The following is a 115,343-nucleotide window of genomic DNA, read 5'->3' as shown; positions in this document are numbered from 1 at the left end:
CGTGCGGCCCGTCATGCTGGTCACGCCATTGACGAGGTAGCGGTAGTAGTACGTCGTGGACGCCGCGAGGTTGGAAACCTTGGTGCGCAGCGTGTAGTCGAAGTCGGGCGTGGCGGGATGGACGTCGTTGACGATCAGCGTGGCGAAGTCCTGCGTGGCCGATACCTGCAGCGTGACGTTGACGGTATCGGTACCGTTGGCACCGTTCACGCGCGTCCACAGCATGACGCTGTCGGGCTTCGGATCGCCGGATGCCACGCCGTGCGCGAAGCTCAGTGTTTGCGGCGTGGTGACGGGGCCGGTGGCCGGGGGCGTGGAAGGGGTGTTGTCGTTGTCGGAACCACCGCACGCGGCAAGGCCGGTGGTGGCGACGGAGACGGTGATGAAGCTACCCCATTTGAGAAACTGACGGCGATCCATGTTCTGATCCGAGTGGGCAATGTCGTGGTTATATTTCTGACTTGTCGTGCTGGCATTGCACGACGGCGCCCATTATTTGGATCGTCTGTGACCGATTCGTGTCCGCTTTCCCCTAATATTCTGTAATGACAATGCGTGACCACCGTTCATGACGAAGACATCTGACGTGCAGGCAACACTGATTCGCGAACTGGGTTTGACGCCGCACCCCGAAGGCGGCTTCTATCGTGAAACATGGCGCGACGCTTTACGCGTAACGCGCCCCGATGGCGCGGAGCGTTCGGCGTCGACGGGCATTTACTACATGCTGTCCGGCAACGCATTTTCCGCATGGCACCGCATCCGCGCGGACGAGGCCTGGCACTTCTATGCGGGCACACCCATTCACGTCCACGTGCTCGAGGACGATGGCGTCATGACGACGCATCGGCTCGGCAATCCGCTGACGCATGCGTCCGAATACGCGTTCCAGGCCGTGGTGCCGGCAGGACGCTGGTTTGCCGCGGAGCGTGTCGGCGACGCGGAGGGGTTTGCGCTCGTGGGGTGCACGGTAGCGCCGGGGTTCGAGTTCTCGGAGTTCGAGATGGCGGGGGCGGAGGATATCGCGGCGTTGGTGCAGGCGTATCCGAAGCATGCGGAGGATATCGCGCGGCTGACGTCCGAGGTTCGCGGATAAAGGGGCGCCGCCAACGATTGGCAATGCAATGTTGGGCGGCGCGTTCTGCGGGCTGTCGAAAGTTTTACAAACGGGCGCGTTCCGAAACCAGTAGGCCTGGCCTACTGACTGGCGGCGTCCTCGTCGCCCTCTTTTCCGTTGATCTCGTTAGCCGTCTTGCGGTCGTCGGGCGGGGTGTCGGGCTGAAGAATCGCAGCGCCGCCCGAGGTTTCGTCATCGACGAGGCCGTTGCCTTCGCCTGAGACCTTGATCTCCGTGGTGGCAAGATCGGTGTCGCGATCGTCCGGATCGGGGGTCTTTGTCGTCGTCATGCTTTGCTCCTCTGGTGTCATGATCGACCTCAAGCCGCAAGATCCACACCAGGGTCATATGCCGACGCCGGATCGGATCACCCGGACCGGTGCGGACTTGTAAGAGGGCGTGCCGCACTCCTTGTCTATGTAATCGAGTGGCACCAGGGCGTTGGCCTCCGGATAATAGGCGCCCACCGAGCCCGGGGAGATGTCATAGGCGATCGCGGTCATCCTCTCCATCCGGAGTGGCCGACCGGGTACCGCTGTCTCGACATCCACCAGATCGCCATGCTCGATGCCTAGCCGGGCAAGGTCTGCTTCGTTCATGAACAGCACGTCTCGCCGGCCGAATACGCCGCGGTAGCGGTCGTCCATGGCGTAGATGGTCGTGTTGTACTGGTCGTGGCTGCGCAGCGTGATGAGGCGGAGTATGTCGTCGCCTGCCACTTGCGCGTTTTCCTGCACGCCGCGATACACCGAGAAGATGGCCTTGCCGGTGGCAGTCGGGAAGACGCGTTCCGTTGGCGGGAGTGGCATGCGGAAGCCGCCCGGTACGCGGATACGCGCGTTGTAGTTCTCGAAGCCCGGGATAGTTCGTTCGATCAGGTCCCGAATCTTGTCGTAATCCGCGATCAGTCCCATCCAGTCGACTTTGCTGTTCGGAATGGTCGCGCGGGCCATGCCGGCCACGATCGCCGGTTCGGAGCGAAGGAACTCGGACGCGGGCGGTAGCTTCCCTGCCGAGGCGTGGACCATCGACATCGAATCTTCGACCGTGATCGATTGCTGCAGTCCGTTCTGGAGATCGAGCTCCGTGCGTCCCAGTACGGGCAGGATGTAGGTTTCTTTCGCAACCAGCAAATGCGAGCGATTGAGCTTTGTGCCAAGATGCACGCTCAGGTCGAGGTTCTTCATTGCCGGAAAGCACTGCGCCGGGTCTGGCAGCGCGACGACGAAATTCCCTCCCAGGCAGATGAGTGCCCTGGATGCACCGGTAATGATCGATTGCATGCCAGCGACCGCGTCATGGCCGTGCTCCGCTGACGGCTTGAAGCCGAAGACCTCTTCGAGCTTCGAGAGAAACTCGGCCGATGGCTTCTCGGTGATGCCGACCGTACGGTTGCCCTGCACGTTCGAGTGCCCGCGCAGCGGGCAAATGCCAGCCCCTTCCTTGCCAATATTGCCACGCAGCAGCAGCAGGTCGCAGATCAACCTGACATTGGCGGTCCCCTTGTTATGCTGCGTGACGCCCATCCCATAGGTGACGATCGTGGCGTTCGCCCGGGCATACGCCTCGGCCACCTCGGCGAGCGCCTCGCGCCCCAGGCCACTCTCGCGCTCGATATCTTCCCAGGAGGTCGCCTCGATATCCGCCTGGAATGCGTCGATGCCTTGGGTGTGGGCCTGGATGAAGTCGTGATCGAGCACGTCGCCGCGCTGGGCGTCCAGCGCCAGCAGCGCCTTGATGATGCCCTTGAGCGCCGCCGCATCGCCACCCGCTCTCACCAGGTGGTAAGTTGACGCAATCCTGTTCGATCCGAATGTCGCCATCTGGAGCATGGCCTGCGGATCCTGAAAGCGCTCGAGCGCGCGCTCTCGCAAGGGGTTGAACACGATGATCGGTACGCCACGACGCGACGCTTCCCACAGTGTCCCCATCATGCGCGGATGATTGGTGCCGGGATTGTGTCCGATCGAAATGATCAGGTCCGCATGGTCGAAGTCCTCGAGCGAGACCGTGCCCTTGCCGATGCCGATCGACTGCGGCAAGCCCACGCTCGTGGCTTCGTGGCACATATTCGAGCAATCCGGAAAGTTGTTCGAGCCATATTCGCGTGCGAACAACTGAAACAGATATGCGGCCTCGTTCGACGCGCGGCCCGACGTGTAGAACTCGACTTGTTCCGCGGGCAGCGCGCGCAGGACTTCACCGATCCGGTCGAAAGCCTGTTCCCACTCGACGGCCTTGAACGTGTCGGTCGCGGCGTCATACACCATCGGATGCGTCAGGCGCCCCATACCCTCGAGCTCGAAGTCCGATCGCTCGAGCAACGACGTCACGGTATTGGCGGCAAAGAATTCCGGCGGAACTCGCTTGGTCGTTGCCTCCCACGTCACCGCCTTGGCGCCGTTCTCGCAGAACTGGAAGGTGGATCGGTGCTCCTTGTCCGGCCAGGCGCAGCCGGGGCAATCGAATCCGTCCGGCTGGTTGGTCCGTAGCAGCGTGAGGGGAGCCTTGACACTCTCCATTTGCGTCACGATAGCCTGCGCGGTAGCTCGAAGGGCGCCCCAGCCGCCGGCGGGGCTATCGTACTGGCGAACACCCGGAATTTCACGTCGCTCTGACATCGCACACTCCACTTATGTTGGCGGAGCCTCGGCGGCTACCGCAGACCGATCACATGTGGCGCGAAATCGCCCACGCCGCGCGTCGCTCCATCCTAGGAAACAAAGCGGCAAATGGGGTGTTAATGGTTGTGAAAAAAAGCGGCCTTGAAATGACGCGTCCTTTCGAACCAGCGGAAAGGTGAGTCGCAGCTAGTGTGTGGCGACCGCGTCCGTCGCGTACACCTCCTCTCGCGAGGTCAGGGACTTCACTACCAGGGCCGCCGCCGCAACGAGGGCCGGAACCGCCAGCAGGGCGAAGATGGTGTCGAACGCAAGGTGCATGCGTAGCAGTTCGCCACCGAGCAGCGCACCCGTGATGCCGCCAAAGCGGCCAATGCCCAGCATCCACGCCACCCCGGTGGCCCGGCCCTGGGTCGGATAGAACCCGGCGGCCAGCGTCGGCATCGATGCCTGCGCGCCGTTCATCACGGTGCCGGCCAGAAAGATCAGCACGCCCAGCAACACCTGTTCCGTAGCGCCATGGCCCACGGCGTAGATCAACAGGCCGGCGAATGCATACATGGCCGCTACGACCTTGTTGGGATTCATCCGATCCATCAACCAGCCGGCCACAATGGTGCCGATGCCGCCACCCAACGGAAACAGCGCGGTGAGCAACGAGGCGCGCTGAATGGAGAAACCCGCATCCTTCATCAGCGTGGGCAGCCAGCTCGTGAGGAGGTAGAAGATGACCAGCCCCATGAAATACGTCAGCCACAGCATGGCCGAGCCAAGCCGGTAGCGCGGTGCCAGCACGGTGCCGATCGCGGATTGGGCGACGGCCGCGGTCTCGTGAATCGTGAAGCGTTCCGCGGCGGCAACGTTGGCGCCCGTTACGCGTTTGAGGGCAGCGGCAATGCGGGCGGCGGGGTAACGGCGCACCACCATGAAACGGACCGATTCGGGCAGCGCGAAGATGAGGACGACCCCAAGCACCAGCGGCGCCACGCCACCGAACAAGAGGACGCTCTGCCAGCCAAAGTGAGGAATGACGGCAGCCGCAAAGAATCCTCCCGCGGCGGCGCCCAGCGGAAAGCCGCAAAACATGGTGTTCACGAGTACCGCGCGGCGCTTGGCGGGCGCGAACTCGGACATCAGCGTGACCGCATTGGGCATGGCGGCGCCAAGGCCCAGTCCGGTGAGGAATCGCAGCGCCGTCAGCCACCAGAGCGTGGGCGAGAACGCCGTGGCAAGGCTGCAGGCACCGAAGAAGAATACCGACAACACCAGCACCTTCTTGCGCCCGACGCGGTCGGCGGCCGGTCCGGCCACGATGGCGCCGAATGCCAGCCCGAACAGTGCCGCGCTCATCACGGGGCCGAGCGTCGATTTGTCGATGCCCCAGTCCTGGACCAGGGCCGGCGCGACGTAGCCCATGGCTGCCGTATCGAATCCATCGATCGCAACGATCAGGAAGCAAAGCACGAGGATCGCCCATTGATATGCGGAAAACGGGCGATTGTCGATCAGGGTCTGTACATCGACCGTACCGATCGCGGGTGGGCTGGATGGCTGCATGTCTCTCTCCGTGGGCAGATATTGGGTAACAGCGCTCCCACTCAGCGCTGTCCGGCCGAGTTGGCGTAATGGCGACAGGCGTCGCCGAAGCGGGTGAACAGGCTCTGCGACAGCGAATCGACCGCCGCGGTGACTTCGGGGTGCCATTGCACGCCGACTGCAAAAGGCTGGCCGTCCAGACGAATTGCCTCGATCAGGCCGTCACCATGGCGTGCCTCGATGGAGCAGCCTCGCCCGAGCGTGCGGATGCCCTGCGTATGCAAGGAGTTGACGACGGCGGTGTCCGCGCGGGTCCAGTCCCTCAGGAGGCCGTCCGGTGCCAGCGTGACGCTGTGCTTGTAGCGGTAGCGCTCGGCCATGGACTCGTTCGGATCTTCGCGATGTTCGGTGTCGTGGCCCGCATCGTAGATGTTGGGGTGGAGGGTGCCGCCGAACGCGACGTTCATTTCCTGAAAGCCGCGGCAGATGGCAAGCATCGGCATGCCGCGCGCCGCGCCGCCGCGGAGCAGTTGCAGGGCGACGTGGTCGCGGGCCGGATCGATCAGAAAGGCGGCGGGCTCGTCGCCACCATACTGCGCTGGTGCCACGTTGGAGGCGCCGCCTGGAAAAAGTAGTCCCGATACTGCGTCGAGATAGGGCGCCACATCGTCGATATCCTCGGCTGCCGGGATCAGGATCGGCGTGACAAGCGAGACCGCGGCCAACGCGCGGCGGTAGCTCTCCTTGACGCTGTGAAGATCGTGATCGCCGACGAAGAACCGGTCGCTGACGACGCCGACCAACGGTCGATCAACGGTGCGGGGCGAGGTAGCGAATGGCGGCATGGCAGGGCCTTTGATCCGGGGGAGGGGGGGGCTCATCAATTGCATACCGATAATAGATTACTGCATACATAGAGCGCAATATTTATCTTATAAATGGCTATTAAAGCGCTTTATATATTATAAATGAGCTTCGATGTATGCACTGATCTTGTGCCGGAGGGGCTGGGCGCATGTCGGGCCCGTGGCGCGTTGCGCGGGTGCCACGGGTCCCCCACGGTCAGAAGCGGTGTCGCATGCCGATGGCCGCGCCAAACTGCGAGCTGCCGCCGTTAGCCATGACGTAGGACGCCGCCGGGCCGTTGTAGGTGTCGAAGTTCAATGCCGAGTCGCGAGCGTAGGCCGTCGATAGGTAGACGTCGGTGCGCTTGGAGAGGTTGTAGTCGACCACGAACAGCCATTGACGCGGATTGGCGGGATTGGAGGTGGTGGTGGCCGTGGGTCGGAACGTGCGCAGGTCGTCGTAGTAGTAGGCCAGCGTCAGCGACAGGGCGCCCACGCTGTAGACGCCGCCCACCCACCAAAGGTTGTCGCGGGCAACCGTGCGTGCCGCCGTGGCGTCGCTCTTGCCGAAGCGGTAGCCGGCGAACACCGCCGCCGGGCCCCACTCGTAGCGCCCGGCGGCGGCCACCTTTTGCGTCTTGGGCGTGCTGCCCGACGTGCGCGTGCCATCGACCTGGTCATACGAAAGCTGCACGCCGAAACCGTTGGCGCTGTAACTGGCGCCGCCGCCCCACCCGGCGCTGTTGGTGATGTTTCCCACCTGCTCGCCGAATGCCCAGTGCGTTTCCAGCGTGACCGGGCCGAAATTGCCCGTGTACTTCATCATGTTGTCTTCGCGCAGCGACGTGCCGAGCATGAAGACCACGGGTTCGAACTGCGTCGCGTACGCGGTAGGGGAGAAGCTCGCGTTCAGGTCGAACATCGACGTGTACTGCCGCCCAAGCGTGACCTTGCCGTAAGGCGCGGATAGTCCCACGTACGCCTGGCGACCCCACAGTCGGCCACCTTGCTGCAGCGTGCCGTTGTCGATGGCGATGGCGCTCTCGAGGACGAACAGCGCCCGCAGTCCTCCGCCGAGTTCTTCGGTGCCCCGGAAGCCAAAGCGGGAGCCGGCCAGCCCCCCGGACTGCATGGCGACTCGGGATCCGCTGCCACCGGTGCTCGTCGCGTTATGCGTCGTGTATTCAATGTTCGCGTCCGCGACCCCGTAGAGAATCACGTTCGACTGGGCCTGAACGGTTCCCCCCAGCGCAACCCCAAGTACAGCAGCCATCCACCTTTTCATGTCGTTCTCCGTATCAGAGGGGCTTGTGGTTTGCGGAATTGCCCCTGCCGACACGCTATGCGATGGGGATTCACGCCCAGAAGGTCCAATCGGAGCGGGCTCGCCATGCCAATTCGGACATGCCTTGTGTTGGTGCTGGAGTTGGGTAAAATACTTGGGGACAATGACCAAAGACAGTGCATCATGCCCTCTTCCGGGAACAACGAATCCGACCTGCAGACTCTGGAGCGCCGCACGCAGCTGGCGCCGCGCCGCAAGCCATACTGGGAGATCGTGGCGCCTGGCCGCCATATCGGCTATTACCGCGGCGCGCGCTCGGCGACCTGGCACGCACGCAAGTTCGTCGGAGACGGGCGCTACGAGGAAATGCGGCTGGGTCCGTGCAACGATGTGAGCGCGATGCCGATGACGGGCGCCTTGACCTATCGAGAGGCGCTCGCCGCCGCCGATGCATGGTTTGGCGGGCCCGAGCCGCAGCGCGCGCGGACGGCCAGGGCGAAGGCGGAGGGCCCCCTCGAACGCCTCGATCCCGACCGGCTCGATGCCATTTCCGATGCCTGGGCCAAGGAACGTCCCGACATCGACTTTCGCCTTGCCGGATTCTTCCTGCGCATCGAGCACGCGCACTACCTGCACGAGCAGCGCCTGTCAGCGATTTCCCGCGCCAAGGGCGTGAACATCGGCGATCTGCACGTGCTGCTGGCATTGCGCCGCAGTGGACCTGCCTACGCATTGCGGCCCACCGATCTGTTTCGCACGCTGCTGGTAACGTCCGGCGCCATCACCAAGCGCATCGACCGGCTGGCGCAGCGAGAGCTCGTGGAGCGCGTGGCCGACCCTGAAGATCGGCGCTCTGAACTGGTGCGGCTTACGCGCCGCGGTGCGGCCATCGCCGATGGCGCGATTTCCCGGATCAACAAGAACCTTGCCGCCATCGTGGACGCGAGCGGCATCACCGCCGCGGAGCTCGCGACGGTCGACGCCTGCTTCCGCAAGCTCATCGCGAGCATGTAGCGCTGGGGTGCGGCGGGTCTGCCGCACCGATCCCCCCACGTCTCGGCGTTTTCCCTGATGCGGTCGCGTCGGATAGCGGCTAGCATTAAATCTTACGTGGAAGATACTTATGGGGAAGAAGATGGGACGTGGCACCTCGTTCAATCGACGGGACATGCTTCGTATCGGCGCCGCGCTGCTCGCGTCGCCGGTGATCGAAGCAACGGCGCAGCAAGGCGGCGCATTTCGCGGACAGATCAAGCTCGGGCAGACGATGCCCTACAGCGGTCCGGCGTCGGCGCTGAGCGCGGTTGGCAAGGTCCAGTCGCGCTACTTCCGCATGGTCAACGAGCGTGGCGGTATCAACGGACGCGAGGTGGTGCTGCTGTCGCTCGACGATGGCTACAACCCGGCCAAGGCCGTCGAGCAGACGCGCCGCCTGGTGGAGCGGGACCGTGTGCTGGCGATGTTCGGCAGCATGGGCACGGCGCAAAACGCCGCGGTACAGAAGTATCTGAATACGCGCACGGTACCGCAGCTGTTCGTGTACGCCGGCAGCGCGCGCTTTGCCGACCCGAAACAGTATCCGTGGACGGTGCCCGGCCTCACCACGTTCCCCACCGAGGCCGCGATCTATGCGGAGTACCTCAATCGCGTCAAGCCCGGTGCCAGGGTTGCCGTGCTCTATCAGAACGACGAGTTCGGCAAGGAGTACCTGGCCGCGTTTCGGCAGCGGCTGCAGGAGATCGGCAGCGCGATGACCGTCTCCATGGCACTGACCTACGAAATCACCGCGCCCACCGTCGATTCGCAAGTGATCTCGCTGGCGGCGTCCCAGGCCGATGTGTTCCTCAACATCACGTCCCCCAAGTTCACGAGTCAGGCGATCCGCAAGGCATCGGACCTCGGCTGGAAGCCGTTGCAGGTGGTACCCATTACCAGCAATTTCGTCGCCACCGTGTTGCGCGCGGCCGGGCTCGAGAAATGCGTGGGGTTGATCTCGGCCACGCCGACGAAGTCGGCGGGCGATCCCGAGTGGGCCAGCGATGCCGGTTATGTCGAATGGCTGGCTTTCATGAAGCGCTACTACCCGGAAGGCGATGTCACCGAGCAGCTGAATCTGAGCGGATACAACATCGCGGTGCTGATGGAGAAAGTCCTGCGCGACTGCGGCGACGATCTTACGGCGGCGCGCGTGCTGCGCCAGGCCACCTCGCTGCGTGACGTGGCGCTGCCGGGATTGATTCCCGGCATCACCGTCAATACGTCAGCCGACGACTACCGCATCCTCCGCCAACTGCGGCTGCAGCGGTTTGACGGTACCCGCTGGGTCCGCATGACCTGAGCGGCTCGTGCCTGCCCCACGCCACTATCCATGGATTCAGCATGTCGAGTTCCCACAAACACGACGCCGCAGCACTACTGCGCGTCAACGGCCTGTCGGTGCAGTTCGGCGGCACGCGCGCGCTGGACGCCGTGAGCTTCGCCATGAAGCCGCGCACCGTGTGCGGCATCATCGGCCCGAACGGCGCCGGCAAGACCACGCTGTTCAATTGCCTGAGCCGGCTTTGCAATCCCGACACCGGCACCATTCATTTCGCCGAGCGGGACATCACGAAGCTCGCGCCCGAAGGTATTGCCGCAGCGGGCATCGCCAGAACGTTTCAGAACGTCGCGCTGTTCGATCGGCAGACGGTGCGGGCCAACGTGGAAGCCGGATGCTATCGGCATGTCCACGGCGGCACGCTCTCCCATCTGTTCGGATTGCGCCGGGCGAGCGACGCGATGGGCGACATCAGGGCGCGCGTTGGCGCACTGCTCGACATGACGCGACTGGCGGACATCGCCGATCGCCTCGTGGCGGATCTGTCCTTCGGCACGCGCAAACGCGTGGAGCTTGCCCGCGCGTTGGCGATGGAGCCACGCCTGCTCTTGCTCGACGAACCCGCGGCAGGCCTCAACTTCGAAGAGGTGGGCGAACTCGAGGCGTGGATTCGCCATATCAGCCGCGAGCTGGGCATAGCAGTGCTGCTCATCGAGCACCACATGAACCTTGTGATGCGCGTCTCCGACCAGGTGATCGGTCTGGAGTTCGGCCGCGTGATGGCGGATGGCACGCCGCACGAAGTGGCCAACCATCCGGAGGTCATCCGGGCTTACCTCGGGGATCACGCATGACATCCATACTTGCGGTGCGGAACCTGAATGCCGCCTACCGTTCGCTGGCGGTGCTCAGCGACGTGTCGATCGATGTGCCAGAGGGCGGCATGACGGCACTGCTCGGTGCCAACGGGGCGGGCAAGACCACGCTGCTGCGGTCCATCAGCAATGTGCTGGTGCGGGCCACGGGAGAGATCACGTTCGATGGCCGGCGCATCGACGGTCAGTCCTGCGATGCCATCGCACGCGCGGGCATCGCCCATGTGCCCGACGGACGCGGCACCTTCAGCCAGCTCTCGGTCGAGGAGAACCTGTGCCTCGGCGCGATCTCGCGCCGCGACAAGGCCGCATGGCAGCGCGACATGGCACGTATGTACGAGTACTTTCCGCGCCTGCACGAGTACCGGCGCAAGCCCGCCGGCCTGATGAGCGGCGGCGAGCAGCAGATGCTGGCCATTGCGCGCGCGCTCATGCTGGCGCCGAAGCTGCTGATGCTCGACGAGCCGTCTTTCGGCCTCGCGCCGATGATCGTGCGGCAGATCTTCGACATCCTCCGCCAGATCAACAGCCAGCGCCAGTTGAGCATCCTGCTGGTGGAGCAGAACGCAAGCCTTGCGCTCGATCTCGCCACCAATGCATACGTGCTGGAAGGAGGGCGCGTGACGATCAGCGGTCCGTCGAGCGTGTTGCGCGGCGACGAGCGCGTGCGTCGCGCCTATCTCGGCCATCCGGAGGAGTCCGCTCATGCATGAACTGTTGCACCAGATCTCCACCGGTATCGTCAACGGCTGCATCTACGCGATGCTGGCACTCGCACTGGTCGTGGTTTATCGGTCGACCCATCACGTGAATTTCGCGCAAGGCGAGATGGCGATGTTCAGCACATACATTGCCGCCATCCTGATCGGCGCCGACGTGCCGTATCCCCTGGTGTTTCTGGCGTGCGTGCTGTTTGCGTTCGCCTCCGGCGCGCTGGTGGAGCGCGTGGTGATGCGGCCGCTGCATCATGCGCCCGTGCTGTCCGTCGTCACCGTGTTCGTTGCGCTGTACGTCATCGTGCAGAGTGCCGCGGGTTTGGTCTTTGGCTATGAAACCCGCAGCTTCCCTTCGCCATTCGAGGCATTGGGTACCGATGGCCTGCTCTCCGGGCACGAGGTCGGCATCCTGCTCACCACAGTGGCCGTGCTTGGCGCGATGACCGCGTTCTTTCGCTATACCCGGCTGGGTCTGGCGATGCGTGCGGTCGCTGTGCAGCCGCTGTCGAGCCAGCTCGTTGGCATTCGCGTGAGTCGCCTGCTGATGCTGAGCTGGGGGATCGCGGGCGCGGTGGGTGCCGTGGCTGGCATGCTGGCCGCGCCGATCGTCTTCCTCGACCCGCACATGATGAGCGGCATCATGATCTACGCGTTCGCGGCCGCGATCGTGGGCGGCATCGATAGTCCCGTGGGCGCCGTGGTCGGCGGCATTCTGCTCGGCATCTTCGAGAACCTCGCCGGCGCTTACCTCGTTGGCACCGAGCTGAAACTGACGCTCGCGCTGGTCGCGATGATCGCGGTACTGATCGTCAAGCCGCAGGGGCTCTTCGGCAGTCGCTCGGCGCAGCGGCTCTAGTCCACTCCACCGCGTTTCCACCGCTCCACACTCGTTTTTACCGGAACCATGTCTGACTTTTTCTCGCAAGTCTTGCGCCGCCGGGGCTCGCCCGGCAGCCTTGCCCACACGCCCCACATGCCATGGCGTGGCGTCCTGCTGGCGCTATTGCTGCTCGGCGCGGCGTGGGTCGTGCTGTCCTGCGCCACCGGATATGTGGCATTCCAGTTCGCCCTCGTGGTCACCTATGCGGTGGCGCTGATGGGTGTGCAGTTCCTGATCGGCAGCAGCGGGCAGATCTCGCTCGGCCACGGCGCTTTCCTTGCGCTGGGCGCGTACACGGCCGCGATGCTGCTCGACAGCGGCTGGGCACCTTATTGGCTGACCATTCCCGCGGCCGGCGTAGTGGGCTACGCCGCGGGCTGGTTGTTCGGCATGCCTGCGGTGAGGCTGTCCGGCCCGTATCTGGCGCTGGCAACCTTTGCCCTGGCGCTTGCGTTGCCGCAGGTGCTCAAGCATCCGGCGCTCGAAGGCGTGACCGGCGGCGTCGCGGGCATCGGCATCGATACGCCGGCCGCTCCATACGGCCTGCCCCTCGACGCCGATCAATGGATGCTGCTGGTGGTATCGGCCTGTGCGCTGGCGGTCTATGCGATGTTGCGCCGTCTGTCGCGCGGCCCCGCGGGCATTGCGTTGCGCGCGTTGCGCGACCACCCGGCCGCCGCGCTGGCCGCCGGCGTGCCGGTGCGGCAATGGCGCGCCCGCGCATTCGCCACCAGCGCGGGCATCGTCGGCATGGCCGGCGCCATGCATGCGCTGCTGACGCATTTCGTCTCGCCGGATGCCTTCACCGTACTGCTCTCGCTCGGACTGGTGGCGGGTGTGGTGGTCGGTGGCACCGGCCACGCCCTCGGGCCGGTGATCGGTGCGCTGTTCCTGGTGTACGTCCCGAATATCGCGGAGGAGGTATCGAAGGCCGCCACCGGGCTGATATATGGCGTGCTGATGCTTGCCTGCGTGTTTCTGGCGCCCAATGGGCTGGCGGGTCTGCTGCCCTGGTGCCTCGGCAAGCTGCGCGCCAAACGGTAAACATTTCTTTCGTCGAACAAGGAGGCACGATGGATCATAAGAAACCCCTCGCGGGCAAGATTGCGGTGGTGACCGGCGGTACGCGAGGCGTGGGCAAGGGCATGGCGCTAGGGCTGGGCGAGGCCGGTGCCACGGTGTACGTCACCGGACGTACGCTACGGCAGGGCGGATCGATATGGCCGGGCAGTCTCGAGGAGACGGCCGCGGAAGTGACGCGCCTGGGCGGCGTGGGCATTCCGGTGGCCTGCGACCATGCCGACGACGATAGCGTGGCCGCACTGTTTCGGCGCGTGGCCGACGAGGCGGGCCAGCTTGACATCCTCGTCAATAACGTCTTTGCCGCGCCGGACCGCATGCCGACCAACGTGCCGTTCTGGGAACTGCCGGCGGATCTGTGGGAGATGCTGATGCGCGTGGGACTGCGCTCGCACTTCATCGCGAGCCGCCACGCGGCGCCGCTGATGGTGGCGCGCAAGCAGGGCCTGATCGTCAATACGTCGTCGGGCGGTGCCGTGCGCTATACGTTCAACGTACCGTTCGGTGTGCAGAAAGCGGGCGTCGACAAGATGGCCAAGGACATGGCCCACGATCTGCGCGAGCACAACGTCGCGGCGGTCGTGATCTGGCCTGGGTTCATCAAGAGCGAGAAGGTCATGGCGCAGCCGGACCGGCTGCCGCCCGCGCTCACCAAGCGCATTCTCGAACACGGCGAGACGGCACAGTTCGCCGGGCGCGCCGTGGCGGCGCTGGCGGCCGATCCGAAGGTCATGGAAAAGTCCGGCAAGCTGCTGCTCGCTGCCGAGCTGGCAGCCGAGTACGGCTTCACCGATATCGACGGGCGCATGCCCGAAGCGCCCTCGCGCGTCTGAGGGTTCAGGCCGTTGCGATGCTGCCGGTCGGCGCGTCGCAGCGTGCCGCGTTCGCCAGCAACGCAGCCAGGCGGGCGACGCCTGGCTCTATCTGTTCCATCGTGGTATTGGCAAATCCGATCATCAGGCCCTTGCGGCCGCCGGGGGCGTGCGCATGCTGGCTCAGTGCCTGCACCCCGAGTCCGAGCTGGGCCGCCTGTGCGGCAATGCCCGCGTCGTCGCTGCCCTGGGGGAGCGGGAGCACGAGATGCATGCCTCCCTCGGGCGCGACGAAATCCGCGGTCACGACACCACGGCGACGCAGCGCCGCAACCAATGCCGTTTGCCGCGCCGCGTAGATGGTTCGCATGCGGCCGATATGGCGGGCGAGGTGGCCTTCAAGGATAAAGTCCGCCGTGGCGGCCTGCTCGAGCAGCGGCACCTGAAGCTGGGTGAAACGCAAGGCGGCGCGGAATGCCGCCGCGTGCGCACCGGGTACGACCAGATAGCCAAGCCGCAGCCCTGGAAACATGATCTTGCTGAAGCTGCCGACGTAGACCACCTGCGCGGCACCGGTATCGAGTCCGCGCAGCGCGCGCAACGTGTGGCCCGCGTAGTGGAACTCGCTGTCGTAATCGTCCTCGATGATCCATGCGCCGGCACCGCGCGCCCAGGCGAGCAGATCGAGCCGACGCGACAGGCTCATGGTGATCCCGAGCGGAAACTGGTGCGACGGCGTGACGCACGCGAGGCGCGCGTCGGGCGCGAGCCGGAGGCCCGCGGCCACGTCGAGCCCTTCGTGATCGATCGGTACTGCTCGAGGATGCACGCCAGCGCCGAGCAGCGCGCCGAGCGCGTTGCGATAGCCGGGGTCCTCCACCCATGCCACGTCGCCGGGGTCCAGCAGTACCTGCGCCGCGAGCGACATGCCGCCTTGCGCGCCAGCGACGATAAGCACATCGTCCGGGTCGCACACGATGCCGCGCGACACGCCCAGGTACGACGCAATGGCGCGCCGTAGCGGCGGGTAGCCCGCCGCGCCCTTGTGGTCGAGGCTGTCGGTACCGAGCCGGTGCGCGCGGCGCGACACGATGCGGCTCCAGGTGTGCATGGGGAACTCGTCCAGCGCTGGCACACCGACGCGGAACGGTGTGTCGACCCGGGCAGCCGCCGCGGCACTCGAGGCGGCGCGCCCCGCGAGCTGCAGCATGCTGCCGGCGCGGGCCGACAACCGCGCCGAAGCTGGCCCCTGGCCAGTGGGTGGGGGCGACTGGATGCGGTTGGACAGGCGGCGCGACACCACGGTGCCGTGGCCCACGAGCGCGCTCAGGAAGCCTTCGGCATGGAGCTGTTCGTAAGCCACCACCACGGTGTTGCGCGAGACGCTGAGCTCGTCGGCCAGGTCGCGCGTGGAGGGCAGGCGTACGCCGGGTTCGATGCGGCCGGCGAGAATCGACGTGCGGATGCTGTCGCAAAGCTGCTGGTACAGCGGCGTCGTCGATGTCCGATCGAGTTCGCTGCACCACGCGGTGGTGTCGAGCATGGAGGTCATGGTGGGATCCGGGACATCGGCATGGCGGTTATAACAGTTCGCGTAGATTTCCCAGGCAATCGGTCACTCGTTGAAACGTCAACTGCGGATCGCGTTCGACGGCGCGCTTGAGGACACGGATGTCGCGCGCCCGGTTGATGCCGATGGCCCCGATCAGGCGCCTTTCCCGTGCGTACAGATGCAGGGCTCCGCCTTCCGCATCTGTCGACACCAGCGAGCCGTCCGCGACCAGAGGTGCACCAAGGACCTGCAGATTGAAATCGAATTGATCGGACCAGAACCAGGGCACAGCGTCGCCGGCGAGTTGCGGCCCGCTGGCCTGTGGAAGCATCGCCGAGACGGCGCGTGCCGCCTGGACATTGGCGTTGTTCCAGGTCTCCATGCGCACGGCGCAACCGTGCCACATACAGGGGAACTCGGCCACGTCGCCAATCGCGTAGACGTGCGGGTTGGAGGTCCGGCCGCTGGCATCCACACAGATACCGTTGCCGACCGCGAGCCCGGCGTCCACGGCCAGTTGCGCGTTGGGAATCAGCCCGATCCCGACAACGATCATGCCGACCGGGATCGTGCCGCCATCGGATAGCGTCGCGGCCGTTACGCGGCCGTCGCCATGCAGCGTCTCGATCGAGCAGCCAAGCCGGATATCGACGCCGCGGTCCCGATGCGCCATCAGAAGTTCCGTGGCAATGGGCGCGGGCAGCGAGCGGCCGCAGAGCTGCGGTCCACCCTCGATCAGCGTGGTCGCCAGGCCAGCCTGCCGCGCGGCGGCCGCAATTTCGAGTCCGATCCAGCCGCCCCCGATCACCAGCACCGGCGCTTGCGCGGCCTGGCAGTCGGCAAGCGCGGCGCGCAGGCGGCGGGCATCGTGCACCGTGCGCAGATAGTGGACGTTCGCGCTGTCCGCGCCCGCGAGCGCGAGTCTGCGCGCTTCGCCGCCCGTGGCCAGCAGCAGTTTGTCGTAGGCCATCGATGTGCCGCTACGCAGCACGACCCGTTTTTCCGCAACGTCGATACGCGATGCCATATCGGCGAGGTAGAACCGCTCGCGCGGATGCTCGGGCGTGCACAGCGTCAGCGCCTCGAGCGAGGCGGTGCCGTTGAGAAACGCCTTGGAGAGCGGCGGGCGCTCGTAGGGGTACTGGTCTTCGGCGCAGATGACTGAAGTAAAGCCGTCGTAGCCGCGTGTGCGCAGGTGGCGGAGCGACGCGCCGGCACCTTGCCCGCCGCCGACGATGACGATGCGTTGCGGGGCGGCGGAAATCATGCGGACGTGACCTCGGGCGGTACCGCCACGTAGACGGCGTCGTCCTCGATGCGGACCGGGTAGGTCTTGACGTCACATTCGGCGACGGCGAGGCACTTGCCATTGCGAACGTCGTACTTGGCGCCGTGCAGCGGGCATTCCACCACGTGGTCCTCGATAAAGCCCTCGGACAGCAGGGCGTAGGCGTGCGTGCAGACGTCATGGGTGGCAAAGACACCTTCGGGTAGCCGATACAGTGCAATCGGGATGTCGCGGAGCTTCAGCCCCTTGGGATTGCCGGGGCGCACGTCGGCAACCTGGCAGGCGCGCACCCATTCCTCGTGTTTCGTTTCGTGGTCCATTTGCTGCGTATTCCGATATGACAGATGCCGGTAAGGCGAACGGCGGGCGCGGGGCGGCACCCGCCAGAGCCGGCAGGTTGATGACGGGCCGCTCAGCGCGGGAGCGCACGCCAGTCTTGCTCGGCCGATTCCATGCGGCCGCCCGTGGCACGAATCGCGGCATGATCGCGGCCCTGCGGCGTGGCGCTCGCGGGCAACACGCCGCCGGTGTAACGGCGTACGGCGTCGAGCAGCTGGCGGCGAACGCGGATGATGGCCTGGTCGGCCGAGCACAGGTATTCCTTCGTGCGATCGACGATCGGCCCCATGCTGACCTGCGTAACGAAGTCTTCGATGACGATCTCGTGGAAGCCCGTGTGGTTGCCATGCTGCATGAGCGTGCGGTTCTGGCCCCAGTTCTGCTCCGGGCCGCCCGGCATGCCTCCCGCCATCGGCCAGGTATTGGCGCGCTGGGTCCGCTTCATCGAATCCACCGGCCGTTCGGTGTTGTAGTAGATGTACCACTGGATCAGGTGCGTATCGTCGATAGGCACCGCGATGATCACGGTGCGATCCTGGGCCGCGCCAATGCCGATCGGCGGGATCAGCCCGTAATACGGCATCACGAACTCGGTCACGCGCGCCACGCAGGAGCCGTCCGGCGCTTCACGCAGCGCCGCCGCCCGAATACCGTAGTCGGTGTTCTCGAACTGGTAGCGCACCGCGGAGTTGACGCGCGTGGCCGCCATGTCGGTTGGCGAGCTTTCCAGCCAGCTCTGATGCAAGAGCGCGATGTGCGAGGAGTCGATGGTCGCTTCCACGCCCTGTAGCCAGTTGGCGTTCAGCTCGATGCCGCATGCGTAGGCCTGGGTGGCGGGAAGATTCATCCATTCGAAGTTCGGCGGCGGTGGCGCCTCGCCTTCTTCACCCAGCCAGACCCATACGATGCCGGCGCCTTCCACGGTGGGGAAATGGCGGACTTTGACCGTATCGCGGAAACAATCCGGGTTCGACGCTTCGTTGGGGACTTCCAGCACATCGCCCGTCACGCTGATCTTCCAGCCATGGAAGATACATCGGATGGCGCAATCTTCGTTGCGTCCCAGTGCCAGCGACACGCCACGGTGCGGGCAAGCTTCGTCCAGAAAGCCGACGCGGCCATCGGTGGCGCGGAACGCGACGAAGTTCTCGCCGAACAGCCGCACGCGCACGGGGGCACCGTCCGCTTCCAGCCGGGACGACAGCACGGCCGGCATCCAGTAGAGCTGGCGCAGCATGCGCCCCATGGGCGCGCCGTTCTCGACGCGGGTCAGCAGTTCGTTCTCATCAGCAGTGGTCATCTTCGGTATCCGTCGTGGGTAGGAGCCAGCCGGCGCGCCGGCGTGTAGTCTGTCGCAATATCTTCCATAGAAGATAATGGCATGGGTAAGTTAGACCGAAGCCTTTACGGTGTCCATTCTTCGGTTGCCCAGTCCCGGGTTATCCCTAGTGAGTTGGGTAAAAGATGGTTGGGGGATTGGACTGGTCGAGGCGCATGGATTGGTCCTTTCGCCAGGACCAATCGTGCCGGAGCATGGCAATACCAGTGGCATGCGGTATCAGGACCGCAAAAGGAAACAGACATGAATGACACCAGCTACCCCGTGACGGATCGCTCGCGGGTGCGCCTGTTCGGTGGGCGGGGCTCGAATGACAAGCAGGCCATCCACGAGATCATCGACGCGGCGTTGTATGGCGTCGTGTCCTATCAGATCGAGGACCAGCCGTTCGCCACGCCGACCATGGTCTGGCGCCACGGCGATTACGTGTACTGGCATGGCTCCGCGGGCAGCCGCATGCTGAAGCATGTCTCGCAGGGCGTGAACGTTTGCGTGAATTTCACCCTGCTGGATGGCTACGTGCTGTCGCGGCTGGCCTCGGCGCACACGCTGAACTATCGCTCGGTCATGATCTTCGGGCGGCCGGAAGGCGTGGCCGAGCCGGCCGCGCGCCGTGAACAGCTCGAGTATTTCCTCACGCGCTATTTCCCGGGGCGCTGGGACGAAGTCAGGCAACCCACCGAAGCCGAACTGCACAGCATCATCATGGTGCGCATGCGGATCGAAGAGGGCTCGGCGAAGCGCCGTGCGGGGCCGCCGGCCGACGGTCTCGCCATTTTCGGTGGCGAGGCGCTGTACGAGCAGCAATGCTGGGCCGGAGAAATTCCGCTGGCGACGGTGGCGCTGCCGGGGCGCCCGGCCAAGCGGCTGCACGAGTCGGTGGCGACTCCCGACTACGTCACCGGCTTTGCCCGGCGCGCCGGCTATCGGACGCCCGCCGAGGTGAACGCGCACGACGGCCGCTACCCGGTGACCGTCAGCGAGACCGAGATGGTGGGCCGCGACATCAAGCGCTTCCGGCTGGCCGTTGCCGCGGGGCCGGCACTCCCGACGATTGCCGCTGGCGGCCATGTGCGCATCGGCACGGTGCTGGACGACCGCACGCGCGAGGCGCGGCAGTACACCGTTGTGGACGTGGCGCCGGACGGCAACTGGTGCGATATCGCGGTGCTGCGCGAAGCCGCGGGGCGTGGCGGCTCACGCTATCTCCACGACGAGGTGGAGGTGGGCCGTATGCTGGAGATCGAGGTACCCGAGAACGAGTTTCCGCTGGATCCGGCCACGCGGCACGCCATCCTGATCGCGGGCGGGATCGGCGTGACGCCCATCGTGGCGATGGCGCGCGCGCTGCGGCGCGCGGGCACGTCGTTCGAAGTCCACTACAGTGCGCGCGGCATTGACGGTGCGGCATTCGTCGACACATTGCGCGAGATCTGCGGCGATGCGCTGCATCTCTATGACACCGCGGCGGACCACGGCGCGCGCATGCGTTTGCCCGAACTTCTGGCCGGCCGCCCCGCCGGCACGCACAGCTACACCTGCGGACCGGCAGCACTGATCGATGCGGTGGTGGATGCGGCTGCCGCGGTGGGCTTCCCGGCGGCATGCGTGCATCACGAACTGTTCAAGGCACCGGCGCCGCTGAGCAGCGACAAGCCCGTGACCGTGTCGTTCGTCCGGTCCCGGCGCGAGTTGCGTGTGGAGCCCGGTACCTCGATCCTCGATGCCGCGCTGTCCATCGGTATCCCTGTGCCGCACAGCTGCAAGCGCGGCGAATGCGGGTTGTGCGCGACGAAGGTACTGGGCGGTTCGAAGGTTTCCTATCGCGACCGCTTCCTGACCGATGCGCAACGAAGTAACGAAGCGCTGGCCTGCGTTTGCGTGTGCTGGGCCGAGGGTGAGTCCCTGGCGGTGGATCTCTGATCGGCTGGGCAATCGCGTGAAAGGCGCGGCAGCCCGGTGAAAAACAACCGATGATCGTGCGCGCTAGATCGCGCCATCATCGGTGCAACAAGCAAAGGATTCAACGTGACCAAGATTCTTCATATCGTCGGCTCGCCGCGCGAGAACAGCCAGTCGGCAATGGTGGCGCAGGCGCTGCTCGATACGTATGCCGCCAAGCATGCGAACCCGCGCATCGATACGCTCAACCTCTGGGAGCTCGATCTGCCCGAGATGCGCGAAGACGTACTCAACGCGAAATACGCGGTGTTCGCCCGGCGCGAGCATACGGCCGAGCAAGCCACCGCATGGGCCACCGTGCAAAAGGAGGTGGCACGCCTTCTCGAGTACGACGTATTGCTGTTCAGCGTTCCGATGTGGAACTGGGGGCTGCCGTATCGGATCAAGCATTACATCGACGTGATCACGCAGCCGGGGCTGACCTTCAAGTGGACGCCGGAGCGTGGCTACGAAGGGCTGGTGCTTGGCCGGCGCGCGGTGGTGATCTATGCGAGTTCGTTCGACTACGCGGCCGGCACCCCGCTCGCGCCGTTCGATCATCAGAAGCCCTATCTCGAGGATTGGCTGCGCATGATTGGCGTGGATGCCATCGAGACCATCGCCTTCGGTCCGACACACCCCGACGCTCCGGCCATGCCGGCTGCGCGTGAACAGGCACTCGCGCGCGCGGCCGCCATCGCGGTGTCGCTGTAATGCCATCACGCTCAGGCACGCTCGCGCCGCAGCGCTGCCGCACGACAATGGTGCGCGCTGCATGCAAGGTGTACGCAAAAATGTACAGCAGACCCGAAATCGGCATGCAATCGTGACGTTCTCCTGCATTTAAGGGTAAACACTTACGACGCGTTTCCGATCGGATTATTCCGCAATTTACGTAATAAAAACATATGGTTAGTGCGGAGTAGCAGGGTCGTGACAGGTATCGGATATCGAGGCGGCTGATGTTCGCTCGTTCTCCCTCTTGTTTTGTCTGTATGCAGTGAATAGTATTGCTGCATACAACAGGCCGATATGGCGTCGGCCAACTCATCCACAAACCGCCTTTCGAGCAGGAGATCCCCCATCATGATGTCCAGGGAACAGAACGATTTCATTACCCGCGTGGGTGCCGATGCGCCGGCTGGCCGTCTGCTGCGCCAGTACTGGCAGCCGGTTGCGCTGATCGACGAATTCGAGGGGGAGCGTCCCGTCCGCGCCGTGCGCCTGATGGGCCAGGACTTCGTGGTGTTTCGCGACGAGCAGGGCCAGTACGGGATGCTCGATCGCGACTGCCCGCATCGGGGTGCGGACCTGAGCTTCGGGCGTCTCGAGGACGGTGGGTTGCGTTGCCCGTTCCATGGCTGGCTGTTCGATCGCAACGGTACCTGCCTGCAGACCCCCGCCGAGCCGGCCGGCAGCAAGCTGTGCACCCGCATCAAGCAGAAGGCCTACCCGGTGGTCGAACGCAGCGGCATGCTGTTTGCCTTCATTGGCGAAGGCGAGCCGCCCGCGTTCCCGGCGTTCGACTGCTTTATCGCGCCGAACCAGTACACGTTTGCATTCAAGGGGCTGCTCGAATGCAACTGGCTCCAGGCACTCGAAGTCGGTATCGATCCCGCACATGCCTCGTTCCTGCATCGCTTCTTCGAGGACGAGGACACTTCCGAGAGCTATGGCAAGCAGTTCCGTGGCGCGTCGGCCGACTCGGCCATGCCGATCACCAAGGTGCTGCGCGAGTTCGAATGCCCGCAGATCAACCTTGCTTCGACCGACTACGGCATGCGCCTGACGGCACTGCGCGACCTGGGCGAAGGCGAGCAGCACGTGCGCGTGACCAATGTCGTGTTCCCGCAGGCATTCATCATCCCGATGAGCGCCGAGATGACCATCGCGCAATGGCATGTGCCCATCGACGACACCAGCTGCTACTGGTACGCGATCTTCACGAGCTTCACCGAGCCCGTGAACAAGCAACAGATGCGCGACCAGCGCCTTGCACTGTACGAGCTGCCCGACTATCGCCCGCGCCAGAACAAGGCCAACCAGTACGGCTTCAATCCGTACGAGCAGCAGACCAAGACGTACACCGGGATGGGCAACGATATCAATGTGCACGACCAGTGGGCCGTCGAGTCGCAGGGGCCGATCCAGGACCGTACCCGCGAGCATCTGGGTACCACCGACAAGGGGATCATTGCCTACCGAAAGCTGCTGGTGGAAGCCATCGAGGCGAACGAGCGCGGCGAGAAGGCATTGATGATGGTCGACGTCGATGAGGCCAGCACGCTGACCGGCCCGCCGTCGATCGATGGCGTCAGCGTCGGCAACGTGGAGCACGAAGTCTACTGGCGCGGTGCCGACGCAAAGCGGCGCGCCGACTCGGAGTGGGCGTCGCGCACCTGACGTCATCGGACTGCATACCTCATCAACTACCTAGGCGGCCCTTCCGCGCGCGCGACGCGGGGCGGAGGGCCGGACCCATATGGCATTCGTAGACAAATTCGGCCTCTGGACCGAGGCGCAGTCGCGCGCGGCGGACGAGATGGCGCGGCGGATCGGCGCGGGCGATATCGACGTCGTTCGCTTTTCCTTCCCAGACCAGCACGGCGTGCTGCGCGGCAAGGCCCTGGTCGCATCGGAGGCGGTGCGTGTATTGCGCAGCGGTCTGAACGTCACCACCACGCTGTTTGCGAAGGACACCTCGCACCGCACGGTGTTTCCGGTATTCCAGGCGGGCGGTGGCTTCGATATTCCGGGCATGCAGGGCGGGGCGGACGTCACGCTGATACCTGACCCGACCACGTTCAAGGTGCTTCCGTGGGCGCCGAACACGGGTTGGGTGCTCTGCGATCCGTACTTCCACGACGGCCGTGCCGTGCCGTTCGCCACGCGCCGCCAGTTGCGCAATGCCGAGCAACAGCTGGAGGCCGAAGGCTATCGGCTGGTCACTGGGCTGGAGGTGGAGTTTCACGTCTTCAAGCTGCTCGGCGAGCATATGGCCCCCGACGACGCGGGTCAGCCCGGCGAGCCGCCCGACGTCGGTCTGCTGTCGCATGGCTACCAGTTCCTGACCGAGTCGCGCTACGACGCCACCGAGACCGTCATCGAACTGATCCGCAAGAACGTGCAGCAACTGGGCCTGCCCGTGCGTTCGCTGGAGATCGAGTTCGGGCCGAGCCAGTTCGAATTCACGTTCGCGCCAGCCAGCCCGTGCGAGACGGCCGACGCCATGGTGCTGTTCCGCAGCGCGGTGAAGCAGGTCTGCAAACGTCACGGCTACCATGCCACGTTCATGTGCCGCCCCAAGATCCGCAACGTGGTCTCGAGCGGATGGCACCTGCACCAGTCGCTGCAGCGCGTGCAGGACGGCACCAACGCGATGATGCCGGAGCGTGCTGGCGACGACCTGTCCGCGGTCGGACGTCATTACATGGGCGGGCTGCTCCAGCACGCCTGCGCCGCCACCGCGTTTTCCACGCCGACCATCAACGGCTACAAGCGCTTTCGCGCCTTCTCGCTGGCGCCGGACCGCGCGATCTGGGCGCGCGACAACCGTGGCGCGATGCTGCGAGTCCTGGGCGGCGCCGGAGATACGGCCACACGCATCGAGAATCGCGTGGGGGAACCGGCAGCCAATCCGTATCTGTATCTCGCCTCGCAGATTGTCTCCGGGCTCGATGGTATTCGCCGTGAGCTGGACCCGGGTCCGTCCGCGGACTCGCCTTACGAGACCCCGGCACCTTATCTGCCCAAGACGCTCGACGAGGCGCTGGACTGCCTGCGGCAGGACGATGTGCTGCGCGAAGGCATGGGCCATGGTTTCGTCGATTACTTCTGCCATATCAAGCAGGCCGAGATCGATCGCTTCAACCTCGAAGTGAGCGACTGGGAGCAGCGCGAATACTTCGACACGTTCTAAAGATCAAGCAGTGAGGATGTCATGCCGACAATTACCTACGTCCTGAAGGACGGCAACACGAAGACGGTGGCGGCGGCCAACGGAAAGACCCTGATGGAGCTGGCCATTGCCAGCAACGTGCGCGGTATCGACGCCGAGTGCGGCGGCTGCTGCTCGTGTGCCACGTGCCACGTGTACATCGATCCGGCCTGGCTGGACAAGCTGCCCGCTCCCGACGAGATGGAGAACGAACTGCTCGAAGGCGTGGCCGCCGAGCGCACGGACGCCAGCCGGCTCAGCTGTCAGATCGTCCTGAGCGATGCACTGGACGGCATGATCGTGCGCGTGCCGGCAACGCAGGGGTAGAGCATGGCAGACCTCGTCATCCTCGGCGCCTCGTATGCGGGTACCCAGCTCGCGCTGGCCGCGCGCGCCAACGGCTTCGCGGGCGCGATCACCATGATCGGTGACGAGCCGCATCTGCCGTATCAACGGCCGCCATTGTCCAAAGGGTTCCTGCGCGACGAGGTGGATGCGTCGAGCCTGCCCTTGCAGTCGCCCGAGCGCTTCGCGGAAGAGCGCATCGTGCTGCGTACCGGTGTCCGGGCGCTCCGTATCGACCGCACTGCGCGCACGGTCGCGTTGTCCGATGGCAGCACGCTCGGGTATGACCGTCTGGCGCTGACGACGGGGGCGCGCTGCCGTACGTTGTCCTGCGAAGGAGCGGGGCTTGCCAACGTGCATTACCTGCGCGATCTGGCCGATGCCGGCGCGATTCGGGATAGCGCCAGCCGCGTGCGCCATGCCGTGGTGATCGGCGGCGGGTTCATCGGGCTGGAGGTAGCCGCCGCGCTGCGCGTGCTCGGCCTCGACGTTACCGTGGTCGAAATGCAGGAGCGGCTGCTGCAGCGCGCGGTACCGCCACTGATCTCGTCGTTCCTGATGCAGGCGCATGAACGGCAGGGCGTGCACTTCCGCATGGCATCGCGTGTGCGCCGTCTGGTCGGGCAGGGGACGGTCGAGGCAGTGGAGCTCGAATCGGGCGAGGTGCTTCCGGCGGGCATGGTCGTCGCTGGCCTGGGCGTCGTTCCCAACGCGGAGCTGGCGGAAGCTTGCGGGCTGACCGTCGACAACGGGATCGTGGTCGATGCCTTCGCGCGTACCAGCGATCCCCTGATCGTGGCAGCCGGCGACTGCGCGTCGTACCCGAACCCCTGGCTCAATGCTTCGGCTCGCGGCGGCCCGGCCGATCGGCGCGTGCGCGTCGAGTCCATCCAGAGCGCAAACGACCTGGCCCGGGTCGCTGCCGCCGCGCTGGCGGATTGCGCCACGCCGTACGAGGCCGTGCCGTGGTTCTGGTCGGATCAGTACGGCTACAAGGTCCAAATGGTGGGGACTTCGGAGGGACGCGAAGAGATCGTGCTGCGCGGCGAGGTGGCGAGCGGCAAGTTCACCGCCCTGTACTTGCGTGACGGCATCCTCATCGGCGCGGATTCGGTGAATCGGCCCATTGACCATATGGCCGCGCGGCGCCTGGTTGCCGCTCGCGTGCGGTCCGATGCGGCGCTATTGCGGGACGAGTCGGTTGCTCTGAAATCGCTCGTGCCAGCCTGAGCGGCCGCGCTGGTGTACCATACCGCCATTGCATGCAGTGTCTACAAGTTCGTATGCAGTGCTGCCGGAAATCAAAACAATGAGAGGCGTCATGGAATCCCACCAGACCCGGGTATTGGTACAACTGCGCGACCTGATCCTCAAGGGCGAGTTCGAGCCGGGCGCGCGTCTCGCGGAGATCCCGCTGGCCGAGAAGCTCGGCGTCTCGCGCACGCCGGTCAGGCTGGCTCTCGCATCGCTCGAGCAGGAGGGCCTGATCGAGCCATCGCCCAGCAGTGGCTACATGATGCGGCGCTTCACGCCGCGCGAAATCCAGGACGCGATTGCCGTGCGCGGGCATCTCGAAGGCATGGCCGCGCGGCTGGTGGCCGAACATGGGCTCTCGCGGCAATTGACGCTCGATCTGCAGGATTGCCTTCGCGAGGGCGATCGCGCGTTGATGAAGCCGCAACTCGACTACGACGACTACGTCGCGTACAGCAATATGAATGATCGCTTCCACGCGCTGATCGTCGAGGGCAGCGGCAACAGCGCGCTGGTACGCGCCATCGAACTCAACAATCGCCTGCCGTTCGCCGCGGCCAGCGCCATGCTGCCGATGCAGTCCGCCGTGGAAGAGGGCCAGCAATGGCTGGTCTACGCGCATCGCCAGCATCACAGCCTGTTCGATGCCATGCAGCGTGGCGAAGGGACCCGCGCCCAGGCGCTGGCGACCGAACACGTCAATGTGGCCCGCCTCAATCTCGAGACCGCGCTGGATCGTCCGGAGCAGGCATCGCAGGTCATGCCCGCGATGCGCTTGTTCGTCACGGCGGCCTGAACGCCAATCGGCATTTGCCCAGGCCGCGCGCCGATCAGTTCGACGCCTGGTACACCACCTTGTCGTTGACGATGGTCTGCACGGGCTTGATATCCTTGATCTGGTCTTCCGGCACGGTGGTGTAGTCCGCGGACAGCACCACCATATCGGCAAACTTGCCCGGCTCGATCGATCCCTTGCGCGTCTCCTCGAACGTGTAATACGGCCCGGCGTTGGTGTACAGCCGCAGCGCCTCTTCGCGCGAAATGGCCTGGTCGGCGCCATACACCTTGCCGCGCGGGTCCTTGCGCGTGACCATGATGTAGAGGCCAACGAACGGATTGAGGATGTTCACCTGGTTGTCGGTGCCGGCGGCGGTGCCCTCGATGCCGAGCGTGTCGACGAGCCAGCGCGTCGGTACGGCCCGGCCGGCCAGTTCGGTGCCCATGTATTTCTCCACGGTGGCAGCCTTGTCCCACATGAAGATGTTCTGCGCGTCCACGCGAACGCCGAGCGCCTTGGCCCGCTGCATCTGCTCGCGCGTCATGAGGCTGCCGTGGATCACGACGAAGCGACGATCCTTGAGCGAGCGGTCCTTGTCTGCTCCGGCATAGGCGTCCAGCACGAGGTCCACGGCGGCGTCGCCCACGGCATGCGTGCCCACGCGCCAGCCGTGCCGGTTGGCCAGTATCACGCTCTGCTTGTAGGCGACGGGGTCCAGCGCCAGCGTGCCGTGGTTGTGAGGGTCGTCCGCGTAGGCCTGGTGAATATAGGCGGACTTCAGCGTCATGCCGCCATCCGACACGATCTTGATGCCGGCCGTGCGCACCCAGTCGTTTCCGGTGTCGTCCTTGAACCTGGCCGCGTTCAGTTGCTTCTCGAAATCCGCCGCGGTGAGCGCAACCGGTTTCCACATCACGCCAGTGCGTACCGTGGATTGCTTGCGCTCGGCTACGGCGAAATAGGCATCGATCTCGTCTTCGGTCAGCGCGGCATCGATGGCGCTGGTTATGCCCGACGCGTTGTAGACGTGCTGCGCGGCAACCAGCTGGGTAATCAGCTGCTCGCGCGTGGGTCGCGGGATCTTGTGCTCGACCAGATCGATCGCGGTTTCCTCGAGCAGGCCGGTGGCGTCACCGTTGGCATCGCGGTAGATCTTGCCACCCACGGGATCCTTGGTGGCCCGTGTAATGCCTGCCAGTTCCAGCGCCTTGGTGTTGGCCATGGCGAAGTGTCCCACCGTCTGCACGAACAGCGGGTTGGCCGGCGCGGCGACATCGAGCTCCTGACGCGTCAGGTAGCGGTGCTCGGCCAGTTGCGACGGCGGGTGCCAGCGGCCCGACAGCACCCATGCGCCAGGCGCGATGGCTTTACGGCGAATGAATTCGGCAATGATGCGCTGGGTATCGGCCACAGACGTTGCGCTGATGACCTGCGCCGTGGTTTCCGCCGTGCCCGCGCCGATCATGTGGCTATGGCTGTCCATCATGCCGGGGATGACGGTGCGACCCTGAAGGTCGACGACGCGAGTGGCTGGCGCCACGTGCTGGCGGATCGCTTCGGTGGAACCCACGTCGATGAACTTGCCGTCCTTGACCGCAACGGCTTGCGCGATCGAGAAGCGCCGATCCACCGTCACGATCTTGCCGTTGAGGTAAACCGTGTCCGCCGGCGAGGCCGGCGAGAACGCTGGTGAAGACGTGGTGGCGGAGGGCGCGCAGGCACTCGTCATCAGCGCGGCAGTGGCGGTGGCCAACACGGAAAGCCAGGGGTGTGCGCGGTGGGCAGGGGGGCGTGTGCGAATCATCAAAGTCTCCTCTGGTGTGAAATGGGTTGTTGCGATGGGATGGCCCGAGGACGCAAAAAAAAATGGTTTCGCAAGAAGGCTCCGCTTCAGCGCGGCTGCAGGGGAGCCCCTTGCGGTGGGATGACGTCAGAAGATCTGCTTGATGCCCAGCATGGCGCCAAACTGGTTCGCACCTGCCACCGGCGCAGAGCCGCCCGCCGCGTTGCTGACCGAAAGGGCGAGCGAGCCCCGGTTATCGATATAGCCAACCGTGGCGTACGCGAGCGTGCGCTTCGAGAACGAGTACGACCCTCGCATCGCTCCGAGCCATGCCTTGTTCGGGCTGTTGCTGAACTTGACGTAGAACACTTCGCTGGCGACGTTGAAAGCCGGCGTCACGTCGTAGGACGCGCCGGCGTAGTACAGCTGGCTATGGCCGGGCGAATTGGCGGAACCTTCGTTGTTGCGGTTGATGACGCCGAGCCCGACCTTCACGCTGGAGAACAGCGCATAGCCGCCCACCGACAAGCGGTCGTCCTTCAGGCTGCTGCTGGTCAGGCCGCCAAAGGCATCGGCGCCGCCGCGCTGCGAGTCGTAGGCGACGTGTGTCCCCCATTGCGGCGTCTCGTACATCAGCAGGGCCGACCAGGCGCGGCAGGCCTGCACGTCGGCAGGATTCTCGCCGGCGCAGTTCGTGCCCGAGATGCTGTTTGCCCGCACCGTATCGCGCCCCAGACTGTAGGTCGCGCCGACGGTGAATCCTCCGAACTTGCCCTTGTAGGTCACCGCGTTGTCGTGCCGCGCGTTGGGCAGATAGCTATCGATCGAGCCGCTGCCGAACGCGTTCGGCCCAAGCGTGTCCGTGTCGAGGGTGGCCCAGAACAGCATCGAGTACTGACGTCCGAATGCGATCTGGCCCCATTGGCCATTCAGGCCGACAAAGGCTTGCCGGCCGAACAGGCGCCCACCCTGGTTGGAGTTGCCGCTGTCGGGCGCAAAACCCGACTCGAGCACGAACACGCTCTTGATGCCACCGCCCAGGTCCTCGGACCCGCGCATGCCCCAGCGGGATGGCACCGTGCCCGTCAGGTTCGGCATGCGCACGAGGCCGTTTCCGTTCGTCCCCACGTGATTGACGAACTCGACACCGGTGTCCACCACGCCGTAGAGCGTGACGGATTGCGCGTAGGCACCCAGTGGCAAGGCGAGGAAACAAGCGGACACGGCAATACGGCTCAACTTCATACATCTCTCCTTGGTCATGTGGCGCTAGGCCATGTGGATTGTTTTGAGAAATCGAAGGGCGAGTGCTACCCGCACCGGTCGCGGGGAGCGGTGCACAAGGTTGTGGACATGGTCTGAGGCGACGGCGCCGGACGTGTGGCGCCGTCAGGAAGCTTGCCTAGGGCGTTTGAATTCTCATCCGCTGGAACTCGTCTCCGGAGAGGGTGGGGATGCGTCGCGGGCGCCTACGCCCAACATCCTTTCAAGCAGGCCGGCGTCACTGGACAGTGCCGCGCTGGCGCCGGAATGAACGATGCTTCCACGCTCCAGCACGATGACGTGGTCGGTCATCTCGAGCGCCAGGCTGGGATGCTGCTCCACCACGATCGACGGAAGATCCGCCTCGCTCTGCATGCGACGGATGCTGAGCGCGAGCTCTTCCACGATGATCGGCGCCAGCCCTTCCATGGGCTCGTCGAGCAGCAGGATGCGGGGGTTGGTCATCAGCGCGCGTCCAATCGCAAGCATCTGCTGTTCTCCACCGGACAACTGGTTGCCGTAGTTTCCCCGGCGCTCCGCGAGCCGGGGAAACAAGTCGTACACGCGTTGAAGATGCCAGTAGCCGCGGGTGGCCACCACCGTGAGGTTTTCCTCCACCGTCAGCGAAGGAAAAACTTCGCGCTCCTGCGGCACCCAGCCGAGGCCGGCCCTTGCCCTGGCATGGGACGGACGATGCGTGATGTCGTCGCCTAGCCAGTAGATGGACCCGGCTCGCACGCGCGTGTTGCCCATCAGGGTTTCCAGCACGGTCGTCTTGCCCACGCCATTGCGCCCCAGGATCGCGAGGCTATCGCCATCTGGAATGGAGAAGGTCATGTCCTCGAGCACGATGGCCTCACCGTAGCCGGCCGTTACCTTGTCAAAAATCAGCGAGCTAGCCATGCACTGCGACTCCGTGGCCAACCGAAGCGGCGCCATTGCCGGAGAGGGCGGCGATGCTGCCCTTGCGTCCGAGATAGACCTCCTTCACGCCAGGGTCGTTGGCAATCGTCCCCGGTGAGCCTTCGGTAAACACTTTCCCGGCCACGAGCACGGAAATGCGCTGCGCAAATCGAAAGACCAGATTCATATCGTGTTCGATAAACAAAATACTGATGTCCTCCGGCAGCCCCGCGATGACTTCGAAGAGCTCCGTGCTTTCGCCTGCCGGGACCCCGGCCGCCGGCTCGTCGAGCAGAAGGATGCGAGGCTGGGTGGCCAGCGCCAGGGCGATCTCGAGCAGGCGCTGCTTGCCGTACGCCATTTCCACGACGGGTACGTTGGCAAGGTCTGCCAGCCGAAGGCTGCCGAGGATCTCCATCGCCTCGTCGTGGATCTTGCGCATGGACCCGACGGGCTTCCACCAGCATGCGCCCAGGCCTTCGCGCTCGCAGACGGCCAGCACGACGGAACTCAGCGGCGTCAGCCGGGGAAACAGCGTGTTGATCTGAAACGTTCGCGACAGCCCCGCCCGCACGCGCTGATCCGCGCGCAGGTGCGTGATGTCCTGACCGCCAAGTTCGACGCGGCCCGAGGTGGGACGAATCACGCCAGTCAACAGATTGATCAGCGTGGTCTTGCCGGCGCCGTTCGGACCGATGAGGGCATGTCTGGCACCCGGCTCGATACACAGATTCACGCCGCCTACGGCATCGAAGGAGCCGAAGCGCACGCCGAGATCCGTGGTGCGCAACATCAGCGTCTCGCTCATCGCGTCCTCCCCACCGGCGCCAGCCGGGCAAGCAGGCCCATGATGCCGCCGCGGCCGGCGAGGGCCGCCGCGATCAGGAAGATCCCGAGCCAGAACATCCAGAACTGCGGGTCCAGATCGGCGAACACGTCATGCAGCGTCATATAGACAAAGGCACCCACCATGCCGCCGTACAGTCGTCCCGCACCGCCGACGACGAGGATGATGAGAATTTCGGCGGACTTGGCGAATCCAAGCGATTCGATACCGACGAACTGGGTGGTCTGTGCCAGCAGCGCACCCGCGACACCGGCAAAGGCGGCGGACAGGCAGTAGGCGAGGCGCAGCCGCGCGTCGACCGGGGAGCCCAGCGCGAGCATGCGCTTGCGGTTGTCATGAATGCCGCGCAGCACGAGGCCGAACGGCGATCGCAGCATCAGCCGGACGACCAGGAAGGCGCTTGCCACGACCGCGAAGGCGTACCAGAACGCGGTATGTCCCCACAGATCGAATTCGTAGCGCCCGAACAGCGGCGCCATGACGATGCCCTGGAGCCCGTCCGTGCCTCCGGTGAGCGAACTTGCACGATTGGCGATTTCAGCGAGCAGTACCCCCACGCCGATCGTGATCATGAGCCGGGCCAGATCGCCACCGCGTACGATCAGATAACTGAGCAGGTATCCGGCGATGGCGCATACGACCAGCGCCGCGCCAATGCCAAGCAGCGGATCGTTCCAGGAGTGCCGGGCCAGCAGACCGGCGCAGTATGCGCCCATGCCAAAGAAGGTTGCGTGGCCGACGGTCAGAATGCCGGCGTACCCCAGCGCGATGTCCAGAGACAGCGCGAACAGGCCCATGATGAGGATCTGGCTGACCAGTGGTAGCTTGTCGGGCAGGAACAGATAGCTGCTTGCCACGGCCAGCCAGAACGCGAACTCGGCAAGTCCGGCGTGGCGCGGCGTCAGAGGGATCGTTTTCACGCAAGAGCCTTTCGCGAAAGAATACCGTTGGGTCGAATCAGCAGGGCCGCGACCATGAAGACGTAGATGAAGAAGGCGCCGATTTCCGGCAGGTAGTACTTGCCGGCAACGTCGATCAATCCCACCATGAGCGCCGCGACGAACGGGCCGACGATGGACCCGGCGCCGCCGACGCACACCACGATCAGGAAGTACACGAGATACTTGAGCGGGAAAGTGGGCTCCAGGCCCAGCATCCCGAGACTCAGCGCGCCGCCCAGGCCCGCCAGTCCGCACCCCAGCGAGAAGGTCAGCATGAAGAGCCGCTGCACGCGGATGCCGGTACCCTCTGCCACGCGCTGATTGTCGACTGCCGCCCGCACCATGGCGCCGTACCGGGTGCGCGTCATCGCGAGTCGCAGCGCCGCAAAGACGACGATGCCGCAGGCGATCAGAAACAACCGGTAGTGGCCGGCTTCGACGCCGAGAATCGTCATGCGCCCCTGCAGGCTGGCGGGCAGCGCGAATGGCTGCACCGACGGACCGCAGAAGTAGGTCGCTCCCGCGATCGACACGAAGACGACGCCGATCGACATGAGCAACTGGTCGAGGGGGCTCGATCGATACAACCGCCTGAAGATCAGGCCTTCGCAGATGGCGCCGATCGCCGCGGCCGCGACAAAGCCCGCAACAAGGCTTGCATAGAAATTCAAGGCCATGTGCTGCATCGCCAGCGACGCGGCGTAGCCTCCCGCCATGGCGAAGGTGCCATGCGCGAGATTGACGTAATGCATCAGACCCATCGTGATGGACAGGCCTACCGCGATCAGAAACAGGAGCATGCCGTAGGCCACTCCGTCGAAAATAACGGTTCCCATCTTTTACTTCGCTTCCTTGCCGGGATCCGCCACGCGTTCGAAGGAATCGAACTCGACGTTGACGAGCTCGCCGTTGACCTTCTCGGTCCGGCGGATGTACACGGTCTGCACGATGTCTCGCGTCTTCGGATCGATCTCGATCGGCCCGCGCGGGCTCTCGAACTGGAGGCCGCTCATGGCTGCCATGACCTTCGCGCCATCCGGGTCGCCCCCCGTCTTCTTCAGTGCAAGATCGAATGCCGCCATGCCGTCGTATGCCGCCACCGCGAAATAGCTGGGGCGCATCTTCTTGCCATAGGCCGCATAGAAATCGGAAATGAACTTCTGATTCAGTGGCGACTTGTGGGCGTAGGAGTAGTGGTGACTGGTCGTCAGTCCCAGCGCGACATCGCCGGTTGCGGCGAGGTAGCTGTCATCGGTGGCTTCGCCCGTGGCAATGAGCTTGATCCCGGCATCGTCCATGCCCCGTTCTTTCCACGTCTTCAGGAAGGCGGGAGGCATCACGCCGGAGGGGAAGAAGATAAACACCGCTTGCGGTTTGGCATCCTTGATGCGCTGCACGTAAGCCGAGAAATCCGGATTGCTCATGGGGGTGCGGACACTTCCCACAATCTTTCCGCCCTCGGCCGTGAATGCCTTGGTGAATGCCGACTCGGCATCTGCGCCGGACGCGTAGTCGGCGGTCACCGTATAGACCTCCTTGATCTTGTTCCTCGCCGCCCACCTGGCCATCGGGGCGGACACCTGCTCGACCGTGAACGACACGCGCGACACATACGGCGACGACGCAGTGATGCCGGACGAGCTGGCATTCATGACTACGGTCGGAATCTTCGCCTGGGTCGCCACGGACGCGACCGCGTACGCGTTCGGGCTGAAGTCGAGCCCGGCCAGCAATTGCACCTTGTTCCGGACGATCAGTTCCTGTGCAAGCCGCTTTGCTGTCTCGGGGGCGGGGCCGCCGGTGTCCTTCCTGACCAGTTCGACGGGCCGGCCCCCCAGCTTTCCGCCGTGCTGCTTGAGGTAAAGGTCCATCCCGGCATCGAATTGCCGACCATAGTCTGCGTAAGGCCCCGAGTAGGTGGCGATCACACCGATGCGCAGAGGCTCGTCGGCGGCCGAAGCAGCGCTTGCACACGACAAGGCAAGGGCAGGGAGGAGAAGTCGGGACAGTTTTTTCATGCGTATCTCTTGTGAGTTCGTGTGGACACAGCCGGCGGCGTTATGTATGCAGCCACATTCTTCAGTGGCGCCTCATACCGATGAGATCACTTTTATTGTCGGCAGTTGGCGCATTGTTGCATGCATTAATAACGTGACACCAAGGAAAATCGCGTCATTCGCGCCTATTAAGTTGATAAAAAAGCATTTTTTAGGGAAAGTCCTAACCTCTTTTCGATGGTATTGGATGCAATGAAATGCAATCGCTGTGCCAGATCGTATCGGCTGTATGCAGCGCTGGAAGAAGTTGACGTTATTTCTTTTAAATCAGCGAGATACGATGTTGCTGGTCCGTATCTGGGGACGCGGCTCGCGCTCATGCGCGCGAACCGGAACGGTGCATTGGCACCACGAGTGGGCGTCAGGCGGATTGGGACAATGGGCTGCCGATCGTGTAGTGGGCAGCCCGGCCTTGGCGGCGGACGAAAAGAGAGGCTTCCGGGAGGTCAGGCCGGTGGGAAGCCGAGCATCCGGGCAAAGTCCGGCACGGACTGTCGCGGCGTTCTGGTCTGATTGACCGGCGCTTCCGCATCCGCGTACCCCATGGAGATACCGAACGCGGTGATCTCCTCGTCGGGCATCTGCAGGTGAGATGCGATCTGGTCGTGCAACTGCGCAAACGCGACCTGTGGGCAGGTATCGATGCCCCGGGCTTTCGCCGCGATCATCAGGTTCTGCGCGAACAGGCCGATATCGATCCAGCTATGCGGCTTCAGCCGGCGGTCGATGCCGATGATGAGTCCCACCGGCGCGCCGAAGAACGAAAAATTCCGCTCGGTCTGACGCATGCGCGATGCCACGTCGTTCCGGTCGATATTCAGCGAGGCGTAGTAGCGCGCGCCAAAGTCCATCACCCTTGCCCGATACGTATCGGGCAACGGGTCGGGAAAATGGGCGGGCGCCGGCATGTCGCCGGCGCGGAAGGCCTTGACCAGCCTGTCCGTCAACGCATCCTTGAACGCGCCTGTCACCACGTACACGCGCCACGGCTGGGTATTGCCACCGCTCGGTGCGGTCGAGGCATCTTCCAGAATCTGCTCCACGACCTCCCTGGGTAGCGGCACGGGTTTGAAGGCGCGGACCGAGCGGCGGCCGCTTGCCACCGAGGCAACGCATCGTGCGATGGCGTCCTGGGGCATGGTGTCCTGGAGCATGGACTACTCCTGCGGCGCCGGATGGTACGAGATCCGGCCCGATGGCAGGAAGAACAGTGCGATCACCGCGCCGCCTTTCGCTTCCGGATAGTGATGGCTGCCCGGCGCGGGAGCTGTCCAGCCTTCCGCGCGCCAGCCATCGGGACCGTTGAGGAAGGCGCCCTGGTTCAACGGCACAACCATATTGAATTCTCCATAGGGGTGGCCATGGTATTGCCCGCGGAAACGGCGATCCGGATGCCCCTGCTGGTTGTCCGTGCTGTCCATGTAGACCGCCGTGATGCTGAAATGCAGCGTGCGCGCGGTGGGTTCGGCGATGCGGCTGCGGCGATATTTCGGGCCGTCGATCTCGACGTTGGCGGCCCAGCCGTCTTCCACGCCCTTCCGGATCAACCGCGACAAGGTCTGGTAGAGCTCGCTGCCGGGCCCGTACTTCTCGTTGAGCCAGCGCTCGATATCGCTGTTGGTCGTGATGTCCTTGACTTCCTCGAGGAAGGGAATGCAACGCTCGATCAGCGCTTCGCGATCGTTGTTGAGAATGTCGGCTGTCATGGTGCGGGGAAACGGTTGTGAATGGATGCACCCAATATTGCGCCGAGACCGGATTGAGTGGAATTGATGTATGTGCAAGCGCATAATGCATGCGATTCAACTCACCAAGCCGCGATCATGAGCATCGGCCGCACGGACCTGAACCTGCTGAAGGTATTCGAGGCTGTCTACGAAGAACGCAACCTGATTCTGGCAGGCAAGCGCCTGCATCTCACGCAATCGGCGGTAAGCCATGCGCTTCGCAGGCTGCGTGAGTTGGTGGGCGATGAGCTGTTCATCCGAACGGGGAAGGGCATGGAGCCTACCGGCCGCGCGATGGCGATGGCGCCAAGCCTGCTGGACTCCCTGCGTCGCATTCAGGATGCATTTGGCATGGCGCCCTTTGCCCCGGAGCAATCCCAGCGACGATTTGTGATCGCGGCCAACGATCTTGTGACGGAAGTCATCATCGCCCCGCTGTCGCGCGAACTGCTGACGGTGGCGCCCGCGGTCGACCTCGTGATTCGGCCTTCGACACGGCTGGACCTCGCGGAGCAGATCGATCTCGGGCGCATCGATCTCGCCATCGGCATCTTCTCGCAGGTACCCTCGCGCTTCAGTTCGCGCGAGCTGATGTCGCAGGGAGAGTCGATCCTGATGCGAAGGGGGCATCCTGCCTCACGCCGGAAACTCAAGGTTGCGGATTTGGGGAAGTATCCGCTGGTCACGCTATCGGTGGGCGGGCACGAGGAAGGCGCGGTGGGAGGGTTTATCGTGGAGCGCGGCCTGGCGCGACAGTCGGAGATGTTCGACCGGCGGGCGTTGGAGCACGCTTTCAACGAAGCGCAGGCGATACCGCGCGTGCGAGTGACGGTTCCCCACTCGCTCGCCATTCCGGCGTTACTGCGCGATACCGATATGCTGGCGGTGGTGCCATCTCTGCTTGCGAAGGCGCTTGCCAGCAACAGCGATTTGATTTGCCGCGCGTCGCCCTATGCAGGCGGGCACGAGACGATGTGCGCGGTATGGCATGGGCGCGACGATTACGACGTGGGTCACACGTGGCTGCGCGAACTGGTTGCGCGCGTGGCGCGAACCGCGGAGCAGGCGCTCCAATAGCGGAAGCCGTGTCGGCCCGGCAACCCGGCAACCCGCCTGCGGAACCAGGCCGCGCGACTGGCGGGGCGCCATGTCATCAGGGTGTCTTGCCGATGTCCCCCGTGGCGAGCGCCAGCGTCGCCGCCGCGGCCAATGCCGCGCTATAGGCATCGGCCGACGCATTGCGCGCAAGCAGCAACTGGTTCTGTGCGAGGTTGGCCTCGGTGACGGTGCCGACGCCCTTTCGATAGGCGTTATAGGCCGCGTCATAAGAGGTCTGGGCGGCGGCGGCCAGGGTCTTGGCGGCGTCATAGGCGGCCAGGCTCGATTCCAGTGCGCTCTGGCTGACGACCACCTGGCGTACCGATTCCTCCTTTGCACGGGTCAACCTTGCCGACGCACTGTCCGCGTCATTGCGCGCCTGCGCCAGCACGGCGGAGCGCGTGCCGCCGTCGTAGATCGGCAGCGTCACGCCCAGGAACACGCTGTTGCCGTAGCGATAGCCATTGAGGTTGACCGTCGGCGGCTGCTGTCCCACGGGTGGAATCGCTGTAATGGTCGAACCCCCCGACGCATACGAGGCGAACGCGGACATGAACACCTTTGGCATGAACGCGGCTTCGGCGGACTTCACACGGGCCTCGTTGGCGCGCTCGAGCGCGTAGGCGGCCAGCACATCGGGCCGTTGGGAAATGGCCTGCTCCACGATCTGTTCGATCGAGCTGCGCAGCGCCGGGGACAGGGGCCGCACGGGCATCTCGGCGATCCGCGGCTTCGACAGCGGAGAAATACCGACGGCATTGATCAGTCCCAGATAGGCATCGGTCGCCGCGCCTTGTGCCTGTACCTTCGCCAGGTTGGTCTGCGCCTGGTTCTGCGTGGCCTGTGCTACCTCCACCACCGTGCCGATGCCCCGCTGGTAGCGCGATCTGGCGGCCGTCAGCACGGCATCGGCATTCGCCATGGCCTGGTCCACGGTGGCCACTCTCGAGCGGGCAGCCTGGTAGCGGTAATACGCCACGCTGACCTCGTGGATGATGCGCTGGTGCATGGAGGTGAACGCGATGTTCGCAGCCACCGTCATCTGCTCCGCGGCTTCCACCACGCCGGCCCGCTCCCCGAAATCGAACAGCAGCCATTGCAGCGACAGCACCGATACCGCTCCCTGGTGAGAGATGTCCGCGCCTGCCTGCCCCAGCGCGGTGGGACTGGACAGATGGCCGTTCTGCCAGCCGCCCATTGCCGATACCGATAGCCGTGGAAGATAGGTGCTGCGAGCAATGCCGGTCGCCAGTGCGGCATTGCGGGCATCGTTCCATGCCACCCGCGTCAGTGGGTTGGACGATTCCGCCAGGTCGATCAGCTCGGGCAGCGTGTAGTCGTGAGCGGGATCGAGCGGCGCCGGCGGGGCAATCGTTCCCAGCGCGGTATTTGCCGGCAGCACATGGTTCGATGGTCTGTCCTGCGGCGTGGGCTTGCTTGCCGCACCGGCGACGATCTCCCCCGTGGCCGTGGTGGCCGGCTGCCATGGCAGGTCGGGCCGCGGCGGCGCAAGGTCCAGCGCCGACGTGGCACAGCCGGTCAGGGTCAGCAGCGCGCAAAGCGGCAGCAGCGCGAAGGAATCAGGGTTGCGCATGGGAAGGGGAGGAAGTGACCGCGCCCGGACGCGATGCAGACAGTTGTTCATCGACCAGCGCAAGCAGGGCGTCGCGCGTACGGTCGCTCTGGCCGCTTTGGTCGCTTTGGTCGCTTTGGTCGCGCTGGCCGCCCTGGTCGTCCCCGGGACGGATGTCCTGAACGGCGGGCGGCGCCTCGTCGGTACTCACCGCATGAAGCCGCGCGGCGACCGCGGGGTCGCCCGGATACCGCTCCGCGAGCATGAACAGCATGCCTGCCACCGCGTCGAGTACGCGCAGCCGCTGCCGGCGGGTTTCCACCCACGCGGACGAGGGACCGACGGAGGCAGGTTCGTAGCCTGTCAGCAGCAAGTCCTGCGCGATATTGCCGTGCAAGGCCTGGGCACTGGCGGCATGCCGGCGGCGCACGGCGGCCCGCGGGGCGTCGATCAGTTGCTGCCACTCGCTGACCAGCGCCGACAGTGTCGCTTCGATACGCCCGGCGATACTGACTGGCCAGACGCGTGTGAACACTCCATACACGACCAGATTGCCGATGATGATGCCGATCACGCGGTCACGCGCAATGGTCAGGTCGAACCCCGGCCCCGGCCCCTGGATGACGCAGAGATAGAACGCAAACGCGATCTGCAGGCCCGCGTACGCGATACGCGGCGAGCCTGTGGCCACCCAGGCGGACAGCCAGGTGCCCACGAACACCAGCGCCAGCAGCCCGCCGACGGAATCGAGTGCCGGCACGATATAGACGAGGGTCGCGGTGCCCACTGCCGCGCCAGCCACGCACCCTGCCAGCCGCAGGGCAAGCTTCTCGACGGATTCCGCCGCGGTACCCAGCGACACGAGGTAGCACGTAATGAAGCAGGTATGGATGCCAGGCCAGTTCAACTGCTGGTAAAGCAGGTAGCAGAACATTGCCGCGCCGGTGGTCTTCAGCGCGTAGTGGACATGGGCACGGTTGCTGAAGGCGTCGGCATCCAGGAATCCGCCGGATTTCCCGGCCGGCTCGCGCTGCGGGGCGCTGGATGCGGCCGGCGCGTCGGGCTCGGCATAGTGTTCGATGGCATCGCGCAGCGCCTGCGCCACGGATTGCTGCACCGGTGACAACACCGTGACATCGGGCCACGGCAGTGTGATGTCGACGGGATAGCCGCCTGTTGCGAGCATGCGCGCCATGGCTTCGAGCGTGTCGGCCGCCGGCATCGCGAAGACGGCTGGCAGTCTCGCCCCGGCCTGCCGGCAGCCGACATCGGCGGCCATCAGGATTGCCGTGGTCGAGGTCGTCGCCTGGCGCAGCGCCAGTACGTCCGCCGTGTTCGCGCTGCCTTCGAACTTTGCCAGCTTGAGCCACCCGTCCACGGGCTGGACGCCATCGCGCAACACCTTCTCCAGGGCGGCGCAGTGCGATTGCGGATCGCGCAGGCTTTGCGCCGCGACAGTCAGGCAATGCGCCAGCCGCGCACCTGCCAGCCGCCGCGGCGAGGGTCCGATGAGCAGGTTGACCACCACGTTCGCGCCGATGGGAATCGCCACCATCAGCAGCGTGTACAGCAGCGCCCGTGTGGCGACCTCACCGCCGGGCACGAGGCCGAGCTCGTCCAGGCCGAAGCCGACGATCATCGCCACGATGGCCCCGACAGGGCGCAGCTTGCTCGCGGAGGTCAGGAAGAGCAGGCCGACCGACAACACCGTCATGCACGCGACGCGTAGCATGGGGTTGTCGAGCGTGAAATTGGCCAGCACGATCACCAGCCCGACGATGAGGCTGACCAGGATCAGCATGGCGATGCTCATCACGATACTGCTGGTTCGGTCCGCGCGATTGACGAAAAAGATCACGTACGCCGAGATGGCGGCTTCCGGCGTGCCGTACATGGCGGCAATCAGCACGGTCAGCGTGCTGGCCACGGCGATGCGCGTGGTGGCGGCCGCGCGCCCTGGAAACGGCGCGAGCAGCGCGCCGAGGTCGGCAATGCCGATGCGGCGCCGTTCAGCGGCAGGATGCGCCACGCCCGACCTCGACCGTCGCACTCGCCCCGACCCGCGCCAGCGCCTCCGGTGGCTCGTCCAGCTTGATGCGCACCGGGAACCGGTGCGCCACGCGCACCCAGTTCACGGAAGGCTGCACGTAGGGAAGGGAGCGCGGCAGGTTGAGGCGGTCGGTGTCGGTGATACCCACTCCGATGCCCTGCACGGTGCCACGAATCGCCTCGCGCCGGTCGATCATCGAGTAGACCGTGGCGCAGTCGCCGACACGGATATGGCCAAGTTGCGTTTCGCGGAAGTTTGCGACCGCGAACCACTCTCCGGTATGAACGAGCACGAACAGCGACTGGTTGGGAATCACGACTTCGCCGGCCAGCACCGTAAGGCCGATGACGCGGCCATCATGCGGGGCGCGGACCACGGTATCGTCCAACGCGCGCTGGGCGATGGCCAATGCTGCTTCCCGCGCGTGCACGGTGGCGATGGCGTCGTCCTCGTTGCCAACGGCCTGCGCCGTCGTGGCCCGCTGTACCTGCGCCTGCTTGAGGGTCACCGCCGCATCGTTCCTGGCCACCTCGGCCTGGTCGAGCTGTTGCTTCGGCACGTAGCCGTCGGCGGCGAGCGGGCGCAACCGTTCCACGGTACGTTGGGCCAGCGCGTAGTTCTGCTCGGCGCGGGCGATCTGATCGGAGGCGACCGACGCCGTGCCGCGCTCGGTCCCGACGGCGCGGCGCCGCGTGCCGAGCATCGCCTTTGCCAGCTCGAGGTCTGCCTGCGCCTGGGCCAGGGCGAGCCGGTAGGGGACGGGGTCGATTTCGAACAGGACGTCGCCCCTGGACACGTGCTGGTTTTCGGTGACCAGGATGCGCGCAATCCGCCCGCCAACCGGAGATGCCACGTGGACCAGATCCGCGTCGAGCGTGGCATCGTCGGTCGATGGATATCCGGACGTACGTGCGTATGCATAGATGGAAAGCGCGACGGCCAGCAGGACGATGACCAGCGCAATCAGTTTCCCGCCCAACGGGCTGCGGCGGACGCCGGCCATTTTCATAGATGCCCCGCACCGAGTAGCCAGACGATTTCGGCAATCATGACGCCGATCGCCGTATTGACGAGTAGCTGGAAGCGGACGGTTTCCGCCCAGCCGGTTGCGACGAACACACGCCAGGCAATCACGGCGCCCAGAATACCGATCAATGCGCTGAGCAGCCAGAGCGGAAAATACGCTCCGAACAGGACAAAGGAAGGGGCGCCCGCACAGCCATGAAGCAGGGCAGCCAACACTGCGAGCGGGAGCAAGCGAGCCATGGGTCAGGATGGCCAGAGGGACACATGAAAGTTCCACGCAATATAGCAGTGCTCAATCCCGATTGTCCAAGGGATCGAGCGATGCAGGCGGCCGGCAACTCGCCTTGCGGATCAGCGCTGCGGCATTCCCTGACAGAGCGCGAGGTTGTGCCGGATCGCCTTGCCCGTGGGATCGTAGTTGTCCTTGTCGCAGGGCGGCAAGCTGATCGAATCGTCCCGGGTCATGCGCACGGCCACCGTGTCCGACAGGGCCGCAAGGCACTGCGCCCGATCGCCCCGATGGAATTCGGTGATGGCGAGATCGCTGCGCGCCTTGTCGATCTCGATCCAGTGCATGAATGGCTTGCATTCGCCGATCAACGCCGTCAGCGTGCCGCGCGCGGCGTCGTAGTTTTTCGCCGCGTATTGCCGGTGCGACAGCGAGACTCGCGCGGTGCGCTGACGATCGGTACATGCCGGCGGCGGCAGGCGATATTCGCCGTCGAAGCTTGCCCGCATGCCGCAGGAATCGCGACAGGCTTCGACGGTCGCCTCCACGTCGAGGTTGAGCGTATCGCCGCTGCGCGAGAACGCGATGCGGCATTGGCTGTCCTTGACCAACCCGGTCTTGCCCTTGATCACGCCTTCGGCCGTGCAAGTATGGCAATTGACACCGATGGTGTCGATGGTGAACGCGGACCCCTTCACCGTCAGCGTGCCGTGCGCGCTGCCGCCGTCGGTGTAGGCGTACTGGCCTGGCGGTACGTCGGCCGCGAACGCGGATGCGGTCATGGCCATCGCGGCGCATGTCGCGGCTTGGCGGAGCCAGTGGGAGAGGGGCATGGATGGCCTGTTGTTGTTGGGGGAATCGGCAAGTGTTTCAGGGCGCGCCCACATCCGGGCTCACCACAGCGGTGCTCACCACCGCGTGGCTCACCACCGCGCCAGCTTCTCCAGGATCGACGCGCGGATATTGTCGATATGTTCGGCCGTCTGGCGCGCGGCCTCCGCGCCGTCGCCGCGTTCGAGGGCGGCGATCATGGCCAGGTGTTCATGGCACACGGGGCCGAGTCGGCGCTCGAGTCGCTTGAGCGAGAACATGCGCGTCTTGCGTCGGACTTCCGCGATGATGCCGGCCAGCATCTCGTTGTCGCAGTACTTGCAGATGACGCCATGCAGATCGGCGTCCAGCACCTGATGCTCGGGATTGCCGGGCTCGTTGCGCGCAAGCAGTTCCTCCACGCGCCGGCGTAGCCGTTCCAGTTCGGACTGCGGGATCTGCCCCGCGGCGCGGGAGGCCGCGTCGGGTTCCAGCAGGCGCCGGACGTGCAGGGCCTCGAGGATCTCCTGCACCGTCACCTGCCTCACGAACAGACGGCTGTTCGCGCCCCGTTCCAGCAGGCGCTCGCCTTCGAGCCGGTGGAGGGCTTCGCGCAGCGGCGTGCGCGAGAAGCCAAGCTGGGCGGCGAGGGCCCGTTCCTGGATGGGATCGCCGGGATGCAGCCCGCCGGAGACGAGCAGATCCAGCACGGCCTCGTAGGCGAGGTTGCCCAATGCGCGTTCCTTCGGGGTTTCGTCAGCCGTTGCTGCCGGAAGAAGGCTGGCATCCGTCTCCGTCTCCACGGCGGATGCTGGAAAAGCGAGTGCGGTCGTTTTTGTCATGTTGCGAAGTATGGCACGCAGTTTGCTTGAATGCCAGTGGTATACCAATGGCATTCGATGTGAATGCCGATCCTTACGCTACGCGAATTTCATGCCGACTTCCTCCGCCGCCCATCGACTCTCCCAGCGCCTGGCCATGGCGCGTCCGTCCGCCACCGGCGCCATGTCCGAGGCCGCCCGGCGCCTTGCCGAAGACGGCAAGCCCGTCATCAGCCTGTCCGAAGGCGAACTGGATTTCGATACGCCCGCGCATATCCAGCTGGCGGCCATCCAGGCCATGACGGCAGGGGAGACGCGCTACACGAACGTGGGCGGCACGCACCAACTCAAGGCGGCGATTGCACGGAAACTGGCCCGCGACAACGATCTGCACTATGTCGAAGCAGAAATCATCGCGGGCACGGGCGCCAAGCAGATGTTGTTCAACGCGTTGCTCGCCACCGTCGATGCCGGGGACGAAGTGATCGTCACCGCCCCGTACTGGGTGTCGTATAGCGACATGGTCCATATCGCCGGTGGTACGCCGGTGCTGGTCACGGCAACGCCCGCGGACGACTTCAAGCTCACACCGGCCGCGCTGCGCGCCGCACTGACGCCGCGCACGCGCTGGCTCATGCTCAACTCGCCGTGCAACCCGTCGGGCGCTCTCTACTCGGCCGGCGAACTGCGCGCGCTGGCCGACGTCCTCGATGACTATCCCGATGTGCTCGTGCTGTCGGACGAGATCTACGAAGAGATCCTGTTCGACGGCACGTTCACGTCGTTCGCACAGGCCGCGCCGGCCATGCGCGACCGTACGCTGACCGTCAACGGCGTATCCAAGGCGTATGCGATGACGGGCTGGCGCCTCGGCTACGCGGCCGGTCCCGCGTGGCTGATCAAGGCCATGGCGCTGCTGCAGTCCCAGAGCACCAGCAACCCCAGTGCGATCAGCCAGGCAGGAGCGGTGGCCGCGCTGAACGGTCCGCAGGACTTTCTCGATGGCTGGCGTACCCGCCTGCGCGCGCGCCGCGACCTCGCGCTCTCCGTGCTGGCCGACGCCGCGCCCGTGCTCACCATGCGCCGTCCCCCCGCTGCGTTCTATCTGTATGCGGACTGCGCCGCCGCGCTCGGCATGCGCACGCCGGATGGCAAGCGCATCGAGACCGATACCGACTTCGCGATGTACCTGCTGCACGCGGCCCATGTCGCCGTGGTGCCCGGTTCGGCTTTCGGGCTGGCCCCCTACGTACGGCTGGCCTACGCGCTGGCCGATGACCGGCTGCGCGAGGCGTGCGAGCGCATCGTGACGGCCTGTGCCGCGCTGGAGCGCATGTCATGGTGATGGCGCAAACGGCCCTCGCACAAGCAGCCACCGTGCAATCGGGCGATGGGCTTCTTGCGCTGACGGATTGTCGCATCGAGCCCGTCGGCGACCGCTGCCTGCAGATTCGTCTCGGCGATCAGGTCGGCGTGGCGGTCAGCCAGCGCGTGCATGCGGTGACCGAGTACCTGCTGCGGCAGCGCTGGCCCGGAGTGCGCGATGTCGTGCCCGCGTTCACCACGGTGGCCGTCCACTTTCGTCCCGAGATGTTTGCGCGTGACAAGGGCGCGCCGTTCGTCCAGCTCTCCGCATGGATACGCGACGCGCTGGTCGATGGCGTGCCCGCCGTGGTCCACGCCGGCCGCGAAGTGGAAGTGCCCGCCTGCTATGGCGGCGAGTACGGTCCCGACCTCGAAGACGTGGCACGTGCCTGCGAGATCGATACGGCCGAAGTCATCCGGCTCCATTGCGCCACACCGCTCACGCTCTACACCTTCTTCTTCTCTCCGGGCAATCCGTTTGCGGGACCGTTGCATCCGCGCCTTGCCGTACCGCGCCGTGCCACGCCACGCACGCTGGTGCCGGCCGGATCGGTCGCGATCGCGAACGGCATCTCGTCGATCTATCAGGACGCATCGCCGGGCGGCTGGAACCTGATCGCGCGCACGCCGTGGAACCTGTTCCATGTGGGCCAGAATCCGCCGACCCGCCTGCAACTCGGGGACCGGCTGCGCTTCGTGCCCATTACGCCGGCCGAGTTCGACGCCATGCTGGAGCCGCGGCCATGAACGCGATGCGTGTGGACAAGCCCGGCATGCTGTCGGTGCTGCAGGACGGCGGCCGCTACGGTTACCAGCGCTTTGGCGTGCCCGTCAACGGCGCGATGGACGAATGGTCGTATCCGCTGGCCAATGTGCTGGTGGGCAACGCCGCCGATACGGCCGCGCTCGAAATCACGCTCAATGGTCCCACCGTGCGCTTTGCGCAGGACACGCTGATCGCGGTGACCGGTGCCGATCTCGCCGTGACGGCCGGTGGCGTGCCGCTGCCTACCCATTGCGCGGTGATGGTGCGCCACGACGTGCCGATCGCGCTCGGTCACTGCCGCCGCGGTGCCCGCGCCTATCTGGCCGTGCGCGGCGGCTTCGCGCCCGACGCGGTGCTGGGCAGCCGGAGCACGAACCTGCGTGCCCGCTTCGGCGGCATGGAGGGCCGCGCGCTGCGGGCCGGAGATCGCATCGCCATCGCATCCCCGCGCAGGGAGATGCTGCCGCTGGCCCGGATGATGGTGCAGAGCGCCATGCCATGGGTCGCGGCGGAGGCGCCCGCCGATTGCGCCGCGCCGGACGCGGGCGATGCCATCCGCTTTCTGCCGGGCCCGCAATGGGAGTGCTTTACGCCGGCCGCGCGCAAGGCCTTCGAGGTCGAGGCCTATACGGTATCGAACCAGTCGGACCGCATGGGCTATCGGCTCGAAGGGCCCGCGCTCGCGCTGGCCGCGCCGCTGGAAATGGTGTCGGAGGCGGTGAGCTTCGGCACCGTGCAGGTGCCCCCGGGCGGCGCGCCGATCGTGCTGATGGCCGACCGGCAGAGCGTCGGCGGCTATCCAAAGATCGCCTACGTCATCAGCGCCGACCTGCCGCGGCTGGCGCAGGCCGTGCCCGGTACCGCGCTGCGCTTCCGCGCCGTGACGCCCGAGACCGCGCATCGCGCGCTGCTGGCGATGACGGACCGGCTCGATGCCATTGCCGCCGAGGCGGCACGGCTGATCGGCCTCCCGACATAACCCCCCAAATCACGAGAACGAACGAGGAAATCACCGATGCCAACTCTCGATATCAACTGTGACATGGGCGAAAGCTTCGGCGCCTGGCGCATGGGCGACGATGCCGCGATCCTGCGCCATGTCACGTCCGCGAACATCGCGTGCGGCTTCCACGCCGGAGATCCCGACGTGATGCTGGCCACCGTGCGCGCCGCCGCCGAGGCCGGCGTGGCCGTGGGCGCCCATCCCGGCCTGCCCGACCTCCAGGGCTTTGGCCGCCGCGCCATGGCCATGACGGCCGCCGAGGTCTACGCGCTCACGGTCTATCAGGTCGGCGCGATGCTGGGCGTCACGCGCGCGGTCGGCGTGCCGCTGCACCACGTGAAGACGCACGGCGCGCTCTACAACATGACCGCGCGCGATCCCGCGCTCGCCGCCGCGGTGGCCGATGCCGTGCGCGCGGTATCGCCCGAGGTGCTCATCTACGTGGCCAACGCCAATATGGCCGCCGCCGCGGAGGCCGCGGGCCTGCGCGTGGCCAACGAGGTGTATGCCGACCGCTCCTACCAGGACGACGCCACGCTCACGCCGCGCTCGATGCCGCACGCGATGATCGAAGACGTCGACGCGTCCATCGCGCAGGTACGCCGCATGGTGCTCGACGGCAGCGTGCAGGCGCTCTCCGGCAAGTCGGTGCCCATCGCGGCCGACACGCTGTGCATCCACGGCGACCAGCCCGGCGCGGTCCTGTTCGCCGAACGTATTCGCAGTGCCCTGATCGCCGACGGCATTGCCATCCGGCCGCTTTGAATCCCATCCCTTGCTTCCACGACTATCAGGTATATCCATGACCACCAAGCTGAACCTGCCCGCCGCCCGCCTGCTCAAGATCGCAACCTGCTCGATTGCCCTGACCGTCGGTATCGCCGCGAGTGCCCATGCCCAGACCCGCGGCGGCACGCTGCGCGCCATCGCCCAGCCCGAGCCGCCCACGCTGATGCTGGGCCTGAACCAGCAGACGCCCACGCAGTACGTGGCCGGCAAGATCTATGAGAGCCTGCTGACCTGGTCACCCGACATGAAGCCCCTGCCGGGCCTCGCCAGGTCGTGGACCGTGTCGCCCGACGGCAAGGTCTACACGTTCGAGCTGCAGTCCAACGTCAAATGGCACGACGGCAAGCCGTTCTCGTCCGACGACGTCGTGTTCTCGATCGACAAGTTCCTGCGCGCCGTGCATCCGCGCGCCCGTGTGGTCATCGAGCAGTTCGTGCAGTCGGTCAAGGCGCAGGGCGCGAACAAGGTGGTCATCACGCTCAAGGAGCCGTTCGCGCCGTTCCTCAAGTCGTTTGTCAGCGACAACATGCCGATGGTGCCGAAGCATATCTACGACGGCACGGACTATGCGAAGAACCCCGCCAACCAGACCCCGGTGGGTACCGGCCCCTTCATGTTCAAGGAGTGGAAGAAGGGCGCCTATATCGTGCTGACGCGTAACCCGAACTACTGGCAGAAGGGCAAGCCCTATCTGGACGAGATCGTCTTCAACGTGATTCCGGATGCCGCATCGCGCGCGGTCGCCTTCGAACGCGGCGACGTGCAGGTAGTGAGTGCCGGCGACGTGGACAACGTCGAGATCAAGCGCCTGCGCGCGCTGCCCAACGTGGAATACACGACCAAGGGCTGGGAAATGTTCTCCAAGCTCGCGTATATCCAGATGAATCAGCGCAAGGCGCCGTTCGACAACGTGAAGGTGCGGCAGGCCATCATGGAAGCGATCAATCGCAAGTTCGTGGTGAACAATATCTTCTTCGGTCTCGGCAAGGTGGCGACCGGACCCATCTCCTCGACGACGCCGTTCTACGACGCCAATGTGCCCGCGTATGGGTTCGACCTGAAGAAGGCGCGCGCGCTGATCAAGGAGTCTGGCATCGATCCGTCCAAGACCCCGATTCATATCCTGTCCTACCCGTACGGCGCCACGTGGGACCGCCTGGGCGAATACACGCGCCAGTGCCTGGAGCAACTGGGCTTCAAGGTAGAGATCGAGTCCGCCGACGCGGGCACGTGGGCCAAGCGCGTGTCGGACTTCGACTTCGACCTGACCTTCAGCTTCACGTCGCAGTACGGCGACCCCGCGCTGGGCGTCTCGCGCCTCTATCTGGCACGCAACCAGGTCAAGGGTTCGGCGTTCGTGAACAACCAGGGCTATGTGAATGCGGGCGTGGATGCGATGTGGGACAAGGCCGCCGCCGCGACGTCCGATGCGGAGCGCCAGCAGCTCTACTCGAACATCCAGAAGACGCTGGTCCAGGAAGTGGCCAACGGCTACCTGTTCGAGATGGAGCTGCCGACGCTCTATAGCAACAAGGTCCACAACCTGATCCAGACGGCCATCGGCCTGAACGACACGTTCGCCGACGTCTACATCAGCAAGTAAGCGCGCTGCGCCCGTCTCAAGAAGGATTCGATCGCGTGGAAAAGTCACTCTCCATTCTGGTCGCCAGGCTCGGCAAGGCGTTGTTCGTCGTGCTTGGCGTGGTCATCATCAACTTCATGCTGGTGCGCATGGCGCCGGGAGATCCGGCATCGGTGCTGGCCGGCGAGTCCGGCTCGTCCGACCCGGCGTACGTGCAGGAACTGCGCAAGGAGTTCGGCCTCGACCAGCCGCTGCCCGTGCAGCTGGGCCGCTACCTGTGGGGCGTGGCGCATCTCGATCTCGGCTACTCCTATCGCGAGCGTCTGCCCGTGCTGGACCTGATTCTCGACCGGTTACCGGCCACGCTGCTGCTGATGTCGTGCGCGTTCGTGTTCGCGCTCGCATTCGGGGTCATGTTCGGCGTGATCGCGTCGCGGGCGCGCTATGCGGGACGGCGCACGTGGCTCGATAGCGTGCTGATGACGGGCTCGCTGCTGATCTACGCGACGCCACAGTTCTGGCTCGCGCTGCTGGCCATCCTGTTCTTCTCGCTGCATCTGGGCTGGGTGCCGCCCTATGGCATGGAACAGGTGGGCGGCAATCTGCATGGCTGGGCGCGCGTCGCGGACATCGCCCACCATCTGGTACTGCCCACCGTGTCGCTCGGCTGCTTCTTCATGGCCGTGTATGCGCGCCTGACGCGCGCCTCGATGCTCGAAGTGCTGGGCATGGACTACATCAAGACCGCCCGCGCCAAGGGCGTGCCGCTCGGCGAGACGATTCGCCGGCATGCGCTGCGTAACGCGATGCTGCCCGTGGTGACGTTCGCGGGCATCCAGCTGGGCCAGATGGCGGGCGGCGCCGTGCTGACGGAGACCGTGTTCGGCTGGCCCGGCATCGGGCGCCTGATGTTCGATGCGCTGATCCAGCGCGACTACCAGTTGCTGCTGGGGGTGTTCCTCGTGACATCGACGATGGTCGTTGTGTTCAACCTGCTGACGGATCTGGTGTATCGCCTGATCGATCCGCGCATCGGCAGGCAATAAGCCGGATTCGAGGAGCATGGACATGTCTTTCCTGAAACGCTTTGGCGCCAATCGTGGCGCCGCCGTGGGCCTCGTGCTGCTGCTGATCGTGATTGTCGCGGCGGCGCTGGCGTCCACGTTGTATGAAGATCCGCCCTGGATGATGGTCGCGGACCCGTTGCTGGCGCCGTTCCACGACAGCGCCTATCCGCTGGGTACCGACATGCTCGGCCGCGATATCGCCGCGGGCATCGCCTACGGCGCGCGCGTCTCGCTGACCATCGGCGTGATCTCCACGCTGGTCGCGGTGCTGATCGGCATTGTGGTCGGCGCGCTGGCGGGCTACTACGGCGGCCGCGTCGACGACGCGCTGATGCGCGGCACCGAGTTCTTCCAGACCATTCCGCAGCTGGCCATGGCGCTGGTGCTCGTGGCCATCTTCAAGCCGTCGCTCTATTCGATCGTGGGCGCCATCGCGATCGTGTCGTGGCCCCCGGTGGCGCGGCTCGTGCGCTCCGAATTCATGACGCTCAAGGAGCGCGAGTTCGTGCAGGCGGCCATCGTGATCGGCCAGTCGCCGGCGCGCATCATCTTCACGCAGATCCTGCCCAATGCGGCGTCGCCCGTCATCGTCACGGCCTCGCTGATGACCGCTACCGCGATCCTCACGGAATCGGCGCTATCGTTCCTGGGGCTGGGCGACCGCAATCTCATGAGCTGGGGCTTCATGATCGGCGCGGCGCGCACGATGCTGCGCGAAGCCCCGTGGATGAGCCTGTGGCCCGGCGTGGCCATCATGCTGACGGTGCTCGCGATCAACCTGATCGGCGAAGGGCTCAACGATGCCCTGAATCCGCAACTGCGCAAACGGGGGAACTGACCGATGCAAGCATCCCGCAATCGAGCGTCCGAGGCGCCGTTGCTGTCCATCCGCAACCTGAGCATCGCGCTGCCGAAGGGCGGCGACCGTCCCTATGCCGTGCGCGACATCGACTTCGAGATCGGTGCCGGCGAACTGGTCTGCATCGTCGGTGAGTCTGGCTCGGGCAAGTCGATGAGCGCCAATGCGATCATGGGTCTGCTGCCGGCGTACCTGAAGCCGGAGTCGGGCCAGATCCTGTTTCGTGGCCGCGACCTGCTGACGCAGGACGAAGCCACGCTGCGCGGCATGCGCGGGAAGGACATGGCGATGATCTTCCAGGAGCCGCTCTCCGCGCTCAACCCGCTGCATCGCGTGGGCGACCAGATTGCCGAAGTGATGCGCGTGCATGGGCGCGTGCATGGCGCGCTCGACCCGGCATCGCGCCGCGCGCGGGTGCTGGAGCTGCTCGCCTTCGTCGGCCTGCCCGACCCGCCCACGCTGTGCAATGCCTATCCGTTCGCGCTGTCGGGCGGCCAGCGCCAGCGCGTGATGATCGCCATGGCGCTCGCGCTGGAACCGGCCTTCCTGATCGCCGACGAGCCCACCACGGCGCTCGACGTCACCACGCAGGCGCAGATTCTCGCGCTGATTGCCCGCATCCAGAAAGAGAAGGGCATGGGCGTGATGTTCGTCACGCACGATTTCGGCGTCGTGGCGGAGATTGCCGACCGCGTCATCGTGATGGAGAAGGGGTGCATCGTCGAGCAGGGCACGGCCGAACAGGTGCTGAACCGTCCCGCGCATCCGTACACGCGCCGGCTGATCGGCAGCGTGCCGTCGCATCGCGCGCGCGCCGGCGCGTCCGCTACCGAACCGGAAGGCTATCCGGTGCTTCGCGTGGAGGGGCTGCGCAAGACCTACACGACGCCGGGCGGCCTGTTCCAGCGCAAGCGCGTGGTCGAAGCCGTCAAGGGCGTGAGCTTCGAAGTCCGCGCGGGCGAAACGCTGGGTATCGTCGGCGAGTCCGGTTCGGGCAAGTCGACGATCGGCAAATGCCTGCTCAAGCTGACCGAGAACGACGGCGGCGTGATGGCATTCGAAGGTCGCGATATCGCGCCCATCAGCGAGCGGGCGTTCCGGCCGATGCGCCGCCATATCCAGATGATCTTCCAGGACCCGTTCGCCTCGCTCAATCCGCGCCATACGGTGGGCCGGATCCTGTGCGACGGCCCCATGGCCAACGGCGTGCCGCGCGCGGAGGCCGAAGCGCGCGCGCGGGAACTGCTCAAGCTCGTGGAACTGGAACCCAGCGCGTTCGATCGCTATCCCAGCCAGTTCTCCGGCGGCCAGCGCCAGCGCGTCGGCATCGCCCGTGCGCTCGCCATGGAGCCGCGGCTGATCGTGGCCGATGAATCGGTGTCCGCGCTCGATGTCTCGGTGCAGGCGCAGGTGCTGAAGCTGCTGGCCGAAGTGCAGAAGCGCCTGGGCATCGCATTGATCTTCATCACGCACGATCTGCGCGTGGCCGCGCAGATCTGCGACAAGGTGCTTGTGATGCATCGCGGCAGTGTGGTCGAGCAGGGCAGCCCCGCCGAGATCTTCGAGACCCCGCGCGATGCCTATACGCGCCGGCTCATCGACTCGATGCCCGGCAAGTCGTGGGACCCCCAGGCCGTGCAGGATTCGCTCGCCCCGAAGACGGAAGCGATGGAGACCGTATGAATCCGGCTGTCGAACCCGACCATGCGCTCGCGGCCTCGCTGTTCGCGCAACTGGTCGCCCAGAGCCACGACGGTGTCGGCATCACGCGCGACACCTATGGCGATGGCGAGAATGCCGCGCATGCGCTGTTGCGCGCGACGGCCGAGCAGTACGGACTGGAGACGCGCCGCGATGCGGCGAGCAATCTGTATCTGACGCTGCCCGGCGCCGACCGTGGCGCGCCGGCCGTGATGACGGGCTCGCACCTCGATTCCGTGCCGCGCGGCGGCAATTTCGATGGCGCGGCCGGTGTGGTGGCCGGGCTGGCCATTCTGGCGGCATGGCGCCGCGCGGGCGTCGTACCGGCGCGCGACGTGACCGTCATGGCCATTCGCGCCGAGGAGAGTGCGTGGTTTCCGCTGTCGTATATCGGCAGCAAGGCCGCATTCGGCCTGCTCGACGGCACGGCCACGGCATTGCGCCGTGCCGATACGGGCCGCACGCTGGCCGACCATATGCGTGCCGCGGGCGGCGACCCCGAGGCCGTCGCCGCGGGCATCCCGGCCCTGCGGGCAGCGCAGATCGACTGCTTTGTCGAACTCCATATCGAACAGGGCCCCGTGCTCGACGAGAGCGACGATGTGCTGGGCGTGGTGACGGGCATCTGCGGCAGCCGGCGCTACCGTCATGCCACGATTCGCGGGCAGTACGCGCATTCCGGCGCGACGCCGCGCACGCATCGCCGCGATGCCGTGGTAGCGGCCGCGGCACTGGTCACCGCGTTGCAGCGTGCGTGGGTCGCGATGGAAGCCGCGGGGCACGAGCTCACCGTCACGGTCGGCCAGTGCACGACCGATGCCGCGCAGGCGGACTTCAGCAAGGTCTCGGGCCGCGTCGATTTCAGCATCGACGTGCGTTCGCGCAGTGTGGCCACGCTGGAGGCGATGGATGCCGCAATCCAGACCATCCGGGCCGAGATCGCGCAGACCTGCCGCGTCGAGATCGACCTCGGCCCGATGACCGCCAGCGCGGCGGGGGTCATGGATCCGGCCTTGCGGGCGATATTGACCGCGGCGGCCGAAGCGGCCGGTGTGCCCGCGCGGTCCATGCCCAGCGGGGCCGGGCACGATGCGGCGCTGTTCGCGGCGCAGGGCGTGCCCGCCGCGATGCTGTTCGTCCGCAATGCGCACGGCAGCCATAACCCCGACGAGTCGATGCGGCTCGACGAATTCGCGCAGGCTACGCGCGTACTGGCCAGTGCGCTGGGCGCGCGGGCCGGTGTTTCCCTTTCCACAGCGATGTCGAACTCATGCCAGTCTGTCTGATTACCCAACCGATTCATCCCATCGGTGCCGAACGCATGCGTGCGGCCGGCATCGAGGTGCGCCACGGCACCGCCACGAACGAGGCCGAGCGGATTGCCGAAGTGCGCGATGTCGACGCGGTGATCGTGCGCGAAGGTCTGTCCGCCGCCGCCATCGATGCCGCCCCGCGCCTGGCCGTCATCAGCAATCACGGCACGGGCACCGACAAGATCGCGGTGGCGCATGCCCATGCCCGCGGCATCCCCGTGGTGTCCACGCCCGCCGCGAACGTGCGCGCGGTGGCCGAACACGCGATGATGCTGATGCTCGCCGTGGCGCGCGGCACGGTGGTGGCCGACGCCGCCACGCGCCGCTCGGACTGGCAGCACCGCTATCAGGTACCGATGCATTCGCTGTCCGGCAAGACGCTGGGCATCGTGGGCTTTGGCCGCACGGGCCAGATCGTGGCCCGGATGGCGAGCGCGGGCTTCGGCATGCAGGTGGTCGTATGGTCGCCGCGCGTCGATGACGCCGAGGTCGAGGCGCTGGGTGCGCGGCGCGTGGACACGCTGCACGCGCTGCTCGCGATTTCCGACGTCGTATCGCTGCATCGCCCATTGCGCGCCGATACGCGTCACACCATCGATGCCGCCGCGCTGGCGGCGATGAAACCCGGTGCGATTCTCGTCAACACGTCGCGCGGCGGACTGATCGACGAGCCGGCGCTCGTCGATGCGCTGCGCGCGGGCAAGCTGTTCGGTGCGGGGCTCGATGTGTTCGAGCGCGAGCCATTGCCCATCGCATCGCCGCTGGCCGCGCTGGCCAATGTCGTGCTGAGCCCGCATCAGGCGGGTTCCACGCAGGAGGCGCTGGCCGACACCGCGCGCCAGTGCGCGGACCAGATCATCGACGTGCTGGCCGGGCGGCAACCAGACCATATGCTCGACCCATCGGTATGGGCGAGCCGTCGGCACACCGGCGCGCACCGGGCCACCAACGAACAGGCAGAGGCACAGGCATGACATCCCCGATTTGCACCGTTACCCAGGGCAGCTTGCCGCTGGTCATCTCGATTCCGCATGGCGGCGAACTGTTGCCCGACTGGCTCGCGCCACGGCTGACGCCGCTTGCGCGCGAGCGCGCCGATACGGACTGGCACCTGCGCAGGCTGTACGCGTTCGCGGCGGAGCAGGGCGCGTCCGTGGTGCAAGCCAACTACTCGCGCTACGTCATCGACGTGAACCGGCCGGCCGATGGCAGCGCGCTATATCCCGGCCAGACCACGACGACGCTGTGCCCGGTGGAGTCGTTCCGGGGCGTACCGCTTTATCTGGACGGTAGCGGGCCGTCGCCCGACGAAATCGACGTGCGCAAGCGCGAATACTGGCAGCCGTATCACGATGCGCTCGCCGCCGAGATCGCGCGGCTGCGCGGCGAGCACGCCAACGTACTGGTCTGGGAGGCGCATTCCATCGCCGGTGTCTTGCCGCATCTGTTCGAGGGCAAGCTGCCCGACCTGAACATCGGTACCAACAGCGGTGCCAGCTGCGCGCCGGCCATGCGCGACGCCGTCGTCGCGGCGGCCGCGGGCAGTCCGTACACATGGGTGGCGGACGGACGGTTCAAGGGCGGCCATATCACCCGCCACTACGGCCAGCCCGCGCACGGCGTGCACACGATTCAGCTGGAAATGGTGCAGGCCGTCTATATGAGCGAGGATGCGCCATTCCCGTATCTGCCGGAGGCGGCGGCGCGCGTGCAGCCGGTGTTGCGCGCGATGCTGGACGGCGCAATGTCCGCGATGGCAAGGCTCCAGGTTTTGTCCTAAAGCGCCGCGTTACCGCGCGGGCGAAGCGGACCCATCGAGAAACTTGACGATCGCCGCGTCGAACGTCTTCGGGTCCTGCATGAACGCAAAGTGGCTCGCGTTCGGCAGGATCAGCATGCGCGCGTGCGGAATCGTGCGCGCGATGTAGGCCGTGTGCGAACGCTTGATGCCTTCGTCGTGGTCGCCGTCCATGACGAGCACCGGCGACTTGATCGTCTTCAGTTGCGCATCGGACCAGTTGGGTTCGGTTTCCCACATCTTGCCGATTTGCGAGAGGAAGGCTTCGTAGTCGTTCGGCGTGGGCGACAGCTTCGTGTACTCCTTGCCCGCGCGCTCGATATAGGCCGCGAAGACGGGGTTCTTGTCGAATGCGGGGATCAGCCCGTCCGTCTTCGTGTTCACGCCGAACGCGACGATCTTGCCGACGCGTTCCGGATGGCGGATGGCGATGTCGAGCGCCTGGATGGCGCCGTCGCTCCAGCCGACGATATCGGCGCGCGGAATCTTCAGTTCGTCCATCAGCGCGATGACGTCGTCGGCCATGAGGTCATAGCCATACGGCGTGGCGTCGCGCGTGCTGCGGCCGTGGCCGCGCGAGTCGACGACGATCACGCGATGCTTCGCGCTCAGCGTGCGGACCTGGTTGGCGAGATAGTCGGAATTGGCCAGGCCGCCGTGCAGCACGATGACGGGCGAGCCCTTGCCGACCTCGGCGTTATACAGCCTGATGCCGCGCAGCTCGCTATGGCGCTCCTGCGCCCATTTGACGGGGGTCGGGGTAGGCGGCAGGGTCTGCCAGCGTTCCAGTGCGTTGGCGCCGTGCGCGGTAGCCATCATGACGACGGCGGCGAACAGGGGCTTGATGTGCTGACGGATACAAAGCTGCGGCATGAACGTTCTCCTCTGGTTTGTGTCGTGGGGCTCTTTAAGAGCCGGACTGTAGGAGATGCCGCAAGCCCGTGCTTTAGGACGGGCCGGGATTGCGCGCGTTTGCACGCTTGATACGTTTCGGCGCGCCCCTCTCCACACGGAAGAGGGGCACCCGCAGATGCGGCCGGGCGTCAGTTGGCGGCGCGCGCCACCACGCGCTGGCCCTGCGTGAGCGCGGAGACCACGAACGACACGACGATGTTCGCCGCAAGCGCGATCAGGCCGATATACGTCGGATACGCGCTGCCGCCGATATGCAGCGTATACACGGGCTTGAGACCCATCACCGAGGCAAGGCCGGTGCCGAGCACGATGCCGACGATCCAGCCCGCGAACAGGCCCGTGGTGGTCAGGCGGCGCGTGTAGAGCGAGAACACCACGGCGGGGAAGATCTGGAGGATCCAGACGCCGCCGAGCAGCTGCAGGTCGATCGCGTACTGCGTGGGCAGCACGATGATGAACAGCAGCGCGCCGAACTTGACCACCAGCGAGAACAGCTTGGCGCTCTTCGCTTCCTTCTCGGGCGTGACGGTCGGGTTGATCAGCGGCCTGTACAGGTTGCGCGTGAACAGGTTGGCCGCACCGATCGACATGATGGCCGCGGGCACCAGCGCGCTGATCGCGATGGCCGCGGCGGCAAAGCCGACGAACCACGACGGGAACAGCGTGAGGAACAGCGTGGGCACCACGTCTGAGGCCGACGTCACATGCACGTTCGCCGCAATCGCCATGTAGCCGAGCACCGCGATCAGGCCGAGCAGCAGCGTGTACGCGGGCAGCACGATCGCATTCTTGCGCACGGTCTTTGCCGACGACGAGGACAGCACCGCCGTCATCGTATGCGGGTACATGAATGCCGCGAGCGCGGAGCCCAGCGCAAGCGTGGCGTACGCCATGAACTGCGACGGCTGCAGGATGATGCCCGTGGCGCCGCCCTTGGCCTGGAAGAACTTGTCCGCGGCCTCGAACAGCGTGCCGTACCCGCCGAGCTTGCTCGGGATGATCGACACCGCGACGATCACGACGATATAGATCATGATGTCCTTGACGAACGCGATCATCGCCGGCGCGCGCAGGCCGCTCGAGTACGTGTAGACGGCCAGGATCGCGAACGCCACGACCAGCGGCAGTTCACCGGTGACGCCGAGGCTCTTGATCACGACCTGCATGCCCACGAGCTGCAACGCGATATACGGCAGCGTCGCGACGATGCCGGTCAGCGCCACGGCCGCGGGCAGCCATTTGCCGCCGAACTCGCCATGCACATAGTCCGCCGCGGTGATGTGGTTGTTGCGATGGCAGACTTCCCACAGCTTTGGCATGACCGCGAACACGAACGGATAGACGATGATCGTGTACGGCAGCGCGAAGAAGCCGTACGCCCCCACCGAGTACACGAGCGCGGGCACCGCGATCACGGTATAGGCCGTGTAGAAGTCGCCGCCGACGAGGAACCACGAGATCAGCGTGCCGAACTGGCGCCCGCCGAGGCCCCACTCATGCAGCTGGTTGAGGTCGCCGCGCTTCCAGCGCGCTGCCACGAAGCCGAGCACCGTGACGAGCACGAAGAAGAAGATGAACACCGCCATCGCGGTGCTGTTGATCGTGGTCGGCTCGCTCATTTCATGCTCCGATACACGATGTACAGCAACAGCGAGGTAATCGGCACCCAGAGGAACTGGTACCAGTAGAAGAAGGGAAAGCCGAACAGCGCGGGCTGCGTATCGTTGTAGAACGGCAGCCATAGCAGCGCGATATAGGGGGCGAGCAGCAGCAGGCGCACCCAGCCGCCTCCCTCCGCGCGTTCTTGGGAAGTCTCCATCGTGTTCTCCAGGGAATGTACAAAGCCGTGACATGCGGGAACGCCCGCATGTCCGGCCCCAGACACGATTTTGAGGGGGCGCGTTGTCCGGTTTGTGTCGTGTTCTTCCGGATTTGTATCGTTAACCGTACAAAGCGTGGGAAACCGGAAACGACGGGGGAATCTGAAAAGACTTCAGCGCACGGCGACGGCTGGCGCGCCCTCGCCCGACTTGCCGCGCATCTCGCCAATCACGGCCGCATCGGCGAATCCTTCCCGACGGAACAACGCCAGCACGTCATCGACGGCCTCGGGCGCGCACGCGACGAGCAGCCCGCCGCTGGTCTGCGGATCGGTCAGCAAGGCCTGCTGGACGGCCGAGATCTCCGGTGCGAGCGATACCTCGTGCCCATAGCTGGCCCAGTTGCGTCTGGACGCGCCGGTAATGGCCCCGCCTTCGGCCAGGGCGGTCACGCCGCGCAGCAGCGGCACGCGCGACATATCGAGCGTGGCCGACAACGCGCTGCCGCGGCACAGTTCCAGCAGATGGCCAAGCAGGCCGAAGCCCGTGACATCGGTCATCGCATGCACGCCGGGCAGATCGCCGAGCGTCTTGCCCGGTGTATTGAGCTTGGTCGTATTGGCGATCATCTCGCGATAACCGTCCGCGTCGAGCCGATCTTTCTTGATCGCCGCCGAATACACGCCAACGCCCAGCGGCTTGCCGAGCACCAGCACGTCGCCCGCGCGCGCGTCGCGGTTGCGCTTGATGCGGTCCGGATGCACGAGCCCCAACACGACGAGGCCGTAGATGGGCTCCACCGCGTCGATGGTATGGCCGCCGCCGATCGCGATACCGGCCTGTGCGCAGACCGATTCGCCGCCTTCGAGGATCTTGCCGATGACTTCCGGCGAGAGCTTGTCGACGGGCATGCCGACCAGCGCCAGCGCGAGGATCGGCGTGCCGCCCATCGCATAGACGTCGGAAATGGCATTGGTTGCGGCAATGCGGCCGAAGTCGAAGGGGTCATCGACCACGGGCATGAAGAAGTCCGTGGTCGCGACGAGCGCCTGCGTATCGTTGAGCTTGTAGACCGCCGCGTCGTCACTGGTCTCGATACCGACCAGCAGCGCGGGCGGGGCGGGGAAATGCCGCGCGTTGCGCAGGATTTCGGACAACACGGCGGGCGCGATCTTGCAGCCGCAGCCTCCGCCGTGTGCCAGCGACGTCAGCCGGGGCTGACCGTCGCGCATCGATGCCTCCGCCATTTACACGATCCTCGTCGACGTGATGCGATAGCCGAATTTGTCCGGATCGAGGCTGTCCAGCGTGCCCGCGACGGTCTGCCCGTTCGGATACATCAGGAACGGCACGGGCGCCGCGCCGCTGCCGGGCAGCGCCACGTCGTGGCCATGGTTGTACACGACCCAGTTGCCCTCCCACGCGCCGAGCAGCATCGCGCGCGCGGCGCGTACCTTGCTGTCCGTCATCGGCAGGCCGCCGGGGACTTCTTCGAGGGCGACCTTGCGCACATCGGCCGGATCCGCGGGAATCCAGCCGTAGCCGGCCGCATAGAACTCGGAGCGGCAGTGCTGCGCCTTGGAGATGTCGCCAGCCTTGCCGAGCGCCTTGAAGCCCAGCGCCGAGGTATCGACGCGCACGCCGTAGGCATCGCGCGCGGGAATGCCTGCCGCGCGGGAGAGCGCGACGAACAGGCCGTTGATGTCGGCACACTTGCCGTTCATGATGCCGCCGGTCTTGAGCATCGCCACGACGTCGCCGGTGCCGCAGCCGCGCACGCTCGCCTCGCGGCACGTGTTGTCGACGACCCATTGATAGATGGCGCGCGCGCGCGTCATGTCGTCGTCGAGGCCGGCCGTGATCTTCAGCGCGGTGTCGCGCACGATGCCATCGGTCGGCATCAGCTGCGTCGGACGCAGATACTCGCGCAACGTCGCGGCGGATTCGCGCGGTGCGCGGGCGGAGGGGGCGGCGCCCAGATCGACGTCGCGATCGCGAATGGCGACCTTGTTGGTCAGCGTGGCCTTGAGCGGCTCGCCGGCCGGCGCCGACGGCCATTCGACGGCGACCATGCGCACGTCGTAGCCGCCCGTTGTGGCCGCGCGGGTGCGCGCGCCGGGAGCATTCCACGCCGTGGCCAGCGTGCGCTGGTAGTCGCCGACCTGCTGCGCGGTAACGGGCAGCCAGACGCGCGCGGGCGCGGCGGCGGGCGGCAGCGTGACTTCGGTGGTCATTTCGTAGACGCGCCAGCCGCTCGCGTTTTCGATATCGCTTGCGCGGGCGCCGGGCAGGGTGCCGGAGGATGTCGGGTTGGCCGCGTGGGCGGGAAGGATGCCGGCAGCGCCGACGGAGACAGGTAGCGCGGCGCCAAGCCGCAGAAAATCGCGTCGATCCATGATGATCCCCTTGTTCGAGACTCGAAACGTGCCCAACCGCTGCCCATGCATGGTAGGTCGTGCGGGCAATGTCTGGGCGGGAAAACCGCGGGGCAGAGGATGCTGCGGCGCGGCATGCGGGTGCTGAGGTGCTACGAAAATACTGGCGGAAAGCAGCAGGAGTCGAACCTACCTGGGAACGTCTGACGCCCCCAACCGGATTTGAAGTCCGGCCGCATCACCGGATGCGCGTGCCTTCCGTACGACGATGATCGATGCCGCTCAATGCTGTTGCGGATCCGTTTCGCGGCTCCATTCGGTGTTCGGGCGCAGCATTCGCCCGTTGCCAACGCGCCGAGTGTATCCCGCGCGATCGAAGAATTCCAGAATCTGGATCGCCCGTTTTCTGCCGAGTCCCACTGCATCGCGAAAATGCACGGCTTCGACGCGCGTATGCGTTTGCGCGAGCGATGCCAGTTGCGCGGCGAGCGTGTCGATGGTGGCATCGGCGTAGAACAGGTCGCGCACGACCTGATGGATCGCGCCTTGCCGCGCGAGCTTGCGCAGCAGCGCGCGCACGGCGTCCTCGGGAGCGTTCAGCGCGGCGGCGTGATCGCGGACCCAGGGCGGATCGTTGCCGCCCGCCAGCACGCGCGGGAGGAGTTCGTCCGCGAGCGCGCGCTCGGCGTCGGTCATGACGATCTCGTGCGTGGGCAGGCGCAGCCAGCCGCCATGACGGTCGAGCTCGCCGTCGGCGAGCAGGGCGTCGAGCAGCGCGGTCCAGAGCGCGTCGGGTACCGCGGCACCCGCGAAGGCGAGGCGCCGCAGGGAGCCGGCATTGAGCCCGGGCTCGTCGGGCAGGCGCGCGTGGAACGCGGTCAGCGTGTCGAGGATGCGTTGGCGTAACGCTTGCAGATACGGAGCGAGGATCAGGCAACGGTCTTCGCCCGCGGCCTGCCGGCTGCCGGCGTGGCTCGGCGCCGCATGGCCGTCCGGGCTTGCGCCGCGGCCTGTGCCGCCGAACGATAGCGCGTCGGGTGGGACGTCCCATGCCTCGGGCGGCAGGCCCGTGAGCCGCACGAGGCGGCCGTGGGCGATGCCGTGCGGGGCCTGCGCGAGCAGCGGCGCGAGGCCCGCGCCGTCGAGCATCGCGGCGATGGCCCGCAGCCAGTCGAGCCGCGCGGGGGTGCGGCGGTGGCGTTCGGGGGCGACGTTGTCGAGCACGGTGCCGCCGCCGATGGTTTGCGTGGCTTGCGCGTTGCGGAGGATCAGCCGGTCGCCGGCCTGCGCGCAGACGGGGCTCGTAAAGACCAATTGCGCCAGCGCCACGCCGCCGCGCTGCGCGCCATCGCCGTCCGAGCCATCGCCATGCGTACCATCGCCATACGCGCCATCGCCATACGCGCCAGCGGCCGAGCCGGCGGACTGCGAACCAGCGGATGGCGAGCCAGCGGACGGCGAGCCAGCGGACGGCGAGCCAGCGGACGACGGGCTAGCGGGCGACGCGCCAGCGGGCAGCGCGCCGGTCGCGGCATCCATCCGGCCGGCGGCCAGTACCTCGCGGTCGAGCAGGACGATATTCGCTGTCCGGTGCGTCGCGCCAAGGTGCACGTGCACGGGCGTCCAGTGCCCGAGCCGGACATCGGTCCCCGGCGTCAACGCGAGCGACACATCGAGCCGCATGACAGGCGAGGGCGGCAGCAGCGCCGGGTCCATGATCCAGTCACCGCGCCGGATCGCATCCTTCTCGATGCCCGCCAGATTGAGCGCGCACCGCTGGCCCGCCACCCCGACCTCCGCCGCCCGCTGCTGCGCATGGATACTCCGAATGCGAACAGGCAGGCCAGCGGGCGCAAGCTGCATCGCATCGCCCACGCGCACATGCCCGTTGAACACGGTGCCCGTCACCACGGTGCCATGCCCGGCCAGCGTGAACACGCGATCGACCGCCAGCCGGAACAGGCCCGCCTCGCGCCGCGCGGGCATCCGCATCGCGGCATCGTGAAGGTAGGCGCGCAGGGCGGCCACGCCCGCATGACCCGCATCGGTCCCGTCGAGCGGAAATTGCGGCGCCTCGGCATAAGGCGTATCGGCCAGCAATGCCGCCACGTCCGCCTCCACGGCCGCGAGCCGCGCCGCATCGACGCGGTCCGCCTTGGTCAGCGCCACGGCCGCGCGCGGCACGCCAAGCCGCTGCACGATCGCGAGATGCTCGCGCGTCTGCGGCATGACGCCATCGTCGGCGGCGATCACGAGCAACGCCAGGTCGATCCCGCTCGCGCCGGCGGCCATCGTATGGATCAGCTTCTCGTGGCCCGGCACATCGATATAGCCCAGCACGTCGCCATTGGGCAGCGGCGTATAGGCATAGCCGAGCTCGATCGAAATGCCGCGCGCCTTCTCTTCCTTGAGGCGATCGGTGTCGACGCCGGTCAGCGAGCGGACCAGCGTGGTCTTGCCATGGTCGATATGTCCGGCCGTGCCGACGATCATGAGCGCGGTGCTTCAGCCAGTAAGCCCAAGCTGGGACCATTGCGCGACGAATTCCGCTTCGTCGGCTTCCTCGAGGCACCGCAGGTCGAGCCAGAGCGCCTGCTCGCCCACGCGGCCGATCACGGGGCGCGGCAATCCGCGCAGCGCCGCTTCCAGCCGCTGCAACTGACGCCCGGTCCCACGTTTCGCGCCGCCCGCATTCCCCGCCACGGGCGCGATGACGAGCCCATGGCTCGGCAATTGGCCCCCGGGCAGCGCACCGCTGCCGATCTGGCTGACCGTGGGCACGGCATCGACACGCCAGGCCTCGCCGAGCGCGGCCTGCAGCGGCGGCAGCAGGCGTTCGGCCATTGCCGCCATCGACGCGGCGGGTCGCGTGAGCAGCCGCAACGTCGGCAGCGTCTGCGCCAGCGTGTCAGGGTCGCGATAGAGCCGCAGCACCGGTTCCAGTGCGGCGAGCGTGATCTTGCCCACGCGCAGCGCGCGCTTGAGCGGGTTCTTCTTGATCCTGGCGATCAGGTCCTTGCGCCCGACGATCAGTCCGGCCTGCGGCCCGCCCAGCAGCTTGTCGCCGCTGAACGTCACGAGGTCCGCGCCGGCCGCGATGGTCTCGCGCACCGTCGTCTCGCGCGGCAGTCCCCAGCGCGTGAGGTCGCACAGCGTGCCGCTGCCGAGATCGACCACCACGGGCACCCCATGCGGCTTTGCGATACCGGCCACCTCGGCCACCTCCACGCTGCGCGTGAAGCCCGTAATCTCGTAGTTGCTGCAATGCACCTTCATCAGCATCGCGGTGCGCGCGCCGACGGCGTTCGCGTAGTCGTGCGGATGCGTGCGGTTGGTCGTGCCGATCTCTACGAGTTTGGCGCCGGCACGCTGCATGACGTCCGGAATGCGAAAGGCCCCGCCGATCTCGACGAGCTCCCCGCGCGATACCACCACCTCGCGCCGCTGCGCGAGCGTGTTGAGCACCAGCAGCACCGCGGCGGCATTGTTGTTGACGACGGTCGCGGCCTCCGCGCCCGTCAGTTCGCACAGCAGATTGTCGATGAGGTCGTCGCGATCGCCACGGCCGCCGTCGTCGAGGTCGAATTCGAGGTTGGCCGCGCTCGTCATCGCGCGCACGACCGCCTGCACCGCGGCATCGGGCAGCAGCGCACGGCCGAGGTTGGTATGGAGCACGGTGCCGGTCAGGTTGAATACCGCGCGCAGCCGTGGCGCGCTGTCACGGGCCAGCGCCTCGGCCAGCGCATCGTGCAGCGCCGCATCTTCCAGCGCCTGCCGCGTCAGACGGCCCGCCACGGCCTCCGCGCGCAGGCCATCGAGCAACCGGCGCAGCGCGGCCGTGGCCGGTGCGCGGCCATGGCGCGCGATCAGGGGTTGCAGGAAGGGCTGGTTCAGCAGGCGATCGACCGAGGGGATGTCGGCGGGACGGGCAGCGGTCGAGACGCTATCGTTCATCGGCGCCGTCCGCGTACTCGTCATCATCGTCCTCGCCGAGCCACAGCAGCGGATTGCCGCTCGCGCGTCCGTAGCCGGCCTCCGCCATCATGACGTCGAGCGCGAGGGAAGCGAGGTCGTCGGCCAGCGGCTCGACGGTCGCGTCCTTCTCCATATAGACGATCTTGCGGTAGTGATGGCACTGATCGCAGGTCTCGGCCTTGAGCGCTTCGAAACGCTCTTCGACGACGTGATAGCTGATGCCTTCCGTCGATTCGCAATGCGTGCACTTGACGCGCACCATATGCCATTCCGTCGCGCAGAGCCCGCATTGCAGATAACGCAGGCCCTGATAGCGGCCGCCGATGCGCACGACACTCGCCACCGGCAGCGACCCGCAGCAGGGGCACACCGTGGCGACGTCGAGCGTCGGCACCTGCGATTCGCGCAACTGCGATGCCAGCACCGTGCGGTGCAGCTGCAGCGCGGCCATGATGAATGGCGCGCTCATGCCATCGACGGGCAGGTCCCGCATGCCGAGAATGGCCTGCGCCTGTTCGTCGAGCGTTTCCGGCGTCAGCGCCTGCAATGCGGCGAGCGCGTCCGGGGGCAGGGTGCCGCCCGCGATCAGTTCCGCGACAAGGCGGTTGGCCACGGGCTGCCAGCCCTCGAGCGCGTCTTCGTCCATGGCCGCGAACAACGGCATGCCATGCGATTGCGCGCGATCGATCGCGGCGTCGGAAGGCGGCGGCAAGGTCAGCGTGCCGGCGATCGCGTGCTGCGCCTCGGCAACGCCGGCCATCAGCGCGAGATACGGCCCAAAGGCCTGGCCGAGCGGATTGTCGGCCGACAGCTTGCGCAGGCGCTGCGCGCGGTGGGCAAACACCTCGGTCCGCTCGGGCAGCCGCAGGCGGGCGATCGAGACATGATCGGTAGACTCGATTTCCTGCGGTTGTAAGATGCGTTGCACCATCGATTGTCCTGAATGACCAGCTTGCGACGCGTCTCTACGACTTGTCGCTCGGCCGGAAGGTCTCGCGGAACCAGGCACGGTGATGTTTCCACGCCCAGCCCGGCGTCACGGTCCCGCGCGTCATGGCCTGCACCGAACCCTTGACCCATACGGCCGCATAGATGTGCACAATGATGCCGCAAATCAGGCCCCACGCGCAAACGGCGTGGACCACGGCCGCGAGCCGGATGGCCCAGATCGGGAAGTACATCGCGAAGTACGCGCGCCAGATCACGATGCCGCTCAGCAGCAGGAACAGCAGGCAACCCACCATCATGAAGAACAGCAGCTTCTGTCCGGCGTTGTAGCGCCCGACTTCCGGCAGGTTCTCTTCCCGGTTGTTGACCACGTCGTCCACTTGCCGCAGCCATTCGGCATCGCTGCGCGTCAGCAGGTTGTGATGCCAGAACCGCAGCGCCAGCACCACGAAGCAGACGAACATCAGCACGCCGAGGAACGGATGCAGGATCCGCGTCCAGGTGCCGCCGCCGAACAGCGCGCTGAGCCAGAACATCGACGGATGGAACAGCGCAAGCCCCGATAGCGCCAGCAGCACGAACGTGAACGCGACGATCCAGTGGTTCGTGCGCTCGCCGGCCGTATAGCGGTGGATCACCGCGGGGCGGTGTTTATCGACGTTCCTCATCGCGGACCTCCTCCTCGGGTGGCGTGGCGCCGGCAGGCATGCCCTGCGGCTTCGGATTGTCGCGGCCCCATCGCACGATCTCGTCCTCGGCCGCCGCTTCGTCCTCGGGGCCGGTCTCGTTCGGACCCACGCGGATGTAGTGGAAGAATCCGGCCAGCGCCGCGAAGGCCATGCCCGCGACCGCGAGCGGCTTGGCAATGCCTTTCCACAGGCTTACCAGCGGGCTGATATGCGGATCTTCGGCGAGGTTGTGATAGATCTGCGGCTTGTCGGCGTGATGCAGCACGTACATCACGTGCGTGCCGCCGACGCCGGCCGGATCGTACAGACCCGCCTGGTCGAACCCGCGCGACTTGAGGTCGACGATGCGTTCCTCGGCGTGCTGGATCATGTCCGTCTTGGTACCGAACACAATCGCGCCCGTCGGGCAAGTCTTGACGCAAGCGGGCTCCTGCCCCACGGCCACGCGGTCCGAGCACAACGTGCACTTGTAGGCCTTGTGGTCGGTCTTGGAGATACGCGGAATGTTGAACGGGCAGCCGGCCACGCAGTAGCCGCAGCCGATGCACGCTTCCTCGTGGAAGTCGACGATGCCGTTCGCGTACTGCACGATCGCGCCCGGCGAGGGGCAGGCCTTGAGGCAGCCCGGATCCTCGCAGTGCATGCAGCCGTCCTTGCGGATCAGCCATTCGAAGTTGCCGTTGGGGTTCTCGTATTCGGAGAACCGCATCAGCGTCCACGTATGTTCGTCGAGGTCCGCCGGATTGTCGTACACGCCGACGTTCGTGCCCACATCGCCACGCAGGTCGTTCCATTCCATGCACGCGGCCTGGCAAGCCTTGCAGCCGATGCATTTGGTGGTGTCGATCAGCTTGGCGACGCTGCCGGTGATCGGCTGCCTCACGCTCGGCATGGGCGTGGTGGTTGCCGACAGCCGCAGGATATCGAGAGACTGTAGTGCCATCGCGCCCCCTATGCCCTTTCAACCTTGACCATGAACGATTTGAACTCCGGCGTCTGGGTATTGCCGTCGCCCACGTATGGCGTCAGTGTGTTGGTGATGAAGCCGGGCTTGGTCAGTCCCGTGAACCCCCAGTGCAGCGGCACGCCGACCGTATGCACGGTCTTGCCGTCGATCGCCATCGGCTTGATCCGCTTGGTCACCAGCGCCACGGCCTTGATGTAGCCACGTGCCGACGACACCTTGACCCGGTCGCCTGCCTTCACGCCGACCTGCTTCGCGAGGTCCTCGCCGATCTCCACGAACTGTTCCGGCTGCAATATCGCGTTGATTCGCGCGTGCTTGGTCCAGAAGTGGAAATGCTCGGTAAGCCGGTACGTCGTGGCCACATGCGGGAACGCATCGGGCTTGCCGAAGTGCTGCCAGTCGTCCTTGAACACGCGCGCGGCCGGGTTGCTGATGGCCTGCTTGTTCTTGTGCAGCACGTTGTAGCCGAGCGGATTCTCGAACGGCTCGTAGTGCTCGGGGAAGGGCCCCTCGACCATATTGCCGCGTGCGAAGAACCGCGCCACGCCTTCCGGCTGCATGATGAACGGACCCATGCCATTGGCGGGATCCTCGTCCAGCTTGTAGTCGGGCGTGTCGAAGCCGGTCCAGCTCTTGCCGTTCCACGCGATGAGCTTGCGGTTCGGGTTGAACGGCTTGCCGCTGACATCGCACGACGCGCGGTTGTAGAGCACGCGCCGGTTGGCCGGCCATGCCCACGCCCAGTTCAGCGTCTGGCCGATACCGGTCGGGTCCGCGTTGTCGCGCTTGGCCATCTGGTTGCCGCTCTGCGTCCACGACCCGCAGAAGATCCAGCAGCCGCTGGCCGTGCTGCCGTCCGCCTGCAACTGCCCAAAGCTGTCCAGCTGCTCGCCGGCCTTGCGGATGACCTTGGTCGAGTCCTTCGGGTCCACGAGGTCCGTGATCGCGCGGCCCGAATACTCCTTCGCCAGTTCCTCGGGCGTCGGCGAATGGGGCACCGCGTACGGCCAGTACAGGTTGACGATCGGATCGGGGTACTTGCCGCCCTCGGTCTGGTACATCTTGCGGATGCGCAGGAACAGGTCGGACATGATCTCGATGTCGCTGCGCGCCTCGCCGGGAGGATCCGCGCCCTGCCAGTGCCACTGGAGCCAGCGCGCCGAGTTCACGAGCGCGCCGTTTTCCTCGGCGAAGCAGGTGGTGGGCAGGCGGAACACCTCGGTCTGGATCTTGGACGGATCGACGTCGTTGCTCTCGCCGGCGTTGCGCCAGAACTCCGACGTCTCGGTCGCAAGCGGGTCCATGACGATCAGGAACTTGAGCTTCGAGAACGCCTGCGACACCTTGTTCTTGTTCGGTGCCGCGGCCAGCGGGTTGAAGCCCTGCGCGATATAGCCGTTGACCTTGCCCTGCAGCATCAGCTCGTACATCTGCAGGATGTCGTAGGGCTTGTCGAGCTTGGGAAGGTAGTCGTACGCCCAGTTGTTCTCCGCCGTGGCCGCCGGGCCCCACCATGCCTTCATCAGGCTCACGTGGAACTTCGGGTAGTTCTGCCAGTAGCTGAGCTGGTTCGCGCGCAGCGGCTTCGGCGAGCGGGCCTCGATGTACTTCTGGTAGTCCTGCTCGGCCTCGCCGGGCAGCGTCAGGTAGCCCGGGAGCGAGTTGGACAGCAGCCCGAGGTCGGTCAGCCCCTGGATGTTCGAGTGGCCGCGCAGCGCGTTCATGCCGCCGCCCGCCGCGCCGATATTGCCAAGCAGCAGCTGCACCATGGCACCGGAGCGTACGTTCTGCGAGCCGATGGAGTGCTGCGTCCAGCCGAGCGCGTACATGATGGTCATGTTGCGGTCCGGCGTGGACGTGGACGCCAGCATCTCGCACACCTTGAGGAACTTGTCCTTCGGCGTGCCGCAGATGCGCTCGACGATCTCGGGCGTATAGCGCGCGTAGTGCGCCTTCATCAGGTTGTAGACGCACCGCGGGTGCGAGAGCGTCGGGTCGGTCTTCACATATCCGTCGGCGCCGCGCTCGTAGTCCCAGGTGGACTTGTCATAGAACCGCTTCTCCGCGTCGTAGCCGGAGAAGATGCCGTCCTCGAACTGGAAGTCCTCGCGCACGATGAAGGTGAAGTCCGTGTACGACTTCACGTATTCGTGCTGGATCTTGTCGTTCGTCAGCAGGTAGTTGATCACCCCGCCCAGGAAGGCGATATCCGTGCCGGTGCGAATCGGCGCGTAATAGTCGGCAATCGAGGCCGAGCGCGTGAAGCGCGGATCGACGACGATCAGCCGCGCCTTGTTGTGCGCCTTGGCTTCGGTGACCCATTTGAAGCCGCACGGGTGTGCCTCGGCGGCATTGCCGCCCATGATCAGGATAACGTCCGCGTTCTTGATGTCGACCCAATGGTTCGTCATCGCTCCACGGCCAAACGTCGGGGCAAGACCTGCCACCGTCGGGCCATGTCAGACACGTGCCTGATTGTCGAATCCCAGCATGCCAAGACTGCGGACAGTCTTGTGCGTGATATAGCCAACCTCGTTGCTCGCGGCGGACGCGGCGAGCATGCCCGTGGTCAGCCAGCGATTGACGGTCTGTCCCTTCTCGTTCTTCTCGACGAAGTTCGCGTCGCGGTCCTGCTTTAGCAGCTTGGAGATGCGGTCCAGCGCGTCTTCCCAGCTGATGCGCTGCCATTTGTCCGAGCCCGCCGCGCGGTACTCGGGATACTTCAGGCGGCTGGGGCTGTGGATGAAGTCGATCAGGCCGGCGCCTTTCGGGCACAGGGTGCCGCGATTGACCGGGTGATCGGGATCGCCCTCGATATGGATGACGGACTTGGTCGCGTTTTTCGCGCCGTCGCCGAGGCTATACATCAGAACCCCACAAGCGACCGAACAATAGGGGCAGGTATTGCGGGTCTCTGTGGTGCGCGCGAGCTTGTATGTGCGCACCTCCGCCAGCGCGGTCTCGGGGGCGACCCCCAGTAACGCGAGGCTGGAACCCGCCAGCGAAGCTCCTGTGATCTTCAGGAACTGTCGGCGGTTCATCTTAACCATGAGGACACTCCTTGCCGGGTCGTCCCGGACTCGTGGGCTGTAACGAGGGCAAACCTGGATACAGACATAAGTATAGGCAAAGCCCTACTGCTACGTCCGTGAAATGTGCAGCCTGAAACATAGCGTCCAGTGTGCTGGACAATGCACCTGAATGGCGCATAAAAGATGTATGCTTCGGTCAAGTTAACGATTTCCCGGCTCCCGGCCGGAGCGCCGATGAAACTCACCGATTACACCGACTACGCGCTACGCACGCTGATCCACATCGCGGTGCACCCGGACAGGCTCGTGACGATCCAGCAGATTGCCGACAGCTTCGGCATTCCCAAGAACCACCTGATCAAGATCGTCCACCGGCTGGGACAGGAAGGATTCCTGCACACGCTGCGCGGCCGCTCCGGCGGCATCCAGCTGGCCCGGCCCGCCGCGAAGATCGGGGTAGGGGCCGTCATCCGGACCATGGAGCAGGACTTCGGCATGGTCGAATGCTTCCGGACCGGCAACGAATGCCTGATCACGCCCGTCTGCGGCCTGCGCGGCGTGCTGCGCGACGCGCTGCAGGCGTACTTCGACGTGCTGGACCGGTACACGCTCGAAGATCTCGTTCGCAAGCCCCATGCGCTGCAGCGCGTGCTGGACGACCATGTGGCGCTCGCGCGGATTCCGGTGAAGGCGGGCTAGCACCGGATTCCGGTGCGACAAGCGTCTGTAAGGTGTATAGTGAATGCATCTTTAAAATACCGAGCCGTGCCATGAATGACGTGTCCGCGTTCCCACCCGCGTCTTACCGTCCCGCCTTGCCGGACGAGGAGGCGGTCGCCGCGTTCGTGCGGCGGTTCTATGGCCGCGTTCGCGCGGACGCGCTGATCGGTCCCCTGTTCGAGCGCGTGCTCGCGGACGGCTGGGACGCTCACCTCGGCAAGATGGACGACTTCTGGTCGAGCATCGTGCTCGGGACCCGGCGTTATCGCGGCCACGTGCTCGCGAAGCATCTGACGCTGGCCGGCGTCGAGGGCCGGCATTTCGACCGCTGGATCGCGCTGTTCGTGGCCACGGCCCACGAGACGTTCGACGACGTGGTGGCGGCCGAATTCGTGCGGCCCGCGTTGCGCATCGCCAGCAGCCTGCAGCTCGGCATGTTCGGCTGGGACTACGAGATTCCGGCGAACCAGCACGCGCTCCTGAAGACCTATGTCAAGGCGCGGCCCGTGCTGCGCGCGGAAGCGTCGTGGGAGACGGACCGGCCGTAAGGATGGCGGGTCCGGCCTGACTAGCGGCCGAGGCCCGAGGCGGCGACGGCGCGCTGCACGTTCTGCGCGAACAGCGCGTGCAGATGAGTGGTCGGATGGACGAGGTCCGCAAACATGTATGTCTGGTCCGCGCCGGCAGCGGTGAAGTTGACCGGCGAGCAGAACAGCGACGTCGCGTATGCGGTCGGGTTCGACTGGAAGGCCGGGGGCGGGCGCAGCGCCATGGCCGCGAGGTTGCACGCCGTTGCCGTGTTTGACACTGTGAAGCCCTGCGACTGGTAGCTGGCCAGCGCGTTGTGAAACCACGTCGCGGCGTCGATATAGACGACCCGGCGCATGGTGTCGTCGTTGGTCAGCTGATTGGCCAGCGCGGTGTTGAAGGCCTGCACGAGCGGGTTGAATACCGCGGCCGTGACAGACGGGTCGAGCGACAGCATCGTCAGCGGCGTTTCGGCGAGGTTCGGGACGTTGACCACCACGACATGCCTGGCGCCATTCTGGATCGCGTTCTGCGCCACCTTTGCCAGCGCCACGCCCGCGGCCTGTACCGCGGCCGTGGCCGATACCGCGTTCAGCGGGTTGCTGACGATGTTGCCGGCGGCCTGGATCACGTCGTTCGGTCCCCCCTGGATCAGCACGAGCTGGTCGTTGCGGAAGCTGCCGTGAGCGGACAGGTAGTTCTGGAGCTGCGTGGCGACGGGGACCGTGAGGGCGGCCGTGCCATTGGCGGCCCAGTTGACGCCTTGCGTGCCGGTGACCAGCGCGCCGCCTTGCGCGTAGCCATATCCGTTGGGGTTGTTCACGATGGGCGCGGAGTAGCCGCCGGTCTGGGCGGCCACGAGCGTGTCGCCGTAGTAGGTGGCCACGACCTGCGTCCACACCTGGCCCGGATTCGTCGTGTAGCGGCCGCCGCCGAGCGTGCTGGCGAACGGGGCATACGTGCCGACGTCGGACAGGCTGTCGCCGAACGAGACGATCTGCAGGCGGACCCCGCCGGGGGTGTCGGCGGAAGGGAGATCGTCGTCGTCGTTGTCGGTCACGCAGCCGGCGAGCAGGCCCGTGAAGAGCAGGGCCGCGAGGCCGCCGAGCAGGCGCCGGCGATAGGGTTTCATGATCATCGTGTTGTTCTCTTTTTGCGATGCGATCTAGCGAGAATAGACGAACTCGGTGTGCAACGGCACCGGTAAATTTTGCAACGCCCGGGGGCAGTGTGCCTGTGAGAGAATCGGGGTCTCTTTGACGGAGCAGACATGGCCGACGACTCGACTGCCACGGATTCGACGACTGCCACGGTTTCGGCGCTTCCCACGAAAGCTGTGGAGGCAGACTGCGCGCGTGAGCCGATTCACATTCCTGGTGGTATCCAGCCGCATGGCTTTCTGCTGAGCGTCGATGACGACGGCCAGGTGGTGCAGGTCAGCGCCAACATCAGCGTACTGGTGGGCGCCAACGTCGAGTCGGTGCTCGGGCAGACGCTGTCGGCGGTGCTCGGCGAGCGTGGCGCGCAGCTCGTCCACCAGGCGTTGCACGATCTCGATACCGACGGTATCCCGCTCTACGCGGGATCCATCGACGACCCGCGCGGCGGCATGCATGCGCCGCTCGCGATCGTCGTGCACCGGTACGACGGCACGGCCATCGTCGAGCTCGAGCCCGCGCGCGACACGTCCGACGTGTTCGGGTCGATGTACCCGCTGGTCCGTACGTTCATCAACAGCCTGCAGAACGTCGAGGACTCCGACGCGCTGGCGGTGCTCGCCGCGCGCGAGGTCCATCGGATTACCGGCTACGGCCGCACGATGGTGTACTCGTTCGACGACGAAGGCCATGGCCATGTCATCGCCGAGTCGTTGTCGCCGGGCTATGCCGGCTACCTCGGTCAGCGCTTTCCTGCCTCGGACATCCCCGCACAGGCCCGTGCGCTGTACTTGCGCAATCGCATCCGCCTGATCGCGGACGCGGACTATGTGGCATCGCCGCTGGTCCCGCCGGCGCATCCGGCCACGGGTCGCACGACCGACCTGACCTACGCCTCGCTGCGCAGTATCTCGCCCGTGCACGTGCAGTACATGAAGAACATGGGCACCTGGTCGTCGATGTCGATGTCCATCGTCGTGCGCGGCCGCCTGTGGGGCCTCATCTCGTGCCACCACGACACCGCGCGCGTGCCGCCCTTCGAAGTGCGCACCGCGTGCGAACACATCGCGCAGGTGCTGTCGCTGCAGATCGAGGCGAAGGAAGACCACGCGGAGGCCGACTACCGGCTCGAGCTACGCCGCCGCCAGGCACGCCTGCTGGCCTCGATGGCCAACGCCGACGATTTCATCGACGCGATCGCCGCCGACCCGCGCGACCTGCTGGACCTGCCCGGCGCCACCGGCGCGGCCGTGGTGTTCGAAGGCCGCGTGGTGCGGATGGGCGACGCGCCCGCAACCGGCGTGATCGAACGCCTCGTGAACTGGTTCGACACGCGGACCGAGGACGTATTCGCCACCGACAACCTCGCCGAGGCGTGGCCCGAGATCACCGAGTTGTCCCCCGCCACATCGGGGCTGCTCGCGGTGTCGCTGTCGCGCCTGTTCCGCAACTACGTGATCTGGTTCCGGCCCGAGGTCGTGCGCACGATCCGCTGGGCGGGCGATCCCCGCGCCAAGCTGTCGACGCTGTCGCCGTCGCTGTCCCCGCGCAAAAGCTTCGAGGTCTGGACGCAGACCGTGCGCAACCGCTCGGCCCCGTGGCGGCTCGCGGAGGTCGAGATCGCGGGCGAGTTCCGCGGCGCGCTGTTGAACCTCGTGCTGCGCCGCGCGGAAGAGCTCGCGCAGCTCGCACTCGAACTCGGTCGCGTGAACCGCGAGCTCGAAGGATTCTCGTACACGGTGTCGCACGACTTGCGCGCCCCGTTGCGCCATATCGTCGGCTATGCGGACCTGCTGCGCGAGATGGAGCAGGCCAAGCTGTCCGACCGTGGCCGGCACTTCGTCGAGCGCATCATTGCCCAGGCGCGCTTCGGCGGCAAGCTCGTCGATGACCTGCTGTCGTTTTCGCAGATGGGACGCGCCGCGTTGCGCGCGCAGGCCATCGATCTCGACGATCTGCTCGCGCGCGTGGTGGCCGATGAAACCCGGGAACTCGGCGATCGCCAGATCGACCGCCGCATCGAATGGGAGATCGGCAATCTGGGCATGGTCAATGCCGATCCGGTGCTGATGGTCGTGGTATTGCGGAACCTGATCTCGAACGCGATAAAATTCACGGGCACGCGCACGGGGACCGACGGTCAGCCGGTGGCACGCATCTCCGTGACCCGCACCGAAGGCGAGGGCAACCTCGCCGGACAAGACGTGATCACGGTGCGCGACAATGGCGTGGGCTTCGACATGAAGTACGCGGACAAGCTGTTCGGCGTGTTTCAGCGGCTCCACCGGTTCGAGGAGTTTCCGGGCACGGGAATCGGCCTGGCCAGCGTCCGGCGTATCATCGAGCGCCATGGCGGCGAGACCTGGGCCGAGGGGGAGCTCGACCGGGGCGCCACGATTTCGTTCTCGCTGCCACGGGAAGTCACGCCCGAGAGCGTGCCGGTCCACGAGACCGCTACCGAGACGGCCGCACGACTGGCTGCGGTGTCATCCGGCCAGCCGTACCGGCCGGTTTTCAAAGATACGAAGAAAGTGGAGGACGATCGTGCTGAGGCCGATCCTGCTGGTTGAAGACAATCCCGACGATATCGAGCTGACGCTGATCGCGCTCGAGCGGTCCCGGCTCGCCAATCCGGTGGTGTCGGTACGCGATGGCGCGGAAGCGCTCGATTTCCTGCGTCGCGAGGGCAAGTGGGTGGACCGCGTGGAAGAGAATCCCGCGGTGATCCTGCTCGACAAGAAGCTGCCCAAGATCGATGGGCACGAGGTACTCAAGGCCGTGCGCGACGACGAACGGCTGCGGCGTATTCCGGTGGTGATGCTCACGTCCTCGCGCGAGGAGCGCGACCTGCTGCGCAGCTACGACCTTGGCGTGAACGCGTATGTCGTCAAGCCCGTGGAGTTCGACGACTTCATGGCGGCGATCAACGACCTGGGCGTGTTCTGGGCGGTGCTGAACGAGCCCCCGCCTTATCAACCCTGACCCCGCGGCCCTGACCCCGCACCCCTAGCGCTGCGCGGCCGCGCGCCGGATATCGTCCGGCGTGGCCAGCGGCAGCACCACGCGGAACAGCGCGCCCGTGCCCGGGCCGTCGCTGTGCGCGGTCACCGTTCCGCGGTGTACCTGCACGAGGTTCCGCACCATCCAGAGTCCCAGCCCAAGCCCCGCGGTACGGCCCGTGCCTTCGCCGCGCGCCTGTTCGAAACGCTCGAAGATCCGTTCGAGCGCTTCTGCCTCGATGCCCGCGCCCGTGTCCCGCACCGTCAGCTCGGCGCGCGCGCCGTCGAGGGTCACGGCCAGCTCGATACTGCCGCGGTCCGTGAACTTGACCGCATTCGTCAGCAGGTTCCACACGATCTGGCGCATGCGGCTTTCGTCGGCGAGCACGATGGCGGGGGTCAGCGAGTCCGCGCGCACGACGAGACCCTTCGATTCGGCGCCCACGCGGATATCCTCGGCCACGACGCTGGCGAGTGCCGCCAGATCCAGCGGCCGGAGTTCGACCGAGAGCTTGCCCGTGGCAATGGCGCCGCTGTCGAGCAGGTCATCGACCATGCGCGCAAGCTGGTGCGTATTGCGCTCGATGACCTCGGTCGCGCGCTCCACGTGCGCCATGTCCTTGGCGCGCTGCAGCAGCGTGGTCCACCAGAGGATGGCATGCAGCGGCGAACGCAGTTCATGGCTGACGGCGGCGACGAAGTGGTCCATCGCGCGGACGGCGCGATCGCTGTGCTCGCGCGCGCGCTGCTGCTCGGCCGCATAGGCCTGGCTGCGCAGTTCGCTGGTCTTGCGCGCGGTAATGTCGATGGTGAAGCCGAGCATCGACTGCGCGGTGCCATCGCCAAGATGGCGGGCCGCGCCGCGCGACATCAGCCAGTGCACGCTGCCGTCGGCCCACGTGACGCGGTACTCGACCTCGAAATGCGCGCGGGCGTCGATGCTCGCATCGATCGCGGCACGCACGCGTTCGCGATCGTCTTCATGGATCAGTTCGCTGAACAGCCGCCGTTCGTCGAGCGCGTCCGTGGGCTGCAGGCCCAGATTGGCCTTGCACTGGTCGGTGCAGATCATGAACCCCGTGGCGAGGTCGATCTCCCACGCGCCGACGCGCGCGAACGACAGCACTTCGTCCAGCCGCGCCTGGTTGTAGCGCAACTCCTCGTTGGCTTCCTCGACCAGCACCTGCCGCAGCCGGGCCTGCGAGCGCAGCTTCGCGTGCTCGCGGCGATTGTGCTCTTCGGCGACGACCTGGGTCGTCACGTCCATCACCTGGAGCAGCAGCAACCCGTCGGGCGCCACCGATGCGGCAGCGGGCGGAGCCTCCACACGCGACGCGCGGACCTGCCAGTAGTGCTCGGCAAACGCGCCGTGCGTGCTGATGTCGTAGCGGATCAGCGAAGACAGGCGTGCCTCGCCGGGGGCGAGGCCGTGCAGTGTGGCATCGAGCCATTCGGCGCGGGCCCGGCGCTGCGCGGCCGAGCCTGCCTGATTGATCTCGTAGACGGACTTGCCGACGACCTCGGCGAGCGTGCGGCCCGTCATCGCGCGGTACTTCGCGTTGGCGTGCAGGACGATAAGGCGCGCGTCGAGAATCAGGTACGCGTCGGGGAGCACCTCGAACAGGTAGGCGGTGTCGACGGGCAGACGCGTAGGGTCGTTCCCGCCATCGTTGGCCGCGTCGCCGCCCGATTTGTTGCCGGCGTCGTTGCCGGCGTCGTTGACCGCGCTGCTCACGGGGCGATCCCGTCCACGGCGGCGGTGCGCGCCAGCAGGTCGTCGAACGCACGGCATGCGCCTTCGCACGCCGCCGCGATATCGGCGGGGCCGTGCACGTTGGCGCGCAGCGCGTCGAGAAACTGCTTCCATCGCGGGCCCGGCGATTGCGGACCGAGGTATCGAAGCGGATGCGGCGCGAAGCGCTCGGCCAGCTGGCGATACAGCACGGCGCCGCCGAGCTGCGAACCCTCGATGACGTAGCTGATGCCCCAGCGGTAAGCCGCATCCGTGCGCAGCGAGGCCGTATCCACGGGCGGGACCTCGGGGCCGCCCGGCGGCATCGTGGCATGCGAGAGATCCGCGTCGAGCGCGGGCAGGCGTTGCACGGTGGGCAGCAGCCTCGGATCTTGCGGGCCGTCGCCGAACTGCGCGAACCACGCTTCGAGGGGGGCGAGCCAGGCGCGGATCAGCAGCAGATGGTCGCGGTAATCGACGAGGGCCGGTTCGGGCTGGGAAAGCGGCATCGAGCTGTCCAGCGTCGCATGCCGCGCGGACGTTGCCGCACGGAGTGCCGCGAGTACGTCGGCGGCGGCAGCGTCCTTGCCCTGTCCTTCGCCGTGTCCTTCAGATTGAGTCTCGAGATGTGTCTGTTGTGCAGTCACGCAATGCCCGCGTCGGTCCGGTCGTCGTTCCAGTCAAAACGCAGCCGCCAGCGGTGGGCTGGCAGGCTGCGGAGAACTCGTATCTTACAGGATGCCGGCAACGGACGGGGGTGCCCCACCGCGCGCGAAAATTGTCGTTTTTACACGCTCTGAGGCCAATAAATCGCGATTTGGCGCGCTTACGGTACGAGCCGGGTAAATACGTAATCGCGGTCTTTCACGCGCGCCGCGTGGCAGGCGAAACAGGTCTGGTGCTGGGCCTCGTCGACGGGCTTGCCGTTGATGAAACGGCCATAGCCCCAGCCGCCCGACGCGGCGTATTTCTTCGAGTCCTTGACCATTACCTGCACCGTGGTCGCGTGGTCGGGCACGAGCGCGGATTCGAAGTCCGGAGACTGCGTGTACTTGTACGCGAGCTTGACCAGGATCGACCCGTCGGGGAAGGGGAGCTTGCCCTTCTTGTATGCGTCCATCGCGATCTTGTTGCCGACCACGGTGCGCAGTTCGTTGAGCGGCTCTTTTTCGAGCGCCGGGGCGACGAACTCCCACTGACGATAGCCCTTGGGGATCGTCACGCCATAGATCGGCGAGGCATTGGGGTCCGGTCTGGCGGCTGCCTTGTTGTCCGACGGGGCGGACAGGGCCGGGTGCGCGAGCAGGGCGGCCGAGGCGGCCAGCGCGAGGGAAGCGAGGGAGGCGAGGGTGAAGCGCGTCGTTTTCATCGTTGTTTCCTACGGGGACCGGATGCCCTGCTATTTGTCCCTGACGATGTATCCGACGTATGTTCGCGAACCCTCGCGCTTGTATCTCAATGTATATGCGTGCGGCGATCAGTAGCCGTAGTAGTTGACCTGCGCCGGCTGCGAGCACGGTACATAGGCGCGGTCGCTGCTGCGGTAGCAGTAGCCCGGAGGCACCTGCGAGTACGGTTGCACCTGCTGTTGCGGGTAGGGCTGCTGGTACGACGTGTAACCCTGCTCGACATAACCGCCCTGCTCGATATACGTGACCGGTTGCGGCGGGGCGTAGACCGGGGCCGGCGCGGCAACGGCGGTGCTGCTGCTGAGGACGGCCGCGCCGATCGCGAGACCGGCGAGCGCGCCGATCGCGAGGGCTACGCCGCCACCGCCGCCGCCATGGCCGCCACCGTGATAGTGACCGCGGTCGCGGCCGTAGTCGCGCGCCGATGCCGGGCCTGCGGCCAGCAGTGCGGCACTGAGCAGGGCAATGCCCGTATATCGAATCGACTTGCGCATGGTGAGCTCCTTCGGGGCTGTGGTCGGCCAGATTCGCTGGCCTTTGTTGATGGAGTTCATGATGCACCACTAATCATTACAGTGGGTTATGCGATGGTGAGCAGATGTAAATGGCTGTAAGCGCGCGTGTAATAAACGCTCGAATCGTTGCCGGGCGTAGAATTTCCGGCGTTCCATCGCCCATTTTCGATCCCGCCATGACCCTGCGCACCCTCTATCCCGCCATCGAACCTTACGAGACCGGCATGCTCGACGTCGGCGACGGCCACGTCATCTACTACGAGCGTGTCGGCACGCCCGGGGCCAAGCCCGCGGTGTTTCTGCATGGCGGTCCGGGCGGGGGGATCTCCGCCGACCATCGGCGGCTCTTCGACCCCGCGCGCTACGACGTGATGCTGTTCGACCAGCGCGGATGCGGACGCTCTACGCCGCATGCGGGGCTGGAAGCCAATACGACCTGGCATCTGGTGGATGACATCGAGCGGCTGCGGTTGCTGGCCGGCGTCGAGCGGTGGCTCGTGTTCGGTGGGTCCTGGGGCTCCACGCTGGCGCTGGCCTATGCGGAGAAGTTTCCCGAGCGGACGACTGCGCTCGTGCTGCGGGGCGTCTACACCGTGTCGCAGGCGGAACTCGATTGGTACTACCAATACGGGGTCTCCGAGATGCATCCCGAGAAATGGGCGCGCTTCCAGGCGCCCGTGCCCGAGGCCGAGCGCGGGAACATGATTGCCGCCTACCGGAAGCTGCTGACGGGCGACGATCTCGAGAAGCAGGTCGAGGCGGCGCGGGCGTGGAGTGTCTGGGAAGGGCAGACGATCACGTTATTGCCGAATCCCGACAATACGGCCAAGCACGACGACGGGCATTTCGCGCTGGCGTTCGCGCGGCTGGAGAACCATTACTTCACGCATCGATGCTGGCTCGAGGACGGGCAGCTACTGCGGGATGCGCACCGGCTCGCGGGGATACCGGGGGTGATCGTGCATGGGCGGTACGACATGCCGTGTCCGGTGCGGTACGCCTATGCGCTGCAGGCGGCGTGGCCCGCTGCCACGTTGCATGTGATCGAGGGCGCGGGCCATGCGTGGACGGAGCCGGGGATACTGGATCAGCTCGTCGCGGCGACGGATCGGTTCGCGGGCGCCTGATCCAGGGCCTCGCGGATGGTCTCCAGCACGATCGTCGTCAGTCGCTGTACCGCCGCGCTCGGGTCCGCTTCGGCGCGATGGAGCGAAAGCGGGGCGGTTGGCAGCGGCGGCAGGCCGCTCGTCTTCGGATCGAGCGCGGTCAGGGTGCCCGGCAGGCTGACCGTCGTGCGCGGCGTCACGCCGCGGCCGGCCGCGGCGGCGGCCCAGAGGCCCGAGAGGCTGGGGCTCGTGAACGCCAGGCGCCAGGGCATGCCCGCGGCATCGAGCGCGGCGATACCGGCCGCGCGGAAGGTGCACGGGGGGACGAACGCGATCAGCGGCAGCGGTTCGTCGGGCAGGGCGTGCCGACGTGCGGCCCGCTCGGCCCGCTCGGCCCACTCGGGGGTGCCGACCCATGCGATGGGCACGTCGGCCACGCGCTCGCCATTGGGGTAGTGCGGCAAATCGCTACCGTCGCCCCACACCAGCGCCATATCGAGTTCCCCCCGCAGCGTCTTCTCCGCCAGCGGCACGCTGCGATCGACCTGCACCTCCACTCGAACCTTCGGGTGCGCGCGCGCAAAGCGACCCAGCACCGCTGGCAGCAGCGTATCGGCGAAATCCTGCGGCAACCCCAGCCGCACCCATCCCTCGAGATTCGCGCCGCGCACGGTGTCCACGGCCTCGTCGTTGAGTTCGAGCAGCCGCCGCGCATAGCTCAGCAACGCCTCGCCCGCGGTGGTCAGCGCAAGCCCGCGGCCCGCTTTCTGGACGAGGGGCAGGCCGATCTGGTCCTCGAGCTTGCGTAGCTGGGTGCTGACGGCCGACTGTGAGCGGCCCAGACGGTCCGCCGCCCGCGCGAAGCTGCCGAGCTCGAAGCCCGTCACGAATGTCCGCAGCACATCCATGTCAAGGTTGGTGCGCATGATCGTTCGATTACGTGGAAGTAAAGATTTGAATATTTCTGATTTTCAGAAACATTATTGGCGGCTATCTTGGACACGTCAACCACGCAAACAACGGAGTCCACCATGCCGCTGGTCCGCATCTCCCTGCTCAAGGGCAAATCGCCCGCCCATATCCGCGCCATCGCCGACGGCGTGCACGAGGCGCTCGTCGAGACGTTCCACGTCCCGCCGGAGGACCGCTTCCAGCTGATCCATCAGCACGATCGCGACGAATTCATCTACGATGCGGACTATCTCGGCGTACACCGGAGCGACGACGTGGTCTTTATCAACATCCTGCAGAGCAACTGGCGGGATACGAAGACCAAGCAGGCGCTATATCGGGCCGTGGCGGATCGCCTTGCGCGAAGCCCGGGGCTGCGGCGGGAGGACGTCCAGATCCAGCTGTCGCCGAACGGGCGCGAGGACTGGTCGTTCGGCAACGGCATCGCGCAGTACGTGAAGGACGGCGATGCGTGAATTTCCACCACTACAAGCACAGCAGGAAACGGATATGAATGTACTAGTCACGGGCGCCACCGCTGGATTCGGCATCGCCATCGCCAGGCGTTTCGCCGCGGCGGGTCATCGCGTGATCGCCGCGGGCCGCCGTGAGGACCGCCTCGATGCGCTGGCCGACGAACTCGGCCGCGACAAGGTATTGCCGCTGGTGCTCGACGTGCGCGACCGCGAGGCCGTGCAGGCCGCGATCGCCGGGCTGCCGGCGCCGTTCGCCGAGATCGATCTGCTGGTCAACAACGCGGGGCTGGCACTGGGTCTCGAGCCCGCGCAGTCGGCGGACCTCGACAAGTGGGACCAGATGGTCGACACCAATATCAAGGGCCTGATGTACATGACGCGCGCGGTGCTGCCGGGCATGGTGTCGCGCAATCGCGGCCACGTGGTCAACATCGGTTCGACGGCGGGCGAGTATCCGTATCCCGGCGGCAACGCCTACGGCGGCACCAAGGCATTCGTGCGGCAGTTCTCGCTGAACCTGCGCGCGGATCTGACGGGCACCAGGGTCCGCGTGACGGACGTGGCGCCGGGCCTCGTGGGCGGCACCGAGTTTTCGGCGGTGCGGTTCGGCGGCGACCAGTCGCGCGTGGCCAAGGTGTACGAGGGCGCGGACGCGCTCACGCCCGACGATATCGCCGAGACCGTGTTCTGGGCAGCCACGCTGCCGGCGCGCGTCAATATCAACGTGATCGAGCTGATGCCGGTGACGCAGTCGTTTGGCGCGTTGTCGATTCATCGCACCGGGCAGTAATTTTTACCGGGGAGGGGGCCCCCTCTCCCCCGGATTTCCTTGCAGCACCGTCCTTCCGTCGCCGCACGCGACCCCCGCACGCTTCTTGCGTGCCAGACCGTTCTGGCATGCCGGCCAGGACCGCCCGCCTGACCCAATCCCCCCACGAAAGCCCGGTAAGCCATCTGTTCCATCGATCTCCGCCTGGAAGAAGGATACGAACAATGGACGACGTTCACGCTTTTCGCTGTACGCGGCGCGATGTGCTCAAAGCCAGCGCGACCGCCGCCACCGCCGCGGCCATTCCGCCGCTGGCTTCCGCGCAGGGCGCCCCCTCGGCCCCCGCCGTTTCCGCATCTAGGAGCCAACCTGCGATGTCTCAAGTCACGCTCGAGGTCAACGGCCAGCGCGTCACGCTCGACCTCGATACCCGCACCACGCTGCTCGACGCCTTGCGCGAGCACCTGCATCTGACCGGAACCAAGAAGGGCTGCGACCACGGCCAGTGCGGCGCCTGCACGGTGCACCTCGATGGCCGCCGCATCAATTCGTGTCTGACGCTCGCGATCATGCACGAGGGCGCAAAAGTCACGACGGTGGAGGGCCTCGGCACGCCGCAGCGCATGCACCCGATGCAGCGTGCGTTCGTGAAGCACGACGGCTATCAATGCGGCTATTGCACGCCGGGGCAGGTGTGCTCTGCCGTGGCCGTGATCGACGAGATCCGCGCCGGCATTCCGAGTCATGTGAGCGCGAGCCTGACCGCGCGGCCGCAGCTGACGGAAGCGGAGATTCGCGAGCGCATGAGCGGCAATATCTGCCGCTGCGGCGCCTACTCCAATATCGTCGAGGCGATCGTGGAGGCGGCAGCCGCCACGGGGACGACGACCGGAGGGAGCCGCGCATGAAAGCCTTTACCTACGAACGCGCGCAGGATCCGGCCGCCGCCGCGGCAGCGGCCCAGCGCACGCCAGGCGCACGCTTCATTGCCGGCGGCACGAACCTGCTCGACCTCATGAAGCTCGAGATCGAACAGCCCGCGCATCTGATCGACGTGAACGGCCTTGGGCTCGACAAGATCGAGCCGACGCCGCAGGGCGGGCTGCGCATCGGTGCCCTCGTGCGCAATACCGACCTCGCGGCCGACGCCCGCGTGCGCCGCGACTATGGCGTACTGTCGCGCGCGCTGCTGGCCGGTGCTTCGGGGCAACTGCGCAATCGCGCGACGACGGCCGGCAACCTGCTGCAGCGCACGCGTTGTCCCTATTTCTATGACACGAACCAGCCCTGCAACAAGCGCCAGCCCGGCAGCGGTTGCAGCGCGCTCGGCGGCGTGAGCCGGCAGCTTGCCGTGGTGGGCGGCAGTCAGGCCTGCATCGCGACCCATCCCAGCGACATGGCCGTGGCCATGCGCGTGCTCGACGCCAATGTGGAGACCGTGCGCGCGGACGGCACGCGCCGCGTGATTCCGATCGTCGATCTGCACCGCCTGCCCGGCGATACCCCGCAGGTGGAGACCTCGCTGATGCCCGGCGAACTGATTACCGCGGTGACGCTGCCCGCGCCGGTCGGCGGCGCGCAGATCTACCGCAAGGTGCGCGACCGCGCTTCGTATGCGTTCGCGCTGGTTTCCGTGGCGGCGATCGTGCAGCGCGACGGTACGGGCCGCGTGGCGCTCGGCGGCGTCGCGCCCAAGCCATGGCGCATGGACGCCGCCGATGCCGAACTGGCGCGCGGCGCCAAGGCTGCGAGCGACCGCCTGTTCGCGGAGGCGATGCCGACCGAGGACAACCGATTCAAGATCGTGCTGGCCCAGCGCACGCTCGGTGCCGTGCTCACGCAAGCGAGGACCTGACCCATGAAATTCGATTCCCCCGCTACCGAGAATCCGATCGACCGCCTGCAGGTGGTCGGCAAGCCGCTGGACCGTATCGACGGGCCGATGAAGGCGTGCGGCAAGGCGCCCTATGCGTACGAACGTCACGACGTGGCGCCCAACCCCGCCTATGGGTATATCGTCCATGCCGGCATCGCCAAGGGCCGCATCGCGTCGATGGACCTCGCCGAGGCGCGCCGCGCGCCGGGCGTGATCACGATCGTCACGGCCGAGACCGCCGGCAAGCTCGGCAAGGGCAAGCGCAACACCGCGCCCCTGCTGGGTGGCCCGGAGATCCAGCACTACCACCAGGCCGTGGCATTGGTCGTGGCGGAGACGTTCGAGCAGGCGCGCGCGGCGGCCAACCTCGTGCGCGTCCAGTACGATGCGAAGCCCGGCGCGTACGACCTGCACAACGCGCGCACCAATGCGGTCAAGCCGAAGTCCGAGGAGGCCGACACGGCCGTCGGCAATTTCACCGAGGCGTTCGGCAAGGCGCCCGTCAAGCTCGATGCGATCTACACCACGCCGGACCAGTCGCACGCGATGATGGAACCGCATGCGTCGCTGGCCGCGTGGGATGGCGACAAGGTGACAATCTGGACGGCGAACCAGATGATCGACTGGGGCAAGCAGGACATGGCCGCCACGCTCGGCATTCCCAAGGAGAACGTGCGCATCATCTCGCCGTTCATCGGCGGCGGGTTTGGCGGCAAGCTGTTCCTGCGCGCCGAGTCGCTGCTGGCCGTGCTCGGCGCGCGCGCCGCGAAGCGCCCCGTCAAGGTCGCGCTTGCGCGGCCGATGATGATGAACAACACCACGCACCGGCCCGCGACGATCCAGCGCATTCGCATCGGCGCCACGCCGGACGGCAAGATCACGGCGATCGGTCACGAAAGCTGGTCGGGCGATCTGCCGGGCGGCCAGCTGGAGACGGCCGTGCAGCAGACGCGGTTGCTCTACGCGGGTGCCAACCGGATGACCGCCATGCGGCTGGCCACGCTCGATCTGCCCGAAGGCAACGCGATGCGCGCGCCGGGCGAAGCGCCCGGGCTGATGGCGCTGGAGATCGCCATCGACGAGATGGCCGAGAAGCTCGGCATGGACCCGATCGCGTTCCGCGTGGCCAACGACACGCAGGTCGATCCCGAACATCCGCAGCGCCCGTATTCGCAGCGCCGGCTTGCCGAGTGCCTGCGCATGGGCGCCGAGCGCTTTGGCTGGAGTGCGCGCAAGCCGAAGCCCGGTGCGGTGCGCGATGGCCAATGGCTGGTCGGCATGGGCGTGGCGGCCGCGTTCCGCAACAACCTCGTGATGAAGTCCGGCGCGCGCGTGAAGCTCGATCCTTCGGGCATGGTCATCGTGGAAACCGATATGACCGATATCGGCACGGGCAGCTACACGATCATCGCGCAGACGGCCGCCGAGATGCTCGGCGTGCCGATCGAGAAGGTGGCGGTGCGCCTCGGCGATTCGTCGTTTCCGGTGTCGGCGGGATCCGGCGGGCAGTGGGGCGGCAACAGCTCCACGGCGGGCGTCTACGCGGCATGCGTGAAGCTGCGCGAGGCCGTGGCGAAGCGCGCGGGACTCAATGCCGGCGATGCGGTATTCGCGAACGGGCAGGTGTCATCGGCCGGTCGCGCGGTGCCGCTGGCGTCGGTCGCCACCGATGGCGAGCTCGTGGCCGAGGACAGCATGGAGTACGGCGACCTCGACAAGAAGTATCAGCAGTCGACGTTCGGCGGACATTTCGTCGAGGTGGGCGTGGACGTGGCGACGGGCGAGATTCGGGTACGGCGGATGCTCGCGGTCTGCGCGGCCGGGCGCATTCTCAATCCGAAGTCAGCGCGCAGCCAGGTGATTGGCGCCATGACGATGGGCGTGGGGGCCGCGCTGATGGAGGAACTCGCCGTCGACAAGCGGCGCGGGTTCTTCGTCAACCACGACCTGGCCGGCTACGAGGTGCCCGTGCATGCCGATATTCCGCATCAGGATGTGATCTTCCTCGACGAGGTGGATCCGATGTCGTCCCCGATGAAGGCGAAGGGTGTCGGCGAGCTTGGAATTTGCGGGGTCGGCGCGGCGGTGGCCAACGCCATCTACAACGCGAGCGGCGTGCGCGTACGCGAGTATCCGATCACGCTGGACAAGGTGCTCGCGGGCATGGGCGGCTCGACGATGTAGCAACGCCCCGGCGGCCGGCGCGGTCTCGCTCGTCGCGAGGTCGCGCCGGGCCCCGATTCAACGTTCCCTGAGCGCCTCCGCGGCGCGATTCAGCGGCTTCAGCAGGTATTGCAGCACGGTCCGGTGTCCGGTCTGGATCTCGGCCGTGGCCACCATCCCCGGCAGGATCGGATGCCGCTTGCCATCGCTGGTTTCCAGATACGCGTGGTCAGTCAGGACATAGACGCGGTAGTAATAGACGCGCTTGTCCACCTGATCCTCGATGGTGTCCGGCGAGATGCGATCCACCTTGGCCGGCAGCGTGCCGTAGACCGACGACTCGTATGCGGAGATCTTGACCGTCGCCGCCTGTCCCGGATGGATAAAGGCGATATCGCGCGGACTCAGGCGCGCTTCGATCAGCAACTGGTCGCCGAGCGGCACGATTTCCATCAGCACGCCGCCGGGCCCGACCACGCCGCCGATGGTCGAGATGCGAATGTCCTTGACGATGCCGCGCGATGGCGAGGTGATGGACGTGCGCCGCAACTGGTCGGCGCGGCCCTCCCGGACCTTGAGCAGCGGGCCGAGATCGCCCATCGTGGTGGCGTAATCCGATTTCAGCGCCACGTAGTACTCGCTCTGCGTGGCGGACAGCTTGGTGGCAAGCTCGGCCGCCTTCTGCCGCAGCCGCAGGATTTCCACTTCGTTGGTGGCGCCCGTGCGCAGCAGCGGCAGCGCGATCTGGAGTTCATCCTGCGCGAGCTTCAGTTGCTTCTGGAGGTTCGAGACGTTTTCGCGGAACGCGCGACGGTTGGTCTCGAAGGCCTGCCGCTCGCGATCGACCACGGCTTGCTCCTTCGCCAGTTCTGGCGGAAAGCTCACGGTCGCGGCATCGTTCATCTCCGCGCGCAGCCGGGCCGCGCGCGCCTGCAGGGCGACGATCTTCTCGAGCGCTTCTTCCATCGACGATCGCGCGAGCACCGGATCGAGCGTGGCCAGCTTTTGCCCGGCCTGCACCACATCGCCTTCGCGCACGGACAGCTCCGATACGATGCCGCCTTCGAGGCTCTGGATGATCTGCCCCTTGGACGCGGGCGTCACCTTGCCTTCGCCCACCGCGACTTCGTCGAGCACGGCGAAGCCGGCCCAGACGAGGAAGATCGCGAGCGCGCCGATGATCAGCCATAGCAGGTAGCGCGGGCCGTTGGCGGGCTGGCCCGTCCGCATCCACATCGTGTACGTGTTCATGCCAGACCTCCTGCGGAAGGCGTCGGCCGCATGTGAGCGGCCGGCGACGCGGCCGATCTCGCGGCGTTTTGCCGCAGGCTGGCCAGCACTTCGTTCTTGGGCCCGTCCCGCACGATGCGACCGCCGTCGAGCACGATAAGCCGGTCGACGAGGCCGAGCACCGCATAGCGGTGCGTGGCCACGACCAGCGTGCGATTGCCGAGCCAGCCGCCCACGCGCTCGATGATGCTGTGCTCGGTGGCCTCGTCGAGCGAGGCGGTCGGCTCGTCGAGCAGCAGCACGTTCGGTGCCCGCAGCAGCGTGCGCGCGAGCACGAGGGCCTGCCGCTGTCCGCCGGAGAGGCCCACGCCGTTCTCGCGGATGCGCAGGTCCAGGCCGTGCGGCTGGTTCAGCAACATCTGGTCCGCGCACGCGAGGCGAAGCGCTTCGAGCAATGCTTCGTCGGTGGCGAGCGGATCGGCGATGCGCAGGTTGTCGCGCAGCGTGCCGTAGAACAGGTTCGACTCCTGCATGACCACGCCGACGTCGCGGCGGATGTCCGCGGTGTCGATCAATCCCATCGGCGTCTCGTTGAACACCACGCGGCCCTGCACGGGCGTGGCCAGGCCGGCCATCAGCCGCAGCATCGTGGACTTGCCCGCGCCCACGCGGCCCAGAATCGCGATGCGTTCACCCGGTTCGATGCGCAGTTGCGGAATGACGAGCGCGGGCTTTTCCTGCGGGTCGAAGCCGTAGACGACGCTCTCGAAACGGTAGCGGCCGACGAGGGCGGGCCGGTGATAGGCGTCCTGGCCGGGCTCGTGGTCGAGCGGCAAGTCGAGGAGCTTGTCGAGCGCCTTCTTGCCCACGCGTGCGTTCTGGATGCGGCCGAGCACGGCAGGAATCTGCGAGAGCGGGGCGATCGTGCGGCTCGTCAGGATCGAGCACGCAAGCACGGCGCCGAATGACAGGTTGCCGTCGAGAATGCCGTACACGCCGCCGACGATCACGCCCACATAGGCCACCTGCTGGATCGTCTGCGAGAAATTGACGAGGATGCCCGCGATAAAGCGCTGCCTGAGACCGATCTCGCCGTTGACCTCGTTGACGTGCTGCCACAGCTTGCGGAAGCGCGGCTCGGCCTGCAGCGACTTGATGTCCTCGGCGCGGTAGATCGATTCCATGAGGATGGCGTTGCGCAGCGCGGACTCGGCCATGCCCTCGGTGGACAGGCGCGCGAGCGGCACCTGCGCGAGGATGCCGGGCAGGATCAGCAGCGGAATCGCGACCAGCGGCACGAGCACGAGCCAGCCGCCGAGCAGCCAGATGATGAACAGGAACGCGAGCACGAACGGCAGGTCGATCAGCACGCCGAGCGAACTCGAGGTCAGCAGCTCTCGCAGCTGCTCGAGGTCCCGCAACTGCGAGATCAGCGTGCCCGGCGACTGCGGGCGGGCGTCGTTGCGGATATCGAGCACGCGCGCGAAGAACATGGCTGACAGTTTGAGGTCCACCTGCTTGCCGAAATGGTCGGCGATGGCCACGCGCGCGGTGCGGATGGCGAGTTCGAGCAACAGTGCCAGCGCGACGCCAGCGGTCAGGACCCACAGCGTGTTGGTGGAGCGCGCGGGCACCACGCGGTCCCACACCTGCATCGCGAACAGCGAGGTGGCCACGGCCAGCAGATTGCCGAACAGCGAGCCGAGGCCGAGTTCGAGCATCGTGCGCCAGTTGGCCGTGAAGGCGCCCGTCAGCCACGACCTGGGCTGCATGGCGATATATGCGTCCAGCCGGTCGCTATGCGGCGCTTCGCGTTCGCGCAGCAGCAGCACGCGCAGCTTGCCCTGATGATCCGGCCGGACCAGCGACGCGAGCATCGGCGTGCGCTCGACGTTGCCGCCGTCCGTGGCCAGCTGGACCATGGCCTTGCCTTGCGAGACCGACACGATCAGGCCGACATGGCGTTCGTCGATCGGGACCAGCGCGGGGAGCAGCACGTCGGACAGGTCCTCGGGCCGGATATCGGCGTACTGCGCGGTAATGCCTGCCGCGGCGGCCATCTCGACCACGGTGCGTTCGCCGTCGGCCCGGTCGGCCCACGCGGAGGCGCCACGGATCAGTTCGGGCGAGTTCGTCAGGCCGAGGTGGCGGGCGGCCATGAGGATGGCTTCGGTCCAGCGCTCGAGCGGGACGCCGTCGGCTTCCGGGTTCGTCTCCAGCGGGTTCTTTTCCGGAATGGCGCTCATGGTTTTCCTCTCATTTGCCGGCTCCCAGTTCCTGCTCGCGCAACAGGTCGACGAATCGGCCCACGGCCACGTGCGCGCGTACGCGCGCGACGGTGGCGTCCGCCATGGCGCTGACCCATTCCTGCTCGGCGATAAAGATTTCTCGCTCGGGATTGAGCACGTCGGTCAGCGTGCGCTTGTTGAGGATGTACTCCTGCCAGTACAGATCGCGCGAGGCGCGCAGCAGGGCGATCATCTTTTCGTAGCTTTCGCGCCGGGCCAGCGCGCCGGCGGCTTCGCTCGACGACGCGCGCAACGCGGTACGCGCGATCAGGCGCTGGTTGTCGAGCGCATCCAGCGCGGCGCGGCGTTCGGCCTGCGCGGCCGCGATGCGGTGCTGGTTGAGGCCGCCGAGCGAGAAATCGCCGGAGATCGATACGCCGACCCAGGTGTCGTCGAGGGCGTTGGCGGGGCCGGTCGACACCGAGCGGCTGACCCCCACGCTGACGGACGGGAAGCGTTCGGCTTCGGCCTGCGAGACATGGGCTTGCGCGGCTTCCACGGCGGCGCCCGCCGCCAGTACCGCGGGCGTCTGTTCGACGTTGCCCGTTTCGTCGCCGAGGTTGCGGATATCGCCGTCGGTGTTGTTGAGGTCCTCGACCTGCTCGGGCTTGATGCCGATGAGCTCCGCCAGGCGCGAGGCCGCGACGTCGAAGCGGCTGCGCGCGCGCAGCTCGTCTGACTTCGCGCGCTGGATGGCGATGTCGGCCATATTGCGATCCGAGTTGACCGACAGGCCGGCACGGACACGGTCGCCGATCTTGGCGCGCGTGGCCGTGAGCGCTTCCACCTGCCGCTGCGCGGCGGCGACGATCTCCTGGCTGGCGGCGAGCTCCACGAAGGTGGCCGCGGTGTTCTGCGCGATCGTCTCCATGGTGTCGGACAGCAAATGCCGGTTGCGGCTGAGTGTGGCATCGGCCGCGGCAATGCGGCTCTGGGTTCTGCCGAAGTCATAGACCAGCTGGCTCACGCCCACCGAGCTGCGCACGCCCGCAAGGTTGCCACCGGTGCCGTACGTGCCGCCGTAGCCGGGGCGCACGCCATATTCGAGCTTCGGATACCAGGCGGCCTTGGCCACCGCGATCTCGGACGTGCTTTGCGCGATCACGGCGTTGGCACGGCTGATGTCGGGATGCCGCGAGATGGCCAGGCCGATGGCTTCGCGGATGCCGATGCCCTGCACCTGGATATGGCGCATGCCGCCGGTGCTGTCGATGGTCGAGGACGGGGTGGGCGGGGCAGCCAGCGGGGACGATGCGGGCAGCATGTACTCCGATGGGGCGGCAATGGCCCCGGCGTACGCTAGCGCGAGCGTACAGGCGGCCATCGCGCGACTGAGGTGTTCTGGACGGATGGTGGGCAATTGTTGCGGTCGTGAGTGCGTCAGGGGGTGGTTGCCCTCACCCCCGGCCTCTCTCCCCCCGAGGGGGGAGAGAGGGTCAATCCCTTCACACCACCAGTTGGTGGTTCGCCAGCAAGGTCTCCAGGTTCGTCGTCACGTTGTTCAGCGTCACCAGCGTCTGCGACGAGAACGCGGCGCCCGCGCCGTCGCGGTCGATGGCGATGATCGTGTTGCCGTTGACGTTGGTCACGCTCACGAAGTTGCGGATCGCGTCGCCGGCATCGATCGTGGCCACGCCGTTGACGTAATGCGCCGGACCATCCGCGTCGTGCTGGTACCCCACGAGCAACGCCGAGATATCGATCCGGTCCGCACCGGTCTGGTTCGGGCCCGAGGCCACCACGAAATCCGTGATCACGTCGCTGCCGTTGCCGGCGGTGTTGTCGGTGCCGTTGACCTCCCAGAGGAACACGTCGCCGCCCGTGCCGCCCGTCAGCGTGTCGTTGCCGCTGCCACCGATCAGGATGTCGTTGCCCGCGCCGCCGTTGAGCGTGTCGTTGCCGGCCCCGCCACGCAGCAGGTCGTTACCGCCGCCGCCATTGAGCGTGTCGTTGCCCGCATAGCCGTACATCCGATCGTCGCCGGCGGAACCGTTGAGCGTATTGGCGGTCGTGGTGCCTTCGATGATCGTGGAGGACTGCGTGCCGCCGAGCAGGTTGGTCAGCACGCCGGCACTGAGCAGCTGGCTCGCGGTGCTGGTGGACGTGAGTCCGGTGGTATCGGTCGCCGAGATCGTCAGCGAGTTCAGCAGCGCGGCGTTGACACCCAGCAGCCCGTTGCTCAGCGTGACCGACCCGAGCAGCTCGTTGAGGTGCAGGTTGTCGATCGGCCCGCCGTCGAGCGACGTGACCGTAAGCAGCGACGACGCGCCGATCCCGAGCACGCCCGGGTTGTTCACCACCGTGAACCGCAGCCCGAGCTCGGCCGCGAGCGTCTGGTTGGCGTTGAGCGTCTGCAGTGCCAGCAGGTCCAGCACGCCTCCGAACGAGATCTGCACCTGCTGGATATTGTTGTTGTAGTCGCTGGCCGCGAAGAACTGCTGTTGGCCGAGCTCGATGAGCCCCAGCACGTTCGCGTCGGCGATGCCGAGCAGCCCACCCGCATCGCGCACCGTGACCTGCGGTGCGACGTTGTGGTTGATGGTCAGCGCCTGGCTCGCGATGCCGCCGATATTGCCGGCCGCATCGACCACGCGCGTGCTGATGGTGTAGCTGCCGTCGGCCAGCACGCCGCTCGAATACCAGGTCCACGCGGTGCCCGCGACGATCGCGTTCGTCCACGTGGTGCCGCCATTGAGGCTGACCTGCAGCACTTCGCCCGCGCCCAGCGCGGCGCTCAGCGTGCCGCCGACGATCGGCGTGGTATCGCCGGTCACGAAGTCGCCGATCGTGCCCGTGTCGTCGGTAATCGTCGTGATCGCCGTCGTGACGGTCGGCGCCACCGTGTCGATCGTGAGAGTGAACGCCGCGGTCGGCGCGCTCACGTTGCCCGAGGCATCGGTCGCGGTGACGGTCAGCGCGTACGTCCCGTTGCCGAGCGCCGTCGGGGTAAAGCTCCAGTTGCCCGTGCCATCGACCACCACCGTTCCGAGCAGCGTGGCGCCGTTGAACACGCTGATCAGCGCGCCCGCCTCGGCGGTGCCGTTCAGCGTCGGTGTGGTGTCGTTGGTGCTCGCGCCGCTGAGCAGCGTGCCGACCACGGGCGCCACGTTATCGACCACGCTGGAGATGACGGGCACGGTCGGTGCCAGCGCATCGACGGTCGCCGTCACGCGGGGGCTGGTATTGCCGGCCCCATCGACGGACGTCACGCCGACGACGATACCGTTGCCCAGCGCGGGCGATGGCGAGAAAGACCACGTGCCGCCCGCGGTGGCGGTCACCGAGACATCGGCCACGCCATCGCCGTTGAGGTCGATGGCGACGACGCTGCCCGCCTCCGCGGTGCCGGTGAGCGAGGTGCCGCTCGCACGCGTGATGACCGGCGCGACCGGCGCGATGGTATCGACGATAAAGCCGAAGGGCGCGGTGGCGCCGCTGATATTCCCGACCGCGTCCGTGGCGGTGACGGTCAGCGCGTAGGTGCCGTTGGCAAGGGCCGGCGTCGTGAAGGACCAGTTGCCGTTGACGTCCGCGACGACGGTGCCGAGCAGCGTCACGCCGTTGAATACGCTGACGGTGCTGCCCGCTTCCGCGGTGCCGATCAGCGTCGGCGTGGTGTCGTTGGTACGCCCGCCCAGCGCAATACCGCCCACCACGGGCGCTACATCGTCGGTGACGGTCAGGAGGATCGGCACGGCTGGCGCGAGCCGGTCGATGACCGTGCTGGCGGGAGCGCTGACATTGCCGGCCGCGTCGGTGGCGGTGACCGCGACCACGGTGCCGTTGACGAGCGGCACGGCGGGCGTATAGGTCCACGTGCCGCCGGCGGTGGCCGTGACCGTCGCATCGGCCACGCCGTCGCCGTTGAAGTCGAGCCCGACGAGGCTGCCGGCTTCCGCGGTACCGGTCAGCGTGGTGCCGTTGCTCGCGCCCACGGTGGGCAGCGCGGGCGCGGCGGTATCCACGCGGAACGTGAAGCCGCCGCTGGCGACGCTGGTGTTGCCGACCGCGTCGGTCGCGGTGGCGGTGATCGTGTAGGTGCCGTCGATGAGCGCGGGCGGCGTGAAGGTCCACGCGCCGCCCGTTGCCGTGACGGTGCCGAGCAGCGTGGTGCCGTTGTAGATATTGACGATGCTGCCGGCCTCGGCCGTGCCCGTGAACGTCGGCGTGGTGTCGTTGGTCACGCCATTGGCCAGGATCGACCCGAGGCCCGGCGCGACGTCGTCGGTCACGGTCAGCAGGACCGGCGCGGCGGGCGCCGCCGCATCGACGATCGTCGAGGCGGGCGGGCTCGTATTGTTGGCCGCGTCGGTCGCGGTCACCGTGACGACGATGCCGTTGCCGAGCCGCACGGGCGGGGTATAGGTCCATGCGCCGCCCGCGCTGGCGAACACCGAGACATCGGCGACGCCGTCACCGGTAAGGTCGATATTGACGCGGCTGCCGGCCTCGGCGGTGCCGGCCAGTACCGTGCCGTTGGTCGCCGCGATGGTCGGCAATGCCGGCGGCGTGGTGTCGTTGAGGTTGATGTTGACCGTCGTCGAGGCGCCGGCGGGGCTGGGATTGCCCGCGCGGTCGGTCGCCGTGACCGTCACGACGACACCGTTGCCGAGCGCCGTGGTGGGTTGATACGACCAGTTGCCGCTTGCATTGACCCCGACCGTGGCATCGGCCACGCCATCGCCATTGAGGTCGATATTGACGAAGCTGCCCGCTTCGCCCGTGCCCGACAGGATCGTGCCGTCGGTCGGCACGACCGTCGGCGCCGGCGGGGGAGCCGTATCGATGGTGATCGCGAAGCTCGTGCTGGCGCCGCTGGCATTGCCGGCCGCGTCCGTGGCGACGGCCGTGAACGTATACGTGCCGTCGGGCAGGCCCGTGGCCGGCGTGAACGTCCAGTTGCCGAGCGGATCGGCCGTGGCCGTGCCGACCAGTGCGGCACCGTTGAAGATATTGACGGTGCTGTTGGCCTCGGCGGTGCCCGCGAGCGTCGGCGTGTTGTCGTTGCTGAAGCCGCCGGGGCCCACCGCGCCCAGTACCGGACCGAAGTTGTCGGTGATGCTGGCGATGACCGGCGTATTCGGCGGCGCGGTGTCGATCACGAGCACGAACGGCGCGCTGGGCAGGCTGACATTGCCCGCGTCGTCGGTCGCTGTGATCGTGAGCGTGTAGGTGCCGTCGGCCAGGTCGTCTGGCGGCGTGAACGTCCACGCGCCCCCGGTGGCCGTGACGGTGCCGATCAGCGTCGTGCCGTTGAAGATATTGATCGTGCTGCCGGCCTCGGCGGTACCGGCCAGCGTCGGCGTACCGTCGTTGGTGCTGCCGCCCGAGAGAACGGTCCCGAGCACGGGCCCGACGTTGTCGGTCACGCTCACCAGCACTGGCGCGGCCGGCGCCGCGGCGTCGATCGTCACCGTGGCCGCGGTGCTGCTGTTGCCGGCCGCGTCGATGGCGGTCACGTTGACGACCGCGCCGTTCGCCAGCGGGGTCGCGGGCGTGTAGGTCCAGTTGCCCGCCGTGTCGGCGATGACCGTGGTATCGACGGTGCCGTCGTTGTTGAGATCCAGCCCGATCGTGGTGCCCGCGTCGGCGGTACCGCTCAGCGTGGCGGCGGTATTCAGGACGATGACGGGCACCGTGGGCGGCGTCGTGTCGATCGTCACCGTGAACACCGCGCTCGGCGCGCCGATATTGCCCACGGCATCGGTCGCCGTCGCGGTCAGCGTATAGGTGCCTTCGGGCAGTCCCGCCGTCGGCGTAAAGGTCCAGTTGCCATTGATGTCGGCGGTGGTGGTGCCGACCAGCGCGGTGCCGTTGAAGATATTGACCGTGCTGTTGGCTTCGGCGGTGCCGGTCAGCGTCGGCGTCGTGTCGTTGGTGCTGCCGCCCGACAGCACCGGCCCCGTGACCGGGGTGACGTTGTCGGTCACGCCGGAGATGACCGGCGCGGGCGGTGGGGCTGCATCGATGACGGTCGTGGACGGCGTGCTCGCGTTACCCGCGGCATCGATCGCGACCACGCTGACCGTGGTCCCGTTGGCCAGCGCCGGTGCGGGCGTATAGGTCCAGACGCCGGCACCGTTGGCGGTGACCGTGGCGTCGGCGGTGCCGTCGCCATTGAGGTCGAGGGCAATGGTGCTGTTGGCGGCGGCCGTACCCGTGATCGACGTGCCGTTGCTCGCGGCGATGACCGGCGGGGGCGGCGCGACCGTATCGACGGTCAGCGTGAAGGTGGCGGTCGGCGTGCTGACGTTGCCGGACGCGTCGGTCGCGGTGGCGGTCAGCGCATAGGTGCCGTCGATCAGCCCGGTGGCGGGCGTGAAGGTCCAGTTGCCGTTCGCATCGGCGGTAACCGTGCCGATAAGCGCGGCGCCGTTGAAGACGTTGATCGTGCTGCCGGCTTCGGCGGTACCCGATAGCGTGGGCGTGTTGTCGTTGGTGCTGCCGCCCGTGAGCACGGGGCCGACCACCGGGCCGACGTTGTCGGTCACGCTGACGATGACCGGCGCCGCTGGCGCGACGCCATCGATCGTCACGCTGGCCGCCGCGCTCGTGTTGCCCGCGGGGTCGGTGGCGGTGACGCCCACCACGGTACCGCTGGCGATCGGCAGCACGAGCGTGTAGCTCCATGTACCCGCCGGAGTGGCCGTGACGCTCACGTCCGCGGTGCCGTTGCCGTCGAGGTCGATATTGACCGTGCTGCCGGCAACCGCGGTACCGGTCAGTTGAGAGAGGATCGCGCCATTGCTCGGGTTGACCGTCGGCACGGCGGGCGGCGTGGTGTCGATGACCACGTTGAACGCGGCGCTCGCGCCGCTGACGTTGCCGGCGGGATCGGTGGCGGTGGCCGTCAGCGAGTAGTTGCCGTCGAGCAGCGCGGGCGAGGGCGTGATGGTCCAGACGCCGAGACCGTTGGCCACGGCCGTGCCCACGAGCGTGGTGCCGTTGAACAGCTGGACGGTGCTGCCGGCTTCGGCCGTGCCGGTGAGCGTGGGCGTGGTGTCGTTGGTGACGCCACCCGACAGGATGGGTCCGACGATCGGTGCGGCATCGTCGGTGGCGCCGAGAATGACCGGCGCCGACGGCGCGGCGCGGTCGATGACCGTGGTGGCGGGCGTGCTGGCATTGCCGGCCGCATCGACGGCGACCGCGACCACCGTGACGCCGTTGAGCAGCGGCGTGGCGGGCGTGTAGGTCCAGTTGCCGCTTGCGTTCGCAACGACCTGCGCGTCGGCGGCGCCGTCGCCGTTGATATCGATCGCGATGGTGCTGCCGGCGACGGCGGTACCCGAGATCACGTTGCCGTTGCTCGGCGCGATGACCGGCGGCGGCGGGGGGGCGGTGTCGACGGTGAACGTGAAGGCCGCGCCGGGCGCGCCCACGTTGCCGAGCGCGTCGGTGGCCGTGGCGGTGACCGTGTATGTGCCGTCGGGCAGAGCGGTCGTAGGCGTAAAGGTCCAGACGCCCGAGCCGTTGGCCGTGACCGTGCCGAGCAGCACGGTGCCGTTGTACAGGTTGATGGTGCTGTTGGCTTCGGCCGTGCCGGTCAGCGTGGGCGTGGGATCGTTGGTGACGCCCCCGGCGGAAATCGGACCGGTGACGGGGCCCACGTCATCGAACGCGCCCGTGAACACGGGCGGTGCCGGCGGTGCCGAGTCGATCGCCGTGCTGGCCGGCGCGCTCACGTTGCCGGCCGCATCGACGGACGTCACGGTGATGACGGTGCCGTTGGCGAGCGGCGGCGCGGGCGAGAACGACCAGGTGCCGCCTGGCGTGGCGGTGACCGTCACGTCGGCCACGCCGTCGCCATTGAAGTCGATGCGCACGAGCGTGCCCGCATCGGCGGTACCCGACAGCGCGGTACCGTTCGTCGGTGCAACGGTCGGCGCGCCGGGCGGCACCGTGTCGATGGTGACCGTGAACGCCGGCGTCGGCGCGCTGACGTTGCCGACGGCATCGGTCGCCGTGGCGGTCAGCGTGTAGGTGCCGTCCGTCAGCCCCGCGCTGGGCGTAAAGCTCCAGTTGCCGTTGGCGTCGGCATTGGCGGTGCCGATCGGCGTAGCGCCGTTGAAGATACTGATGGTGCTGTTGGCCTCGGCCGTACCGGACAGCGTCGGCGTATTGTCGTTGGTCGCGCCGCCCGACAGGATCGGGCCGGTGACCGGTGCCGCGTTGTCGGTCACACTCGTGATCGCGGGCGCGGCCGGCGCGGCACGATCGACCGTGAGCGTCGCGGCGCCGCTCGTGTTGCCCGCGGGGTCGGTGGCGGTCACGTTGACCACCGTACCGTTGCCCAGCGGCAATGCGGGCGTATAGCTCCACGTGCCGCCCGGCGTGGCCGTAACGGTCACGTCGACGGTGCCATTCCCGTCGAGATCGAGATTGACCGTGCTGCCGGCTTCCGCGGTACCGGTCAGCGTGCTGCCGTTGGTCGGCGCGATGGTCGGCACGGCCGGGGCGGCGGTGTCGACGACGACGGTATAGCCCGTGCTCGGCACGCTGATATTGCCGACGGCATCGGTGGCGGTGACCGTGTACGTATGGCTGCCGTCGTTCGCGCCAGTCGGCAGCGTGAACGTCCACGTCCCCCCCGTGGCCACGGCCGTGCCGAGCAGTGTCGTGCCTTCATACACGCTGACCGTGCTGCCGGCTTCGGCCGTGCCCGACAGCGTGGGCGTGGTGTCGTTGGTGCTGCCGCCGCTGAGGACCGGTCCGCGCGGATCGGTGGCAACCACGATGACGGGTTGCGCGGGTGGCGCGCCATCGACGGTGGCCGTGCCCGCCAGGCCCGTATTGCCGGCCGTGTCGGTGGCGGTGGCGCTCACCACGGTGCCGTCCGGCAGACGCGTGGCGGGCGTATAGGTCCAGTTGCCCGCGCTGTCGGCCTGGACCGTGACGTCGGCGGTGCCATCGCCATCGAGATCGAGATTGACGGTGCTCCCGGCCTCGGCGGTGCCCGTCAGCACGGTGCCGTTGGTTGCCGCGATGGTCGGCGCCGCGGGCGGCGTCGTATCGACGATGCTGCCGTCGACCGTGGTCGTGGCCGCGCCGCTCGTATTGACGGCGGCATCGGTCGCGGTGACGCTGACGACCGTGCCGTTGGGCAGCGGCGTGGCGGGCAGGTACGACCAGTTGCCGCCGCTGTTCGCGACGACGGTGGCGTCCGGCGTGCCGTCGTTGTCGAGGTCGATGTTGATGGTCGCGCCGGCTTCCGCCGTGCCCGTGAGCGTCGTGCCGTTGGTCGCGGTCACGCTCGGCGCCGGCGGCGGCGTCGTGTCGACGGTAATCGTGTAGACGGCGCTCGGCGCGCTTTCGTTGCCCGCCGCGTCCGTGGCCGTCACGGTCAGGCCATACGTCGCATTGGCGGTCAGCGCCGTGGTCGGGGTCACGCTCCAGTTGCCGTCGATATCGGCGGTGGCGGTGCCGATGAGCGTGGTGCCGTTGTACAGGTTGATGACGGCGCCCGCCGCGGCGGTGCCTGTCAGCGTGGGCGTGGTGTCGTTGGTCGCGCCGCCGTTGACGATCGCACCGAGGCCCGGCAACTGATCGTCGGTCGCGCCCGTGACGACCGGCGCGGCGGGCGCGGCGGTGTCGATGACGATCGTATAGGGCGCGCTGGGCGTGCTCGTGTTGCCTGCCGCATCGGTCGCGGTGACGGTGACGTTGTACGTGCCGTCGGGCAGGCCGGCCGGTGGCGTGAAGGTCCAGTTGCCGCCCGTTGCCACGACGGTGCCGAGCAGCGTGGTGCCGTTGAAGATCTGGATCGTGCTGCCGGCCTCGGCGGTGCCTGCAATGGTCGGCGTGTTGTCGTTGGTGCTGCCACCGTTGCCCACGGGACCGGTGACCGGCGCGACATTGTCGGTGACGGAGGCGATGACCGGCGGCGCGGGCGGCGCGGCATCGATCGTCACGGTGGCGGGCGGGCTGCTGTTGCCCGCGGCGTCGACGGCCGTCACGTTGACCGTCGCCCCATCGGCAAACGGCGTGGCGGGCGTGTAGGACCACGTGCCGCCGGGTGTGGCCGTCACGGTGACGTCGGGCGTGCCGTCGTTGTTCAGATCGATCGCCACGATGCTGCCCGCGAGGGCCGTCCCCGCGAGCGTGCTGGCGCTGCTCTGTGTAATGACCGGCGTGGCCGGCGGCGCGGTGTCGATGGTCAGCGCGAACGGCCCGCCGGCCTGGCTGACATTGCCGAGCGGATCGGTGGCCGTGGCCGTAAACGAATAGGTGCCGTCGGGCAGGTCCGCCGCGGGCGTGATGCGCCAGTTGCCGTCGACGTCGACGAGCGCCGTCCCGACGAGCGTGGTGCCGTTATAGACGTTGACGGTGCTGCCGGGCTCGCCGGTACCGGTGAACGTGGGCGTGGGGTCGTTGGTGCTGCCGCCGCTCGCGACGGGATCCGTGCCCGGTGCGACGTTGTCCGTGACCGTGCCGAACAGCGGTGCCGGGGGCGGGGCCGCATCGACGGTCGTGGTGGCCGGCGCGCTCGCGTTGCCGGCCGCATCGACGGCGGTCACGGTGACGACGGTGCCATTGGCGAGCGCGGGCGCGGGGGTGTACGTCCACGTACCGCCGGGCGTGGCGGTGACCGTGGCTTCGGGCACGCCGTCGCCATTGAGGTCGATGGCCACCACGCTGCCCGCGACAGCGGTACCGGACAGCGTGCCGCCATTGGTTGCGGCAATCGTCGGCGCGGCGGGCGCGGCCGTGTCGATGGTGAGCGTGAACGGCGCGCTCGGATTGCTGACGTTGCCGACCGCATCGGTCGCGGTGATGGTCAGCGCGTAGGTGCCGTCGGGCAGCGCGGTGCCGGGCGTGAAGGACCAGTTGCCATTGGCGTCCGCCGTGACGGTGCCGACCAGCGCGGTGCCGTTGTAGATGTCGATCGTGCTGTTGGGTTCGGCGGTGCCTGTCAGTGTGGGCGTGCCGTCATTGGTGCTCGCCCCGCTCGAAAGCGGACCGGTCACGGGCGTGGCATCATCGGTCACGCTGCCGAGTACCGGCGCATTGGGCGCGGCGGCATCGACGGTAACGCGCGCGGGCTCGCTCGCGTTACCCGCGGTGTCCATCGCGGTCACGGTGACGACCGTGCCGTTGGGAATCTGCGTCGCGGGTGTGTAGGTCCAGGTGCCGGCGTTGGTGGCGGTGACGGTCACATCCATATTGCCGTCGCCGTCGAGGTCGATGCCCACCGTGGCGCCCGCTTCCGCGGTGCCGCTCAGCGTGGTGCCGTTGGTCGGGGCGATGGTCGGCAGCCCCGGCGGCGTGACGTCGGCCAGCGTCGAGGTGGCCGGCAGGCTCGTATTGCCCGCCGCGTCGCTGGCCGTCACGCTGACCACGGCGCCCGGTGCCACGGGCGTGGTGATCGCATAGGACCAGTTACCGTTGGCATCGGCGACGACGGTGGCGTCCGGCGCGCCGTCGCCATTCAGATCGATGCGAATCGTGCTGCCCGCTTCGGCGGTGCCGGTCAGCGCGGACGTGTCGCTCTGCAGGATCGTCGGCGCGCCCGGCGCGACCGCATCGACCGTTGCCAGCGCGGCGGGGCTCGCATTGCCGGCCGCATCGGTCGCGGTCACGGAGACCACGGTGCCATTCGCGAGCGGCGTGGCGGGGGCATAGTGCCAGTTGCCGTTGGCGTCGGCGGTGACCGTCGCGTCGGGCCGCCCGTCGCCATTGAGATCGATGCTGACGAGACTGCCGGCCTCGGCCGTGCCCGAGAGTTCCGCGCCGGCTGTCGGATTGATCGTCGGCGTGGCCGGCACGGTGGTATCGACCACGACATTGAGTTCGGTCGGCGTGCTGGGCGTACCGTCGGCATTCACGTTCGTGACGACGATCTGGTGCGCGCCTTCGGCGAGCCGCGGCACCATATAGGTCCAGTTGCCGTTGGCGTCGGGGGTGACGGTGACCGGCGGCTGGCCGTCGATCGAGATCAGGATGCTGCCGTTCGGCGGGGAGATCGTGCCGCTGAGCGTGGGCGCGGCGTCGCGCGTGTACTGCAGGCCGGAACCGGGTATCACGTTGCCGACCGGCGCGACCGAGGGCGGACTCGGCGGCGTACCGGGTGTACCGGGCGTGCCGGGCGTGCCTTCGCCGGGCGGCGTGCCGCCACCCCCTCCGCCCCCGCCGGTGTTGCCACCGTCGCCCCCGCCACCGCCGCCGGCAGCGGCCGCACCGATGCCTACACCCGCGGCGAGGCCGAGCAATCCGAGCAACGCCTTCGTCGATGTGCTCATGCCGATCGCCTGGTATGCCACCGCGCCTTCCGCGATGCCATCGCCGCCGGGCACCATCGCCTGATCGAACGATGCCAGCCAGCGCCCGTCTTCCTGCACGAACACGAGGTTGTTGTACTGCGCGCCGTTCGTGAAGAAGCCGTCGATCCGGAGCGTCTGCCCATTCTTGAAGCTGATCAAGAGATCGTTGCCCTCGCGCGCGTAGTTGGCAACGTTCTCCTTGCTGGCGGCCACGAGGAAGTTCGTTTTGCCGTCTGGCGCGGTGACCGTACGGGTCCCTGCGGCAACAGCGAAGTCCGTATGCTCATTCAAAGCGGCGGGCGAGGCCATGCTCGTTCTCCTTGTTGTGTCAGCGTGCAGGCGCTATGGCGGGGGCGGGCGCGGCGAACCGAACTTGTGAAGCGTGCGTGGTGCCGTCCGCCATCCACCGGTCAGACAAACCGTACCCCGCAGCAAGAGGAAGAAATTGCAAAATTCGGGTGCATTTTGATTGCTTTATTACAAGGGTCGATAAAGCTTGCACGTCTATTGAAATAACACTGCACGTAATTTCACGTGTTTCAAACGCTCGCTAGAAAAGTGAGAGCGTTGGAAACCCAAGCCAGATGCCATGTCCGAGGACATTCCGCGTGGCATGATGGCTTGAATCGAGGTCCATAAAAAATTATTTAATTTGGAATTAAATAACAATTAAGTGAGCCATGCGGCGCGAGATAATTGTGCTGAATGACTTTAGCGTAAACGGCGTGTTTTTGACATTGCCGTATTTGAGGAGGGAAGTAAAACGAAAGGGCGTTTGAATTCGGCACGCCCCTTGGGGGAAGGGCTAGGACAGCAGCGCGTCCGCGATCTGGTCCGCGGTATTGACCGAATCGGTGAGGCCGAGGTGGCCGTGGCCCACGGCGAGCCACAGGCCCGGGTGGCCCTTGGCCGCGCCGACGACCGGCACGGAGTCCGGCATGCACGGGCGATGGCCCATCCACGACGTGGTCGTCGCGCTCGACAGGCCCTCGAACGTGTCGCGCGCGATGGCGGCCAGGCCGTCGAAGCGGCGCATGTCCGGCGCGCGCGTGAGGCCCGCGATCTCCACCGTGCCGCCCACGCGCAGGCCTTCTTCCATCGGCGTGACGAAGATCTTGCGGTCGGTCAGCACGACCGTGCGCGACACCACGCCGCGCGTGCCGTTGAACTGCACGTGATAGCCGCGCTGGCTTTCCAGCGGCAGCGCGATGCCGAGCGGGTCCAGCAACTTGCGCGACCATGCGCCCGCGGCCACGATCACATGGTCGGCGGCGTACTTGTCCTGTGTGCCGCTGAGCGTCCACTGCGCGCCGCGATGGGCGATGCCGCGAATCTCGTCGCGCGCGAGCACGCCGCCGCGCGCGACGAATGCATCGGCAATGGCCTGCGTATAGCGCGCGGGGTTCAGGATCGTCGCGTGGTCGGTCAGGTACATCGCGGACGTGTAGTGCGCGGCGATATTGGGCTCCAGCGCTTCGATGCCGGCGCGATCGAGCCGTTCGAAGCGGAAGCCGAAGCGCTCGCGCATTTGCCACGCCGCGGCATCGTCGTCGAGCGCGGAGGCATCGCGATAGAGATGCAGGTGGCCGCGTTGCAGGAACAGCTCGGGCACGCCGACCTCGCGCGTGAGCGCGGCATGCTTGTCGATGGCGCCCTTGTGCATGGCCGCGAGGGCCGTCGCCGCGCGTTCGACGCGGCGCGGGGTGGCGGACAGCACGAAGCGCGCAAGCCATGGCGCGGCGGTGGGCAGGTACGCGAGCGGCAGATGGAGCGGGCCGTCCTTGTCGCGCAGCATCTTCGGCACGGAGGCGAGCACGCCGGGCATCGCGAGCGGGGCGACCGAGCTTTCGCTGATGGCGCCCGAGTTGCCATAGCTGCAGCCCGATGCCGGGCCTTCGCGATCGATCAGCGTGACCGTGGCGCCGCGCTTGCGCAGCGCCAGCGCGATGCAGCAGCCGACGATGCCGGCGCCGACGACGGTAATGGAGGGAGAGGTGGGATGCATGGCGAGAGAGTGTACCAACACGATCGCCGCTACACCGTCAGCTGGGTATTCGACAGCACCTGCTTGAGCACCATGAAGGTCCGGATCTGGCGCACGCCGGGCAGATACAGCAGCTGCTCCGCGTGGAGCTTGTTGAAGCTGTCGTTATCGCGCGTGCGGATCATCATGAAGTAGTCGAACTCGCCCGTGACCTCGTGGCATTCCATGCAGCCCGTGATCTTCTGCGCCGCCTTCTCGAACGCGGCGAACGAGTCGGGCGTGGAGCGGTCCAGCACCACGCCGATGATCACGAGCATGCCCACATCGAGCATGCGCGGCTCCAGCAGCGCGACGATACCGCGAATAAAGCCGCCAGCCTTGAGCCGCTCGACCCTTCGCAGGCATGCGGGCGGGCTCAGGTTCACCTTGTCCGCGAGCGCCACGTTGGAGATCGAAGCATCTTTCTGCAGCGCGCGGAGGATGGCCTTGTCGGTACGATCGAGCTCGGGCCGCTCGGCGGGCGGGGCACGAAATTTTGTTCCGCGTGAAGTCGTTGCCATGGAATTTTGGAAGGAGTCTTGGAAAGGGTGACATGTAATGTTCGGTCTATCCAGCAATCTTTGCAAGCACGTTTCGCCGACAAATGCCTACTATTTCCCCTGTCGGAATTCCTCTTCAACGAGCCTGTCACCCCCACGGAGCATTGCCATGAATCTCAAGCGTTTCCCGCGTCATCCGCTGACGTTCGGACCCAGCCCCATTCAGCCGCTCGAGCGCCTGAGCAAACACCTCGGCGGCAAGGTCGAGCTATATGCCAAGCGTGAGGACTGCAACAGTGGCCTGGCGTTCGGCGGCAACAAGACGCGCAAGCTCGAGTACCTGATTCCCGATGCACTGGCGCAGGGCGCCGATACGCTGGTGTCCATCGGCGGCATCCAGTCGAACCAGACGCGCCAGGTAGCAGCGGTGGCCGCGCACCTCGGCCTCAAGTGCGTGCTGGTGCAGGAGAACTGGGTCAACTACTCGGACGCCGTGTACGACCGCGTCGGCAATATCCAGATGTCGCGCATGATGGGCGCGGACGTGCGTCTGGTGGCCGACGGCTTCGACATCGGTATTCGTCCGAGCTGGGAAGACGCGATGCAGAGCGTGCGCGACGCCGGCGGCAAGCCGTACCCGATTCCGGCCGGCTGCTCGGAGCATCCGCTGGGCGGTCTGGGCTTCGTCGGCTTTGCCGAGGAAGTCCGCGCGCAGGAGAAGGAGCTCGGCTTCAAGTTCGACTACATCGTCGTGTGTTCGGTGACGGGCAGCACGCAGGCCGGCATGGTGGTGGGCTTCGCCGCAGACGGCCGCGCGGACCGCGTGATCGGCATCGACGCATCGGCCAAGCCGCAACAGACGCGTGACCAGATCCTTCGGATTGCACAGAACACCGCGCATCTGGTGGACCTGGGCCGCGATATCACCGAGGCCGACGTGGTGCTGGACACGCGCTATGGCGGTCCCGAGTATGGCCTGCCGTCGGACGGCACGCTCGAAGCGATTCGCCTGTGCGCGCGGCTGGAGGGGGTGATGACGGATCCGGTGTACGAGGGCAAGTCGATGCAGGGGATGATCGACAAGGTGCGGCTCGGCGAATTCCCGGAAGGCTCGAAGGTGCTGTATGCCCACCTGGGCGGCGCGCCGGCGCTGAACGCGTATAGCTTCCTGTTCAAGGACGGCTAAGAATGGTTTGCCCTCTCCTTGCGGGGGGAGAGGGCATCCTGAATCAATCCGCCGTAATCTTCCCCACCTCGATCACCTTCTTCCAGCGCGCATACTCGTTGGCCTGAAACGCCGCAAACTGCTCCGGCGTGTTGGCCACGATCTCGAATCCGAGTTCCAGTAGCTTGGGCTTGACCGACGGATCGTTCAGCGCCGATACCACCGCCGCCTGCAGCTTCGTCTTCAGGTCCGCCGGAATCCCCTTCGGCGCGGCAATCGCCTGCCACGAGTAGACCGTCACCCCCTTGATCCCCGCCTCGTCCATCGTCGGCACATCCGGCAGAATCGGCGACCGTGCCGTGCTCGTGATGGCCAGCGCGCGAATCTTGCCCGCCTTGATATGCGGCACCGCGGTGTTGATGTTCATGAAGGTCGCGTCCACCTGTCCACCAATCAGGTCGTTGAGTGCCGGCGCGCCGCCCTTGTAGGGCACATGAATGCCATTGGTGTTCGTCTGCTGCCAGAACAGTTCGGCGGTCAGATGGTCGCTCGTGCCGTTGCCGGCCGACGCGAACGTCATCTTGTTCGGATGCGCTTTCTCGTACGCGATCACGTCCTGAATCGTCTTGTGCGGCGAATTCACGGGCACGGCCAATACGTTGGGCGCCTGCACCGCCACGCTGATGTAGTCGAAGTCCTTCAGCGGGTCGTAGCCCGCGGTCTTCGTCAGATGCGGTCCAATGACGAAGGGCCCGAGCGACGAGACGAACAGCGTGTAGCCATCGGCCGGCGCGCGCTTGGCCATCGCGGCGCCGATCATCCCCGCCGCGCCCGGGCGATTGTCGATGACGAAGCTGCCCCCGAACTGCTGCGCGAACTTCGCGCTGAGAATGCGCGCCACGTTGTCGGTGGAACCGCCGGGCGGGAACGGCACCAGCATGGTCACGGGTTTCTCGGGCCACGCCGCCGCATTGGCGGCCGAGGCGGCCAGCGAGGTACACAGCGCGAGGCCCGCGCAGAAGGTGGCAAGCAGCTTGTTCATCGTTTGTCTCCAGTGTTGTTCTGATGTCGTTCGGGTGGGGTCAGCTACGTTCGCCGAACTCCGCGTGTTCGCGCGTCCAGGCCCGCGCCTGTTCGCTGATGCTCACGCCGATGCCGGGGCGCGTCGGCACCACGATGCGGCCGTCGCGGATATCGAGACGCTCGTTGAACAGCGGCTCGAGCCAGTCGAAATGCTCGACCCACGGTTCGCGCGGATACGCCGCGGCCAGATGGATATGCAGCTCCATCGCAAAGTGCGGCGCGATCATGAGTCCCGCATGCTCGGCCAGCGAGGCCACCTTGAGGAACGGGGTAATCCCGCCCACGCGCGGCGCATCGGGCATCAGGTAATCGGCGGCGCGATGACGGATCAGGTCCCAGTGCTCGGCGGCGCTGGTCAGCATCTCGCCCGTGGCAATCGGGGTATCGAACGCGGTGGCGAGCGCGGCATGGCCTTCGTGGTCATAGGCGTCGAGCGGTTCCTCGATCCACACGAGGTTGAATGCCTCGAACGTGCGGCACATGCGCTGCGCGGTGGGCCGGTCCCACTGCTGGTTGGCATCGACCATGATCGGCACCGCGTCGCCCAGGTGCTCGCGCACGGCCGACACGCGCTTGATATCGAGCGCGCCGTCGGGCTGGCCCACCTTGAGCTTGATGCCGCCGATGCCGCGCTCGACCGATGCCGCCGCATTGACCAGCAACTGGTCGAGCGGCGTGTGGAGGAAGCCGCCGGACGTGTTGTAGCAGCGCACCGCGTCGCGATGCGACCCCAGCAGCTTGGCCAGCGACAATCCCGCGCGCCTGGCCTTCAGATCCCACAGCGCGACGTCGAACGCGCCGATGGCCTGCGTGGAGAGGCCGCTGCGGCCCACGGAGGCGCCGGCCCAGCACAGCTTGTCCCACAGGCGCGCGATATCGCTCGGGTCTTCGCCGAGCAGGGCGGGGGCGATCTCGCAGGCATGTGCGTACTGACCGGGGCCGCCGGCGCGCTTCGAGTAGCTGAAGCCGATGCCTTCATGGCCATTGGCGGTGCGGATCTCCGCGAACAGGATGGCCACTTCGGTCATCGGCTTCTGGCGGCCGGTCAGCACCTTGGCATCGCTGATCGGGGTGGCGAGCGGCAGGTAGCAGGAGGACAGGCGAATCCAGCGGATGGCGTCCTGGCTGGCGGTGGCGGGCGATACGGTCATGGTCGGCAAACTCTCTGATGTTCTGAATGACAACGTTGTCATTTTGAGGCGTAACGCGGGCTGAATCCCTGCGCCTTCACGCTATCCGCGTATAATCGGCGCTACTTCCTGGTGACAACGGTCTGAATGCTAACGTTGTCATTTCCGCCGGTCAACCGGTTCCGGCCCGGTATCCGTAGAGAATTACCCTGAGTCGAATTGCCAAGCCATGAGTAATAACAAGGCCCCCAAATCGGTGACGCTGCACGACGTGGCGCGCGAGGCGGGCGTTTCCCTGATCACCGCGTCGCGCGCGCTGGGCAACCCGGGCATGGTGTCGGAGAAGACGATCGCGCGCGTGCAGAAGGCCGTGGAGGCCACGGGTTACTTCCCGAACCTGATGGCGGGCGGGCTCAAGTCCCGCAAAAGCCTGATGATCGGCGCGCTGGTCCCGAACATCGCGGTGGCGCAGTTCCTGCCGACGGTCAAGGCGCTGACCGACGCGCTCGATGCCGCGGGCTACCAGCTGATCCTCGGCCAGACGGGCTACGACCATGCGCGCGAAGAAGCGCTGCTCAACACGATGATCAGCCGCCGTCCCGATGGCATCGTGGTGACGGGGCTGATCCACTCGCAGGTCTCGCGCGACCGCCTGCGGCGCGCGGGCATTCCCGTCGTCGAGACCTGGGACCTCAGCGACCGGCCCGTGGACATGGCGGTGGGGTTCTCGCACGTGAAGGTAGGCAGCGCCGTCGCGGGCTTCTTCCTCAATCAGGGCCGCCGTAGACTCGGCATCGCCACCGGCGACGACCAGCGCGCCGCGGTCCGCCGAGAAGGCTTTGTCGCCACGGTCGGCCACGACGTCCCCACCGCGATCGTCCCGGCGCCCAGCAGCCTCGAACTCGGCCGCCGCGCGTTGACGCAACTGCTGGAGCAGGACCCGGAGATCGAGGCCATCTTCTGCAGCTCCGACCAGCTCGCGCAGGGCGTCATGGTCGAAGCCCAGTCGCGCGGCCTGCGCATGCCCGAGGACCTGGCCATCTGCGGCTTCGGCGACGCCGACTTCGCCGCCCATATGAATCCGCCGCTGACAACGGTACAGGTAGACGGCGCCGGTATCGGCGCGATGGCGGCAAAGCTGCTGCTGGACCGCTGCAACGGCGCGACCGTGGCCGAGCCGGTGGTGGACGTGGGCTTCAGGATCGTGGAGCGGGGAACGACTTGAGGCGAAGCGTGGCTGATTAGCTCACCGTCTTACGTCTTTTGCACCGTCTCCATCCTGTCCGCGTGCGGCAACGCATGGATGCCTTCCGGCAGGCGTTCATGCAGCGCTTCAGGGCCGCAGATCCGGCGATTCATCGAGCAGTTCGCTGACCACAGGCACCGCGTCTGCCGCCTCTCCGCGCAACCGGCACAGGAAGTCCGCGAAGCCGCCGCGGCAGCGGCTCGTGGCGCGGCTGCTCGTGACGACCTCGGGCGCCGCGCTCCAGGCGATGTGGGCGTCGATGGCCTGCAGGCGTTCCACCAGTGCGACGTCTTCGCTCGTGGCAATGGCCGGAAAACCGCCGGCCTTCACGTAGGCGTCGGCCGTCAGCCCGAAGTTGGCGCCGTGCACATGCCGGTGGTCGCGCCGGCGCTGGTAGTGCGCGGCAAAGCGTCGGGCCACCGACGACGGGTGGTGGCTCCAGTCGTCCACGGTGACAAGCCCGCAGACCGCGTCCGCGCGCTCGTTCAGTTGTGCGACGAGCCAGTCCGGCGCGACGCGGCTGTCGGCGTCGGTGAAGGCGAGCCAGCGGGCGCGGGCGGCCAGCAGGTATTCGGCGCCCGCATGCCGCGCCACGCCGACGTTGCGTGCGTCGATCGTCAGGCAGGCAAGCCACGGGCCGAGGTGCCGCTCGACGATTTGCGCGGAACCGTCGCCGCAGGCGTCGAGCACCGTGACGATGGTGACGGGCTCTCCGTCGAGCGCGGGATGCAGCGATGCCTCGCGCAGCGCGTGCAGGCACGCTTCCAGATGCGCTTCTTCGTTATGAACCGGAACAACGATGCCGATCATGGGGCCTCCTCGCGGCTGCGGAGCGGACGCGGATTGGGGGACCAGACGTCGAGTTGAAAATCGGGTTCGAGGTGATGCGCATGGCGATGCAGCCGGGGCTGGCGGCCAATGCAGGCGTGCAGGACGCGCGTGGACAGCGTGCGGCCTTCGAAGTCGCGGGCCCAGTGGCACGCGACGATCGCGCCGTCGTCGCTCAGGCACGCGGCGGCGCGCGTGACCACGTGCTGCCACTGGTCGGCGGACAGGTAGTAGCCGAATTCGCTTAGCACGACGAGGTCGAACGTCTGTGCGGGCCAGTCGCGCGGCAGCGTGCCGACCCGCAGCGTGATGTTTCGATGGGCGGCAAGCCGTTGCTTGGCGAGCGCGATGGCCTGCGGCACGGTATCCATGGCGAGCACATGGCTGGCGCGGCGCGCGAGGGCGCCCGTCAGCAGGCCGTTGGCGCAGGCGGGCTCGAATACCCGCGGATAGCGGCGATGGGGCAGGCTCGCGAGCAGCAGTTCGCGCTTGCGCGCTTCGTACCAGAGCGATTCGAAACCCCATGGGTCGGGGCGCGCGAAGATGGCCTCGAACTCGGTGTTCTTTGGCGCGTCATTGGACGCACTGCGGTCGGCGTGCTTGATCGTGGTCATAGCGCCCACTCCGTGTTGCGATCGGCGGCGATATGCGTCCCGAGCGCGGCAAGGTCGCGCTCGGCGTGGCTCTGGCGTACGAATACCGGCAGGTCCGCGTAAAGCGCGGCCAGGCGCGCATCGCGGCATAGCGGCCCGGCCCCGAGCGCATTGCCCGCATGCTGCAGCGTGTGCGCGACCGCGGCCTCGATCACCGTGCGTGCGCGCAGGGCGTGGGCCATCGCGTCTTCCCCGGGATGGGCGTCGATCCATGCCGCGGTCTCGCGCAGCAATGCCGCGGCGGCATGCAACTGGCCGTCGATGCTGCCGAGATGCGCGGCTACATGCGGATCGGCACGGCGCGCGAGCGATGCGCGGAGTGCATCGGCAAAGGGCAGTACCGCGCCGTACCAGCACGCGGCGATGCCGGCGCCGCCGTGCCAGAACCCGGGACGATCGAGGTAGGCGTCGGCGCCGCCGAGCAGCAGGGCCGGGGTGTCGTGGAACAGCACGTCACCGCTATATGTGCGCGCCATGCCGACCGCGTTCCAGCCTTCGTCGGTGGCTATCGCGCCCATACCGGGCGCGATGGGCACGATGGCAAGGCGGCGTGCGCCCGCATCGTCGCGGCAGGTCATGAGCGCGTGCGACACTTCGCGGGCGCCCGAGCACCATGCCTTGCGGCCGGAAAGGCGGACGGGCACCGTGCGCATGGCGCGCATCGGCCCTGTCTGCGAAGCGGCCAGCCCAGCGTCCCGACGCAGGGCGTCCAGGGTGTCAGCGCCGATATCGGGGCCCGGTCGTGCATCGACCGTGGCAAACGGCGGCTCCGCAGCCCATACGGCCCACTGCGTCGACGCAGCGGGCCGTGCGCCGGCAAGCTCCGCGAGGATCGCCAGCGCATCGAGGTGCGATTCGAACAGCTTGATCGCGACCGTGCCGTGTGTATGCGCCACGCGCGCCAGCAGGCGCCAGCGCTCGAGCGTGCGTCCCGCGGCGGGTAATGGGGCATCTGCGGCCGGCGCGTAACGATCGATCAGTTCGCGCAGCGCAGCGGGTGTTGCGGGGTGTTCCGCGCGGATATCCATGATGCGGGCTCGGTCTATGCATTCAAGTTCAGCATAGGAGCCTTGCGTCTTCGCAGGCACCAGCGGCGCGCCGCGAGGTGATGTCAGCGAAATCCCACGTGCTTCAGTCCACCCCTACGAAGCCCCCGGTCTGATGCGCCCACAACCGCGCATAGAGCCCACCCCGCGCCAGCAGTTCCGCATGCGAACCCGTCTCGACGATATGCCCGCCATCGAGCACCACGAGCCGGTCCATGCGCGCGATGGTGGACAGCCGGTGCGCGATCGCGATCACGGTCTTGCCCTGCATCAGCGTCTCCAGGCTTTCCTGGATCGCGGCCTCCACTTCGGAGTCCAGCGCCGACGTGGCTTCGTCGAGGATCAGGATCGGGGCGTCCTTGAGCAGCACGCGGGCAATCGCGATGCGCTGCCGTTGTCCGCCCGACAGCTTGACGCCGCGTTCGCCGACGAGCGCATCGAGGCCGCGATGGCCACTGCCATCGACGAGGTCGTCGATAAAGTCGGCCGCCCGCGCGCGTACCAGCGCTTCCCGCAACTCGGCCTCGGTGCTGTCGGGCTTGCCGTAGCGCAGGTTGTCGCGAATCGAGCGATGCAGCAGCGACGTGTCCTGCGTGACCATGCCCACCTGCGCGCGCAGAGATTCCTGCGTGACCGTCGCGATGTCCTGATCGTCGATCAGGATGCGGCCGGACTCCACGTCATGGAGCCGCAGCAGCAGATTGACGAGCGTCGACTTGCCCGCGCCCGATGGCCCCACCAGCCCGATCTTCTCGCCGGGCCGCACGACGAGCGTCACGTCGTCGATCACGCCGCCGCCCTTGCCGTAGTGGAAACCCACGTTCTCGAATCGCACCTCGCCGTGCGAAATCGCGAGCGGCGTCGCATCGGGACGGTCCACCACGCGCCGCGGCACGGCAATCGTCTTCATGCCGTCCTGCACCGAGCCGATGTTCTCGAAGATCCCGTTGACCACCCACATGATCCAGCCGGCCATGTTGTTGATGCGAATGACGAGCCCCGTGGTCAGCGCAATGGCGCCCGTGCTGACGGCGCCCTGATTCCACAGCCACAGCGCAATGCCCGTCGTGCCCGTGATCAGCGCGCCATTCATGATGGCGATGGTGACGTCCATCGCGCTGACCACGCGGCCGGCCATGCGGCTCTTGTCGGTTTGGTCCGCCATCGCGTCGCGCGCGTAGCCTTCCTCGTGGCGGGTATGCGCAAAGAGCTTGAGCGTCGTGATGTTGGTATAGCCATCGACGATTCGTCCCATCAGCCGCGAGCGCGATTCTGTCGCCATGGCCGAACGTTCCTTGACGCGCGGCGTGAACCACGCGAGCGCGAACACAAAGCCGAACATCCACAGCGTGAGTGGAATCATGAGCCTCCAGTCGGCTTCCGCGAACAGCAGCAGCGAGCTGACCGCGTAGATGAGCACGTGCCAGAGCGCATCCACGGCCTGCACCGAAGAGTCCCGCAGCGAGAAACCGGTTTGCATGATCCGCTGCGCGACGCGTCCCGCAAAGTCGTTCTGGAAGAACGACAGGCTCTGCTTGAGCACGTAGCGATGGTTCTGCCATCGCACCATATTGGCCAGGTTCGGGTTGATGACCTGATGCACGAGCAGGTCGTGCAGCCAGATCATCAGCGGGCGAAAGATCAGCGCGACGAACGCCATCCACAGCAGCTCGCCGCGATGGCGCGAGAAGAACGTGCCGTCGGGGGCTTCGCGCGCCAGATCGACGAGGCGGCCGAGAAAGCTGAACAGCGCGACCTCGACCAATGCGCCGATCAGTCCGACAAAGAGCAGGGCGGTGAACACGCCGCGCACTTCGCGCAGGAAATGCAGGTAGAACGGCCAGATTCGGTCTGGCGGCTGGGAGTCGGGCAGGTAGCGGAACGGATCGATCAGGCGTTCCAGTCGGCGGAGTGGCATGCGGCGGTCCTCGTTGGCTCCCGAGGATGATACGCCTCGCGCGTTACTGACGATTTTGTAATGATTCGGTCAGTCTCGGGTCAGTGCCCGGCGCCAATACTGCGTACAAGTTCATCGCACGATGAATGCACCTTCGAAGCGAAGGCCAACCAAACTCAGAGAGAGGTACGCATCATGAAAACCCTTGCACGCACACTGCTCGTCGCCTGCACCCTGGCCGTCCCGGCCATCTCGTTCGCTCAATCGGTCGATCAGAACGGCCCGCTGACGCGCGCCGAAGTCCGCGCGGACCTGGTCCGTGTGGAAAAGGCCGGCTACCATGTCGGCCCGGGCCAGGACGCCAACTATCCGGTGGATATCCAGCGCGCCGAAGCCAAGATCGCCGCGCAGCAGGTCGCCTCGCTGGGCCAGTCGTCGGTACAGCCGCAACGGTCGGGCTTCACGCTCGTCGCCGCCAACACGGGTCACCAGCACTACCGCATCGACGATCCCCGTAGCGTCTACACCGATGGGGCCTGATGTCTGACCCCGCCCGCATCCACGTCGCGCGCGCACCTCAGGTGCCGCGCGCGCGGCGCGCAAGCCCACCCGGTGCCGTGTACAGGGTACCCCCAGTATAGGCC

At 66.6% G+C, this 115,343-nt stretch carries 94 protein-coding genes and 1 tRNA gene (1 of these 95 running past the window's edge); 40 read left to right on the top strand and 55 right to left on the bottom strand.

Annotation, left to right across the window (positions count from 1 at the left end):
* Positions 1-420, bottom strand: partial view of an alkaline phosphatase D family protein gene (locus AAHB16_RS13150; protein WP_342051074.1) — the start only. Its footprint begins 1,632 nt before the window's first position; 420 of the gene's 2,052 nt are visible here — the first part of the coding sequence; the start codon lies at positions 418-420; its stop codon lies beyond the left edge, outside the window.
* Between the two features lie 148 nt (positions 421-568).
* Here AAHB16_RS13150 and AAHB16_RS13145 point away from each other — a divergent pair, with 148 nt between their 5' ends.
* Positions 569-1,096, top strand: coding sequence for a cupin domain-containing protein (locus tag AAHB16_RS13145; protein ID WP_150377087.1), 528 nt, complete (start codon positions 569-571; stop codon positions 1,094-1,096).
* A 101-nt stretch (positions 1,097-1,197) separates the two neighbouring features.
* On the opposite strand, the gene AAHB16_RS13140 is transcribed toward AAHB16_RS13145, so the two are convergent.
* The 5 genes from AAHB16_RS13140 to AAHB16_RS13120 form a co-directional block, all read right to left on the bottom strand.
* Complete coding sequence (locus AAHB16_RS13140) at positions 1,198-1,407, bottom strand: hypothetical protein (RefSeq protein ID WP_150377088.1); 210 nt, start codon at positions 1,405-1,407, stop codon at positions 1,198-1,200.
* Positions 1,408-1,461: 54 nt separating this feature from the next.
* Positions 1,462-3,738 (bottom strand): FdhF/YdeP family oxidoreductase, encoded by a 2,277-nt coding sequence (locus tag AAHB16_RS13135; protein ID WP_342051073.1) that lies wholly within the window; start codon positions 3,736-3,738, stop codon positions 1,462-1,464.
* Positions 3,739-3,927: 189 nt separating this feature from the next.
* Positions 3,928-5,295 (bottom strand): MFS transporter, encoded by a 1,368-nt coding sequence (locus AAHB16_RS13130; protein ID WP_342051072.1) that lies wholly within the window; start codon positions 5,293-5,295, stop codon positions 3,928-3,930.
* A gap of 41 nt (positions 5,296-5,336) precedes the next feature.
* Entirely contained in the window at positions 5,337-6,119 is a 783-nt protein-coding gene (locus tag AAHB16_RS13125) for a gamma-glutamyl-gamma-aminobutyrate hydrolase family protein (protein ID WP_342051071.1), read from the bottom strand.
* A 217-nt stretch (positions 6,120-6,336) separates the two neighbouring features.
* Positions 6,337-7,392 carry a porin gene (locus AAHB16_RS13120; protein ID WP_342051070.1) on the bottom strand — a complete coding sequence of 352 codons (1,056 nt, stop codon included), beginning with the start codon at positions 7,390-7,392 and terminating at the stop codon, positions 6,337-6,339.
* 195 nt (positions 7,393-7,587) lie between these two features.
* Between AAHB16_RS13120 and AAHB16_RS13115 the strand changes: the two genes are divergently transcribed.
* The 7 genes from AAHB16_RS13115 to AAHB16_RS13085 all read left to right on the top strand — a co-directional run bounded on the left by AAHB16_RS13115 (position 7,588) and on the right by AAHB16_RS13085 (position 14,105).
* Positions 7,588-8,418, top strand: a complete 831-nt coding sequence (locus tag AAHB16_RS13115) for a MarR family winged helix-turn-helix transcriptional regulator (RefSeq protein WP_150377093.1) — start codon at positions 7,588-7,590, stop codon at positions 8,416-8,418.
* A gap of 121 nt (positions 8,419-8,539) precedes the next feature.
* Positions 8,540-9,742, top strand: a complete 1,203-nt coding sequence (locus AAHB16_RS13110; RefSeq protein WP_223851663.1) for an ABC transporter substrate-binding protein — start codon at positions 8,540-8,542, stop codon at positions 9,740-9,742.
* 41 nt (positions 9,743-9,783) lie between these two features.
* Positions 9,784-10,575, top strand: coding sequence for an ABC transporter ATP-binding protein (locus AAHB16_RS13105; RefSeq protein ID WP_342051069.1), 792 nt, complete (start codon positions 9,784-9,786; stop codon positions 10,573-10,575).
* Positions 10,572-11,309, top strand: a complete 738-nt coding sequence (locus AAHB16_RS13100) for an ABC transporter ATP-binding protein (RefSeq protein ID WP_150377096.1) — start codon at positions 10,572-10,574, stop codon at positions 11,307-11,309. The genes AAHB16_RS13105 and AAHB16_RS13100 overlap by 4 nt, the downstream gene beginning before the upstream one ends.
* A complete protein-coding gene (locus AAHB16_RS13095) occupies positions 11,302-12,168 on the top strand; it encodes a branched-chain amino acid ABC transporter permease (RefSeq protein WP_342051068.1) in 867 nt (288 codons plus the stop codon). The genes AAHB16_RS13100 and AAHB16_RS13095 overlap by 8 nt, the downstream gene beginning before the upstream one ends.
* 48 nt (positions 12,169-12,216) lie before the next feature.
* Positions 12,217-13,236 (top strand): branched-chain amino acid ABC transporter permease, encoded by a 1,020-nt coding sequence (locus AAHB16_RS13090; protein ID WP_223851664.1) that lies wholly within the window; start codon positions 12,217-12,219, stop codon positions 13,234-13,236.
* Between the two features lie 29 nt (positions 13,237-13,265).
* Positions 13,266-14,105, top strand: a complete 840-nt coding sequence (locus tag AAHB16_RS13085; RefSeq protein ID WP_150377098.1) for an SDR family NAD(P)-dependent oxidoreductase — start codon at positions 13,266-13,268, stop codon at positions 14,103-14,105.
* Positions 14,106-14,109: 4 nt separating this feature from the next.
* Here the strand turns inward: AAHB16_RS13085 and pdxR are convergent, their stop codons facing one another.
* The 4 genes from pdxR to AAHB16_RS13065 all read right to left on the bottom strand — a co-directional run bounded on the left by pdxR (position 14,110) and on the right by AAHB16_RS13065 (position 18,563).
* Positions 14,110-15,636 (bottom strand): MocR-like pyridoxine biosynthesis transcription factor PdxR, encoded by a 1,527-nt coding sequence (gene pdxR / locus AAHB16_RS13080; RefSeq protein WP_342051067.1) that lies wholly within the window; start codon positions 15,634-15,636, stop codon positions 14,110-14,112.
* Between the two features lie 28 nt (positions 15,637-15,664).
* Complete coding sequence (locus AAHB16_RS13075; RefSeq protein ID WP_342051066.1) at positions 15,665-16,903, bottom strand: NAD(P)/FAD-dependent oxidoreductase; 1,239 nt, start codon at positions 16,901-16,903, stop codon at positions 15,665-15,667.
* Positions 16,900-17,244 (bottom strand): non-heme iron oxygenase ferredoxin subunit, encoded by a 345-nt coding sequence (locus tag AAHB16_RS13070; protein ID WP_342051065.1) that lies wholly within the window; start codon positions 17,242-17,244, stop codon positions 16,900-16,902. The genes AAHB16_RS13075 and AAHB16_RS13070 overlap by 4 nt, the downstream gene beginning before the upstream one ends.
* A 92-nt stretch (positions 17,245-17,336) precedes the next feature.
* Complete coding sequence (locus AAHB16_RS13065) at positions 17,337-18,563, bottom strand: Rieske 2Fe-2S domain-containing protein (RefSeq protein WP_342051064.1); 1,227 nt, start codon at positions 18,561-18,563, stop codon at positions 17,337-17,339.
* 282 nt (positions 18,564-18,845) lie between these two features.
* Between AAHB16_RS13065 and AAHB16_RS13060 the strand changes: the two genes are divergently transcribed.
* The 7 genes from AAHB16_RS13060 (at position 18,846) to AAHB16_RS13030 (ending at position 26,875) form a co-directional block, all read left to right on the top strand.
* Complete coding sequence (locus AAHB16_RS13060; protein ID WP_342051063.1) at positions 18,846-20,525, top strand: pyridoxamine 5'-phosphate oxidase family protein; 1,680 nt, start codon at positions 18,846-18,848, stop codon at positions 20,523-20,525.
* 105 nt (positions 20,526-20,630) lie between these two features.
* On the top strand, positions 20,631-21,257 hold the full coding sequence (locus tag AAHB16_RS13055) for an FMN-dependent NADH-azoreductase (RefSeq protein WP_342051062.1): 627 nt from the start codon (positions 20,631-20,633) through the stop codon (positions 21,255-21,257).
* 372 nt (positions 21,258-21,629) lie between these two features.
* Positions 21,630-22,946 carry an aromatic ring-hydroxylating dioxygenase subunit alpha gene (locus AAHB16_RS13050; RefSeq protein WP_150377105.1) on the top strand — a complete coding sequence of 439 codons (1,317 nt, stop codon included), beginning with the start codon at positions 21,630-21,632 and terminating at the stop codon, positions 22,944-22,946.
* Between the two features lie 79 nt (positions 22,947-23,025).
* Entirely contained in the window at positions 23,026-24,462 is a 1,437-nt protein-coding gene (locus tag AAHB16_RS13045) for a glutamine synthetase family protein (protein ID WP_342051061.1), read from the top strand.
* Positions 24,463-24,483: 21 nt separating this feature from the next.
* Positions 24,484-24,807, top strand: a complete 324-nt coding sequence (locus tag AAHB16_RS13040; RefSeq protein WP_150377107.1) for a 2Fe-2S iron-sulfur cluster-binding protein — start codon at positions 24,484-24,486, stop codon at positions 24,805-24,807.
* A 3-nt stretch (positions 24,808-24,810) separates the two neighbouring features.
* Complete coding sequence (locus AAHB16_RS13035) at positions 24,811-26,055, top strand: NAD(P)/FAD-dependent oxidoreductase (RefSeq protein ID WP_342051060.1); 1,245 nt, start codon at positions 24,811-24,813, stop codon at positions 26,053-26,055.
* A 91-nt stretch (positions 26,056-26,146) separates the two neighbouring features.
* Entirely contained in the window at positions 26,147-26,875 is a 729-nt protein-coding gene (locus AAHB16_RS13030; protein WP_150377109.1) for a GntR family transcriptional regulator, read from the top strand.
* Between the two features lie 34 nt (positions 26,876-26,909).
* Here the strand turns inward: AAHB16_RS13030 and AAHB16_RS13025 are convergent, their stop codons facing one another.
* The 9 genes from AAHB16_RS13025 to AAHB16_RS12985 form a co-directional block, all read right to left on the bottom strand.
* Complete coding sequence (locus AAHB16_RS13025; protein ID WP_342051059.1) at positions 26,910-28,661, bottom strand: amidohydrolase; 1,752 nt, start codon at positions 28,659-28,661, stop codon at positions 26,910-26,912.
* Positions 28,662-28,787: 126 nt separating this feature from the next.
* Complete coding sequence (locus tag AAHB16_RS13020; RefSeq protein WP_342051058.1) at positions 28,788-29,885, bottom strand: porin; 1,098 nt, start codon at positions 29,883-29,885, stop codon at positions 28,788-28,790.
* A gap of 174 nt (positions 29,886-30,059) precedes the next feature.
* Entirely contained in the window at positions 30,060-30,806 is a 747-nt protein-coding gene (locus tag AAHB16_RS13015) for an ABC transporter ATP-binding protein (protein ID WP_342051057.1), read from the bottom strand.
* Positions 30,799-31,614: an ABC transporter ATP-binding protein gene (locus tag AAHB16_RS13010; RefSeq protein WP_342051056.1), complete on the bottom strand. Its 816-nt coding sequence runs from the start codon at positions 31,612-31,614 to the stop codon at positions 30,799-30,801. Before AAHB16_RS13010 ends, AAHB16_RS13015 begins: the two co-directional genes overlap by 8 nt.
* Complete coding sequence (locus tag AAHB16_RS13005; RefSeq protein WP_342051055.1) at positions 31,611-32,573, bottom strand: branched-chain amino acid ABC transporter permease; 963 nt, start codon at positions 32,571-32,573, stop codon at positions 31,611-31,613. The genes AAHB16_RS13010 and AAHB16_RS13005 overlap by 4 nt, the downstream gene beginning before the upstream one ends.
* Entirely contained in the window at positions 32,570-33,430 is an 861-nt protein-coding gene (locus tag AAHB16_RS13000) for a branched-chain amino acid ABC transporter permease (protein WP_150377115.1), read from the bottom strand. The genes AAHB16_RS13005 and AAHB16_RS13000 overlap by 4 nt, the downstream gene beginning before the upstream one ends.
* A 3-nt stretch (positions 33,431-33,433) precedes the next feature.
* Entirely contained in the window at positions 33,434-34,612 is a 1,179-nt protein-coding gene (locus tag AAHB16_RS12995; protein ID WP_342051054.1) for an ABC transporter substrate-binding protein, read from the bottom strand.
* 485 nt (positions 34,613-35,097) lie between these two features.
* Complete coding sequence (locus AAHB16_RS12990; RefSeq protein ID WP_342051053.1) at positions 35,098-35,805, bottom strand: nitroreductase; 708 nt, start codon at positions 35,803-35,805, stop codon at positions 35,098-35,100.
* 3 nt (positions 35,806-35,808) lie between these two features.
* Entirely contained in the window at positions 35,809-36,357 is a 549-nt protein-coding gene (locus tag AAHB16_RS12985; RefSeq protein WP_342051052.1) for a 4-hydroxylaminobenzoate lyase, read from the bottom strand.
* 117 nt (positions 36,358-36,474) lie between these two features.
* Between AAHB16_RS12985 and AAHB16_RS12980 the strand changes: the two genes are divergently transcribed.
* Positions 36,475-37,455, top strand: a complete 981-nt coding sequence (locus AAHB16_RS12980) for a LysR substrate-binding domain-containing protein (RefSeq protein ID WP_342051051.1) — start codon at positions 36,475-36,477, stop codon at positions 37,453-37,455.
* A gap of 76 nt (positions 37,456-37,531) precedes the next feature.
* Here AAHB16_RS12980 and AAHB16_RS12975 read toward each other — a convergent pair whose 3' ends face one another.
* The 6 genes from AAHB16_RS12975 to AAHB16_RS12950 all read right to left on the bottom strand — a co-directional run bounded on the left by AAHB16_RS12975 (position 37,532) and on the right by AAHB16_RS12950 (position 43,967).
* Positions 37,532-39,070, bottom strand: coding sequence for a TolC family protein (locus tag AAHB16_RS12975; protein WP_342051050.1), 1,539 nt, complete (start codon positions 39,068-39,070; stop codon positions 37,532-37,534).
* Positions 39,057-41,078 carry an FUSC family protein gene (locus AAHB16_RS12970; protein ID WP_342051049.1) on the bottom strand — a complete coding sequence of 674 codons (2,022 nt, stop codon included), beginning with the start codon at positions 41,076-41,078 and terminating at the stop codon, positions 39,057-39,059. The genes AAHB16_RS12975 and AAHB16_RS12970 overlap by 14 nt, the downstream gene beginning before the upstream one ends.
* Positions 41,059-42,108, bottom strand: coding sequence for a multidrug transporter subunit MdtN (mdtN, locus tag AAHB16_RS12965; protein WP_342051048.1), 1,050 nt, complete (start codon positions 42,106-42,108; stop codon positions 41,059-41,061). The genes AAHB16_RS12970 and mdtN overlap by 20 nt, the downstream gene beginning before the upstream one ends.
* The gene (locus AAHB16_RS12960; RefSeq protein ID WP_150377123.1) at positions 42,105-42,365 is read right to left on the bottom strand and encodes a hypothetical protein; all 261 of its coding nucleotides are present in this window, start codon (positions 42,363-42,365) and stop codon (positions 42,105-42,107) included. The genes mdtN and AAHB16_RS12960 overlap by 4 nt, the downstream gene beginning before the upstream one ends.
* Before the next feature lie 111 nt (positions 42,366-42,476).
* Positions 42,477-43,136, bottom strand: a complete 660-nt coding sequence (locus tag AAHB16_RS12955) for a hypothetical protein (protein WP_317889549.1) — start codon at positions 43,134-43,136, stop codon at positions 42,477-42,479.
* Between the two features lie 141 nt (positions 43,137-43,277).
* Complete coding sequence (locus tag AAHB16_RS12950) at positions 43,278-43,967, bottom strand: GntR family transcriptional regulator (protein WP_223851666.1); 690 nt, start codon at positions 43,965-43,967, stop codon at positions 43,278-43,280.
* 130 nt (positions 43,968-44,097) lie between these two features.
* Here AAHB16_RS12950 and AAHB16_RS12945 point away from each other — a divergent pair, with 130 nt between their 5' ends.
* The 11 genes from AAHB16_RS12945 to hutG are packed head-to-tail and all read left to right on the top strand — an operon-like array spanning position 44,098 to position 56,210.
* Positions 44,098-45,330, top strand: a complete 1,233-nt coding sequence (locus AAHB16_RS12945; RefSeq protein ID WP_342051047.1) for a pyridoxal phosphate-dependent aminotransferase — start codon at positions 44,098-44,100, stop codon at positions 45,328-45,330.
* Positions 45,324-46,097, top strand: a complete 774-nt coding sequence (gene pxpB / locus AAHB16_RS12940) for a 5-oxoprolinase subunit PxpB (RefSeq protein WP_342051046.1) — start codon at positions 45,324-45,326, stop codon at positions 46,095-46,097. Before AAHB16_RS12945 ends, pxpB begins: the two co-directional genes overlap by 7 nt.
* A complete protein-coding gene (locus AAHB16_RS12935; RefSeq protein ID WP_342051045.1) occupies positions 46,094-47,095 on the top strand; it encodes a 5-oxoprolinase subunit C family protein in 1,002 nt (333 codons plus the stop codon). Before pxpB ends, AAHB16_RS12935 begins: the two co-directional genes overlap by 4 nt.
* 36 nt (positions 47,096-47,131) lie before the next feature.
* Positions 47,132-47,884, top strand: coding sequence for a LamB/YcsF family protein (locus AAHB16_RS12930; RefSeq protein ID WP_342051044.1), 753 nt, complete (start codon positions 47,132-47,134; stop codon positions 47,882-47,884).
* Between the two features lie 37 nt (positions 47,885-47,921).
* The gene (locus AAHB16_RS12925) at positions 47,922-49,511 is read left to right on the top strand and encodes an ABC transporter substrate-binding protein (protein WP_342051043.1); all 1,590 of its coding nucleotides are present in this window, start codon (positions 47,922-47,924) and stop codon (positions 49,509-49,511) included.
* Positions 49,512-49,546: 35 nt separating this feature from the next.
* Positions 49,547-50,536 (top strand): ABC transporter permease, encoded by a 990-nt coding sequence (locus tag AAHB16_RS12920; RefSeq protein ID WP_342051042.1) that lies wholly within the window; start codon positions 49,547-49,549, stop codon positions 50,534-50,536.
* Between the two features lie 22 nt (positions 50,537-50,558).
* Positions 50,559-51,395 (top strand): ABC transporter permease, encoded by an 837-nt coding sequence (locus AAHB16_RS12915; RefSeq protein ID WP_150377131.1) that lies wholly within the window; start codon positions 50,559-50,561, stop codon positions 51,393-51,395.
* 3 nt (positions 51,396-51,398) lie between these two features.
* A complete protein-coding gene (locus AAHB16_RS12910; RefSeq protein ID WP_342051041.1) occupies positions 51,399-53,099 on the top strand; it encodes an ABC transporter ATP-binding protein in 1,701 nt (566 codons plus the stop codon).
* Positions 53,096-54,403 (top strand): Zn-dependent hydrolase, encoded by a 1,308-nt coding sequence (locus tag AAHB16_RS12905; RefSeq protein WP_342051040.1) that lies wholly within the window; start codon positions 53,096-53,098, stop codon positions 54,401-54,403. Before AAHB16_RS12910 ends, AAHB16_RS12905 begins: the two co-directional genes overlap by 4 nt.
* On the top strand, positions 54,388-55,404 hold the full coding sequence (locus tag AAHB16_RS12900) for a hydroxyacid dehydrogenase (RefSeq protein WP_342051039.1): 1,017 nt from the start codon (positions 54,388-54,390) through the stop codon (positions 55,402-55,404). The genes AAHB16_RS12905 and AAHB16_RS12900 overlap by 16 nt, the downstream gene beginning before the upstream one ends.
* Positions 55,401-56,210 carry an N-formylglutamate deformylase gene (gene hutG, locus AAHB16_RS12895; protein WP_342051038.1) on the top strand — a complete coding sequence of 270 codons (810 nt, stop codon included), beginning with the start codon at positions 55,401-55,403 and terminating at the stop codon, positions 56,208-56,210. The genes AAHB16_RS12900 and hutG overlap by 4 nt, the downstream gene beginning before the upstream one ends.
* A gap of 9 nt (positions 56,211-56,219) precedes the next feature.
* On the opposite strand, the gene AAHB16_RS12890 is transcribed toward hutG, so the two are convergent.
* The 12 genes from AAHB16_RS12890 to fdnG all read right to left on the bottom strand — a co-directional run bounded on the left by AAHB16_RS12890 (position 56,220) and on the right by fdnG (position 70,967).
* Positions 56,220-57,101 (bottom strand): alpha/beta fold hydrolase, encoded by an 882-nt coding sequence (locus AAHB16_RS12890; protein ID WP_150377136.1) that lies wholly within the window; start codon positions 57,099-57,101, stop codon positions 56,220-56,222.
* Positions 57,102-57,271: 170 nt separating this feature from the next.
* Positions 57,272-58,762, bottom strand: a complete 1,491-nt coding sequence (gene mctP, locus AAHB16_RS12885) for a monocarboxylate uptake permease MctP (RefSeq protein WP_342051037.1) — start codon at positions 58,760-58,762, stop codon at positions 57,272-57,274.
* Entirely contained in the window at positions 58,759-58,962 is a 204-nt protein-coding gene (locus tag AAHB16_RS12880; RefSeq protein WP_150377138.1) for a DUF3311 domain-containing protein, read from the bottom strand. The genes mctP and AAHB16_RS12880 overlap by 4 nt, the downstream gene beginning before the upstream one ends.
* Positions 58,963-59,136: 174 nt before the next feature.
* Entirely contained in the window at positions 59,137-60,210 is a 1,074-nt protein-coding gene (gene selD / locus AAHB16_RS12875) for a selenide, water dikinase SelD (protein WP_223851668.1), read from the bottom strand.
* A complete protein-coding gene (locus tag AAHB16_RS12870) occupies positions 60,211-61,359 on the bottom strand; it encodes a transglutaminase-like domain-containing protein (protein WP_150377139.1) in 1,149 nt (382 codons plus the stop codon).
* A 143-nt stretch (positions 61,360-61,502) separates the two neighbouring features.
* A tRNA-Sec gene (locus AAHB16_RS12865) sits at positions 61,503-61,598 on the bottom strand.
* 22 nt (positions 61,599-61,620) lie between these two features.
* Positions 61,621-63,831, bottom strand: a complete 2,211-nt coding sequence (gene selB / locus AAHB16_RS12860) for a selenocysteine-specific translation elongation factor (protein WP_342051036.1) — start codon at positions 63,829-63,831, stop codon at positions 61,621-61,623.
* 12 nt (positions 63,832-63,843) lie between these two features.
* Complete coding sequence (gene selA / locus AAHB16_RS12855) at positions 63,844-65,292, bottom strand: L-seryl-tRNA(Sec) selenium transferase (protein WP_342051035.1); 1,449 nt, start codon at positions 65,290-65,292, stop codon at positions 63,844-63,846.
* On the bottom strand, positions 65,282-66,244 hold the full coding sequence (gene fdhE, locus AAHB16_RS12850) for a formate dehydrogenase accessory protein FdhE (RefSeq protein ID WP_150377141.1): 963 nt from the start codon (positions 66,242-66,244) through the stop codon (positions 65,282-65,284). The genes selA and fdhE overlap by 11 nt, the downstream gene beginning before the upstream one ends.
* A gap of 34 nt (positions 66,245-66,278) precedes the next feature.
* Complete coding sequence (locus AAHB16_RS12845; RefSeq protein ID WP_342051034.1) at positions 66,279-66,929, bottom strand: formate dehydrogenase subunit gamma; 651 nt, start codon at positions 66,927-66,929, stop codon at positions 66,279-66,281.
* On the bottom strand, positions 66,913-67,893 hold the full coding sequence (gene fdxH, locus AAHB16_RS12840; protein WP_150377143.1) for a formate dehydrogenase subunit beta: 981 nt from the start codon (positions 67,891-67,893) through the stop codon (positions 66,913-66,915). Before fdxH ends, AAHB16_RS12845 begins: the two co-directional genes overlap by 17 nt.
* Before the next feature lie 8 nt (positions 67,894-67,901).
* On the bottom strand, positions 67,902-70,967 hold the full coding sequence (fdnG, locus tag AAHB16_RS12835; protein ID WP_342051033.1) for a formate dehydrogenase-N subunit alpha: 3,066 nt from the start codon (positions 70,965-70,967) through the stop codon (positions 67,902-67,904).
* A gap of 216 nt (positions 70,968-71,183) precedes the next feature.
* On the opposite strand from fdnG, the gene AAHB16_RS12830 reads away from it, so the two are divergent.
* Together AAHB16_RS12830 and AAHB16_RS12825 are read left to right on the top strand one after the other, a co-directional pair.
* Positions 71,184-71,648, top strand: a complete 465-nt coding sequence (locus AAHB16_RS12830) for an RrF2 family transcriptional regulator (protein ID WP_342051032.1) — start codon at positions 71,184-71,186, stop codon at positions 71,646-71,648.
* Positions 71,649-71,719: 71 nt separating this feature from the next.
* Entirely contained in the window at positions 71,720-72,217 is a 498-nt protein-coding gene (locus AAHB16_RS12825; protein WP_150377146.1) for a group III truncated hemoglobin, read from the top strand.
* 20 nt (positions 72,218-72,237) lie between these two features.
* Here AAHB16_RS12825 and AAHB16_RS12820 read toward each other — a convergent pair whose 3' ends face one another.
* The gene (locus tag AAHB16_RS12820) at positions 72,238-73,329 is read right to left on the bottom strand and encodes an SGNH/GDSL hydrolase family protein (protein ID WP_342051031.1); all 1,092 of its coding nucleotides are present in this window, start codon (positions 73,327-73,329) and stop codon (positions 72,238-72,240) included.
* Positions 73,330-73,467: 138 nt separating this feature from the next.
* Here AAHB16_RS12820 and AAHB16_RS12815 point away from each other — a divergent pair, with 138 nt between their 5' ends.
* Both AAHB16_RS12815 and AAHB16_RS12810 read left to right on the top strand, forming a co-directional pair.
* On the top strand, positions 73,468-75,924 hold the full coding sequence (locus AAHB16_RS12815) for an ATP-binding protein (protein ID WP_342051030.1): 2,457 nt from the start codon (positions 73,468-73,470) through the stop codon (positions 75,922-75,924).
* Positions 75,899-76,336: a response regulator gene (locus AAHB16_RS12810; RefSeq protein WP_150377149.1), complete on the top strand. Its 438-nt coding sequence runs from the start codon at positions 75,899-75,901 to the stop codon at positions 76,334-76,336. Before AAHB16_RS12815 ends, AAHB16_RS12810 begins: the two co-directional genes overlap by 26 nt.
* A 24-nt stretch (positions 76,337-76,360) precedes the next feature.
* Here AAHB16_RS12810 and AAHB16_RS12805 read toward each other — a convergent pair whose 3' ends face one another.
* From AAHB16_RS12805 to AAHB16_RS12790, 4 genes are all read right to left on the bottom strand, one after another.
* Complete coding sequence (locus tag AAHB16_RS12805; protein WP_223851670.1) at positions 76,361-78,088, bottom strand: sensor histidine kinase; 1,728 nt, start codon at positions 78,086-78,088, stop codon at positions 76,361-76,363.
* Complete coding sequence (locus AAHB16_RS12800) at positions 78,085-78,594, bottom strand: biliverdin-producing heme oxygenase (RefSeq protein WP_223851671.1); 510 nt, start codon at positions 78,592-78,594, stop codon at positions 78,085-78,087. Before AAHB16_RS12800 ends, AAHB16_RS12805 begins: the two co-directional genes overlap by 4 nt.
* A gap of 317 nt (positions 78,595-78,911) precedes the next feature.
* Positions 78,912-79,454, bottom strand: a complete 543-nt coding sequence (locus AAHB16_RS12795) for a cytochrome P460 family protein (RefSeq protein ID WP_150377152.1) — start codon at positions 79,452-79,454, stop codon at positions 78,912-78,914.
* Between the two features lie 108 nt (positions 79,455-79,562).
* A complete protein-coding gene (locus AAHB16_RS12790) occupies positions 79,563-79,988 on the bottom strand; it encodes a mechanosensitive ion channel protein MscS (protein ID WP_150377153.1) in 426 nt (141 codons plus the stop codon).
* Positions 79,989-80,185: 197 nt separating this feature from the next.
* Between AAHB16_RS12790 and pip the strand changes: the two genes are divergently transcribed.
* Positions 80,186-81,136, top strand: coding sequence for a prolyl aminopeptidase (gene pip, locus AAHB16_RS12785; RefSeq protein ID WP_150377154.1), 951 nt, complete (start codon positions 80,186-80,188; stop codon positions 81,134-81,136).
* Here pip and AAHB16_RS12780 read toward each other — a convergent pair.
* Positions 81,097-82,041, bottom strand: a complete 945-nt coding sequence (locus tag AAHB16_RS12780) for a LysR substrate-binding domain-containing protein (protein ID WP_342051029.1) — start codon at positions 82,039-82,041, stop codon at positions 81,097-81,099. The genes pip and AAHB16_RS12780 overlap by 40 nt on opposite strands.
* A 105-nt stretch (positions 82,042-82,146) precedes the next feature.
* Between AAHB16_RS12780 and AAHB16_RS12775 the strand changes: the two genes are divergently transcribed.
* The 5 genes from AAHB16_RS12775 to paoC all read left to right on the top strand — a co-directional run bounded on the left by AAHB16_RS12775 (position 82,147) and on the right by paoC (position 87,371).
* Complete coding sequence (locus tag AAHB16_RS12775; protein ID WP_150377156.1) at positions 82,147-82,542, top strand: tautomerase family protein; 396 nt, start codon at positions 82,147-82,149, stop codon at positions 82,540-82,542.
* A gap of 34 nt (positions 82,543-82,576) precedes the next feature.
* Entirely contained in the window at positions 82,577-83,332 is a 756-nt protein-coding gene (locus tag AAHB16_RS12770) for an SDR family NAD(P)-dependent oxidoreductase (protein WP_342051028.1), read from the top strand.
* Between the two features lie 203 nt (positions 83,333-83,535).
* Entirely contained in the window at positions 83,536-84,219 is a 684-nt protein-coding gene (gene paoA, locus AAHB16_RS12765) for an aldehyde dehydrogenase iron-sulfur subunit PaoA (RefSeq protein ID WP_342051027.1), read from the top strand.
* Positions 84,216-85,166, top strand: a complete 951-nt coding sequence (locus AAHB16_RS12760; RefSeq protein WP_150377159.1) for an FAD binding domain-containing protein — start codon at positions 84,216-84,218, stop codon at positions 85,164-85,166. The genes paoA and AAHB16_RS12760 overlap by 4 nt, the downstream gene beginning before the upstream one ends.
* Before the next feature lie 3 nt (positions 85,167-85,169).
* Positions 85,170-87,371 (top strand): aldehyde oxidoreductase molybdenum-binding subunit PaoC, encoded by a 2,202-nt coding sequence (gene paoC / locus AAHB16_RS12755; RefSeq protein ID WP_342051026.1) that lies wholly within the window; start codon positions 85,170-85,172, stop codon positions 87,369-87,371.
* Positions 87,372-87,428: 57 nt separating this feature from the next.
* Here the strand turns inward: paoC and AAHB16_RS12750 are convergent, their stop codons facing one another.
* From AAHB16_RS12750 to AAHB16_RS12725, 6 genes are all read right to left on the bottom strand, one after another.
* The gene (locus tag AAHB16_RS12750) at positions 87,429-88,601 is read right to left on the bottom strand and encodes an HlyD family efflux transporter periplasmic adaptor subunit (RefSeq protein WP_150377161.1); all 1,173 of its coding nucleotides are present in this window, start codon (positions 88,599-88,601) and stop codon (positions 87,429-87,431) included.
* Entirely contained in the window at positions 88,598-90,826 is a 2,229-nt protein-coding gene (locus AAHB16_RS12745) for a type I secretion system permease/ATPase (protein ID WP_150377162.1), read from the bottom strand. The genes AAHB16_RS12750 and AAHB16_RS12745 overlap by 4 nt, the downstream gene beginning before the upstream one ends.
* Positions 90,827-90,836: 10 nt before the next feature.
* Positions 90,837-92,192, bottom strand: a complete 1,356-nt coding sequence (locus AAHB16_RS12740; RefSeq protein ID WP_150377163.1) for a TolC family protein — start codon at positions 92,190-92,192, stop codon at positions 90,837-90,839.
* A gap of 121 nt (positions 92,193-92,313) precedes the next feature.
* Positions 92,314-103,437 (bottom strand): Ig-like domain-containing protein, encoded by an 11,124-nt coding sequence (locus tag AAHB16_RS12735; protein WP_342051025.1) that lies wholly within the window; start codon positions 103,435-103,437, stop codon positions 92,314-92,316.
* Positions 103,438-103,933: 496 nt separating this feature from the next.
* A complete protein-coding gene (locus AAHB16_RS12730) occupies positions 103,934-105,133 on the bottom strand; it encodes an NAD(P)/FAD-dependent oxidoreductase (protein ID WP_342051024.1) in 1,200 nt (399 codons plus the stop codon).
* Between the two features lie 29 nt (positions 105,134-105,162).
* Positions 105,163-105,672: an Lrp/AsnC family transcriptional regulator gene (locus AAHB16_RS12725; protein ID WP_109583084.1), complete on the bottom strand. Its 510-nt coding sequence runs from the start codon at positions 105,670-105,672 to the stop codon at positions 105,163-105,165.
* 148 nt (positions 105,673-105,820) lie between these two features.
* Between AAHB16_RS12725 and AAHB16_RS12720 the strand changes: the two genes are divergently transcribed.
* The gene (locus AAHB16_RS12720) at positions 105,821-106,837 is read left to right on the top strand and encodes a 1-aminocyclopropane-1-carboxylate deaminase (protein WP_150377166.1); all 1,017 of its coding nucleotides are present in this window, start codon (positions 105,821-105,823) and stop codon (positions 106,835-106,837) included.
* A gap of 43 nt (positions 106,838-106,880) precedes the next feature.
* Here AAHB16_RS12720 and AAHB16_RS12715 read toward each other — a convergent pair whose 3' ends face one another.
* Positions 106,881-107,858, bottom strand: coding sequence for a Bug family tripartite tricarboxylate transporter substrate binding protein (locus AAHB16_RS12715; RefSeq protein ID WP_342051023.1), 978 nt, complete (start codon positions 107,856-107,858; stop codon positions 106,881-106,883).
* 40 nt (positions 107,859-107,898) lie between these two features.
* Positions 107,899-109,050 carry an L-talarate/galactarate dehydratase gene (locus AAHB16_RS12710; protein WP_150377168.1) on the bottom strand — a complete coding sequence of 384 codons (1,152 nt, stop codon included), beginning with the start codon at positions 109,048-109,050 and terminating at the stop codon, positions 107,899-107,901.
* Positions 109,051-109,258: 208 nt separating this feature from the next.
* Between AAHB16_RS12710 and AAHB16_RS12705 the strand changes: the two genes are divergently transcribed.
* Positions 109,259-110,254, top strand: coding sequence for a LacI family DNA-binding transcriptional regulator (locus AAHB16_RS12705; protein WP_342051022.1), 996 nt, complete (start codon positions 109,259-109,261; stop codon positions 110,252-110,254).
* 108 nt (positions 110,255-110,362) lie between these two features.
* On the opposite strand, the gene AAHB16_RS12700 is transcribed toward AAHB16_RS12705, so the two are convergent.
* The 4 genes from AAHB16_RS12700 to AAHB16_RS12685 all read right to left on the bottom strand — a co-directional run bounded on the left by AAHB16_RS12700 (position 110,363) and on the right by AAHB16_RS12685 (position 114,720).
* A complete protein-coding gene (locus AAHB16_RS12700; RefSeq protein ID WP_342051021.1) occupies positions 110,363-111,085 on the bottom strand; it encodes a glycosyltransferase in 723 nt (240 codons plus the stop codon).
* Positions 111,082-111,717: a class I SAM-dependent methyltransferase gene (locus AAHB16_RS12695; protein ID WP_342051020.1), complete on the bottom strand. Its 636-nt coding sequence runs from the start codon at positions 111,715-111,717 to the stop codon at positions 111,082-111,084. The genes AAHB16_RS12700 and AAHB16_RS12695 overlap by 4 nt, the downstream gene beginning before the upstream one ends.
* Positions 111,714-112,784: an acyl-CoA dehydrogenase gene (locus tag AAHB16_RS12690; RefSeq protein ID WP_342051019.1), complete on the bottom strand. Its 1,071-nt coding sequence runs from the start codon at positions 112,782-112,784 to the stop codon at positions 111,714-111,716. Before AAHB16_RS12690 ends, AAHB16_RS12695 begins: the two co-directional genes overlap by 4 nt.
* A gap of 103 nt (positions 112,785-112,887) precedes the next feature.
* Positions 112,888-114,720: an ABC transporter ATP-binding protein gene (locus AAHB16_RS12685; protein ID WP_150377173.1), complete on the bottom strand. Its 1,833-nt coding sequence runs from the start codon at positions 114,718-114,720 to the stop codon at positions 112,888-112,890.
* A 174-nt stretch (positions 114,721-114,894) separates the two neighbouring features.
* On the opposite strand from AAHB16_RS12685, the gene AAHB16_RS12680 reads away from it, so the two are divergent.
* A complete protein-coding gene (locus tag AAHB16_RS12680) occupies positions 114,895-115,239 on the top strand; it encodes a DUF4148 domain-containing protein (protein ID WP_150377174.1) in 345 nt (114 codons plus the stop codon).
* The last annotated feature ends 104 nt before the right edge of the window (positions 115,240-115,343 follow it).

It is taken from the genome of Cupriavidus sp. OTU4054, from assembly GCF_038440175.1.
GTDB lineage: Bacteria > Pseudomonadota > Gammaproteobacteria > Burkholderiales > Burkholderiaceae > Cupriavidus > Cupriavidus pauculus_D.
The sequence above is the reverse complement of the archived record's forward strand: the minus strand, read 5'-3'. Positions and strand labels throughout refer to the sequence as shown.

Coding starts and splice junctions, on each gene's coding strand:
- paoC (WP_342051026.1), top strand. CDS start 85,170: ATGAAATTCGATTCCCCCGCTACCGAGAATCCGATCGACCGCCTGCAG.
- AAHB16_RS12870 (WP_150377139.1), bottom strand. CDS start 61,359: ATGGATCGACGCGATTTTCTGCGGCTTGGCGCCGCGCTACCTGTCTCC.
- AAHB16_RS12800 (WP_223851671.1), bottom strand. CDS start 78,594: ATGCCGCTTTCCCAGCCCGAACCGGCCCTCGTCGATTACCGCGACCAT.
- AAHB16_RS13130 (WP_342051072.1), bottom strand. CDS start 5,295: ATGCAGCCATCCAGCCCACCCGCGATCGGTACGGTCGATGTACAGACC.
- AAHB16_RS12795 (WP_150377152.1), bottom strand. CDS start 79,454: ATGAAAACGACGCGCTTCACCCTCGCCTCCCTCGCTTCCCTCGCGCTG.
- AAHB16_RS13100 (WP_150377096.1), top strand. CDS start 10,572: ATGACATCCATACTTGCGGTGCGGAACCTGAATGCCGCCTACCGTTCG.
- AAHB16_RS12725 (WP_109583084.1), bottom strand. CDS start 105,672: ATGGCAACGACTTCACGCGGAACAAAATTTCGTGCCCCGCCCGCCGAG.
- AAHB16_RS12915 (WP_150377131.1), top strand. CDS start 50,559: ATGTCTTTCCTGAAACGCTTTGGCGCCAATCGTGGCGCCGCCGTGGGC.
- hutG (WP_342051038.1), top strand. CDS start 55,401: ATGACATCCCCGATTTGCACCGTTACCCAGGGCAGCTTGCCGCTGGTC.
- AAHB16_RS12700 (WP_342051021.1), bottom strand. CDS start 111,085: ATGATCGGCATCGTTGTTCCGGTTCATAACGAAGAAGCGCATCTGGAA.
- AAHB16_RS13050 (WP_150377105.1), top strand. CDS start 21,630: ATGATGTCCAGGGAACAGAACGATTTCATTACCCGCGTGGGTGCCGAT.
- AAHB16_RS13025 (WP_342051059.1), bottom strand. CDS start 28,661: ATGATTCGCACACGCCCCCCTGCCCACCGCGCACACCCCTGGCTTTCC.
- AAHB16_RS12695 (WP_342051020.1), bottom strand. CDS start 111,717: ATGACCACGATCAAGCACGCCGACCGCAGTGCGTCCAATGACGCGCCA.
- AAHB16_RS13010 (WP_342051056.1), bottom strand. CDS start 31,614: ATGAGCGAGACGCTGATGTTGCGCACCACGGATCTCGGCGTGCGCTTC.
- AAHB16_RS13030 (WP_150377109.1), top strand. CDS start 26,147: ATGGAATCCCACCAGACCCGGGTATTGGTACAACTGCGCGACCTGATC.
- fdxH (WP_150377143.1), bottom strand. CDS start 67,893: ATGGCACTACAGTCTCTCGATATCCTGCGGCTGTCGGCAACCACCACG.
- AAHB16_RS12760 (WP_150377159.1), top strand. CDS start 84,216: ATGAAAGCCTTTACCTACGAACGCGCGCAGGATCCGGCCGCCGCCGCG.
- AAHB16_RS12710 (WP_150377168.1), bottom strand. CDS start 109,050: ATGACCGTATCGCCCGCCACCGCCAGCCAGGACGCCATCCGCTGGATT.
- AAHB16_RS13120 (WP_342051070.1), bottom strand. CDS start 7,392: ATGGCTGCTGTACTTGGGGTTGCGCTGGGGGGAACCGTTCAGGCCCAG.
- AAHB16_RS13000 (WP_150377115.1), bottom strand. CDS start 33,430: ATGGGAACCGTTATTTTCGACGGAGTGGCCTACGGCATGCTCCTGTTT.
- AAHB16_RS12750 (WP_150377161.1), bottom strand. CDS start 88,601: ATGAACACGTACACGATGTGGATGCGGACGGGCCAGCCCGCCAACGGC.
- AAHB16_RS13045 (WP_342051061.1), top strand. CDS start 23,026: ATGGCATTCGTAGACAAATTCGGCCTCTGGACCGAGGCGCAGTCGCGC.
- selA (WP_342051035.1), bottom strand. CDS start 65,292: ATGAACGATAGCGTCTCGACCGCTGCCCGTCCCGCCGACATCCCCTCG.
- AAHB16_RS13085 (WP_150377098.1), top strand. CDS start 13,266: ATGGATCATAAGAAACCCCTCGCGGGCAAGATTGCGGTGGTGACCGGC.
- AAHB16_RS12890 (WP_150377136.1), bottom strand. CDS start 57,101: ATGCCGCAGCTTTGTATCCGTCAGCACATCAAGCCCCTGTTCGCCGCC.
- AAHB16_RS13020 (WP_342051058.1), bottom strand. CDS start 29,885: ATGAAGTTGAGCCGTATTGCCGTGTCCGCTTGTTTCCTCGCCTTGCCA.
- AAHB16_RS12680 (WP_150377174.1), top strand. CDS start 114,895: ATGAAAACCCTTGCACGCACACTGCTCGTCGCCTGCACCCTGGCCGTC.
- AAHB16_RS12910 (WP_342051041.1), top strand. CDS start 51,399: ATGCAAGCATCCCGCAATCGAGCGTCCGAGGCGCCGTTGCTGTCCATC.
- AAHB16_RS13135 (WP_342051073.1), bottom strand. CDS start 3,738: ATGTCAGAGCGACGTGAAATTCCGGGTGTTCGCCAGTACGATAGCCCC.
- AAHB16_RS13070 (WP_342051065.1), bottom strand. CDS start 17,244: ATGGACCACGAAACGAAACACGAGGAATGGGTGCGCGCCTGCCAGGTT.
- AAHB16_RS12880 (WP_150377138.1), bottom strand. CDS start 58,962: ATGGAGACTTCCCAAGAACGCGCGGAGGGAGGCGGCTGGGTGCGCCTG.
- AAHB16_RS12845 (WP_342051034.1), bottom strand. CDS start 66,929: ATGAGGAACGTCGATAAACACCGCCCCGCGGTGATCCACCGCTATACG.
- AAHB16_RS12730 (WP_342051024.1), bottom strand. CDS start 105,133: ATGCATCCCACCTCTCCCTCCATTACCGTCGTCGGCGCCGGCATCGTC.
- AAHB16_RS13095 (WP_342051068.1), top strand. CDS start 11,302: ATGCATGAACTGTTGCACCAGATCTCCACCGGTATCGTCAACGGCTGC.
- AAHB16_RS13015 (WP_342051057.1), bottom strand. CDS start 30,806: ATGGCTAGCTCGCTGATTTTTGACAAGGTAACGGCCGGCTACGGTGAG.
- AAHB16_RS12745 (WP_150377162.1), bottom strand. CDS start 90,826: ATGAGCGCCATTCCGGAAAAGAACCCGCTGGAGACGAACCCGGAAGCC.
- AAHB16_RS12985 (WP_342051052.1), bottom strand. CDS start 36,357: ATGACAGCCGACATTCTCAACAACGATCGCGAAGCGCTGATCGAGCGT.
- AAHB16_RS12715 (WP_342051023.1), bottom strand. CDS start 107,858: ATGAACAAGCTGCTTGCCACCTTCTGCGCGGGCCTCGCGCTGTGTACC.
- AAHB16_RS12775 (WP_150377156.1), top strand. CDS start 82,147: ATGCCGCTGGTCCGCATCTCCCTGCTCAAGGGCAAATCGCCCGCCCAT.
- AAHB16_RS13075 (WP_342051066.1), bottom strand. CDS start 16,903: ATGATTTCCGCCGCCCCGCAACGCATCGTCATCGTCGGCGGCGGGCAA.
- AAHB16_RS12930 (WP_342051044.1), top strand. CDS start 47,132: ATGCCAACTCTCGATATCAACTGTGACATGGGCGAAAGCTTCGGCGCC.
- AAHB16_RS12815 (WP_342051030.1), top strand. CDS start 73,468: ATGGCCGACGACTCGACTGCCACGGATTCGACGACTGCCACGGTTTCG.
- AAHB16_RS12830 (WP_342051032.1), top strand. CDS start 71,184: ATGAAACTCACCGATTACACCGACTACGCGCTACGCACGCTGATCCAC.
- mdtN (WP_342051048.1), bottom strand. CDS start 42,108: ATGAAAATGGCCGGCGTCCGCCGCAGCCCGTTGGGCGGGAAACTGATT.
- AAHB16_RS12790 (WP_150377153.1), bottom strand. CDS start 79,988: ATGCGCAAGTCGATTCGATATACGGGCATTGCCCTGCTCAGTGCCGCA.
- AAHB16_RS12770 (WP_342051028.1), top strand. CDS start 82,577: ATGAATGTACTAGTCACGGGCGCCACCGCTGGATTCGGCATCGCCATC.
- paoA (WP_342051027.1), top strand. CDS start 83,536: ATGGACGACGTTCACGCTTTTCGCTGTACGCGGCGCGATGTGCTCAAA.
- AAHB16_RS13105 (WP_342051069.1), top strand. CDS start 9,784: ATGTCGAGTTCCCACAAACACGACGCCGCAGCACTACTGCGCGTCAAC.
- AAHB16_RS12780 (WP_342051029.1), bottom strand. CDS start 82,041: ATGCGCACCAACCTTGACATGGATGTGCTGCGGACATTCGTGACGGGC.
- pip (WP_150377154.1), top strand. CDS start 80,186: ATGACCCTGCGCACCCTCTATCCCGCCATCGAACCTTACGAGACCGGC.
- AAHB16_RS12975 (WP_342051050.1), bottom strand. CDS start 39,070: ATGCGCAACCCTGATTCCTTCGCGCTGCTGCCGCTTTGCGCGCTGCTG.
- AAHB16_RS12705 (WP_342051022.1), top strand. CDS start 109,259: ATGAGTAATAACAAGGCCCCCAAATCGGTGACGCTGCACGACGTGGCG.
- fdhE (WP_150377141.1), bottom strand. CDS start 66,244: ATGGTGCAACGCATCTTACAACCGCAGGAAATCGAGTCTACCGATCAT.
- AAHB16_RS12925 (WP_342051043.1), top strand. CDS start 47,922: ATGACCACCAAGCTGAACCTGCCCGCCGCCCGCCTGCTCAAGATCGCA.
- AAHB16_RS12820 (WP_342051031.1), bottom strand. CDS start 73,329: ATGAAACCCTATCGCCGGCGCCTGCTCGGCGGCCTCGCGGCCCTGCTC.
- AAHB16_RS13145 (WP_150377087.1), top strand. CDS start 569: ATGACGAAGACATCTGACGTGCAGGCAACACTGATTCGCGAACTGGGT.
- AAHB16_RS13115 (WP_150377093.1), top strand. CDS start 7,588: ATGCCCTCTTCCGGGAACAACGAATCCGACCTGCAGACTCTGGAGCGC.
- AAHB16_RS13040 (WP_150377107.1), top strand. CDS start 24,484: ATGCCGACAATTACCTACGTCCTGAAGGACGGCAACACGAAGACGGTG.
- AAHB16_RS13060 (WP_342051063.1), top strand. CDS start 18,846: ATGAATGACACCAGCTACCCCGTGACGGATCGCTCGCGGGTGCGCCTG.
- AAHB16_RS13140 (WP_150377088.1), bottom strand. CDS start 1,407: ATGACGACGACAAAGACCCCCGATCCGGACGATCGCGACACCGATCTT.
- AAHB16_RS13110 (WP_223851663.1), top strand. CDS start 8,540: ATGGGACGTGGCACCTCGTTCAATCGACGGGACATGCTTCGTATCGGC.
- AAHB16_RS12955 (WP_317889549.1), bottom strand. CDS start 43,136: ATGACCGCATCCGCGTTCGCGGCCGACGTACCGCCAGGCCAGTACGCC.
- AAHB16_RS12685 (WP_150377173.1), bottom strand. CDS start 114,720: ATGCCACTCCGCCGACTGGAACGCCTGATCGATCCGTTCCGCTACCTG.
- AAHB16_RS13065 (WP_342051064.1), bottom strand. CDS start 18,563: ATGACCACTGCTGATGAGAACGAACTGCTGACCCGCGTCGAGAACGGC.
- AAHB16_RS12825 (WP_150377146.1), top strand. CDS start 71,720: ATGAATGACGTGTCCGCGTTCCCACCCGCGTCTTACCGTCCCGCCTTG.
- AAHB16_RS12945 (WP_342051047.1), top strand. CDS start 44,098: ATGCCGACTTCCTCCGCCGCCCATCGACTCTCCCAGCGCCTGGCCATG.
- AAHB16_RS12960 (WP_150377123.1), bottom strand. CDS start 42,365: ATGGCTCGCTTGCTCCCGCTCGCAGTGTTGGCTGCCCTGCTTCATGGC.
- AAHB16_RS13035 (WP_342051060.1), top strand. CDS start 24,811: ATGGCAGACCTCGTCATCCTCGGCGCCTCGTATGCGGGTACCCAGCTC.
- AAHB16_RS12995 (WP_342051054.1), bottom strand. CDS start 34,612: ATGAAAAAACTGTCCCGACTTCTCCTCCCTGCCCTTGCCTTGTCGTGT.
- AAHB16_RS12935 (WP_342051045.1), top strand. CDS start 46,094: ATGAACGCGATGCGTGTGGACAAGCCCGGCATGCTGTCGGTGCTGCAG.
- AAHB16_RS13125 (WP_342051071.1), bottom strand. CDS start 6,119: ATGCCGCCATTCGCTACCTCGCCCCGCACCGTTGATCGACCGTTGGTC.
- AAHB16_RS12740 (WP_150377163.1), bottom strand. CDS start 92,192: ATGGCCGCCTGTACGCTCGCGCTAGCGTACGCCGGGGCCATTGCCGCC.
- AAHB16_RS12980 (WP_342051051.1), top strand. CDS start 36,475: ATGAGCATCGGCCGCACGGACCTGAACCTGCTGAAGGTATTCGAGGCT.
- AAHB16_RS12690 (WP_342051019.1), bottom strand. CDS start 112,784: ATGGATATCCGCGCGGAACACCCCGCAACACCCGCTGCGCTGCGCGAA.
- AAHB16_RS12735 (WP_342051025.1), bottom strand. CDS start 103,437: ATGGCCTCGCCCGCCGCTTTGAATGAGCATACGGACTTCGCTGTTGCC.
- selB (WP_342051036.1), bottom strand. CDS start 63,831: ATGATCGTCGGCACGGCCGGACATATCGACCATGGCAAGACCACGCTG.
- mctP (WP_342051037.1), bottom strand. CDS start 58,762: ATGAGCGAGCCGACCACGATCAACAGCACCGCGATGGCGGTGTTCATC.
- AAHB16_RS12720 (WP_150377166.1), top strand. CDS start 105,821: ATGAATCTCAAGCGTTTCCCGCGTCATCCGCTGACGTTCGGACCCAGC.
- pdxR (WP_342051067.1), bottom strand. CDS start 15,636: ATGACCTCCATGCTCGACACCACCGCGTGGTGCAGCGAACTCGATCGG.
- AAHB16_RS13090 (WP_223851664.1), top strand. CDS start 12,217: ATGTCTGACTTTTTCTCGCAAGTCTTGCGCCGCCGGGGCTCGCCCGGC.
- selD (WP_223851668.1), bottom strand. CDS start 60,210: ATGGCGGAGGCATCGATGCGCGACGGTCAGCCCCGGCTGACGTCGCTG.
- pxpB (WP_342051046.1), top strand. CDS start 45,324: ATGGTGATGGCGCAAACGGCCCTCGCACAAGCAGCCACCGTGCAATCG.
- AAHB16_RS12990 (WP_342051053.1), bottom strand. CDS start 35,805: ATGCTCCAGGACACCATGCCCCAGGACGCCATCGCACGATGCGTTGCC.
- AAHB16_RS12900 (WP_342051039.1), top strand. CDS start 54,388: ATGCCAGTCTGTCTGATTACCCAACCGATTCATCCCATCGGTGCCGAA.
- AAHB16_RS12905 (WP_342051040.1), top strand. CDS start 53,096: ATGAATCCGGCTGTCGAACCCGACCATGCGCTCGCGGCCTCGCTGTTC.